The sequence below is a fragment of the Variovorax sp. WS11 genome, from assembly GCF_010499245.1.
Classification (GTDB): Bacteria; Pseudomonadota; Gammaproteobacteria; order Burkholderiales; family Burkholderiaceae_C; genus Variovorax.
Map to the genome: position 1 here is coordinate 1008050 of NZ_JAAGOW010000002.1, position 91585 is coordinate 1099634.

At 68.6% G+C, this 91585-nt stretch carries 98 protein-coding genes, 1 tRNA gene and 1 pseudogene (1 of these 100 only partly in view); 41 read left to right on the top strand and 59 right to left on the bottom strand.

The features are described from left to right. Positions 1 to 4135: the 5' portion of an NAD-glutamate dehydrogenase gene (locus GXN78_RS25260; protein ID WP_106557314.1), read on the bottom strand. It extends 704 nt beyond the left edge of the window; the window shows 4135 of its 4839 coding nt (coding positions 1-4135); the start codon lies at positions 4133 to 4135; its stop codon lies off the left edge, out of view. Positions 4136 to 4251: 116 nt separating this feature from the next. On the opposite strand from GXN78_RS25260, the gene GXN78_RS25265 reads away from it, so the two are divergent. Beyond that, a complete protein-coding gene (locus GXN78_RS25265; protein ID WP_106557214.1) occupies positions 4252 to 5268 on the top strand; it encodes a class I fructose-bisphosphate aldolase in 1017 nt (338 codons plus the stop codon). A 25-nt stretch (positions 5269 to 5293) separates the two neighbouring features. Here the strand turns inward: GXN78_RS25265 and GXN78_RS25270 are convergent, their stop codons facing one another. Beyond that, positions 5294 to 5926: a class I SAM-dependent methyltransferase gene (locus tag GXN78_RS25270; protein ID WP_106557213.1), complete on the bottom strand. Its 633-nt coding sequence runs from the start codon at positions 5924 to 5926 to the stop codon at positions 5294 to 5296. Between the two features lie 23 nt (positions 5927 to 5949). Then, positions 5950 to 6393 carry a CBS domain-containing protein gene (locus GXN78_RS25275; protein WP_106557212.1) on the bottom strand — a complete coding sequence of 148 codons (444 nt, stop codon included), beginning with the start codon at positions 6391 to 6393 and terminating at the stop codon, positions 5950 to 5952. Positions 6394 to 6516: 123 nt separating this feature from the next. On the opposite strand from GXN78_RS25275, the gene GXN78_RS25280 reads away from it, so the two are divergent. Next, the gene (locus GXN78_RS25280; RefSeq protein WP_106557211.1) at positions 6517 to 6936 is read left to right on the top strand and encodes an SDR family NAD(P)-dependent oxidoreductase; all 420 of its coding nucleotides are present in this window, start codon (positions 6517 to 6519) and stop codon (positions 6934 to 6936) included. Here the strand turns inward: GXN78_RS25280 and GXN78_RS25285 are convergent. The 4 genes from GXN78_RS25285 to GXN78_RS25300 form a co-directional block, all read right to left on the bottom strand. Then, the gene (locus GXN78_RS25285) at positions 6913 to 8988 is read right to left on the bottom strand and encodes a recombinase family protein (protein ID WP_164255700.1); all 2076 of its coding nucleotides are present in this window, start codon (positions 8986 to 8988) and stop codon (positions 6913 to 6915) included. The two genes, GXN78_RS25280 and GXN78_RS25285, sit on opposite strands and share 24 nt — an antisense overlap. Further along, positions 8978 to 9145, bottom strand: a complete 168-nt coding sequence (locus GXN78_RS25290; RefSeq protein WP_164255698.1) for a hypothetical protein — start codon at positions 9143 to 9145, stop codon at positions 8978 to 8980. Before GXN78_RS25290 ends, GXN78_RS25285 begins: the two co-directional genes overlap by 11 nt. 128 nt (positions 9146 to 9273) lie before the next feature. After that, complete coding sequence (locus tag GXN78_RS25295; RefSeq protein ID WP_239142877.1) at positions 9274 to 9783, bottom strand: helix-turn-helix domain-containing protein; 510 nt, start codon at positions 9781 to 9783, stop codon at positions 9274 to 9276. A gap of 116 nt (positions 9784 to 9899) precedes the next feature. Beyond that, positions 9900 to 10181 (bottom strand): DUF5372 family protein, encoded by a 282-nt coding sequence (locus GXN78_RS25300; protein ID WP_106561476.1) that lies wholly within the window; start codon positions 10179 to 10181, stop codon positions 9900 to 9902. A 23-nt stretch (positions 10182 to 10204) separates the two neighbouring features. Between GXN78_RS25300 and GXN78_RS25305 the strand changes: the two genes are divergently transcribed. After that, positions 10205 to 10633 (top strand): SDR family oxidoreductase, encoded by a 429-nt coding sequence (locus tag GXN78_RS25305; RefSeq protein ID WP_239142902.1) that lies wholly within the window; start codon positions 10205 to 10207, stop codon positions 10631 to 10633. A gap of 187 nt (positions 10634 to 10820) precedes the next feature. Here GXN78_RS25305 and GXN78_RS25310 read toward each other — a convergent pair whose 3' ends face one another. Then, positions 10821 to 11021: a hypothetical protein gene (locus GXN78_RS25310; protein WP_106556471.1), complete on the bottom strand. Its 201-nt coding sequence runs from the start codon at positions 11019 to 11021 to the stop codon at positions 10821 to 10823. 157 nt (positions 11022 to 11178) lie between these two features. Here GXN78_RS25310 and GXN78_RS25315 point away from each other — a divergent pair, with 157 nt between their 5' ends. Then, positions 11179 to 11340, top strand: coding sequence for a hypothetical protein (locus GXN78_RS25315; RefSeq protein ID WP_164255743.1), 162 nt, complete (start codon positions 11179 to 11181; stop codon positions 11338 to 11340). A 330-nt stretch (positions 11341 to 11670) separates the two neighbouring features. On the opposite strand, the gene GXN78_RS25320 is transcribed toward GXN78_RS25315, so the two are convergent. Together GXN78_RS25320 and serS are read right to left on the bottom strand one after the other, a co-directional pair. After that, positions 11671 to 11761, bottom strand: a tRNA-Ser gene (locus GXN78_RS25320). A 54-nt stretch (positions 11762 to 11815) separates the two neighbouring features. Then, positions 11816 to 13147, bottom strand: coding sequence for a serine--tRNA ligase (serS, locus tag GXN78_RS25325; protein ID WP_106556472.1), 1332 nt, complete (start codon positions 13145 to 13147; stop codon positions 11816 to 11818). A gap of 61 nt (positions 13148 to 13208) precedes the next feature. On the opposite strand from serS, the gene GXN78_RS25330 reads away from it, so the two are divergent. Beyond that, the gene (locus GXN78_RS25330; RefSeq protein ID WP_106556473.1) at positions 13209 to 13619 is read left to right on the top strand and encodes a VOC family protein; all 411 of its coding nucleotides are present in this window, start codon (positions 13209 to 13211) and stop codon (positions 13617 to 13619) included. Here GXN78_RS25330 and GXN78_RS25335 read toward each other — a convergent pair whose 3' ends face one another. Genes GXN78_RS25335 through GXN78_RS25345 form a run of 3 tightly spaced genes read right to left on the bottom strand, consistent with a single transcriptional unit; the run spans position 13620 to position 16008 of the window. Then, positions 13620 to 14567: a threonine/serine dehydratase gene (locus GXN78_RS25335; RefSeq protein ID WP_106556592.1), complete on the bottom strand. Its 948-nt coding sequence runs from the start codon at positions 14565 to 14567 to the stop codon at positions 13620 to 13622. 14 nt (positions 14568 to 14581) lie between these two features. Next, on the bottom strand, positions 14582 to 15547 hold the full coding sequence (gene ispH / locus GXN78_RS25340; protein WP_106556474.1) for a 4-hydroxy-3-methylbut-2-enyl diphosphate reductase: 966 nt from the start codon (positions 15545 to 15547) through the stop codon (positions 14582 to 14584). A 2-nt stretch (positions 15548 to 15549) separates the two neighbouring features. Then, entirely contained in the window at positions 15550 to 16008 is a 459-nt protein-coding gene (locus GXN78_RS25345) for an FKBP-type peptidyl-prolyl cis-trans isomerase (RefSeq protein ID WP_106556475.1), read from the bottom strand. Positions 16009 to 16072: 64 nt separating this feature from the next. Between GXN78_RS25345 and radC the strand changes: the two genes are divergently transcribed. Next, positions 16073 to 16756: a DNA repair protein RadC gene (gene radC, locus GXN78_RS25350; RefSeq protein ID WP_106556476.1), complete on the top strand. Its 684-nt coding sequence runs from the start codon at positions 16073 to 16075 to the stop codon at positions 16754 to 16756. Positions 16757 to 16793: 37 nt separating this feature from the next. Next, a complete protein-coding gene (locus GXN78_RS25355; protein WP_106556477.1) occupies positions 16794 to 17450 on the top strand; it encodes a Smr/MutS family protein in 657 nt (218 codons plus the stop codon). Between the two features lie 54 nt (positions 17451 to 17504). On the opposite strand, the gene GXN78_RS25360 is transcribed toward GXN78_RS25355, so the two are convergent. Then, positions 17505 to 18329, bottom strand: coding sequence for a hypothetical protein (locus tag GXN78_RS25360; RefSeq protein WP_164255745.1), 825 nt, complete (start codon positions 18327 to 18329; stop codon positions 17505 to 17507). A gap of 46 nt (positions 18330 to 18375) precedes the next feature. Further along, positions 18376 to 18795 carry a group II truncated hemoglobin gene (locus GXN78_RS25365; protein WP_106556593.1) on the bottom strand — a complete coding sequence of 140 codons (420 nt, stop codon included), beginning with the start codon at positions 18793 to 18795 and terminating at the stop codon, positions 18376 to 18378. 86 nt (positions 18796 to 18881) lie between these two features. On the opposite strand from GXN78_RS25365, the gene GXN78_RS25370 reads away from it, so the two are divergent. The 8 genes from GXN78_RS25370 to GXN78_RS25405 all read left to right on the top strand — a co-directional run bounded on the left by GXN78_RS25370 (position 18882) and on the right by GXN78_RS25405 (position 25667). Beyond that, positions 18882 to 19712: an ABC transporter substrate-binding protein gene (locus GXN78_RS25370; protein ID WP_106556479.1), complete on the top strand. Its 831-nt coding sequence runs from the start codon at positions 18882 to 18884 to the stop codon at positions 19710 to 19712. Positions 19713 to 19810: 98 nt separating this feature from the next. Next, positions 19811 to 20506 (top strand): amino acid ABC transporter permease, encoded by a 696-nt coding sequence (locus GXN78_RS25375; protein WP_106556594.1) that lies wholly within the window; start codon positions 19811 to 19813, stop codon positions 20504 to 20506. Between the two features lie 79 nt (positions 20507 to 20585). Then, positions 20586 to 21296, top strand: coding sequence for an amino acid ABC transporter permease (locus GXN78_RS25380; RefSeq protein WP_106556480.1), 711 nt, complete (start codon positions 20586 to 20588; stop codon positions 21294 to 21296). After that, the gene (locus GXN78_RS25385) at positions 21293 to 22036 is read left to right on the top strand and encodes an amino acid ABC transporter ATP-binding protein (protein ID WP_106556481.1); all 744 of its coding nucleotides are present in this window, start codon (positions 21293 to 21295) and stop codon (positions 22034 to 22036) included. Before GXN78_RS25380 ends, GXN78_RS25385 begins: the two co-directional genes overlap by 4 nt. Before the next feature lie 13 nt (positions 22037 to 22049). Continuing rightward, complete coding sequence (locus GXN78_RS25390) at positions 22050 to 23066, top strand: 2-oxoglutarate and iron-dependent oxygenase domain-containing protein (protein ID WP_106556482.1); 1017 nt, start codon at positions 22050 to 22052, stop codon at positions 23064 to 23066. Positions 23067 to 23225: 159 nt separating this feature from the next. Beyond that, positions 23226 to 23648 carry a rubrerythrin family protein gene (locus GXN78_RS25395; RefSeq protein WP_106556483.1) on the top strand — a complete coding sequence of 141 codons (423 nt, stop codon included), beginning with the start codon at positions 23226 to 23228 and terminating at the stop codon, positions 23646 to 23648. A 79-nt stretch (positions 23649 to 23727) separates the two neighbouring features. Next, a complete protein-coding gene (locus tag GXN78_RS25400) occupies positions 23728 to 25080 on the top strand; it encodes a heterodisulfide reductase-related iron-sulfur binding cluster (protein WP_106556484.1) in 1353 nt (450 codons plus the stop codon). A 5-nt stretch (positions 25081 to 25085) separates the two neighbouring features. Continuing rightward, entirely contained in the window at positions 25086 to 25667 is a 582-nt protein-coding gene (locus tag GXN78_RS25405) for a DUF3501 family protein (protein ID WP_106556485.1), read from the top strand. Here the strand turns inward: GXN78_RS25405 and GXN78_RS25410 are convergent. The 25 genes from GXN78_RS25410 to GXN78_RS25530 form a co-directional block, all read right to left on the bottom strand. Further along, a complete protein-coding gene (locus GXN78_RS25410; RefSeq protein WP_106556486.1) occupies positions 25664 to 26854 on the bottom strand; it encodes a PLP-dependent aspartate aminotransferase family protein in 1191 nt (396 codons plus the stop codon). The genes GXN78_RS25405 and GXN78_RS25410 overlap by 4 nt on opposite strands. After that, the gene (locus GXN78_RS25415; RefSeq protein ID WP_106556487.1) at positions 26851 to 28224 is read right to left on the bottom strand and encodes a pyridoxal-phosphate dependent enzyme; all 1374 of its coding nucleotides are present in this window, start codon (positions 28222 to 28224) and stop codon (positions 26851 to 26853) included. The genes GXN78_RS25410 and GXN78_RS25415 overlap by 4 nt, the downstream gene beginning before the upstream one ends. A gap of 37 nt (positions 28225 to 28261) precedes the next feature. Beyond that, the gene (locus tag GXN78_RS25420) at positions 28262 to 30778 is read right to left on the bottom strand and encodes an FtsX-like permease family protein (RefSeq protein WP_106556488.1); all 2517 of its coding nucleotides are present in this window, start codon (positions 30776 to 30778) and stop codon (positions 28262 to 28264) included. Positions 30779 to 30831: 53 nt separating this feature from the next. Then, complete coding sequence (locus tag GXN78_RS25425) at positions 30832 to 31296, bottom strand: hypothetical protein (protein ID WP_106556489.1); 465 nt, start codon at positions 31294 to 31296, stop codon at positions 30832 to 30834. A gap of 57 nt (positions 31297 to 31353) precedes the next feature. Further along, positions 31354 to 32205, bottom strand: a complete 852-nt coding sequence (locus tag GXN78_RS25430) for a formate dehydrogenase accessory sulfurtransferase FdhD (RefSeq protein ID WP_106556490.1) — start codon at positions 32203 to 32205, stop codon at positions 31354 to 31356. Then, positions 32202 to 32594 (bottom strand): hypothetical protein, encoded by a 393-nt coding sequence (locus tag GXN78_RS25435; RefSeq protein WP_106556491.1) that lies wholly within the window; start codon positions 32592 to 32594, stop codon positions 32202 to 32204. Before GXN78_RS25435 ends, GXN78_RS25430 begins: the two co-directional genes overlap by 4 nt. Next, the gene (locus GXN78_RS25440; RefSeq protein WP_106556492.1) at positions 32591 to 33823 is read right to left on the bottom strand and encodes a formate dehydrogenase subunit gamma; all 1233 of its coding nucleotides are present in this window, start codon (positions 33821 to 33823) and stop codon (positions 32591 to 32593) included. The genes GXN78_RS25435 and GXN78_RS25440 overlap by 4 nt, the downstream gene beginning before the upstream one ends. Before the next feature lie 16 nt (positions 33824 to 33839). Continuing rightward, positions 33840 to 34091: a hypothetical protein gene (locus GXN78_RS25445; protein ID WP_106556493.1), complete on the bottom strand. Its 252-nt coding sequence runs from the start codon at positions 34089 to 34091 to the stop codon at positions 33840 to 33842. Further along, positions 34088 to 34708: a formate dehydrogenase FDH3 subunit beta gene (fdh3B, locus tag GXN78_RS25450; protein WP_106556494.1), complete on the bottom strand. Its 621-nt coding sequence runs from the start codon at positions 34706 to 34708 to the stop codon at positions 34088 to 34090. The genes GXN78_RS25445 and fdh3B overlap by 4 nt, the downstream gene beginning before the upstream one ends. Before the next feature lie 12 nt (positions 34709 to 34720). Beyond that, positions 34721 to 37708: a formate dehydrogenase subunit alpha gene (locus GXN78_RS25455; protein ID WP_106556495.1), complete on the bottom strand. Its 2988-nt coding sequence runs from the start codon at positions 37706 to 37708 to the stop codon at positions 34721 to 34723. A gap of 13 nt (positions 37709 to 37721) precedes the next feature. Beyond that, complete coding sequence (locus GXN78_RS25460) at positions 37722 to 37946, bottom strand: formate dehydrogenase (protein WP_106556496.1); 225 nt, start codon at positions 37944 to 37946, stop codon at positions 37722 to 37724. A gap of 104 nt (positions 37947 to 38050) precedes the next feature. Then, positions 38051 to 38668, bottom strand: coding sequence for a molecular chaperone TorD family protein (locus GXN78_RS25465; protein ID WP_106556497.1), 618 nt, complete (start codon positions 38666 to 38668; stop codon positions 38051 to 38053). Continuing rightward, positions 38665 to 40779 carry a 4Fe-4S binding protein gene (locus GXN78_RS25470; protein ID WP_239142903.1) on the bottom strand — a complete coding sequence of 705 codons (2115 nt, stop codon included), beginning with the start codon at positions 40777 to 40779 and terminating at the stop codon, positions 38665 to 38667. The genes GXN78_RS25465 and GXN78_RS25470 overlap by 4 nt, the downstream gene beginning before the upstream one ends. Then, positions 40703 to 41230: a DUF3306 domain-containing protein gene (locus GXN78_RS25475; RefSeq protein WP_343231029.1), complete on the bottom strand. Its 528-nt coding sequence runs from the start codon at positions 41228 to 41230 to the stop codon at positions 40703 to 40705. Before GXN78_RS25475 ends, GXN78_RS25470 begins: the two co-directional genes overlap by 77 nt. Before the next feature lie 72 nt (positions 41231 to 41302). Then, a complete protein-coding gene (locus tag GXN78_RS25480) occupies positions 41303 to 41890 on the bottom strand; it encodes a DUF3305 domain-containing protein (protein ID WP_106556499.1) in 588 nt (195 codons plus the stop codon). A 53-nt stretch (positions 41891 to 41943) separates the two neighbouring features. Further along, positions 41944 to 42363, bottom strand: a complete 420-nt coding sequence (locus tag GXN78_RS25485; protein ID WP_106556500.1) for an FHA domain-containing protein — start codon at positions 42361 to 42363, stop codon at positions 41944 to 41946. A 145-nt stretch (positions 42364 to 42508) separates the two neighbouring features. Beyond that, positions 42509 to 44737, bottom strand: a complete 2229-nt coding sequence (locus tag GXN78_RS25490) for a LamG-like jellyroll fold domain-containing protein (RefSeq protein ID WP_308812404.1) — start codon at positions 44735 to 44737, stop codon at positions 42509 to 42511. A 209-nt stretch (positions 44738 to 44946) separates the two neighbouring features. Next, positions 44947 to 47844, bottom strand: coding sequence for a formate dehydrogenase subunit alpha (fdhF, locus tag GXN78_RS25495; protein ID WP_106556502.1), 2898 nt, complete (start codon positions 47842 to 47844; stop codon positions 44947 to 44949). Further along, entirely contained in the window at positions 47841 to 49640 is a 1800-nt protein-coding gene (locus tag GXN78_RS25500) for an NADH-ubiquinone oxidoreductase-F iron-sulfur binding region domain-containing protein (protein ID WP_106556503.1), read from the bottom strand. The genes fdhF and GXN78_RS25500 overlap by 4 nt, the downstream gene beginning before the upstream one ends. A 90-nt stretch (positions 49641 to 49730) precedes the next feature. Continuing rightward, positions 49731 to 50687 carry a LysR substrate-binding domain-containing protein gene (locus GXN78_RS25505; RefSeq protein ID WP_106556504.1) on the bottom strand — a complete coding sequence of 319 codons (957 nt, stop codon included), beginning with the start codon at positions 50685 to 50687 and terminating at the stop codon, positions 49731 to 49733. 10 nt (positions 50688 to 50697) lie between these two features. Further along, entirely contained in the window at positions 50698 to 51789 is a 1092-nt protein-coding gene (gene apbC, locus GXN78_RS25510; RefSeq protein WP_106556505.1) for an iron-sulfur cluster carrier protein ApbC, read from the bottom strand. A 66-nt stretch (positions 51790 to 51855) separates the two neighbouring features. Further along, the gene (locus GXN78_RS25515) at positions 51856 to 52347 is read right to left on the bottom strand and encodes an RES family NAD+ phosphorylase (protein ID WP_181360535.1); all 492 of its coding nucleotides are present in this window, start codon (positions 52345 to 52347) and stop codon (positions 51856 to 51858) included. Beyond that, on the bottom strand, positions 52347 to 52919 hold the full coding sequence (locus tag GXN78_RS25520; RefSeq protein ID WP_239142904.1) for an antitoxin Xre-like helix-turn-helix domain-containing protein: 573 nt from the start codon (positions 52917 to 52919) through the stop codon (positions 52347 to 52349). The genes GXN78_RS25515 and GXN78_RS25520 overlap by 1 nt, the downstream gene beginning before the upstream one ends. Before the next feature lie 105 nt (positions 52920 to 53024). Further along, entirely contained in the window at positions 53025 to 53621 is a 597-nt protein-coding gene (locus tag GXN78_RS25525) for a cysteine dioxygenase (protein ID WP_106556506.1), read from the bottom strand. Between the two features lie 37 nt (positions 53622 to 53658). Next, positions 53659 to 54870: an acyl-CoA dehydrogenase family protein gene (locus GXN78_RS25530; protein WP_106556507.1), complete on the bottom strand. Its 1212-nt coding sequence runs from the start codon at positions 54868 to 54870 to the stop codon at positions 53659 to 53661. A 139-nt stretch (positions 54871 to 55009) separates the two neighbouring features. On the opposite strand from GXN78_RS25530, the gene GXN78_RS25535 reads away from it, so the two are divergent. The 5 genes from GXN78_RS25535 to GXN78_RS25555 all read left to right on the top strand — a co-directional run bounded on the left by GXN78_RS25535 (position 55010) and on the right by GXN78_RS25555 (position 60052). Further along, complete coding sequence (locus GXN78_RS25535) at positions 55010 to 56029, top strand: ABC transporter substrate-binding protein (protein ID WP_106556508.1); 1020 nt, start codon at positions 55010 to 55012, stop codon at positions 56027 to 56029. A gap of 36 nt (positions 56030 to 56065) precedes the next feature. Continuing rightward, positions 56066 to 57175 carry an LLM class flavin-dependent oxidoreductase gene (locus tag GXN78_RS25540; RefSeq protein WP_106556509.1) on the top strand — a complete coding sequence of 370 codons (1110 nt, stop codon included), beginning with the start codon at positions 56066 to 56068 and terminating at the stop codon, positions 57173 to 57175. 12 nt (positions 57176 to 57187) lie between these two features. Continuing rightward, complete coding sequence (locus GXN78_RS25545) at positions 57188 to 58009, top strand: class II aldolase/adducin family protein (RefSeq protein WP_106556510.1); 822 nt, start codon at positions 57188 to 57190, stop codon at positions 58007 to 58009. 11 nt (positions 58010 to 58020) lie between these two features. Continuing rightward, on the top strand, positions 58021 to 58989 hold the full coding sequence (locus tag GXN78_RS25550; protein WP_106556511.1) for an ABC transporter substrate-binding protein: 969 nt from the start codon (positions 58021 to 58023) through the stop codon (positions 58987 to 58989). A gap of 130 nt (positions 58990 to 59119) precedes the next feature. Further along, positions 59120 to 60052, top strand: coding sequence for a CysB family HTH-type transcriptional regulator (locus GXN78_RS25555; protein ID WP_106556512.1), 933 nt, complete (start codon positions 59120 to 59122; stop codon positions 60050 to 60052). Between the two features lie 11 nt (positions 60053 to 60063). On the opposite strand, the gene GXN78_RS25560 is transcribed toward GXN78_RS25555, so the two are convergent. Continuing rightward, entirely contained in the window at positions 60064 to 60603 is a 540-nt protein-coding gene (locus GXN78_RS25560; RefSeq protein ID WP_106556513.1) for a DUF1697 domain-containing protein, read from the bottom strand. A gap of 10 nt (positions 60604 to 60613) precedes the next feature. After that, on the bottom strand, positions 60614 to 61291 hold the full coding sequence (locus tag GXN78_RS25565) for a YceH family protein (protein WP_106556514.1): 678 nt from the start codon (positions 61289 to 61291) through the stop codon (positions 60614 to 60616). Between the two features lie 113 nt (positions 61292 to 61404). Between GXN78_RS25565 and metG the strand changes: the two genes are divergently transcribed. Genes metG through GXN78_RS25580 form a run of 3 tightly spaced genes read left to right on the top strand, consistent with a single transcriptional unit; the run spans position 61405 to position 65441 of the window. Then, on the top strand, positions 61405 to 63483 hold the full coding sequence (gene metG / locus GXN78_RS25570; protein ID WP_106556515.1) for a methionine--tRNA ligase: 2079 nt from the start codon (positions 61405 to 61407) through the stop codon (positions 63481 to 63483). A 30-nt stretch (positions 63484 to 63513) separates the two neighbouring features. Then, the gene (locus tag GXN78_RS25575; RefSeq protein WP_106556598.1) at positions 63514 to 63720 is read left to right on the top strand and encodes a hypothetical protein; all 207 of its coding nucleotides are present in this window, start codon (positions 63514 to 63516) and stop codon (positions 63718 to 63720) included. Between the two features lie 47 nt (positions 63721 to 63767). Beyond that, positions 63768 to 65441, top strand: a complete 1674-nt coding sequence (locus GXN78_RS25580; RefSeq protein WP_106556516.1) for a SulP family inorganic anion transporter — start codon at positions 63768 to 63770, stop codon at positions 65439 to 65441. Here GXN78_RS25580 and GXN78_RS25585 read toward each other — a convergent pair. Both GXN78_RS25585 and GXN78_RS25590 read right to left on the bottom strand, forming a co-directional pair. Next, positions 65438 to 65947 (bottom strand): outer membrane protein assembly factor BamE, encoded by a 510-nt coding sequence (locus tag GXN78_RS25585; protein ID WP_106556517.1) that lies wholly within the window; start codon positions 65945 to 65947, stop codon positions 65438 to 65440. The two genes, GXN78_RS25580 and GXN78_RS25585, sit on opposite strands and share 4 nt — an antisense overlap. A 40-nt stretch (positions 65948 to 65987) precedes the next feature. Continuing rightward, positions 65988 to 66659, bottom strand: a complete 672-nt coding sequence (locus tag GXN78_RS25590; RefSeq protein WP_106556518.1) for a hypothetical protein — start codon at positions 66657 to 66659, stop codon at positions 65988 to 65990. A 139-nt stretch (positions 66660 to 66798) separates the two neighbouring features. Here GXN78_RS25590 and GXN78_RS25595 point away from each other — a divergent pair, with 139 nt between their 5' ends. The 8 genes from GXN78_RS25595 to GXN78_RS25630 all read left to right on the top strand — a co-directional run bounded on the left by GXN78_RS25595 (position 66799) and on the right by GXN78_RS25630 (position 72963). Then, positions 66799 to 67005 (top strand): DUF3460 family protein, encoded by a 207-nt coding sequence (locus GXN78_RS25595; RefSeq protein WP_106556519.1) that lies wholly within the window; start codon positions 66799 to 66801, stop codon positions 67003 to 67005. Positions 67006 to 67113: 108 nt separating this feature from the next. Next, the gene (locus GXN78_RS25600; RefSeq protein WP_181360537.1) at positions 67114 to 67911 is read left to right on the top strand and encodes a ScpA family protein; all 798 of its coding nucleotides are present in this window, start codon (positions 67114 to 67116) and stop codon (positions 67909 to 67911) included. A gap of 22 nt (positions 67912 to 67933) precedes the next feature. After that, positions 67934 to 69520, top strand: coding sequence for an L-aspartate oxidase (gene nadB, locus GXN78_RS25605; protein ID WP_106556520.1), 1587 nt, complete (start codon positions 67934 to 67936; stop codon positions 69518 to 69520). A gap of 178 nt (positions 69521 to 69698) precedes the next feature. Next, on the top strand, positions 69699 to 70100 hold the full coding sequence (panD, locus tag GXN78_RS25610; RefSeq protein ID WP_106556521.1) for an aspartate 1-decarboxylase: 402 nt from the start codon (positions 69699 to 69701) through the stop codon (positions 70098 to 70100). Between the two features lie 73 nt (positions 70101 to 70173). Continuing rightward, positions 70174 to 71058, top strand: coding sequence for a 3-methyl-2-oxobutanoate hydroxymethyltransferase (gene panB / locus GXN78_RS25615; protein ID WP_106556522.1), 885 nt, complete (start codon positions 70174 to 70176; stop codon positions 71056 to 71058). A 9-nt stretch (positions 71059 to 71067) separates the two neighbouring features. Beyond that, complete coding sequence (gene panC, locus GXN78_RS25620; protein WP_106556523.1) at positions 71068 to 71898, top strand: pantoate--beta-alanine ligase; 831 nt, start codon at positions 71068 to 71070, stop codon at positions 71896 to 71898. Positions 71899 to 71905: 7 nt separating this feature from the next. Next, the gene (gene queE, locus GXN78_RS25625) at positions 71906 to 72544 is read left to right on the top strand and encodes a 7-carboxy-7-deazaguanine synthase (RefSeq protein WP_106556524.1); all 639 of its coding nucleotides are present in this window, start codon (positions 71906 to 71908) and stop codon (positions 72542 to 72544) included. Between the two features lie 41 nt (positions 72545 to 72585). Beyond that, on the top strand, positions 72586 to 72963 hold the full coding sequence (locus tag GXN78_RS25630) for a 6-carboxytetrahydropterin synthase (RefSeq protein ID WP_106556525.1): 378 nt from the start codon (positions 72586 to 72588) through the stop codon (positions 72961 to 72963). A 97-nt stretch (positions 72964 to 73060) separates the two neighbouring features. On the opposite strand, the gene nadA is transcribed toward GXN78_RS25630, so the two are convergent. From nadA to GXN78_RS25660, 6 genes are all read right to left on the bottom strand, one after another. Continuing rightward, on the bottom strand, positions 73061 to 74188 hold the full coding sequence (nadA, locus tag GXN78_RS25635; RefSeq protein ID WP_106556526.1) for a quinolinate synthase NadA: 1128 nt from the start codon (positions 74186 to 74188) through the stop codon (positions 73061 to 73063). Between the two features lie 3 nt (positions 74189 to 74191). After that, positions 74192 to 75070 carry a carboxylating nicotinate-nucleotide diphosphorylase gene (nadC, locus tag GXN78_RS25640; RefSeq protein WP_106556527.1) on the bottom strand — a complete coding sequence of 293 codons (879 nt, stop codon included), beginning with the start codon at positions 75068 to 75070 and terminating at the stop codon, positions 74192 to 74194. A gap of 40 nt (positions 75071 to 75110) precedes the next feature. Then, on the bottom strand, positions 75111 to 76106 hold the full coding sequence (locus tag GXN78_RS25645; protein ID WP_106556528.1) for an NAD(P)H-dependent glycerol-3-phosphate dehydrogenase: 996 nt from the start codon (positions 76104 to 76106) through the stop codon (positions 75111 to 75113). Between the two features lie 28 nt (positions 76107 to 76134). Further along, positions 76135 to 76599 (bottom strand): protein-export chaperone SecB, encoded by a 465-nt coding sequence (secB, locus tag GXN78_RS25650; RefSeq protein WP_106556529.1) that lies wholly within the window; start codon positions 76597 to 76599, stop codon positions 76135 to 76137. Between the two features lie 116 nt (positions 76600 to 76715). Next, positions 76716 to 76976: a glutaredoxin 3 gene (gene grxC, locus GXN78_RS25655; RefSeq protein WP_106556600.1), complete on the bottom strand. Its 261-nt coding sequence runs from the start codon at positions 76974 to 76976 to the stop codon at positions 76716 to 76718. A 30-nt stretch (positions 76977 to 77006) separates the two neighbouring features. Further along, complete coding sequence (locus tag GXN78_RS25660; protein ID WP_106556530.1) at positions 77007 to 77414, bottom strand: rhodanese-like domain-containing protein; 408 nt, start codon at positions 77412 to 77414, stop codon at positions 77007 to 77009. Between the two features lie 73 nt (positions 77415 to 77487). Between GXN78_RS25660 and gpmA the strand changes: the two genes are divergently transcribed. The 3 genes from gpmA (at position 77488) to moeB (ending at position 80591) form a co-directional block, all read left to right on the top strand. After that, positions 77488 to 78231 (top strand): 2,3-diphosphoglycerate-dependent phosphoglycerate mutase, encoded by a 744-nt coding sequence (gene gpmA / locus GXN78_RS25665; protein WP_106556531.1) that lies wholly within the window; start codon positions 77488 to 77490, stop codon positions 78229 to 78231. A gap of 103 nt (positions 78232 to 78334) precedes the next feature. After that, positions 78335 to 79777, top strand: a complete 1443-nt coding sequence (locus GXN78_RS25670; protein ID WP_106556532.1) for a S41 family peptidase — start codon at positions 78335 to 78337, stop codon at positions 79775 to 79777. 52 nt (positions 79778 to 79829) lie between these two features. Next, entirely contained in the window at positions 79830 to 80591 is a 762-nt protein-coding gene (gene moeB, locus GXN78_RS25675; RefSeq protein WP_106556533.1) for a molybdopterin-synthase adenylyltransferase MoeB, read from the top strand. A gap of 37 nt (positions 80592 to 80628) precedes the next feature. Here moeB and GXN78_RS25680 read toward each other — a convergent pair whose 3' ends face one another. Further along, entirely contained in the window at positions 80629 to 82647 is a 2019-nt protein-coding gene (locus GXN78_RS25680; protein ID WP_308812405.1) for an AsmA family protein, read from the bottom strand. Continuing rightward, on the bottom strand, positions 82644 to 82850 hold the full coding sequence (locus GXN78_RS25685; protein ID WP_106556534.1) for a hypothetical protein: 207 nt from the start codon (positions 82848 to 82850) through the stop codon (positions 82644 to 82646). The genes GXN78_RS25680 and GXN78_RS25685 overlap by 4 nt, the downstream gene beginning before the upstream one ends. A 347-nt stretch (positions 82851 to 83197) precedes the next feature. Between GXN78_RS25685 and GXN78_RS25690 the strand changes: the two genes are divergently transcribed. After that, the gene (locus tag GXN78_RS25690) at positions 83198 to 83602 is read left to right on the top strand and encodes a response regulator (RefSeq protein ID WP_106556535.1); all 405 of its coding nucleotides are present in this window, start codon (positions 83198 to 83200) and stop codon (positions 83600 to 83602) included. Positions 83603 to 83676: 74 nt separating this feature from the next. Here the strand turns inward: GXN78_RS25690 and GXN78_RS25695 are convergent, their stop codons facing one another. Next, a complete protein-coding gene (locus GXN78_RS25695; protein WP_028249172.1) occupies positions 83677 to 84309 on the bottom strand; it encodes a response regulator transcription factor in 633 nt (210 codons plus the stop codon). A 107-nt stretch (positions 84310 to 84416) separates the two neighbouring features. On the opposite strand from GXN78_RS25695, the gene GXN78_RS25700 reads away from it, so the two are divergent. The 6 genes from GXN78_RS25700 (at position 84417) to GXN78_RS25725 (ending at position 87967) form a co-directional block, all read left to right on the top strand. Then, positions 84417 to 85793 carry a CHASE3 domain-containing protein gene (locus GXN78_RS25700; protein WP_239142906.1) on the top strand — a complete coding sequence of 459 codons (1377 nt, stop codon included), beginning with the start codon at positions 84417 to 84419 and terminating at the stop codon, positions 85791 to 85793. A gap of 170 nt (positions 85794 to 85963) precedes the next feature. Further along, on the top strand, positions 85964 to 86125 hold the full coding sequence (locus GXN78_RS25705; RefSeq protein ID WP_093105850.1) for a DUF1328 domain-containing protein: 162 nt from the start codon (positions 85964 to 85966) through the stop codon (positions 86123 to 86125). A 58-nt stretch (positions 86126 to 86183) separates the two neighbouring features. Then, the gene (locus GXN78_RS25710; protein ID WP_106556537.1) at positions 86184 to 86558 is read left to right on the top strand and encodes a hypothetical protein; all 375 of its coding nucleotides are present in this window, start codon (positions 86184 to 86186) and stop codon (positions 86556 to 86558) included. 38 nt (positions 86559 to 86596) lie between these two features. Then, on the top strand, positions 86597 to 86977 hold the full coding sequence (locus tag GXN78_RS25715) for a hypothetical protein (protein WP_106556538.1): 381 nt from the start codon (positions 86597 to 86599) through the stop codon (positions 86975 to 86977). Next, positions 86967 to 87425: a hypothetical protein gene (locus GXN78_RS25720; RefSeq protein ID WP_239142907.1), complete on the top strand. Its 459-nt coding sequence runs from the start codon at positions 86967 to 86969 to the stop codon at positions 87423 to 87425. The genes GXN78_RS25715 and GXN78_RS25720 overlap by 11 nt, the downstream gene beginning before the upstream one ends. Further along, positions 87422 to 87967 (top strand): ferritin-like domain-containing protein, encoded by a 546-nt coding sequence (locus GXN78_RS25725; RefSeq protein ID WP_106556540.1) that lies wholly within the window; start codon positions 87422 to 87424, stop codon positions 87965 to 87967. The genes GXN78_RS25720 and GXN78_RS25725 overlap by 4 nt, the downstream gene beginning before the upstream one ends. A 72-nt stretch (positions 87968 to 88039) precedes the next feature. On the opposite strand, the gene GXN78_RS25730 is transcribed toward GXN78_RS25725, so the two are convergent. From GXN78_RS25730 to GXN78_RS41430, 6 genes and pseudogenes are all read right to left on the bottom strand, one after another. Continuing rightward, complete coding sequence (locus GXN78_RS25730; RefSeq protein WP_106556541.1) at positions 88040 to 88549, bottom strand: BON domain-containing protein; 510 nt, start codon at positions 88547 to 88549, stop codon at positions 88040 to 88042. 100 nt (positions 88550 to 88649) lie between these two features. Beyond that, complete coding sequence (locus GXN78_RS25735) at positions 88650 to 89471, bottom strand: DUF429 domain-containing protein (RefSeq protein ID WP_106556602.1); 822 nt, start codon at positions 89469 to 89471, stop codon at positions 88650 to 88652. 25 nt (positions 89472 to 89496) lie between these two features. Continuing rightward, positions 89497 to 89919 carry a BLUF domain-containing protein gene (locus GXN78_RS25740; protein ID WP_106556542.1) on the bottom strand — a complete coding sequence of 141 codons (423 nt, stop codon included), beginning with the start codon at positions 89917 to 89919 and terminating at the stop codon, positions 89497 to 89499. 5 nt (positions 89920 to 89924) lie between these two features. Then, entirely contained in the window at positions 89925 to 90656 is a 732-nt protein-coding gene (gene folE, locus GXN78_RS25745) for a GTP cyclohydrolase I (protein WP_106556543.1), read from the bottom strand. Between the two features lie 69 nt (positions 90657 to 90725). Further along, on the bottom strand, positions 90726 to 91490 hold the full coding sequence (locus GXN78_RS25750) for an endonuclease/exonuclease/phosphatase family protein (protein ID WP_106556544.1): 765 nt from the start codon (positions 91488 to 91490) through the stop codon (positions 90726 to 90728). Next, positions 91487 to 91585 (bottom strand): annotated as a pseudogene (locus GXN78_RS41430) (dihydroneopterin triphosphate diphosphatase); the annotation flags it as partial. The pseudogene GXN78_RS41430 and the gene GXN78_RS25750, both read right to left, overlap by 4 nt.

Below are 91585 nucleotides of genomic sequence, written 5' to 3' on the forward strand. Positions count from 1 at the left end.
CGAAGATCTCGCGCGACAGCAGGTAGGCGCGCACCACCTCGAAGGCGCGCGCGCCGGTGGTCTCGACCAGCCGGTGCACGAAGGTGCTGCCGACGCGGTTGACCGTGCTGTTGGTGACGTGCGTGGCGATGATCTCGCGCTTGAGCGGATGGCGCGGCATCCAGGCCGCGAACTTCTGGCGCAGCAGCTCGGGGAAGTAGCGCTCCAGCGCGGTCGCGACCCAGGGGTCGTCGGGCAGCGGCGATTCGAGCAGCTCGTCGTAGAGCCAGATCTTGCTGTAGGCCAGCACCACCGCGCGCTCCGGGCTGGTGAGGCCCTGGCCCTGGGCCCGGCGCTCGGCCAGTTCCTCGTCGGCCGGCAGGTACTCGATGGCGCGGTTCAGCCGCCCGGCCTTCTCCAGGTACTGCATGAAGCGCGTCTGCGCGTCGAGCAGCTGCGGCGCGATGCGGCCGGTGACCGAGAGCACCTGGGTCTGGAAGACGTTGTCGCGCAGCACCAGCGCGGCAACGTCGTCGGTCATCTCCGGCAGGATCGCGTTGCGCTGCTTTTCGGTGAGCTCGCCCTCGGTGACCGGCAGGCCCAGCAGGATCTTGATGTTGACCTCGTGGTCGGAGGTGTCGACGCCGGCCGAGTTGTCGATGGCATCGGTGTTGATGCGCCCGCCCGCCCGCGCGAACTCGATGCGCCCGAGCTGCGTGCAGCCCAGGTTGCCGCCCTCGGCAAAGACCTTGCAGCGCAGCTCGCGGCCGTTGACGCGCAGCGCGTCGTTGGCGCGGTCGCCGACCTGGGCGTGGGTCTCGCCGGCCGCCTTCACGTAGGTGCCGATGCCGCCGTTGTAGATCAGCGCCACCGGCGCCTTGAGGATCGCGTTGACGAGCTCGGTGGGCGTGAGCGCATCGGCCTGGACGTCCAGCACCTGCTTCACCTGCGGCGTGAGCGGGATCGACTTGGCGCTGCGCGCATGGATGCCGCCGCCCTCGGAGATCAGCGTCGCGTCGTAGTCGGCCCAGGAGGAGCGCGGCAGCTTGAACAGGCGCTCGCGCTCGGCGAAGGTCTTCGCCGCATCGGGCGCCGGGTCCAGGAAGATGTGGCGGTGGTCGAAGGCCGCCACCAGCAGGATGTGCGGCGACAGCAGCATGCCGTTGCCGAACACGTCACCCGACATGTCGCCGACACCGGCAACCGTGAATTCGGTGCTCTGGGTGTCGATGCCCATCTCGCGGAAATGCCGCTTGACCGATTCCCAGGCGCCGCGCGCGGTGATGCCCATGGCCTTGTGGTCGTAGCCCACCGAGCCGCCCGAAGCGAAGGCATCGCCCAGCCAGAAGCCGTACTCCTTGCTGATGCCGTTGGCGTAGTCGCTGAAGGTGGCGGTGCCCTTGTCGGCGGCCACGACCAGGTAAGGATCGTCCGGGTCGTGGCGCCGCACTTGCGGCGGCGGCACGACCGTCGTGCCCGACAGGTTGTCGGTGATGTCGAGCAGGCCCCGCAGGTAGTCCTGATAGCAGGCCACGCCCTCGCGCATGTAGGCCTCGCGGTCGCTCGCCGCCGGCGCGCGCTTGAGCACGAAGCCGCCCTTGGAGCCGACCGGCACGATCACGATGTTCTTGACCATCTGCGCCTTGACCAGGCCCAGCACCTCGGTTCGGAAGTCCTCCGGCCGGTCCGACCAGCGCAGGCCGCCGCGCGCCACGCGCCCGCCGCGCAGGTGCACGCCCTCGAAGCGCGTCGAGTACACGAAGATTTCGAAGAGCGGCTTGGGCGCCGGCAGGTCAGGCACCTTGGCCGCATCGAACTTGAAGGACAGGAAGCCGCGCCGCCGGCCGCCCGCATCGCGGCGCCAGTAGTTGGTGCGCAGGGTGGCCTGGATCAGCGCCAGGTACTGGCGCAGCACACGGTCTTCGGACAGGTTGGACACGTCGTCCAGCGCCGCCTCGATCTCGCGCACCTTGTCTTCCTCGCGCGCCTGTGCGTCGGGCGCCGGCTGCGGGTCGAAGCGCAGCTTGAAGAGCTCGACCAGCGCCCGCGCGATGCCGGCATGATTGGCCAGCGTGCCCTCGATGAAGGACTGCGAGAGCGCAAAGCCGATTTGCCGCATGTACTTGGCGTAGGCGCGCAGCAGCACGATCTCGTGCACCGGCAGTTGCGCGGCCAGCACCAGGCGGTTGAAGTCGTCGTTCTCGACCTCGCCGGCGAGCACGGCACCGAAGGCTTCCTCGAACACCGGGCGCAGTGCATCGACCTCGATCTCGCTGTCGCCCGAAGCAGCCTGCAGGCCGAAGTCGTGGATCCACACCGGCGACTCGCCCTGCGGCGCGACGCGGTGCGGATGCTCGTCGAGCACCTTCAGGCCCAGGTGCTCGAGCATCGGCAGGCTGGACGAGAGCGTGAGCGGCTCGCCGCGGCGCAGCACCTTGAAGCGCAGCGTGCCGGGAGGCGCTTCCAGCGGCCGGTACAGGTTCATGCCCAGGCGCTGCTCGTCGCTGAGGCGCGCCATCAGCTCGATGTCGTGCACCGCGGCGCGGGCCGCGAACTCGTCGCGGTAGCCGGGCGGGAAGGCGGCGCCGAAGCGCCGCAGCAGCGCATTGCCCTGCGCCTCGCCGGTGGCCTCGAGCAGGGCCGTCTTCAGGTCGTCGTCCCAGCGCCGGGCGGCCGCCACCAGCTTCTCCTCGACCTCGCGCACGTCGAAGAAGGGGATGCTGCCGGGCTTGGTGCGCACGGTGATCTGGATGCGCGCCAGCACCGATTCCGACAGGTGTACATTGAACTCGGAGCTGGTGCCGTTGAACTCGCGCATCATGATGTCCTGCCACTTCTGGCGCAGCTCGGTGGTGTAGTTCTCGCGCGGCGCGTAGATCAGGCAGGACAGGAAGCGCTCGAAGGGATCGCGCCGCACGAACAGCCGAAAGCGCTGTCGCTCGCCCAGGTGCAGGATGCCCATCGCGGTCTGCAGCAGGTCGTCGTCGCCGGTCTGGAACAGCTCGTCGCGCGGGTAGGTCTCGAGGATGTTGATCAGCGCCTTGCCCGAGTGGCTGCCCGCCGCGAGGCCGGCGCGCTCGACCACGCTCGCGATCTTGCGGCGCAGCAACGGAATCTCGGCCGGGCTGGCGCTGTAGGCAGCGGAGGTGAAGAGGCCGAGGAAGCGGTCCTCGCCGCAGACCTCGCCCTTGTCGTCGAAGCGCTTGACGGCCACGTAGTCGAGATGGCCGGGCCGGTGAACGGTGGAGCGCGAGGCGGACTTGGTCACCACCAGCAGCTCGGGCCGCCGGGCATAGGCGCGCACCTCGGGCGGCAAGGCGGCGAAGGCAGCCGCGCCATCAGACTTCTCGGGTGTCTCGCGCAGGATGCCGAGGCCGGAGCCGGGCACCACCTTCAGGCCATCCTCGCCATCGACCCGCACCAGCTCGTGGCTGCGGCAGCCAAGGAAGGTGAAATGGTTGTCGGCCAGCCAGCGCAGGAAGGCCTGGCCCTCGGCCAGCTCCTGTGGCGGAATCGGCGGCGGGCGATCGTCGAGGCCCTGCACGATCGCGAGCACGCGCTCCCGCATGGGCTTGAAGTCGGCCACGGCCTGGCGCACGTCGTCGAGCACGCGCTCGAGATCGGCGGCCAGCGCCTCCATCCGCGCCGGCTCCGGCACGCGGTCGACCTCGACATGGATGAAGGACTCGCGGCGCGCGTCGGGCGATGCGCCCGCCTCGCCCGCCAGGCCCCGCAGCACGCCGTCGGCGCCGCGCTCGACGGCCACCAGCGGGTGAATGATCAGGTGCAGCGTCAGGCCGTGTCGGTTGACCTCCATCGTCACCGAGTCGACGAGGAAAGGCATGTCGTCATTGACCATCTCGATGATGGTGTGGGTCGACTGCCAGCCGTGTTCCGCAATGGTCGGGTTGAAGACCCGCAGCTTTGGGCGCCCCGGCTCGCGCTTGCGCGCGAAGCTCCAGTGCGAGAGCGCGGCGCCGTAGAGGTCGGCCACCGGCCGCTCGTCCAGGTCCTCCGGGTCGACTTGGCCGAAGTAGCGGCGCACGAACCCGCAAACTTCCTCCACCGATTCGGCCGGGAGTTTGGCCCGCACCAGCTGCTCCACTTCGTCCAGGCGCTCCTGCCTGCGCCCCGCTTCCGTCGTCTGCGCGGTCATCAGCATGCTTGTCTCCGGTTTTGCGTCCGTAATCTACATCGCAATTGGGTCCGAAGGATGACTTGCATTGCAGGGCCGGCCGTCGGAGACTGGCGGGCTCCAATGGGGGACACGCCATGACGACTGAACTTCAAGCCACCGTGGACGGGCTGGTGCAGAGGGGCAAGGGCATTCTGGCCGCCGACGAAAGCGGCCCGACGATCGCCAAGCGCTTCAAGGCGATCGGCGTCGAGTCGACCGAGGAAAACCGGCGCACCTGGCGCAGCCTGATGCTGGCGGCGCCGGGGCTCGGGCAGTACATCAGCGGCATCATCCTGTACGAGGAGACGCTGGGCCAGCGCGCCGACGACGGCGAGCCGCTGCCCCAGCTGGCTGCGCGGCAGGGCATCGTGCCGGGCATCAAGGTCGACGCCGGCAAGGGCCCGCTGGCGCTGGCGCCCGGCGACGAGATCACGCAGGGTCTGGACGGGCTCGCGCAGCGCCTCGAGGGCTACAGGCAGCAAGGCGCGCGCTTTGCCAAGTGGCGCGCCGTCTACAACGTCTCCGACCTGCTTCCGAGCCGGGCCGCGATCGAGGCCAACGCCGAGGCGCTCGCGCGCTACGCAGCGATCTGCCAGGCACAGGACGTGGTGCCGATCGTCGAGCCCGAGGTGCTGATCGACGGCGACCACACGCTGGCGCGCTGCGCCGAGGTCACGCAGGCGGTTCTTCAGGCGGTGTTCGTCGCCTTGCATCGCCACGGCGTGGCGCTGGAGTACATGCTGCTGAAGCCGAGCATGGTGGTGCCCGGCAAGGCGCACGCGGCGCAGGCCCAACCGGCCGAGGTGGCCGCGCAGACGCTGCGCGTGCTGCGGCGCACGGTGCCGGCGGCGGTGCCCGGCATCAACTTCCTCTCCGGCGGCCAGTCGCCGGCCGAGGCGACGGCCAATCTGGATGCGATGAACCGGCTGGGGCCTCATCCGTGGCGGCTGAGCTTTTCCTACGGACGTGCGCTGCAGGACACCGCGATGCAGGCCTGGCGGGGCGAGGCGGCGCATGCGCAGCTTGCACAGCAGGCGCTGCTGAAGCGCGCCAGGTTGAACGGCGCAGCATCCATCGGCGAGTACGGCGCTTCGATGGAGGCTGCCGACTAGGGCCAGCCGCCCCCTGCCAGCCTCTTCAGCCCATCGGCTTGCGCCACACGCTTGCCAGCCACGGCTGCTGCTCGCGCGGGAGCCCGGCCGGGCGGTAGTAGTGCGAGAGCGCCACGAAGCCCGCGCCCGACACGTAGCCCTTCCAGGCCTCCAGATCGTGGAATGCGCTGTAACGCGCGCCGCTCCAGCCTTCCTGGCCTTCGCCGCGCGGGTTCGAGCTGAACAGCACGCCGCCCGGCTTCAGCGTCGCATGCAGTTCCCGCAAGACACGCGGCAACTCCTGCGCAGGGACGTGGAACAACGCCGCGTTGGCGAACACGCCGTCGAAGCGGGCCGGCGGCAGATCCAGCGCGAGGAAATTCTGCTCCAGCACCTCGCAGCCGCTGTGGGCGCGCGCCATCTCCGCCAGCCGCGCAGCGCCCTCCAGCCCAATCGCGAGATGCCCGAGCCGCTTGAAGGTCAGCAGGTCGCGCCCGGGCCCGCAGCCGAAATCCAGGATGGCGAACGGCGGCGGCGCCTCGATGGCCTGGAGCAGCGCGGCGACGTTCTGGCTCACATCGTGATCGCGCGTCGCGGCCCAGAAGTCCTCGGCCCCCCGGTCGTAGTGGGAGAGCGTCGATGCGGCGATCCGCTCGAGGTCTTCGGCCGTCAGCGGCATGGGGTGGCCGGGCGGCGGAACGCTCAGGCGTGCTCGCCCGTGATGTAGTGCTGCAGCTGTTCGATGATGAACTTCTGCTCCGAGATGATGCCCTTGACCAGGTCACCGATCGAGATCAGGCCGACCAGCCGATTGTCGTCGTCGAGCACCGGCAGGTGGCGCACGCGGTTCTCGGTCATCACTGCCATGCACTCCTCGCTGCTCTGCGCGGGATGCACGTAGATGACCGAGGAGGTCATGATCTCGCGCAGGCGGGTTTCCTTGGACGAGCGCGCCAGCAGCACGACCTTGCGCGCGTAGTCGCGCTCGCTCAGCATGCCGACGATGCGCTCGCCCTCCATCACCAGCAGGGCGCCGATGTTCTTCTGCGCCATCAGCGCGACGGCTTCGTACACCGAGGCGTCGGGCCCGATGCTGTGCACGGCCTGGTCGCCTTTTTCCTTGAGGATTTCTGCCACGGTCTTCATCGCTTGTGTCTCCGAACAGGACGTTGTTGCCTGCATGAAAACACAGGCCGGGCGCGCTCGGCAAGTCCCTCTTTGGGCCTCACCTAAGATCTTCCCGTTCGGCGACTCGACCCCGGAGGCTTCATGGATCTTCAATTGGGCGGCAAGCACGTCCTCATCACCGGCGGCAGCCGCGGCATCGGCCTGGCCTGCGCGCGCGAATTCCTGCGCGAGGGTGCGCAGGTCAGCCTGGCCGGGCGCAGCCAGGCCCATCTGGACGCGGCACTCGCGCAGCTGCGGGCGGAGGGCCATGCCGCGGTGCGCGGCCACAGCGCGGACCTGGGCGATGCGCAGGCCGCGCTCGCGATGCTGGACGCGGCCGAGGCCGGCCTCGGGCCCGTGGAGGTGCTGGTCAATTCCGCCGGCGCGGCACGGCGCACGCCCTTCGGCGAACTGCAGCCGCAGGCCTGGCAGGACGCGATGCAGGCCAAGTTCTTCACCTACATCCACGTGATGGACCCGGCGATCAAGGCGTGGACTTCATACTGCACCTTGTTCGGATAGTTGAGCGGCAATAAGGCGTGGGGGCCGACCGCCGTATCGGCTGCCGGCGCCTTTAACCAGTGTGACGTTGCCGGGCGGTTCGTACAAGCATCGATGATTGTTGCCGTACAGGTGGCGCTTGAGGACGCCGAGACGGCCGAGTTGATGAACGGTCGTCGAGGACACACCGAGGTGCTTGGCGACCTCTTCGCCAGTGAGCATGCCGCGCTCGCGCAGCCGCTCGAAGCGGCTCTTGAGCGCGTAGGCGTATCGCACCAGGATGACCTTCTTCATCGTGAACGCTTCGCCGCGCCAGTTGCGATGCCCGAGCGCGTTGAGCTTGACGGCGATCTGCCGGTCGGTAGAGGTCTCGAGCAACTCGTCGATGAGGGCGACCACTTCCGGCGGGGTCTTGCGGATCTGCGCGATGGGCCGCGGCTTGTCGACGCAAAGGCTTTGCGTTCGTCCGCCGCGCCAGCGTACGTGCACCGCAATGCTCGGCCCGGCCACCAACGTCACGTCCTCGATCAACAATGCCAGCATGCGCTTGCGTTCCAACGCACTGGTCCTGGCGTCGTTCCAGACCCGAGGGAAGTCGCGCGCCAGGTCGACGATGCGCTTGCGCGCCGGCTCGTCGAGTTGAGCCTCATCCTCGTGCTGCTGGCGTTCGTGCTGTTGCTGCAAGGTGTCGAGTTCGCGCAGGCGTTGGTTCCATTCCGCCTCGAGCGCATCGGCCACCAAGCGGTTGTCCGGATCCACCTTGGCGTAGCGGCGGCGGGCTAACTCGGCCTCGTAGCGCGTGCGCTGAAGCTGCGCCTGACGCCGCGCGGCGGCCTGCTCGATGCGCTGCGCAATCTCATCCTGCACGGCCAGTGCGACCTCGATCGCCGCCGGCGCCACGGTCTGCAGGAGCAAGGCGCTGACCGCCGCGTCGACCGCCGGTCCGTGAACCGCTTGACACGGCTTGCCGGCTCGGCGCACGACCTCTTCGTAGCAGCGGTAGTACGCACGCAGTTGGCCACTGAGAGACTCGTAGTGCACCCGCATGCGTGCCCCGCATTTGCCGCACAACACGCGCCCCTGCAGCAGGCCATTGCCCTCGCGCGGCATGCGTCCCCGCTCTCCGGGGGCGAAGCCCAGGTTCTGCCGCAGCCTGAGTTCATTGCGCTCGAACTGCGACCAATCGATGTAACCCGCATGGGCATTGCGGATCAGCACCTTCCAATCCTGCTGCCCCACGTCTCGCTGCACCGGCCGCAGTTGCGCGTTGCAGAAGATGCGCGAACGGCCGTAGACGAAGGCGCCCGCGTAGCGCGGGTTGTGCAAGATCTGCAATACCCGCGAGACGTCGATCAGGCCCCACAGCAGATCACCCTTGCCGATTCCTCGACGGATGCGTCGCGGGAACAGTACCTCCTGTTTGCGCAGACGCCGCACAACGGCGCAGGCAGAGCCGAGGTCGTTGAACATCTCGAACAGCAATCGAACGGTGTCCTGGACCTGGCGGTCGGGGTCGAGAACGACGTGACCAGCGCCGTCGTACACCAACCCGATCGGCAAGGGCATCTCCAGCTCACCTCGGCGTGCCTTGTTCAGGATGCCACCTTGCAGGCGTGACTTCAGGATGTGCAGTTCGGCTTCGCTCATCGTGCCCTTCAGACCCAGCAGAAGGCGATCGTTGAAGTGGGACGGGTCGTAGACCCCGTCCTCGTCGAGGATGAGGGTGCGTGACATGGCTGCCAGCTCAAGCAGGCGATGCCAGTCGGCGTTGTTGCGTGCCAGGCGTGAGACCTCCAGCCCCAGCACGATGCCGGCGTGGCCGAGCGCAACCTCGGTGACGAGACTCTGGAAGCCGTCGCGGTCGCGTGCCTGCGCACCGGACAGGCCCAGGTCGCTGTCGATCACGTGCTCCAGCGGCCAGCCCAGCGCCACCGCACGCTCGCGCAACGCGTATTGGCGCTTGGTGCTCTCCGTGTTCTCGAACACCTGGCGCAACGAGGATTGCCGCACGTACAGGAACGCATCACGGCGCAAGTGGTCGGCGTCGACCTTCAGGGCAGAATCACTGGGCATGAAGTACCTCTAACTGGGTCGCCAGCACCATGTCGGCCAGCAGGCGCACGAGCTGGCGATCGAGCGTGCCGGTGGGTGCCGCCGATGTCGGCGGCGCGATCACTGAAGATGTCGAGGGTGCCGCGGTGGCGCGCAACACCCGCAGGCCGTGCCACATGCCGTGGAAGATGATTGCGCCCAGAGCGTCTGGACGGCCTCGACCGGCCACTACGTCGGCGCGAATGCACTCGTAGGCCGCGGCCGCATCGCTGGGCAGACTCGACGAGGTGTTCGTCGAAGAAGGTGTCAGCGTTTTTTTTTGCGAGCGATTGCCCGCTCGATGCTGCGTGGGTGCACCTTGACACCCAATTGGGTGTGAACCAGTTTGGCCATCTCGCGTGCGTGCATCGGGCCGCTGCCGGTGTGGTGCGACTCGATGACGTCCATCACCTCGGCGGTGAGCTTGTGGGCTGACTTCGGCCCGCGCGGTTGCGGCAGCAACCCGGCAACGCCGTCGCGCTCGAACGCGGCTTCGGCCTGGTAGAAGGTCGGTCGCGACAGGCCGAACAAGCTGGCCGCCTCGGCCTTGGTGACGCCGTCTTGCCGCGCGTGGCGAAGCATCTCGTACTTGACCTGCACCAGGTCGTTGGCGTCGAAGAACCCGCCGGGGTGGAACCAGTCGGCCTGAACCCGACTGGGCTGCACGTTGAGGATGCCCGCCTCGCGCAATCGGTCGAGCTTGTTGGCAGGCTTGGGCATGGTCGCAGTGGTTCTTGTTGTGTAAATCATAATATGCCGCACTGCATGCAACGTCAAGATGGATTTGCTCCTTCTGATCCAATGAACTTGAATGAATTAGGCCAGTTGAATTTAAGAGGCGTCTACCGGCAGCACCAAGTGCGGCGTTAATACGTTTACACATGCGGCGCAATTTACTTGACACGCTTGCGCCTGCTGTGATGCCGACTCTTGATCTCGCCAACCAGCGCCACGAGCGTCGACAGGTCGTCCGCGCGGAAGAACGACCGCCCGGCTGCAGCATCGGTTCGAGCATCTGGCGGATCAACGTCGGTCCACGCCGCCGGCAGTGAGCGCAGCTGACCATGGGCGTCGAAGAACATGACGCGGTCCTCGCCCCAGTTCTGCTTGCGAGTGGCAAGCACCAGGCGCCGACCCTTCCACGGATGGAAAGGGTGCGTGACTTCGACCTCTATGGACGCTCCAGACGCTGCATCACGTGCAGTTCTGGACCTACGAGAAGCGCATGGCCGAGCGCGGCGCGGGTGCGATCGTCAACATCATCGGGATGGGGGGCAAGGTCGCCGCTCCCACTCACCTGGCCGGCGGCGCGGCCAACGCGGCGTTGATGCTGGCCACCGCGGGCCTGGCCGCCGCCTACGGGCCGCGTGGGGTGCGGGTCAACGCGGTCAATCCCGCGATGACGCTGACCGAGCGCATGGCCGAAGGTCTGGCGGCCGAGGCCCGCCTGCGCCAGCGCAGCGAAGAGGAGGTGCGGCGCGATGCGGAGGCGCGCATGCCGCTCGGGCGGATCGCGACGCCGGAAGACATCGCCAATGCAGTGGTCTTCCTCAGTTCGCCGCGCGCGGGCTATATCTCGGGCGCCATCGTCTCGATGGACGGGGCGGCGACGCCGATGGTGGTTTGAGGGTGGTCCTGCTTCGCGCCAACGGCATCGCAGGGAACGGAAGGTAGCGACAGTCGCCGGCATCGAGGAACCGCCCAGCAAGGGCGGATGCCGAAGCAACCTCTACCAGCGCCGAGCGACTGTCTGCATTCATATTGGGCGGCCCGTCTTAGGCCAGACTTAAAGAATCGGCGGCCGGTGCCGGGGCTTAGCCCAGCGCGCGAGCAAGGTTCAGCAGGGACCAGCCGAAGCCGACCATGAGTGCTGTGATCAGCAAGACCTTGACCCACACCCGCTCCGGCTTCCGCCGATGGAAGGGACCGGAGATCGGGGTGAATGAAGAGGCGCGGGGCTCCCGGTCGGGCCTGTCGGTCCACCAGCCCAGGTTGGTGTCATGTTCGTCGTTCATGTGTTCCCTCGGTGACGGACGAATCTTGACCCAATTTGTAGTACTTTGGTAGCGCATGAGATCGATCAAAGCGCCTAGAATGTGAAACTTTCCCATTCTTCGCGCTCTTGTCTTATAGTTGGCACGCCTTCGATGACCGGGACGAGGAATACCAACCATGAACGTGATCCCCGACGAGCATGTCCCTCCAAGCAGCTTCGAACCGGTCAGTTCACCGGTCGCGAGCGCTCCTTGGTCCGATATCCTGATCGAGGCGGGCTTTGTCGGCGCCGTTTTCCTGGTGCTGGCCCTCGTCGTCGTTGCGTCCGTCGGGCGGTAAGCAGCGGATTCCGAACCTCTCAGACGGAGCATCGGCTTGTCTTCAAAGTCCGACCCGGACAACTTGCCCGGCGCGCGTCGGCGAAGGCTGACTCGCGCTGAATGGATCGATCATCTCCGGCGCGCGGCCAAGGCGGAGCGGCAAGCCAACCCGGAACCGCGCTTGCCAGAAAACCCGGCGTCAGGCGAACCCAAAAGGATCGAAAGCGATCGGAAGGCGCCTCCCGCCGAGTAGCGCTTCGCCATCTGCGGCCGCAGCCAACAAAAAAGCCCAAGAGGCTTGGTCCTCTTGGGCTTTTTGCGTTGATTCGGAAGCCTTTGCGGGGCGTCCTGGCGGAGAGGGTGGGATTCGAACCCACGGTACGGGGATACCGTACGCCTGATTTCGAGTCAGGTACATTCGACCACTCTGCCACCTCTCCGGAGTCTGGTGTTTGTCGAGCCCGCAATTCTAGCAGAGGCTTTCGGCGACTTTTTCAGGGCCGCAGCGTTTCGAGGCCGCCCATGTAGGGCCGCAGCGCCGCAGGCACCACGATCGAGCCGTCGGGCTGCTGATGGTTTTCCAGCACCGCGACCAAGGTGCGGCCGACCGCGAGGCCCGAGCCGTTGAGGGTGTGCACCAGCTCGTTCTTTCCCTGCGCGTTCTTGAAGCGGGCCTGCAGGCGCCGCGCCTGGAAGGCCTCGCAGTTCGACACCGAGCTGATCTCGCGGTAGGTGTTCTGCGCCGGCAGCCAGACCTCGAGGTCGTAGGTCTTGGCGGCGCCGAAGCCCATGTCGCCGGTGCACAGCAGCACCACGCGGTACGGCAGCTCCAGCGCCTGGAGCACGGCCTCGGCGTGGGTGGTCATGGCCTCCAGCGCCTCGTAGCTCTTCTCCGGATGGGTGATCTGCACCATCTCGACCTTGTCGAACTGGTGCTGGCGGATCATGCCGCGCGTGTCGCGCCCGGCGCTGCCCGCCTCCGAGCGAAAACAGGGCGTGTGGGCGGTGAAGCGCAGGGGCAGCTGCGCCTCGGCCAGGATCTCGTCACGCACGAGGTTCGTGAGCGGCACCTCGCTGGTCGGGATGAGGTACAGCGCCGAATGGTCGGGCGCAGGCTCCGCGTCCTGCCCGCCCTTCTTCGCCGCGAACAGGTCGCCCTCGAACTTTGGGAGCTGGCCGGTGCCGCGCAGCGTGTCGGCATTGACCACGTACGGCACATAGCACTCGGTGTAGCCGTGCTGCTGGGTCTGGATGTCGAGCATGAACTGCGACAGCGCCCGATGCAGCCGCGCAATCGGGCCCTTCATCACGGTGAAGCGCGAGCCCGCGAGCTTGACGCCGGTCTCGAAGTCGAGCCCCAGCGGCGTGCCCAGGTCCACGTGGTCGCGCGCCTCGAAACCGAGCGCCGGTGCGTCGGCGCCGTTGCCGCCCTTGGGGCTCCAGCGCCGGACCTCGAGATTCGCGTTTTCGTCATCTCCCACGGGGACGCTCGCATGCGGAAGGTTCGGCACAGCCAGCAGCAGCGCCTGCAGTTCGGGCTGGATCGCCTCGAGCCGCGTGCCGGAAGATTCCTGCTCGGCCTTGAGCGCATTGACCTCGGTCATCAGCGCCTCGACCGACTCGCCCTTGGCCTTCAGCGGCCCGATCTGCTTGTTGAGGGCATTGCGGCGCGCCTGCAATTCCTCGGTGCGGGTCTGCAGGGTCTTGCGCTCGGACTCGAGGGCGCTGAAGGTCGCCACGTCGAGAAAGGTCTGGTTCTTCTTGCGGGTTTCGAGGCCGGCAACGACCGAAGCAAGGTCCTTGCGTAACAGAGTGATATCGAGCATCGGGCGATTTTAGGCGGGGGCGTAGGATGGTTCTTCCGTACCAACAACCCAAGGAGATTCGATGGAAGCGTACCTGTCCTTCAACGGAAATGCAGCCGAAGCGCTGGCCTTCTATGCCAAGAGCCTGGGCGGCAAGATCCTCTTCAGCATGACCTTCGGCGAAAGCCCGATGGGCAAGGACACGCCGGACTCGCACAAGAAAAAGATCATGCATGCCACGCTCGAAGCGCGCGGCAAGCAGATCATGGCCTCCGACCTGCCGCCCGGCATGGCCTTCGACGGCTACAAGGGTTTCTCGCTCTCGGTCCAGGCCAAGGACGTCAAGGAAGGCGAACAGCTCTTCAAGACGCTGTCCGAGGGCGGCAAGGCCACGATGCCCTACGCCGCCACCTTCTGGTCCCCCGGCTTCGGCATGCTGGAAGACAAGTTCGGCGTGCCGTGGATGGTCAACGTCGACCAGCCGCAGAGCTGATCAGGCGAGACTCGCCGGGTCCACGTTCGCGCCGCAGACGATCAGGCAGATCTTCTCGCCTTCGCGCGGCGCATAGGCGCCCGTGTGCAGCGCGGCCAGCGGCAGGGCCGCGGCCGGCTCGACGGCCAGCTTGAGTTCTTTCCACAGCCACAACTGCGCGACGCGGATCGCCTCGTCGGGCAGCAGCAGGGCGTCGCGCACCTGGCGTTGCGTGATGTCCCAGGCGAAGGCGCCGATGCGCCGCGCCCCGAGCGAATCGGCCGCCACGCCGCTCACCTCCACATCGACCGGCTCGCCGGCTTCGCGCGCGCGAAAGAGCGTGGGCGCGCGCTCGGGCTCGAGCGCCACCACGCGGCTGCGCTGCTCGAACCAAGCCGCCAGGCCGCCGATCAGGCCGCCGCCGCCCACGCTGACCAGCACGGCATCCGGCAGGCCGCCCTGTTCCTCGATCTCGCGGCCCAGCGTGCCGGCACCGGCCACCACCTCGGCCTGGTCGTAGGCATGGGTGAGCAAGGCTCCGCTCTCACGCTGCCGCTCGAGGCAGGCCGCCAGCGCATCGGCGTACACCTCGCCGCCCACCACCACCGTGGCGCCGAGCGCGCGCAGCTTCGCGCGCTTGGCTTCCGGCGAGACGGTGGGCAGGAACACTTCGCAATGCACGCCCAGCGCCTGCGCCGCCGCGGCGGTCGCGATGCCGGCATTGCCGCCCGAGGCCACGATGGCGCCGCTTTCGGGAATCTCGTGGGCCAGCAAGCGGTTCATCATTCCGCGCGCCTTGAAGCTGCCGCTGGCCTGCAGATGCTCGAGCTTGAGCCAGAGCTCGACGCCCGGCACCTCGATGCCCAGCGCGCGGCCCGGCAGCTTCCACAACGGCGTCCTGCGCAGGAAATTCGGGGCGCGTTCGCCGATGCGCCGCGCGGCCGCCTCGATGTCGCGTCGCCAGTCGATGGCTGCGGCGCTCGTCACGAGATATGCCCCGGCGCGGGCATGTGGTCGAGTTTCAGGCCCTTGGGTAGCGGGAACTTGAGGGTCTCCTCGATGCCGTTCATCTTGCGCACCGACACCGCGCCCAGCGCCTTGATCCGATCGATCACGTCGCGCACCAGCACCTCGGGGGCAGAGGCGCCGGCCGTCAGCCCCACGCGGGTCTTGCCGTCGAACCATTCAGGCTTCAATTCGGCGGCCGAGTCGACCATGTAGCTCTCGGTGCCCAGGCGCTGCGCCAGCTCGCGCAGCCGGTTGCTGTTGGAGCTGGTGGGGCTGCCGACCACGATCACCAGGTCCACCTGCGGGCTCAGCAGCTTGACGGCGTCCTGCCGGTTCTGGGTGGCATAGCAGATGTCCTGCTGCTTGGGCTCGCGCACCTTCGGGAAGCGCGCACGCACAGCGGCCGAGATCTCGGCCGCGTCGTCGACCGACAGCGTGGTCTGCGTGACCACGGCCAGCTTCTCGGTCTGCGCGGGCTGGACGCGCGCCACGTCTGCCACGTCCTCGACCAGGTGGATGCCGCTGGACAGCTGTCCCATGGTGCCCTCGACTTCGGGGTGCCCCTTGTGGCCGATCATGATGAACTCGTAGCCCTCTTTCGCAAGCTTGGCGACCTCGACGTGCACCTTGGTCACCAGCGGGCAGGTGGCGTCGAAGATCTCGAAGCCGCGCGCCCGCGCCTCGGCCTGCACGGCCTTGCTCACGCCGTGTGCGCTGAACACCAGCGTCGCGCCGGGCGGCACCTCCGCCAGGTCCTCGATGAAGATCGCGCCCTTGGCCTTGAGCTCGTTGACCACGTAGGTGTTGTGCACGATCTCGTGGCGCACGTAGATCGGCGCCCCGAACTTGGCGAGGGCGCGCTCGACGATCTCGATCGCGCGGTCGACGCCGGCGCAGAAGCCGCGCGGCTCGGCGAGGATGACTTCTTCGACCGTGCCCATGTTCACAGCACCCCGATCAGCTGCACTTCGAAGCTCACCGGCTGGCCGGCGAGCGGATGGTTGAAGTCGAAGCGCACCGCCGTCTCGTTGGCCTCGACCACCGCGCCCGCGTAGCTGCCGCTGCCGTCCGGCGTGGGGAACTGCACCACGTCGCCCACCGCGTACTGCTCGTCGGGGTCGCCCATCTGCGCGAGCAGCTTGCGCGCCACCCACTGCTGCATGTCGGCGTTGCGCTCGCCGAAGGCCTCGCCGGCGGGCAGCTCGAAGGTGGCATGGGTCCCCTCGGCCAGGCCGATCAGCCGCTGCTCGACGGCGGGCGAAAGCTCCCCGGTGCCCAGCGAGAGCGTGGCCGGCTTGTCGCCGAAGGTGTTGATGATGTCGCCCGCGGGCCCGGCCAGCCGGTAGTGCAGCGTGAGGAAGGAGCCGGGCACGACGACGGCGGCGGAGGTGGGGGAGGACAAGGTGGCGCTCGCTATAGACTGGGGCCCTGTATTTTAGGGAGGGGCCAACGGGCCCGTGACAACCATGTCTTTCACCGATCTTCCCCTGGAAGCACGACCGCGCGAAAAGCTGATGGCGCTGGGCCCCGGCTCGCTGGCCGATGCCGAGCTGCTGGCGCTGCTGCTGCGCACCGGCCTTCCCGGCAAGAACGTGCTGCAGCTCGCGCAGGACCTGCTCGACGGCTTTGGCGGCATCAACGGCCTGCTCCACGCCGGGCTCGACGACCTCAGGCGCGTCAAGGGCCTGGGCGGCAGCGCCAAACGCAGCAACCTGGCGGCCGTGCTCGAGCTGGCGCGACGCGCGATGGCCCAAGGCCTGAAGGAACGCGAGCTGTTCGAGTCGCCCGACGCCGTGAAGCACTATGTGCAGCTGCAGCTGCAGCTGGCGGCCAGGCCGCACGAGGTTTTCGCTGCGCTCTTTCTCGACGCGCAGCACCGGCTGATCGCGCTGGAAGAACTCTTTCGCGGCACCCTGACCCAGACCAGCGTGTATCCGCGAGAGGTGGTGACACGCGCCCTGCACCACCGCGCGGCGGCGCTGATCCTGGCGCACAACCACCCAAGCGGCTGCGTCGAGCCCTCGCGCGCCGACGAGGCGCTGACGCACACGCTGCGGGCCGCGCTTGCGCTGATCGACGTGCGGGTGCTGGACCACGTGATCGTCGCCCCGGGCCGGGCCCTGTCGATGGCCGAGCGCGGCCTGATCTGAGTCCGACGCGGAGGACGTATCCTCCAACGACAAGCCGATGCCCAGCAAACCCAAAGCCCTCAAGAGCCTCGCCGAGCTCAAAGGCGTGCAGAAAACCCTGGCCGAGCAGCGTGAGCGCGAAGCCGCCGAGGCCGCCGTGCGCGCGGCGGCCGAGAAGAAGCGCGCCGCCGAACAGGACCTGTTCTCGCGCGCCATCGGCGCCACGCAGCCGCTGCGGCGCCGGCCTGCCGTGCCGCTGGCGCCCGAGCCGCCGGCGCCCCTTCCCGTGCAGAAGCAGCTCGACGAACAGCGCGTGCTGCGCGAGTCGCTGTCCGACGAGTTCGACGTCACCACCCTGCTCGACGCCGACGACGCGATGAGCTTTCGCCGCCCCGGCATCCACACCGACGTGACGCGCAAGCTGCGTGCCGGCGAGTGGAGCATCCAGCGCGAGATCGACCTGCACGGCATGCGCAGCGACGAGGCGCGGGAAGCCCTGGGCGAGTTCATCCGCGAGGCAGGCAAGCTGGGCGTGCGCTGCGTGCGCGTGGTGCACGGCAAGGGCCTGGGATCGCCCGGGCGCCAGCCGGTGCTCAAGGCCAAGGTGCAGCGCTGGCTGATCCAGAAGAGCGAGACGTTGGCCTTCGTGCAGGCCAAGCCGGCCGAGGGCGGGGCCGGGGCGCTGGTGGTGCTGCTGACGCCGTCGCGGCGGTGAAGGGCAAGGCCCAAGTCCTGCCTCGGCGATGGCGCCTGACGCCGGCCGTGCGTGTCAGGCAAGCTGCTCGAGAAGCTTCGCGACTTCCGTATTCGCATTGACGAATTGCAAGCGCGCGATGCCTATCGCATGTGCCTGGTCGAGCAGCGCCTGGGCGAAGACCGAAGAGACCGCATCGATTCCTTCGAGGTCGATCACCAGTTCATGGGGTACCCATCGCGGGCTGGGGCCAGGCACATACGACGAATCCGGCATCGTCGGGAGGCGCAGCAGCAAGACTTCAGCCTCGTGACGCGCTTCCAGCCGCACGGAGTCCAACAGGCGTGCGACCTGCATGCGCACCAGGGGCGCTCCCGTCTGCGCTTGCATCTCCTCGAAAGTTTCTTTCCACATGCGGCCTTTCGCGCGGGATTCTTCACACAGCCGGCTCGCATCGCCCCCCAGCAATTTCAGGACCTCCTCAGCGGGACGTCCGGTCTGGGGCTTCAGGATGAGCCTGCCCGCCAGACGGCGATTGATGGACGGCAGCGACAGGCCATCGTTCGACGCCCAGAGGACGTCGGCCGCGCAAGCGTTCAGCTGCGTCAGTACTCCCCTTTCGTGACCTGCAGCCCAATGCGGCGGACCCGGCGCATCGACGGCTGCGCGCGCACGGTCCACCGGCACTCCGAGCGCCACGAGCTCCTGCAGCAACGCCGGCGCGAAGCGCTCGCGCAGCGTGGCCAGCGGCGCGGCGGCCAGCGCGAAGGCCCACCGCGTAGTCTCGCTGATGGCGATGACGAGATGCGCAGGGCGGCTGTGCACGATCGTCAGCGACCAATCGCCGAGTCCTGTCGCCTCGCCCCCGATCGGTAGGGAGGGCGTCGCAGGCAGCTTCATCGCCTGCAGCAGCTTGCGGGTACATCGCAGAAGAGCCATGGTGTCGCTACTCGCCCCGGTTGCGCATCCAGTCCGCGGTCTGAAAAAAGGAGTCGCGCAGGCGCGCACGCAGGCCTTCGGGCACGCCGGTCTCCCCCATCGCCTGGTCCATGCAAGCCAGCCACTGGTCGCGCTCCTTGATGCCGATGGAGTGGCCGCCGATGCTCTGCGGCAGGTGCCGTGCCCGCAGCATCGGGTGGCCGAAGCGATCGGTGTAGTGCTGCGGCCCGCCCAGCCAGCCGCACAGGAACCAGAACAGCCGCTGCCGCGCGTTCTCCAGCGAAGGGCCGTGCACCGCCCGCAGCTGCGCGTAGGCCGGCTCCAGTTCCATCAGGTCGTAGAAGCGCTCGACCAGCGCATGAACCTTCTGCTCGCCGCCGATCCATTCGAAGGGCGTGTCGAAAGGCGGTTTTTCCTGGATTTGCATGACGGCAGTATGCATATGGGAAAGAGCTATTTCACGTGGCAGGCTTTTGTTGCTATGGTGCGGACCCCTTTCCCCAGGAGAACAAGATGCGCTTCCGTTTCGCTGCCGCCGCCTTCGCCGCGGCCGCCCTGCTCGCGGGCACCGCCGTCCACGCCGACCAGCTGGACGACATCAAGAAGAAGGGCCAGCTGGTCGTCGGCGTGCTCGGCACCGACGAGCCCGCCACCTTCATCGACCCGAAGACGCGCGAGATCATCGGCTACGAGGTCGACCTGGTGATCGCCATCGCGAAGAAGATCGGCGTCAAGCCGGTGCTCAAGCAGATCGCGGTGGCCGCGCGAATCCCCGAGCTGCAGCAAGGCCACGTGGACCTGGTCGCGGCAGGCCTCACGCACAACAAGGAGCGCGAGCCGCAGATCGACTTCTCGCTCACCACCTTCGTGACCGGCCAGAAGGCCATCGTCAAGAAGGACAGCGGCATCACCGACGTGCCGCAGCTCGCCGGCAAGAAGGTGCTGACCATCCGCGGCGGCACGCAGGAGCCCAACATCAAGAAGGCCGTTCCAGGCGCCGAGGTCGTGACCTTCGACACCAGCCAGCAGGCCTTCCAGGCGCTGCAGCAGGGCAAGGGCGTGGGCTATGTCGACGACGAGGCCGCGCTGCTCAACAGCTACGCCAAGCTGGGGCCGCAGAAGGCGCAGTACGTGGTGCTCAAGCAGAACCTGAGCACCGAGGCGCTGGCCATCGGCATCAAGAAGGGCGAGAGCGGCCTCAAGAAGGTGGTCGACGACACCTTGCGCGAGCTCGAGAAGTCGGGCGAGGCCGAGAAAATCTTCTTCAAGTGGTACGGCCCGAAGACCAAGTCGGGCTTCGAGACGCGCAGCTTCAAGATCGAGACCGACAAGATCGACAGTTGAAGACGGCGTGAGCGCCGTGCCGCCCCCGCGGCGCTTCCCGGATGCGTACCATGTGCCCCGCGGCCGCCCGCCGGGGCGCCGCCGCATCCGATCGTTTCATGCCGCTCTTCGACTACTCCCTGCTCCTCACCGGGCGGTACCACGACATGCTGGTCGCGGGCCTCCTGCTCTCGCTGCAGCTGCTGGCCGCCTCGCTGATGCTGGCCCTGCCGGTCGCGCTCGCAGTGGCGCTGCTGCGCCTGGCACCGGTGGCCGCGCTGCGGGGGCTGGGCTTTGCCTACGTGGAGTCGATCCGCAACATCCCGCTGCTCGCGCACATGCTGTTCTGGTACTTCGGGGCGCCCGAGCTGCTGCCCGAGGACCTGAAGCAACGCCTCTACGCCGGCCGCATCGAGGCGATGAGCGCGGTGGTGGCGCTGGGCCTCTACACCGCCGCCTACATGGCCGAGGACATCCGCAGCGGCATCCGCGCCATTCCGGCGGTGCAGATGGAAGCGGGCCGCGCCCTGGGCTTCGGCTTTCTCGCGACCATGCGCCGCATCATCCTGCCGCAGGCCTTGCGCGTCACTGTCCCGCCGCTGATCTCGCAGACCCTCAACCTCTGGAAGGGCACCAGCGTGGCCACCGTGATCGGCGTGGCGGAGCTGATGTACCAGGCCGGGCAGGTGGAGAGCGCCACCTTTCGCAGCGCCGAGTCCTTCGCCTTCGCCACGGCTGCCTACCTCACGGTGTCGATGCTGATCACCGGCGCGGCCAGCTGGTACCAGCACCGCTTCCCGCCGAGGGCGCTATGAGCCCCCGCGCGGCCGTTCCGAAGGGGGCTTGTAGCGCAGCCGAAGGCGGAGGTACTCCGATGAGCACCGGAGCCGCATCGTGATCGAGCTCATCCGCGACTACTGGGTCTACTTCCTGATCGGCCAGTATCCCAATGGCCCGCTGGGCGGACTGGCGCTCACGGTGTTGCTGGCCTCGCTGGGCCTGGTGCTCGCCTTGCCCTTCGGCCTGCTGCTGGGCCTCGCGCGCGTGAGCCCCTGGCGGTGGCTGCGCTGGCCGGTGACGCTGGTGGCGTTCGTGGTGCGCGGCACGCCGCTGCTGATGGTGGTGTTCTGGGCCTACTTCTTCCTGCCCAGCGTGACCGGCGTCAAGACCGACCAGTTCACCACCATGCTGATCGCGCTGGTGGTCTTCGACGGCATCTACATCGGCGAGATCGTGCGCGCCGGCATCCTGGGCCTGCCGCGCGGCCAGGTCGAGAGCGCGCGCTCGCTGGGACTGGGCTGGGGCCGCACCATGCGCTTCGTGGTGCTGCCGCAGGCGCTGCGCAGCATGCTGCCCTCGCTGGTGAACCAGTTCGTCTCCACCATCAAGGAGACCTCGCTGGGCTACATCATCGGCCTGGCCGAGGTGTCCTTTATCGCCTCGCAGATCAACACCCAGGTCTTCACCAAGCCCGTCCAGGTCTACGTGGTCCTGGGCCTCACTTATTTCGTGATGTGCTTCGGGCTGTCGCGCTTCGCCTACTGGCTGGAGCGGCGCACCGGCCGGCGCACGACTGTCCGCGAAGCACCGAAGGCACCCGCATGATCGAATTCGACAAGGTCAACAAGTGGTACGGCGACTATCACGCGCTGGTCGACGTGAGCGAGACCATCGCCCGCGGCGAGGTGGTGGTGGTCTGCGGCCCCTCGGGCTCGGGCAAGTCCACGCTCATCCGCACCATCAACCGGCTGGAGCCGATCAAGTCCGGCCGCATCACGGTCGACGGCAAGGACATCCATGCGCGCGGCATCGACCTCAACGACTTCCGCTCGCACATCGGCTTCGTGTTCCAGCAGTTCAACCTGTTCCCGCATCTCACGGTCATCGGCAATTGCACGCTGGCGCCGATCCAGCTGCGCGGCCTCTCGCGCGCGGAAGCCACGGAGCGCGCCATGGCCCTGCTCGAGCGCGTCGGCCTGGCGAACAAGGCCGACGCCTTTCCCTCCGAGCTCTCGGGCGGCCAGCAGCAGCGCGTGGCGATCGCGCGGGCGCTGGCCATGCAGCCGCCCCTGATGCTCTTCGACGAGCCCACCAGCGCGCTCGACCCCGAGATGGTCGGCGAGGTGCTGCTGGTGATGCGCGACCTCACGCGCGAAGGCATGACCATGGTGGTCGTGACGCACGAGATGGGCTTCGCGCGCGACGTGGCCGACCGCGTGCTCTTCATGGACGCCGGCCGCGTGCTGGAGCGCGCCACGCCCGACGACTTCTTCAACCGACCGCAACACCCGCGCGCGCAGCAGTTTCTTGCCGACATCCGCACGCCCTTCGCGCACGCGGTTTGATACGCTGACTTCGATGAGTACATCGACGACCCCTTCGCTGCCCGTGATCGACATCGCACCGCTGGTGGCGCGAGCGCCCGAGCGCACTGAGGTCGCCGCACGCATCGGCGAGGCCTGCCGCGCGCACGGCTTCTTCTACGCCACCGGCCACGGCGTCGACCGCGCGCTGACGCAGCGCCTCGAAGCGCTCAGCCGCGCCTTCTTCGCGCTACCCGAAGCCACCAAGATGCAGTGGCGCATGGAACTGGGCGGACGCGCGTGGCGTGGCTATTTCCCGACCGGTGGCGAGCTCACCTCGGGCCGGCCCGACTGGAAGGAGGGGCTCTACCTCGGCACCGAGCTGCCCGAGGACGATCCGCTGGTGCTCGCGCGCACGCCGGTACACGGGCGCAACCTGTTCCCGGACATCCCCGGCCTCAGGCAGACGATCCTCGACTACATGGCAGCGGCCACGCGCCTGGGCCATCAGTTGATGGAGGGCATCGCGCTGAGCCTCGGCCTGGCGGCCGACTACTTCGCCGAGCGCTACACGGCCGACCCGCTGATCCTCCTTCGCCTCTTCAACTACCCCACCCAGCCGGTGCCGGCCGGCCTGGACGTCGCATGGGGGGTGGGCGAGCACACCGACTACGGCCTGCTCACCATCCTGTGCCAGGACGACATCGGCGGCCTGCAGGTGCGCACGGGCGAAGGCTGGATCGACGCGACGCCGATCCCCGACGCCTTCGTGATCAACATCGGCGACATGCTCGACCGCATGACCGGCGGGCTCTACCGCTCGACGCCGCACCGCGTGGTCCGCAACACCTCCGGCCGCGACCGGCTGTCCTTCCCGCTCTTCTTCGACCCCAACTTCCATGCGCGGGTCAAGCCCATCGAGGGCCTGCCCCGGCCCGCCGTGGTCGACGACAGCGCCACCCGCTGGGACCACGCCAACGTGCATGCCCTCGACGGCATCTATGGCGACTACCTGCTCGCCAAGGTGGCCAAGGTGTTCCCGCAGCTGCGCGAGGCCGTGCTGCCGGGCTGATGCCCACCCGCAGCCCATTGCCTGCCTCAATGATCCTTATTGAGGCTTTGTATGGCACGTGTATGGCGCACACCGCTGCTTGGTGTAGATTGCAGGGGCGCCGCTGCCACGGCAGCGACGGTTTCACTTTGCATGCCTAGCCAATCCCAGGAGATAGCCATGGACTTGAAAGGATCGAGAACCGAGCAGAACCTGAAGGACGCCTTTGCAGGCGAATCCCAGGCCAACAGACGCTACCTGTACTTCGCGACCAAGGCCGACGTCGAAGGCCAGAACGATGTCGCAGCGCTGTTCCGCTCCACCGCCGAAGGCGAAACCGGCCATGCGCACGGCCATCTGGAGTTCCTCGAGCACGGCTCGGGCGACCCGGCCACCGGCCTGCCGATCGGCGACAGCCGCCTCAACCTGAAGGCCGCCGTCGCCGGCGAGACCCACGAGTACACCGACATGTACCCGGGCATGGCCAAGCAGGCCCGCGAAGAGGGCTTCGACGAGATCGCCAACTGGTTCGAGACGCTGGCCAAGGCCGAGCGCTCGCACGCCAACCGCTACACCAAGGCGCTCGAGGCGCTGGTCGACTGAGCCGCGCGGTGCTTGCCGGGCAGGAGTCCTCGCCGGGTTCCCTGCCCGTTGACGCTGCGCGCCGGCCGCGGGCCATCCCATGACGAGTCGAGAAGGCAATCTCGAGGCGCCGACGCGCCACCCGGTGGACTGGAAGAACCCCGAGTTCTACGACCAGGCCGCGTGCGAGCGCGAGATGACGCGCATCTTCGACATCTGTCACGGCTGCCGCCGCTGCGTCAGCCTGTGCCAGGCCTTCCCGAACCTCTTCGACCTGGTCGACGCGACCGAGGACGGCGAGGTCCACGGCGTGGACCCCAAGCACTATGGCAGCGTGGTCGACCAGTGCTACCTGTGCGACCTCTGCTACATGACCAAGTGCCCCTACGTGCCGCCGCATCCGTGGAACGTGGACTTCCCGCACACCATGCTGCGCGCCAAGGCCATCAAGTTCAGGAACGGCGGGGTCGCGGGTGGCGAAAAGCTGCTCGCCTCCACCGACGTGCACGGCAAGTTCGCGGGCATTCCGGTGGTGGTGCAGACGGTCAATGCGCTGAACAGGACGAAGCCGATGCGCAAGCTGCTGGACAGCGCGCTGCACGTACACCCGGATGCCTGGCTGCCCGACCTGGCGGCCAAGCGCTTCCGCTGGAGCGCCCCCAAGGACGACGCGCCGCCGCCGGTGGTCGACGGCGAGCGCACGCCCGGCAAGGTCGCGATCTTCGCGACCTGCTACGTCAACTACAACGAGCCGGGCATCGGCTTCGACCTGATCAAGCTGCTCAGGCACAACGCCATCCCCTACACGATCGTCTCGAAGGAGAGCTGCTGCGGCATGCCCAAGTTCGAGCTCGGCGATCTCGATGGCGTGGCCCGGCACAAGGAAGCCAACATCCCGGTGCTGGCCCAATACGCGAAGGACGGCTTCGCGATCCTCACGGCCGTCCCCTCCTGCACGCTGATGTACAAGCAGGAGCTGCCGCTGCTCTTCCCGGATGATGCCGACGTGAAGCTGGTGCAACAGGCCATGTACGACCCCTTCGAGTATCTGGTGGCGCGTCACAAGGACGGCCTGCTCAAGACCGACTTCAAGACGCCGCTGGGCAAGATCAGCTACCACATCCCCTGCCATGGCCGGGTGCAGAAGATCGGCCGCAAGACCGAGGAGATGTTCAAGCTGATCGGGCAGACGGTGCCGGTGCAGCTCAATACGGTGGAGCGCTGCTCAGGCCACGCCGGCACCTACGGCGTGAAGACGCCCTACCACCCGGTGGCGATGAAGATCGGCAAGCCGGTGTTCAAGGCCATGGGCAAGAACGGACCCGACTACATCAGCTCCGACTGCGCGCTGGCCGGCCACCACATCGCGCAGGGCATGGCACAGGACGGGCTGCCGGCGGCGAAGCTGCAGCATCCGCTGAGCCTGATGCGCATGGCCTACGGCCTGGAGTAGCCACGATGACCATCACCCCCGACACCCTGATGACGCTGGAGGCCTACGCCAAGGTCCGCAAATCGAGCGCCCCGGAGTTCATCGCCCACCGCAAGCTGCGCACGGTGCGCCTGGGCGAGCATGTGAGCGTGCAGTTCGAGGACGAGACCACCATCCGCCGCCAGATCCAGGAGATGCTGCACATCGAGAAAATCTTCGAGGCGGACGGCATCCGCAGCGAAATCGACGCCTACCTGCCGCTGGTGCCCGACGGCAGCAACTGGAAGGCGACCATGCTGATCGAGTACACCGAAGTGCACGAGCGCAAGCGCGAGTTGGCGCGCCTCATCGGCGTGGAAGACCGCATGTTCGTCGAGGTCGAGGGCCATGCGCGTGTCTACGCCATCGCCGACGAGGATCTGGAACGGGAGACCGACGAGAAGACCTCGGCGGTGCACTTCCTGCGCTTCGAGTTCGACGACGCGGCGCGTGCAGCGGTGCGGGCGGGTGCGCAGGTCAAGCTGGGCTGCGATCACACGAACTACCCGGCGATGATGGTCATTGCGCCTGAGACGCTGGCCAACCTCGCGGGTGATTTGAGCGCCTAGATCTTCGCGAGCGCCTGCCGCAGGTCAGTGCGCAGGTCCTCCAGGTCCTCGACGCCGACAGACAGCCGCACCAGCCCATCGCCGATGCCCAGCCGCGCGCGCGTCTCGGCCGGGATGGTGGCGTGGGTCATGATGGCCGGGTGCTCGATCAGGCTCTCGACGCCGCCCAGGCTCTCGGCCAGCGAGAAGATGCGCACCGCTTCCAGGAAGCGCCGCGTGCCGGCGAGGTCGGTCTTCAGGTCGATGGAGATCATGCCGCCGAAGCCCTGGCGCATCTGCTGCTGCGCCAGCTCGTGCTGCGGGTGCGAGGCCAGGCCGGGGTAATGGACGCGCGCCACCTGCGGCCGCGCCTCGAGCCACTGGGCGAGCGCCAGCGCGCTGCTGCAATGGCGCTCCATGCGCAGAGCGAGCGTCTTCACGCCGCGCAGCGTGAGGAAGCTGTCGAAGGGCCCGGCGATCGCACCCACCGAGTTCTGCAGGAAGCCCAGGCGCTCGCGCAAGGGCGCGTGGCGCTCCTCGCGGCCGACCACGGCCACGCCGCCGATCACGTCCGAATGGCCGTTGAGGTACTTGGTGGTGGAGTGCACCACGACGTCGAAACCCAGCTCCAGCGGCCGCTGAACCCAGGGGCTGGCGAAGGTGTTGTCGGCCACGCAGAGGATGTCGCGCTCGCGGCAGATCGCGGCGATGGCGCGCAGGTCGGCCAGGCGCAACAGGGGATTGGTCGGCGTCTCGACCCACACCATGCGCGTCTCGGGCGTCAGCGCTTCCAGCAGCCGAACCGGATCGGTCAGGTCGACGAAGCTGAAGCGGTGCCCCGCGCTGCGCGCGCGCACGCGCTCGAACAGCCGGAAGGTGCCGCCGTAGACGTCGTCGCCCGAGACGATGTGGGCATTGGCGTCCAGCAGTTCCAGCGTGGTCGAGATGGCGGCCAGGCCCGAGGCGAAGGCGAAGGCCGCCGAGCCGCCTTCGAGGTCCGCCACGCAGCGCTCCAGCGCCCAGCGCGTGGGGTTGTGCGAGCGGCCGTAGTCCAGGCCCTTGTGCACGCCGGGGCTCTGCTGGACGTAGGTGGACGTGGCGTAGATGGGCGGCATGATCGCGCCGGTCGAGGGGTCGGGCGCCTGGCCCGCATGGATCACGCGGGTGGCAAAGCCGAGTTGGTCGTGCGGGTCCTTTTCTTGGCTCACTTCAACTTTCTCCGGAGATGGTTCAAGAGATCGGTGCGGGTGATGAGGCCGTGGAAGCCGGCCTCGTCCGAGATCATCGCGATCAGGCCGCGGTCGAGCACCGCTTCGAGCTCGGCCAGGCTGGCGCTGGACGGCAGGGTCTCGGGCAGGTCGGTCATTGCGCTCCTCACGCTCGAGCGGAAGCGGCTCGCGTCCGTATGCACGCTCAGCAGCAGGTCGGATTCATCGATCACGCCGACCAGTTGCGTGCCTTCCAGCACTGGCAGCTGCGACACGTCCGCCAGGCGCATGCGCTGGAAGGCGGTGAGCAGCGTGTCCTCGGGCCCGACGCTGATCACGCTGCCGTCCTCGAAGCGGCGCGAGACCACGTCGCGCAGGTCGCCGAAGCGCTCGCGCGCGAGCAGGCCCTGGTCGAGCATCCACTGGTCGTTGTAGACCTTCGAGAGATAGCGCGTGCCGGTGTCGCACACGAAGCTCACGACCCGCAGCGGCTGGGTCTGCTCGCGGCAGAAGCGCAGCGCCGCCGCCAGCAGCGTGCCGGTCGACGAGCCGCCCAGGATGCCCTCGACCCGCAGCAGCTCGCGGGCGGTGCCGAAGCTTTCCTCGTCGGTGATCGAATAAGCTTTCTTCACGCCGGAGAGATCGGCGATGCCCGGAATGAAATCCTCGCCGATGCCCTCGACCGCCCACGATCCGGCCTCCCCCACGGTGCCGCTGCGCGTGTACTCCGCGACCACCGAGCCCGCCGGATCGGCCAGCACGAAGAAGAGCGCGGGCTGCACCTCGCGGAAATAGCGCGTGAGCCCGGTCACGGTGCCGCCGGAGCCGACGCCGACGACGATCGCATCCACATCGTGCCCGCACTGCTGCCAGATCTCGGGCCCGGTGCTGGAGGCATGCGCGAGCGGGTTGTCGGGGTTGTTGAACTGGTCGGCGAAGAAGGCCCCGGGGATCTCCCCGGCGAGCCGCGCCGCATAGTCCTGGTAGTACTCGGGATGGCCCTTGCCCACGTCCGAGCGCGTGGTGTGGACCTCGGCGCCCAGCGCCTTCAGGTGGAGCACCTTCTCGGTGGCCATCTTGTCGGGCACCACCAGCACCACGCGATAGCCCTTGGCGCGCGCCACCAGCGCCAGGCCCAGGCCGGTGTTGCCGGCGGTGGCCTCGACCACCGTGCCGCCGGGCGCGAGGCGCCCGTCGCGCTCGGCCGCGTCGATCATCGCGAGACCCACGCGGTCCTTGATCGAGCCGCCGGGGTTCTGCGACTCGAGCTTGAGGAACAGGGTGCAGGGGCCCGTGTCCAGCCGCGTGACGGGGACCAGCGGCGTGTTGCCGATCAGGTCCAGCACTGCGGGGCGCGTGTCGTTCGTCATTCGATCACCTCTCGGGGCGATCGTAGCCCCGGCGCGCCTATTCCGCAGCGCGCCTCAAGGTATCCACCACCGGCCGCCGCAGCACTTCGCGCAGCCCCCACCAGCCGGCCGCCAGCGCCAGCACGGCACCGGCCAGCGAGCCGGTCACCGGCACCAGCGGCGAAGCAGTCCAGCTGAACTCGAACACGAAGCGCGCCAGGCCCCAGCCGATCAGCGAGGCCACGATGCTGGCCAGGAAGCCGGCCAGCAGCCCGACGCCCACCAGCTCCGCGCGCTGCACCTGGCGCAGCAGGCTGCCGCGCGCGCCCACGGCGCGCATCACCGCGAACTCGCGCGCGCGCTCCTCGCGCGTGGCGGTGACGGCGGCGAACAGCACCACCAGGCCGGCCGCGAGCGTGAAGCCGAACAGGAACTCCACCGCGCGGATCACCTGGTCGAGCACGCGCTGGACCTGGCCGATGGTGGCGCTCATGTCCACGTTGGTGACGTTGGGGAAGGTGCGCACCAGGGCGTTGTCGAAGCCCGGACGGTCCGGCGCGCGGAAGGCGCTCATGTAGGTGACGGGCACGTCGCCCAGCGAGCTCACGGTGTACATCACGAAGAAGTTCGCGTGCATCGAGCCCCAGTCGACCTTGCGCACGGAGGTGATGCGCGCGTCGTTCTGCTGGCCGCCGATGTCGAAGCGCAGCTGGTCGCCCAGCTTGAGGCCCAGTGTCTCCATCAGGCCCTGCTCCACGCTGACCTCGCCCTTTTTCTCGGGCGCCCAGCTGCCGGCCACCACCTCGTTGTGCGAGGGCCGCTCGGCCGCGTTGCTGAGGTTGAACTCGCGGTCGACCAGGCGCTTGGCGCGGTCGTCCGCATAGTCGTCGGGCGAGACCGGCTTGTCGTTGATCGCGACCAGCCGGCCGCGGATCATCGGATACCAGTCGTACTTCTTCACGCCGCCGGCCTGCAGGGCCTGGCGGAAGGCCTCGCTCTGGTCGGGCATCACGTTGATCACGAAGCGGTTGGGCGCATCGGGCGGCGAAGCGCGGCGCCAGCTCGCGACCAGGTCGGTGCGCAGCAGCACCAGGAGGATCAGCGCGAGCAGGCCGACGGCCAGCGCGCTGACCTGCACCACCGTGTAGGCCGGTCGCGCCGAGATCTGGCGCGTGGCCAGCACCAGCCAGCGCGGTGCGGTGGTCTCGTTGACGCTGCGGCGCAGCAGCAGCACGGCCAGCCAGCTCAGCAGTGCGAACACCGCCACGGCGCCGGCGAAGCCGCCGACCGCGATCAGGCCCAGCTTGATGTCGCTGCTGGCCGCCAGCAGCAGGGCCGCGAAGCCGGCCACGCCGATCCCGAGCACCGCGATCGACGCCGGCTTGAGGTTGCCCACGTCGCGACGGATCACGCGCAGCGGCGGCACCTGCGCGAGCTGCAGCACCGGCGGCAGGCCGAAGGCGAAGAGCAGCGTGAGCCCCATGCCCAGGCCGAAAGCCACCGGCCACAGGCTGGGCGCGGGCAGCGCGGCCTCGACCAGGCCGGCGAGCAGCAGCACGAACACGTAGTGCACGGCAAAGCCGATGGCCACGCCGAGCGCGCTGGCCGCCAGGCCGATGGCGGCGAACTCGAAGGCATAGGCCTGGGCGATGGTGCGCTGGCTCTGGCCCAGCACGCGGAGCATGGCGCAGTCGTCGAGGTGGTTGGCCGCGAAGCCGCGCGCCGCCAGCGCCACCGCCACCGCCGACAGCAGCGCCGCGAGCAACGCCACCAGGTTGAGGAATTTCTCGGCGCGGTCGAGCGTCTGGCGCATCTCGGGGCGGCCGCTCTCGAAGGAGTCGAGGCGGATGCCGCGCAGTTCGCCCTTCTTGAGGGTCGCGTCGGTCCAGTCGCTGAATCGCTTGACCGCGAGGGTGTCCCCGGCGACCGCGAAGCGGTAGCTGACGCGGCTGGCCGGCTGCACGAGCCCGGTGCGCGCCACGTCGGCCTTGTTGAGCATCACGCGCGGCGCGAAGCTCATGAAGCCGGCGCCGCGGTCGGGCTCCAGCGTGATCACGCGCGCGATGCGCAGCCCGGTGTCGCCCAGCAGCAGGGTGTCGCCCATCTTGAGCGCCAGCGCTTCCAGCAGCGGGGCATCGACCCAGGCCTCGCCGGGCGCGGGCACCTCGCGCGTGGGCTGGCCCGGCGCGCCGGGCGCGGTGCTGATCTGCAAGTTGCCGCGCAGCGGATAGCCCGCCTCCACCGCCTTGAGCGCGACCAGCTTGGTCGCACCGCCCTGCTCTTCGCTCGCGCGCGCCATGGTGGGGAAGCCGTAGGTGCCGGCCGTCTGCAGGCCGAGCGAGCGGGCGCGTTCGATGAAGGGAGCGGGCGTCGGGTTGTCGCTGGCCAGGACCGCATCGCCGCCGATCAGCTGGCGCGCGTCGCGCTGCAGGCCACCCTTGAGCCGGTCGGCGAAGAAGCCGACAGCGGTGAGCGCGGCCACGGCAAGGACGACGGCGACGATGAGAAGGCGCAGCTCACCGGCGCGCAGGTCGCGCCAGAGCGTGCGCCAGCCGAGACGGGCGGAGGCATTCATGGAGCGCACGATAGCCGATGCGGGCGCGGGATCGTGCGGCGAGGGGCATCAAATTAACGAGGCGCGCCGTCTGCCTCCTGCGGCACCTGGACCCAGTCCTGCCTGCAATCGGGAACCGCCGGGAAATAGCCCGCCGGATCGGGGCAGTACAGCCGCATGACGGGTCCGGGATCGACCGGAACGGCCTGGTAACCGTAGGCGGGATAAGGAGCCGCGTAGCTGACCGGGTAGCTGACCGGGTAGTAGCCCGGGTAGTAGCGCGGATAGGAGTAAGCCGGGAAAGCGAAGCCGGCGCCGATGAAGACCGCGGAGCGGTGATGGTGGTGCCTGGGGAAGAACCCCCGGTGCGCCGGAAAGCCGGCAACGCCGCGGAACGGCGCCGCGCGCGCGAAGCCGTGACCGTGGAAGGCACCGCCATGGAAAGCGCGGCCTTGGTGCCCGCCGCCTCGTTGCGCGAAGCTGGGCATGGCGGCTGCGGCCGCGGCGGCGAACAGGGCGGCCAGGATGAGTCTGTTCATGGCGACCTCCTCGAAGGGGATCGTTGGACCCCGGGGCGCGGCGCCGAGTTCGCGCCTTTACCGAAGCGCCAGTTCCGGCTGAAATTCCAGCCGCTCGGCCCCCGCATAGCAGACGAAGCGCTTGTTGGTCGCGCGCCCGATCGCGCACAGGCCGACCCGGGTCGCGACCTCGTGCCCCATCTGCGTGATGCCGCTGCGCGAGACCACGATGGCCACGCCCATCTGGGCCGACTTGATGATCATCTCGCTGGTCAGGCGGCCGGTGGTGTAGAACACGCGGCCGCCCTCGAGCCGGCCTGGCGGCTGCATCGCGATCCAGCCGGCAATGGTGTCGATCGCGTTGTGGCGGCCCACGTCTTCGACGAAGCACTGCATCGTCGTGTCGTCGTCGCCCTCGCCGAGCGTGAACAGGGCGCAGCCGTGCACCGAGCCGGCCGACTTGTAGGTGCTCTCCTGGAGCCGGATCGCATTGACCAGCGCATAGAGCTGCGACTGCCGCATGCGCGTCGGCGGCAGCGCGAGCCGCTCGATGCCCGCCATCAGCTCGCCGAACACGCTGCCCTGGCCGCAGCCGGTGGTGACCACCTTCTTGGCGGTGCGCTCCTCGATCCGGTCGATGCCGGCATGCGTCTTCACCGCGGCGGCGTTGACTTCCCAGTCGACGGTGATGGATTCGCAGTCGGCCGCCGACTCGATGAGCCGCTGGTTCAGCAGGTAGCCCAGCACCAGCAGCTCGGGCTGGGCGCCAAGCGTCATCAGCGTGACCAGCTCGCGGCGGTCCACATAGACCGTGAGGTCGCGCTCGGCCGGGATCGAGACGAGGCCGCGCTCGCCGTGCTCGTCGACGATCTCGACCTCGCGCGTCAGGGGTGCGCGCGCCGAACTCAGGCGCGGGAGCGCGGGACTCACTGCTTGGGCGTGGGATTCGCCGCCGCGGCCGGCTGCGCCGTGCTGGGGGGCGACGACGCGGTGCCCGGCGGCGAATGCGCACCCGCGGCCTCGATGGGCTTCTGCTCGGGCGGCGTGTAGGCGAAGGGGCCAGGATCGGCGCAGGGCGCTGCAGTCGGCGCCGCAGGCAGCTGCTTGCCGGCCGCGGCCGCGCTTTCCCGATACCTCGCGGCCACGCGGTCCTGCGCCTGGCAGAGCTGGTAGGCCTCGACCTTGCCGCTCCAGGCGGTGCGGGCGGCGGTTTCCGCGGCCTTGGCCTTGGCTTCGGGCGTGGCTGCCGGTGCGGGCAGCTTGGCGAATACGGCGCTGCCGGCCACTGCCAGGCTGCAGGCGATCACGATCTTCTTCATGAGGGATTTCCTTCGACGCGGGCGGTGCTCACCGGCGGGGTGGCGTGGGCCTCGGCGCTGCGCTGCACCGGGATCTTGCCGGCGGCGACGTCGTCGTACCACAGCGCGTGGTGCTCGCGGGCCCAGGTCTCGTCCACATAGCCGTGGCGCATCGCATCGTAAGCGCCCTTCATGCCCAGCGTGCCGATGTAGATGTGGCCCAGGATCAGCGCCATCATCAGCATCGTCGCCACCGCGTGGACCATGTGCGCGATCTGCATCTCGCCGCGCGTGTAGACGAAGCCCGGCAGCAGCTTGTCGAGGAACAGGCCCGAGGCGGCCACGATGGTGCCCAGCACCAGGATGCCGCCCCAGAACACGACCTTCTCGCCGGCATTGAAGCGGTGCGAAGGCACCTCCTGCCCGCCGAACAGGCCGCCGCCCTTCGCCAGCCACTTCAGGTCCGCTACGCGCGGCAGGTTGTCGCGCACGAAGGTGATGAACATCAGCACCAGCGTGACCACGAACAGCGGCCCGACGATGTTGTGCACCGTCTTGAGCGCATAGGTGAGCCAGCCGAACAGCGCCGCGCCGATCACCGGCAGCAGGAAGAACTTGCCGAAGGCCATCACCAGGCCCGACACCGCCAACGTGACGAAGGCGATCGCGTTGGACCAGTGGGTGGCGCGCTCGAAGGGCGTGAAGCGCTCGATCTTGCGCCCGGTCTCGGTGCCGTGCAGGCCGATCGGCCCGCGCGTGAAGTAGAAGATCGCGATCGCCAGCAGCACCACGAAGAGCAGCGCCGCGCCGTAGGGAATGATCCAGTCGTTGCGCACCTGGCGCCAGGCCTCGCCGGCGTTGGTGAAGCGCGAGCCGGGGTACTTGACGAAGGGCTGGATCAGGTTGCCGGCCTCGGGCGCCTGCGAGCGCGGCAGGCTGCTGGTGCCGGTGACGCCCTGCCCGACCTGGCGCCACATCGGCGCGTTGTTGCCGGGCTGCACCTTCGCGCGCTCGCCGTTGCTCTGGTTCAGGTAGTTGGGGTCGGCACTGGCCTCAGGCTTGACCTCGAAGATGTTCTGGCTCTGGATGCCGCCGGGCGCCGACGCTGCAGCGGCGGGTGCGGCGGCCGTACCGGGCGCGGCCGGCGCAGCGGTCACCGCCCCGCCGGCGGCCGGGTTCTGCGCCTGGGCCATCGCCAGGCCGCAGGCGAAGCCGCCTGCGAGGACGAGCGCATGCAGGGCTTTGATCATGCAGTCTCCTTCGGCCTCAGTTGCGGGTGTAGTCGTTCTGGCCGTTCTGCGCGCGCGTCTTGAGCTGCTGCTCCCAGGCCTTCTTGTCTCCCGGCTGCCAGCCGGCCGCAGTGAAGGTGGTACCGGTGTTGGCCTTGTCGCCGGTGCCGCTCCAGGGCACGGCGTCGAGCTTCACGCCCTCGGCGTTGGTCTGCGGCTTTTCGCCGCAGGCTGCCAGCAGTGCCACGGACGCAACCAGGAGCGCCGCGATGTTGGCCGCGCGCTTCACTTCGTGCCTCCGTTGGTCGGCGTGCCGGCCTGCTTCGAGCCATAGGCCGTGCCCCAGCCCCACACCTCGGCGCCTTTGCCGCGGTGCAGCACGCGCGTGCGGAAGATGTCGGCCACCACATCGCCGTCACCGGCGAGCAGCGCCTTGGTCGAGCACATCTCGGCGCAGGCCGGAAGCTTGCCCTCGGCCAGGCGGTTGCGACCGTACTTATCGAACTCGGCCTGCGAGCCGTTGGCCTCGGGGCCGCCGGCGCAGAAGGTGCACTTGTCCATCTTGCCGCGCGCGCCGAAGGTGCCCTGGGCCGGGAACTGCGGGGCGCCGAAGGGGCAGGCATAGGAGCAGTAGCCGCAGCCGATGCACACGTCCTTGTCGTGCAGCACCACGCCCTCTTCCGTGCGGTAGAAGCATTGCACCGGGCACACCGCCATGCAGGGCGCGTCGGAGCAGTGCATGCAGGCCACCGAGATCGACTTCTCGCCCGGCACGCCATCGTTGAGCGTGACCACCCGGCGGCGGTTCACGCCCCAGGGCACCTCGTTCTCGTTCTTGCAGGCGGTGACGCAGCCGTTGCATTCGATGCAGCGCTCGGCATCGCAGACGAATTTCATTCTTGCCATCGTGGTGCTCCCTTATGCCTTCTCGATGTTGCAGACCGTCGTCTTGGTCTCTTGCATCATGGTCACGCTGTCGTAGCCATAGGTGGTCGAGGTATTGATCGCCTCGCCGCGCACCACCGGCGCCGCGCCCGACGGGTAGTAGGGCAGCATGTCCGCGCCCTGCCAGTGGCCGGAGAAGTGGAAGGGCATGAAGACCGTGTCGGGCCCCACCCGCTCGGTGACCAGCGCCTGCACGTTGAGCTTGGCGCCGGTGGGCGTGTGGACCCAGGCGCGCTCGCCGTTGCGGATGTTCTTCTCGGCCGCGACCTTGGGGTTGATCTCGATGAACATCTCCTGCTGCAGCTCGGCGAGCCAGGGGTTGGAGCGGGTTTCCTCGCCGCCGCCCTCGTACTCGACCAGGCGGCCGGAAGTCATGATGTAGGGGAACTTCTCGGCCACCTTGTCCGCGATGTTCTTCTGCTGCACGCTCTTGTAGAGGGTGGGCAGGCGCCAGAAGGCCATCTTGTCGTCGTGCGTCGGGTACTTGGCCATCAGGTCCGGCCGCGTGCCGTACAGCGGCTCGCGATGCTGCGGGATGGCATCGGGGAAGTTCCACACCAGCGCGCGCGCCTTGGCATTGCCGAAGACGTGGCAGCCGTGGTTCTTCATGGTGACGCGGATGATGCCGCCCGAGTTGTCGGTCTTCCAGTTCTTGCCCTCGGCCTTGGCCTTCTCGGCATCGGTGAGTTCGTCCCACCAGCCGAGCTTCTTGAGCAGCAGGTGGTCGAACTCCGGATAGCCGGTGGTGATCTCGGCGCCCAGCGAACACGAGCCGTCCTCGGCCAGCAGGTTCTTGCCGTTGCGCTCCACGCCGAAGTTGGCGCGGAAGTTGCCGCCGCCGTCCATCACGTGCCTGGAGGTGTCGTAGAGGTTGGCGCTGCCCGGGTGCTTGAGCGCGGGCGTGCCGTAGCAGGGCCAGGGCAGGCCGAAGTAGTCGCCCGTGAGGTCGTAGCCGTTGACCTTGTCCTTGCCCGACTTGGCGCGCAGCGTGCGCACGTCGAAGGCGCCCATGTTGCGCATGTGGGCCTGCAGCCGCTCGGGGCTTTGCCCGGTGTAGCCGATGGTCCAGCAGCTGTTGTTGATCTCGCGAAGGATGTCGTCGGGGAGGGGCTCGTCCATGCCCTTGACCTTCTGCATCTTGTAGTTCTTGCTGAGCTCCTTGCCGAAGCCCAGCCGATCGGCGAACTGCTGCATGATCATGTGGTCGCTGCGGCTTTCCCACAGCGGCTCGATGACCTTCTCGCGCCATTGCAGCGAGCGGTTCGAGGCGGTGACCGAGCCGCTGGTCTCGAACTGGGTGCAGGCCGGCAGCAGGTAGACCGCGCGCTTGGGGTTCAGGTCCTCGGGCCGGCCCGGCATGGCGGCCATGGCCGCGGTCGCAGAGGGGTACGGGTCCACCACCACCAGCAGGTCCAGCTTGTCCATGGCCCGCTTCATCTCGAGGCCGCGCGTCTGCGAGTTGGGGGCGTGGCCCCAGTAGAAGACGCCGCGCAGGTTGGCGTCCTGGTCGATCAGCTCGTTCTTCTCGAGCACGCCGTCGATCCAGCGCGAGACCGTGATGCCCGGCTTGCTCATCATCGCGGGCGAGGCAAACTGCTTCTTGATCCACTCGAAGTCCACGCCCCAGACGGAGGCGAAGTGCTTCCAGGCGCCCTCGGCGATGCCGTAGTAGCCGGGCAGCGAGTCGGGGTTGGGCCCGACGTCGGTGGCGCCCTGCACGTTGTCGTGGCCGCGGAAGATGTTGGTGCCGCCACCCGACTTGCCCACGTTGCCCAGTGCCAGCTGCAGGATGCAGGAGGCGCGCACGATGGCATTGCCGATGGTGTGCTGGGTCTGGCCCATGCACCAGACGACGGTGCCGGGCCGGTTCTCGTTGAGCCAGGTCGCGACCTTCAGCACCTGGGCTTCCTTGACGCCGCAGGCCTCCTCGACCTTGTCGGGCGTCCACTTGGCCATCACGTCGGCGCGCACCTCGTCCATGCCGAAGACGCGGTCGTTGATGTACTTCTTGTCTTCCCAGCCGTTCTTGAAGATGTGGTACAGGATGCCAAAGAGGAAGGGGATGTCGGAGCCCGAGCGGATGCGCACGTACTCGTCGGCCTTGGCCGCGGTGCGGGTGAAGCGCGGGTCGACCACGATCACCTTGCAGCCGTTCTCCTTGGCGTGCAGCAGGTGCAGCATGCTCACCGGGTGCGCCTCGGCCGCGTTGGAGCCGATGTACATCGCCACCTTCGAGTTGCGCATGTCGTTGTACGAATTGGTCATGGCGCCGTAGCCCCATGTGTTCGCCACGCCCGCGACGGTGGTCGAGTGGCAAATGCGCGCCTGGTGGTCGCAGTTGTTGCTGCCGAAGAAGCTCACGAACTTGCGCAGCAGGTAGGCCTGCTCGTTGTTGTGCTTGCTGGAGCCGATCCAGTAGACCGAATCGGGCCCGCTGGCCTGGCGCAGCTCCTTGAGCCTGGCGGTGATCTCGTCGAGCGCCTGGTCCCAGCCGATGCGCTGGTACTTCCCGTCGATGAGCTTCATGGGGTAGCGCAGCCGGTACTCGCCATGGCCGTGCTCGCGCAGCGCGGCACCCTTGGCGCAGTGCGCGCCCAGGTTGAGCGGCGAGTCGAAGACCGGCTCCTGCCGGACCCAGACGCCGTTCTCGACCACGGCGTCGGAGGCGCAACCGACCGAGCAGTGGGTGCAGACCGTGCGCCGAACCTCGATCTTGCCGGCGCCGACGGCCGCCGGCTTGCCCTCGGCCGCCTGCGTCTTGCGCATCAGCGTGAGCTGGCCGGCGGCCAGGCCGACACCGACCCCCAACCCCGAGCGCCGCAGGAAGGCGCGCCGGTCCATGGTCGGCAAGGCATTCGCGAGGCCGCGCCGCAGGCTGTGGACGAAGGGCGAGGCGGCGGATGAAGAATGAAGCGGTTCGCCGTCGCGCGGGGCGGCGGTCGACTTGCGGGTCAGCAGCATGGTGGTGTCGTCCTCAGGCCGAAGTGGTCTGGTAGTAGCGCTTGACGTGTTCGCTCAGCGTGTAGCCGCCGCCCTTCTCGGGCGCGGGCTTGAGAGCGGGAGTGGCGGCGGAGGCCGGCGCCTCGACGACCTTGGGCAGCACCGTGACGGCTGCTGCGGCTGCGCCGACCGAGGCGGCGCCCAGAAAGAAACCCCGGCGGGATGCCGGCTTCGTGCCGGCGGATTGGCTGTCCTGCATATCGACTCCAGGAGTGGCTCGGTAAAACCAGATATGAAACCAGTTACATATCTTTGGATACTAGTCCAGACCCTAATAGGGAGGCAATCAAAAGCCCCTCAGGGCTAGGCCAGCATGTCGAAGCCCTGGGCCTCGACCTCGGCGAAGGCCCGGGTCAGGCCCGCCAGCGCGGCATAGAAATGCGCCTTCGGATGCTGCGCCACCGCATCGCACATCGCCGGCAGCCAGGGCTGCACATGGGCGGCGAAGAAGGCCTGCTGCTGCGTCAAGTTGGCCACCGCGACGTCCTCGCCGGCGATCAGGTAGCGCATGACTTCGAACAGGCAAGCCACGTGATCCTCGGTCTCCGAGACCGCCTGCTCGCGCGCCAGGCCCAGCCGATCCAGGTCGGCGCGCAGGCGCGCCAGCGGCTTGTCGTTGAGGAAGCCGCTCAGGTAGTGCGATCCGAACAGGTAGATCTCGGGCTTGCCGATGCCCCCGAAGAGCGCGTCGTACTCGTCGCGCGCCGCGGCCGTGTCGAGGCCGCGCGCCACGCCCACCAGCTGGCGCCAGGGCTCCTCCAGGAAGGCGCCGGCGGCCGGCGCCTCGGTGGGCGCGACCTGGAAGGCAGCGAGCAGTTCGGCATCGGGGGCCGCGTACCAGAGCCGCGCGAGCAGCCCATAGAGCTCGGCGCGCGCAAGCTCCTCGTCGAGCGCGGAAGTGGCCGGCAAGCGATTGCTCATAGCTGCGTGATCTTCATTTCGTTGGAGGCGCTGTACAGGTCGATGACCCGGCAGTCGCTGCACATCTTGAGGCGCTCCAGCGCCTCGCCCTGGAACATCGCATGGCCGGCCAGCTTGCCCAGCATGGCCTCGATCGCCTTCTCGGTGCCGAAGGGCTTGTCGCAACGGATGCAGCGCCAGGGCTTCGCCTCGTTGAGCAGCACCGGCTGGCTGCGCTCGGGCGCCACGAGCAGCCGGGGCACGAGCGAGATGGCGTCCTCGGGGCAGGTGCTTGCGCACAGGCCGCACTGCACGCAGTTCTTCTCGACGAAGCGCAACTGCGGCGCGTTGGGGTTGTCCTGCAGGGCGCTCGCCGGGCAGGCGCTCACGCAGGCCAGGCACATGGTGCACTTGCTCTTGTCGACCTCGATGGCGCCGTAGGGCGAGGCCGCGGGCAGCGCGATGGCCAGCGGTGCTTCGCGGGCGGCCTTCATCGCCGGCGCGGCATCGACCAGGTGGTCGAGCGCAAGCTCGAGCGTGCTGCGCTTCTCGGCACCGACCGCGAAGCGCGCCGGCACCGCCGGCCGCTGCGGATGCACGCGGGGCAGCTCGGCCAGCGCGCTGTCGAGCGCCGCGGGCCGGCTCGCCTCGATCAGCCGGAAGTGCGTGCCGGCGTAGCCCAGGCCCGCAAGCACGGCCTGTGCGATCGCCATCTGCTCGCGCAGCGCCTCGATGTAGGCCGGCGCTTCCTCGCCGGTCGCCAGCACCGCCACCTGCGAGGCGCCGAAGGCGACGGCGCTCAGCCACAGGTCGATGCCGGTGCTCGCCGCATGCCAGAGGCCGACCGGAATCACTTGGGCCGGCACGCCCTGCGCGCGGCCGAGCCGCGCCTCGCGGCCCAACTGCTCGATCAGGGCCTGGCCGCCTTCGCGGCCATGCAGCAGCAGCACCGCATCGCGCCCGCCCGCCACGGCATAGGTGGCGAGCAGCGTGCGCAGCTTCGTGCCCTGATCGGGCGCATGCGGGTAGGCGTAGGCCAGCGCGCCGGTCGGGCACACGGTGGTGCAAGCGCCGCAGCCCACGCAGAGGTTCGGGTTGACGACGATGCGCTGGCGCTCCTTGTCGCTGCTCACCGCATGGGCCGAGCAGACCTCGATGCAGGCATTGCAGCCCACCTGCTCGTTGCGGCTGTGGGCGCAGAGCTTCTGCCGGTAGTCGAAGAACTTCGGCTTCTCGAACTCGCCGACCAGCTCGCGCAACTGCAGCAGGGTCGCGGGCGCCTGCGCATTCGTCAGGCCGCCGCGCAGGTGGAAGTAGCCCTGCGGCGGCGCGTGCCAGTCGATCAGCGGCGCCTCGCCCAGGTCGAGCACCAGGTCGAAGCCGGCCTCGAGGGCCTCGGCCGGGCGGCCGAAGTCGATGGCGCCGGCCACCGTGCAGGCCCGCTCGCAGTCGCGGTGCGACTGGCACTTCGCGTTGTCGATCTGGTAGTCCAGGCCGATGGCCTGCTCGGGGCAGGCCGCCACGCAGGCGTTGCAACGGGTGCAGAGATCGAGGTCGATGGCGTTGTCGCGCGTCCAGCGCAGCTGGAAGGCGCCGAGCCAGCCGGCGAGCGCATCGATGCGGCCGGCGACCACGGGCCAGCGGCGCTCCTGCGCACCGCCCGCGCTGCCGGGGCCGCGCGAGAAGATGGTGACCTCCAGCGTGTCGGCCAGCAGCGCGGCCACACGCTCCGCCTCGTCGAGCGCGCCGACGACCAGCAGCCGGCCCTGGCTCTTGTAGCTCACGATGCCGACCGGTTCGGGCTCCGGCAGCCGGGCCTGCGCGAGCAGCGCCGCGATCTTCGGGCTGGCGCTCGCCGCATCGCGACTCCAGCCGCCGGTCTCGCGGATGTTGACGAAGCGGATCGGCGACTCGGCCCCCGGCGTCTGCTGCGCGAGCTCGCCGAACAGGCGCTTCTCCTGCGTGCAGGCCACGATCACCTCGTCGCCGGACTGGATCGCGCGCTGGAAGGCCGGCGCCTCGCGGCGGCACAGGGTGGAGTGGAGGGGCAGCGTCTCAGCCAGCGCCGCGCCGAGGGTCTTCGGCTCGAGTGGCATCGTCTTGTTGCAGTCGCAGATCAGCGTGGTGGTCATCGGTTTCTTGGCTGGCCGGCTGCGCATCGGTGGCGACCGGTTGGCTGGGAACGGGATCCGTGGAGACGGACTCTGCCACGTCCGCGCTTGCGTCGGGCTCAGGGTCTTTGTCAGGCTGCTCGTCGAACAGCTTCATGAATTTCGCGCTGGCCATCTGGCGCAGCACGCTCTCGGGCACGGGGGTCGAAACGGAATAGTCGTCGATGTAAGTGTCGAGACCATCCATGACGTTGAAGTGCGGATCGGTGAACAGCTTCTTGAGCGCGGCGTTCTTGACTTCGGGCGCGACGTTGCTGGCGAGGAAGGGCTTGAAGTCCGAGTCGGGTGTGAGCGCCTGCGCATCCTCCAGCGTCGGCGCCGGCGGTATTTCTCCCTCCTCTTCCGAGGGAGGGTTGGGGTGAGGGCACGCGGCCACAACCGGCGCAGGCTCTACAAGCGCCTTCACCGGCACGACCGGCTCCTCCGGCACCCCCTCCCCCCCCTCACCAGCTGTTTGCGCCGCGACCACCGCTCGAAGAACCCTTCAGACATCGCCCGCCCCCCGCCCGCGCTTCTTCTCCGTCGACACGCTGGCCGCATTGCCGAAGCGATCCACCAGCGGCTTGAAGCTTTGCGGCCGCTGGCGCCGCTTGGGCTCGGCCTCGTAGTGCTCGTCGACCCAGGTGCGCAGCCATTCCACCACCTCGGGCGGCGCCGGCACCTGCTCGACCGTCTCCTGCGCATCCAGCCAGCGGCCCGCCTCGCTGTAGCTCAGCGTCACCACCACCGGCCGCGCCATCGGCTCCGCGGCCAGCGTGGCCTCTTCTTCCAGGCGCCACAGCACGAACCAGCCGGGGGCCGGCGTCGTCGCGTTGAGCCGGTAACCGTCGGTGTCGTCGCGAAACAATTCGACCTTGAAGCCCGGATGCAGCCAGCGCTGCACCTCGTCGTCCTGCTGCAGCAGGCGGGGGGCACTGCCGAAGCCCGGTTCGTCGGGCACCACCCCCTCGAGCGTCCAGCGCCAGGGCTGCCAATGGCTCGAGGGCCCGTGCAGCCGCTCGCGCCGCATCACGACCGCAACCTCGAGCGAGGGGCGTGCGCCGTCATCGATGGGGCTGGGGGGCGAGTTCATGCGCCCGACGATAGCTCAAGCGGCGCGTGGACACGCCGCTGCGGCCATTGCGTTCAGGGCAGCAGGGACAGCGACTCGCGCTTGCGCGGGCGCACCCAGGTCCGGCGCGGCTGTGCATCGAGCTTGTCCAGGTCGCCCGGCACGGTCACCAGCCGCAAGGCCTCGGCCGGCGGCAGCACGGTGGTGCTGTAGAGAAAGCGCAGCTGGCAGTCGCCCACGGTGATCGCATCGCCGTTGCCGAGCGGCCGGGTGCCGATCACCCGCTCGTCGTTGAGGTAGGTGCCGTTGCGGCTGCCGAGGTCGGCGAGCAGGTAGCGGTCGCCCGTCCACTCGATGAGCGCGTGCTGACGGCTCACCTTGTCGCTGTCGATGCACACGCGGTTGTCGACGGCGCGTCCGATGGTCGTGGACGGTCCGGCGATGTTGATCTGCCGCACGCTGCTGTTGCGGGCCAACACGATGAGTCTGGGCATTCCCTCTTCCTGCTAGTCATTGAACTGTCACCGAGCTTAGCGGCGCGGTGCAGCCTCCATGCCTGCAAACAGAAGCATCAAAGTCCCCTTGTTCGCCCCTCGTTCACCGCCGCGTGAAGAAGTTGGCGCGCGGCCAGGTCGCGCGTCAGGCGGCAAGCGCCGCGATGTCGGCGGCACTCAATGCGCCGCTGTAGATGCGCAGGTCCTGCATGCGGCCGTTGAAGTAGGGGTCGGCCGCGTACTGCGAGCGGCCGAGCCAGTTCTGCGTCGTGTCGCCGAGCTGCCAGGGCGCAAGCGCGATCGCGTTGTTGCTGCCGGCGGCCACGCCGTCGACGTACAGCGTGCTAGTGGTGCCCGACAGGGTCACCGCGAGATGCACCCAGCGGCCGGTGGGCAAGGCGCTCGCCACGATGTTCTGCTCGCCATACCAGGTGGTGCCGGTGACGGTGAAGCGCATCGAGCCGCCGCTGTCGCGCGGCAGCAGTGCGAGGTAGGCGATGTCGCTGGAGCCGAAGTCGAACACGCGCGCGTTGGTCGCGGCGGCGTTCCAGTACACCCACAGCGCGATGGTGAAGTCGCCGAGGCCGGCGAGCACGCCGGTGGGCAGCGCGAGGTGGCCGCTGCTGCCGTCGAGCGCCAGTGCGCCGCCACTGCTGCGGCCTGGGCCCCAGCTCGCGCCCCCCTGCAGCGTGCCGTGCTGGGCGTTGCCTCTGGCATCGGTCGCCGTGGTTCCGCTGGCCGCATCCAGCGCCAGCCGCACGCGCAACTCGGTGGGGAGTGCCGCGCGCGCCACGTTGGAAACGCTGCTCTCGCCGCTGCCGCTCACCGCGGTGACGACGTAGTACCAGATGCCGTTGCCCGGCGTGTCGGTGTAGGTGCGAGGGTCGGTGACGCTGGCGACGGTGGCGAAAGGCCCGCTCGCCGAGCTGCCGCGCTTGACCTTGTAGCTCGTTGCGCCCGCGCTGCCCCACCACGACATCAGCACCTGGCCGGCGGTGACATGGGCGGTGAGGCCGCTCGGCGGCGAGCCTGCGGCGGCCGCGTCGCGGCTGTAGGTCAGCGTGCCGAAGCTCGGCTGGTCGCCACCCCATTCGCTGCGCTCCGGGCGAATCTGGGCAGCGATGGCGGCCACCCAGGGCGCCGCCAGGCCCTTGCGATTGACGTAGTGGTTGTAGATCGACTCCCAGGCGGGGCGCAGGTTAGGCTGCCCGCCGGTCGACACCACGGTGAAGGTGCCTTGCCGGTTGACATAGGTCGAGAACGGCGGCGAGTAGTACTGACCGTTGCCGTCCTGCAGGTTCGACTTGGCCACGTACTCGGCGCCGGCCAGGAAACGGTTGTTCCAGTACCCGTACAGGTCCTCGCCCTGGCTCCAGGCCATCTCGCACAGCAATCCGGTCAGCGCCATGCCGAGGGTGGCGTGACCCTGGTCCCGGCCGCTTTCCTGCCACTGCCCCAGATAGCCGGGATGGAGCATGTAGACGTTGTGCGCCGCCGCACCGTTGCCGCGGCCGGTCTTGTAGTACGCGATGGCCTCGTCGTAGTGGTCGGTGCGATCGCAGAAGACGCCGATGGCCAGGATGCCGCAGATGTTGCAGAGATCCCAGTTGGCCCAGTAGTTGGTGATGTTCGCGCCGTTGTGGTTGAGCAGGAAGCTGTGGCACAGCGGATAGAAAACCTCCAGCAACAGCTTCTGGAAGCGCGCCACGCCTTCGGCCGACCATCCCGCGTAGCTGCGCATCATCTCGGCTGCGTTGGCCCACTGGTAGCCGTAGATGCCGGCGGCGAGGAAGCGGTCGGCGTTGCCGGTGAGCGTGATCATCGTCGAAGACCAGGCGTCGAGGTACTGCACGGCCAGATCCGCATAGGCGGCGTTGCCGGAGACCTTCCAACGCAGCGCAAACTGGTAGGCGCGCTCCATGTCCTCGACCATGGTGCGGTGGTTCTCGCCGTCGCCGCCGCGCGTCACGGTTGCCAGCGGCACGGGCGCGCGGCCCAACTGGGCGCGGCTGCTGGCGGTGAGCGCGTTCCAGCCGCTGAGCCAGGGCTGGGCGCCGGCCGCCACCTTGGTTCGCATGCGCTCGAAATCGGCATCGGTGTGCAGCAGGCCGGGGTGGACGAACTTGCGCGCCTGCGCGACGGACTCGGAGCTGGTGGTGGCCGTGGTTTCGGTGGTTCCCGTCGTTCCGGTGGATTCGGTTCCGGTGCTTCCGGCTGTCGAGGTCGAGGAGGTCGCCGTCGCGTTCTGTGCGGTCGTGGCGCCGGTGGTGCCCGCGCTCACACCGAATCCCCCGCTCCCGCCCCCATCGCCGCAGGCCGCGGTCCCCAGCGCGGCGAAGCTTGCTGCGCCCACGCAGAAGATGCGACGATTCAATGAAACGGTGTCGTTGTCGTTTTCTGGCTGGTCCACTTTTGACTTGGCATAGTTATGCTGGATAAGTAACGTCCAGCAACATACATGCCACCGCTGCAGCCATGGTCGCCGCCCACCGAAGCGCGCATGGCACGCATGCTCGCGGGGCGACAGGCAGCGTCAGAAAGACGCTCGATACGCCAAAAATGTCACACCCGAGGTGCCGCTTTTCACTGCGCCGCTGGTGTTTCCACTCTTTCGACTGCCCCGGTCCCGTAGCCCGCGGCGGCCACCGGCGCGCCGCCCGGCAGCACCTGCACCGCGCAGTACTTGAACTCGGGGATCTTGCCCATCGGATCGAGGGCGGCGTTGGTCATCAGGTTTGCGGCGGCCTCGTAGTAGGCGAAGGGCACGAAGACCGCGCCGTTCGGCGTGCCGTCGTCGCGCCGCACGTGGATCGCAACCTCGCCGCGGCGCGAGCGGATGGTGATCACGTCGCCGGCCTGCAACCCCAGCGCATCGAGGTCGCCCTGGTTCATGGAGGCCGTGGCCATGGGCTCCAGCGCATCGAGCACCATCGCGCGCCGCGTCATGCTGCCGGTGTGCCAGTGCTCCAACTGGCGACCGGTGATCAGCACGAAGGGGTACTGCGCATCGGGCCGCTCGTCGGCCGGGATGATGTCGGCCGGCACCAGCTTCACGCGGCCGTCCGCGGTCGGAAAGCTGTCGATGAAGACGGTCGGCTGGCCCGGGTCGTCGACGCTCAGGCAGGGATAGGTCACGCTGGACTCGCGCTCGAGGCGCTCCCAGCTGATGCCGCTGATGGCGGCGTGCATGGCCTGGCGCATTTCGTCGTAGACGGCGGCGACGCCGCATTCCTCGCCTTCGTAGTTCCAGGGCAATCCCATGCGCTGGGCGAGCTGCTGGATGATCCACAAGTCGGGCTTCGCATCGCCCGGCGGATTCAACGCGCGCTTGCCCAACTGCACCATGCGGTCGGTGTTGCTCACCGTCCCGGTCTTCTCGGGCCAGGCGCTGGCAGGCAGCACCACGTCGGCCAGCCAAGCGGTCTCGGTCATGAAGATGTCCTGCACCACCAGGTGCTCGAGGCTTGCGAGCGCGTGGCGCGCATGGTTGAGGTCCGGGTCGCTCATGGCCGGGTTCTCGCCCATGATGTACATGCCGCGGATCTTGTGCGGATCGTCCTCCGGGGCCAGCGCCTTGTGCATGATCTCGACCACCGTGTAGCCGGGCTCCTCGTCGAGCGGCACGCCCCAGAAGTTCTCGAACCAGGCATGCGCATCGGCGTTGTCCACGCGCTGGTAGTTGGGAAACATCATCGGGATCAGCCCCGCATCGCTCGCGCCCTGCACATTGTTCTGGCCGCGCAGCGGATGCAGGCCCGAGCCGGGCTTGCCGATCTGACCGGTGACCGTGACCAGCGCGATCAGGCAGCGCGCGTTGTCGGTGCCGTGCACATGCTGGCTGATGCCCATGCCCCACAGCACCATCGCGCCCTTCGCAGCGGCAAAGGCGCGCGCCACCTCGCGCAGCGTCTCGGCCGGGATGCCGCAGATCGGCGCCATGGCCTCGGGGCTGTAGCCCTTGACGTTCTCGCGCAGCGCCTCGAAGTTGCTGGCGCGATCGCGCACGAAGGCCTCGTCGACCAGGCCTTCGTCGATCACCGCGTGGATCAGCGCGTTGAGCATGGCCACGTCGGTGTCGGCCTTGAACTGCAGGGTGCGCCAGGCGTGCCGGCCGATGTCGGTGATGCGCGGGTCGGCCAGCACGATCTTCGCGCCGCGCTTGGCTGCGTTCTTCATCCAGGTGGCGGCCACCGGGTGGTTGGCGGTGGGGTTGGAGCCGATGACGAAGATCAGCTCCGCATGCTCGACGTCGTTGACCTGGTTGCTCACCGCGCCCGAGCCCACGCCTTCGAGCAGCGCCGCCACGCTGGAGGCATGGCACAGCCGCGTGCAGTGGTCCACGTTGTTGCTGCCGAAGCCGATGCGCACCAGCTTCTGGAACAGGTAGGCCTCCTCGTTGCTGCCCTTGGCGGAGCCGAAGCCGGCCAGGGCCTTGTTGCCGTGCGTGTCGCGCAGGTCCTTGAGCTTGCCGCCAGCGAGTGCGAGCGCCTCTTCCCAGGTCGCTTCGCGGAAGGCGTCGTGCCAGTCGCCGGGACGCGGTGCGTCGCTGAAGTCCTTGGGCACGCCGGGCTTTCGGATCAGCGGCACGGTCAGGCGCTGCGGATGGTGCGCGTAGTCGAAGCCGAAGCGGCCCTTGACGCAGAGCCGGCCATGGTTGGCCGGGCCGTCGCGGCCGTCGACGCTGACGATCTTCTCGTCCTTGACGTTGTAGGTGATCAGGCAGCCCACGCCGCAGAAGGGGCAGACCGAATCGACCTTGCGGTCGACCTGCTGAGATCCGATGTGGCTCTTGGGCATCAGCGCGCCGGTGGGGCAGGCCTGCACGCATTCGCCGCAGGCCACGCAGGTGCTGTCGCCCATGGGGTCGTCGAGGTCGAAGACGATCTTCGAGCCGGCGCCGCGCAGGGCGTAGCCGATGACGTCGTTGACCTGCTCCTCGCGGCAGGCGCGCACGCAGCGGTTGCACTGGATGCAGGCGTCGAGGTTGACGGCCATGGCGGGGTGGGAGAGGTCGGGCTGCGGTTGCTCGCGGCGCAGGGCCTTGAGGGCGGGGCGGACTTGGACGGCCAGGCGCTGGGCCCAGTCGCTGAGCTCGCCGTGCTGGCCCACCGGCGTGCCCTCCGCCACGCCCGCATCGTTCCACTTGTACCCCTCATCCGGCATATCCGACAGCAGCATCTCCACCACCATCCGCTGGCTCTTCAACGCCCGGTCGCTGGTGGCCTGCACCTCCATGCCGGCGGTCACATTGCGGCAGCAGCTCGGCGCCAGCACGCGCTCGCCCTTGATCTCCACCACGCAGGAGCGGCAGTTGCCATCCGCCCGCAGCCCTTCCTTGTAGCAAAGCCGCGGGATCTCCACCCCATGCCGCTGCGCGGCCTGCAGGATGCTCTCGCCCTCGAAGGCCCGGACCGCACGCCCGTCGAGCGTGAACGCGACCGTCTGCGGCATCAGTTCGTTCAGCTTGGCGGGCGCGTTCATTCGATCTCCTGCGCAAAGTACTTCTGCACGCAACGAATCGGATTGGGCGCCGCCTGCCCCAGGCCGCAGATCGACGCATCCCCCATGACTTGCGCCAGGTCTTCCAGCGTGGCCTGGTCCCACACCGGCGCCTCCATCAGCGCTGCCGCCTTGGCCGTGCCCACGCGGCAGGGCGTGCACTGGCCGCAGCTCTCGTGCTCGAAAAATCGCATCACGTTGCGCGCCGCGTCGCGCGCCCGGTCGTGCTGGCTCAGCACCATGACGGCGGCCGAGCCGATGAAGCAGCCGTGCGGCTGCAGGGTGTCGAAGTCCAGCGGGATGTCGCTCATGCGGGCCGGCAGAATGCCGCCCGACGCACCGCCGGGCAGGTAGGCGTAGAGCGGGTGGCCGTCCAGCATGCCGCCGCAATACTCGTCGATCAGCTCCCGAACCGTGATACCCGCGGGCGCGAGCTTGACGCCGGGCTGCTTCACCCGCCCGCTCACGCTGAAGCTGCGCAGCCCCTTGCGCCCGTGGCGGCCGAAGCCGCTGAACCACTGGGGCCCCTTCTCGACGATGTCGCGCACCCAGTAAAGGGTCTCGAAGTTGTGCTCCAGCGTGGGCCGGCCGAACAGGCCGACCTGCGCGATGTAGGGCGGGCGCATGCGGGGTTCGCCGCGCTTGCCCTCGATGCTCTCGATCATCGCGGACTCCTCGCCGCAGATGTAGGCGCCGGCGCCGCGCCGGAGCTCGATGCGCGGCATCTCGCAGGGCGGATCGGCCTGGAGTTTCGCGAGCTCGGCCTCCAGCAGCGCGCGGCAGTCGTGGTATTCGTCCCGCAGGTAGATGTAGCAGGCCTCGGTGCCCACCACCTGCGCCGCGATCAGCACGCCCTCGAGGAAGCGGTGCGGATCGCGCTCCAGGTAGACGCGGTCCTTGAAGGTGCCGGGCTCGCCCTCGTCGATGTTCACCGCCATCAGCCGCGGCGCCGGCTGCTCGCGCACGATGCGCCACTTGCGCCCGGCCGGAAAGCCCGCGCCGCCGAGGCCGCGCAGGCCGGAGTCCTCCATGGCCTGGAGCACGGCCTCGGCGTCCTGCTCGCCGTTGACCAGCGCTGCCGCGAGCGCGTAGCCGCCGTTGGCACGGTAGGTGGCGTAGTCGGTGAAGGCGGGCAGCGGCTGCACCGCATCGGGCGGCGGCGTCACGCTTTTCTCGGTGAAGGCGGAGGGCACGAAATGGCCGGTCTCGCGCGGCGCCGGGGCGGATTCCAGCGCCTGCAGAATCTTGTCTGCGTCGGCCATGGGCACGGCGCGCTGGTGCACTGCCGCGGCCGGCGCCTGCTCGCAGCGGCCGATGCAGGGCGCTGCGATCACGCGCACGTCTTCGCGGCCCGCTGCGCCCAGCAAGGCGGGCAGCCGCGCCAGCAGGTCCTGCGCGCCGGCCAGCTCGCAGGCCAACCCGTCGCACACACGCACCGTGAGGCCGGGCGCCTGCTCGTCGCCGCGCAGGATCTCGAAGTGGTGATAGAAGGTCGCGACCTCGTAGACCTCGGCCATCGGGATGTTCGTCAAAGAGGCCAGCGCCACCAGGTGCCGGTCGTGCAGGCCGAGGCAAGCGTCGTTGAGCCGGTGCAGGTGCTCGATCAGCAGGTCGCGCCGAAAGCCGCCGTCGGGCCGCGGGCCGATGAGGGCGCGCACCTCGTCGAGCGCTGCGGCCTCGGGCTGGCGCCCCTTGAGCTTGCTCTTGCGGCGGATGCGCTCGCGCAGCTGGTCAGGGGTGGCGAGCGGGATCGCCGTGATCGTATTGGGAGAATTCATTGCCTGGTCCGTCGACACGGATTGGGTGTGCCTTCCCGACTGTGGCGCGCCTTGCCGCTTTCGGCAAATTGCATCGGCGCATCGCGCGATTCAAGAAATAAATGATGCGGTGCCACGAAGCGACCCGCTGTGCGCCGCGACTTCCTGCTGCCATTCGGGACTCTGGATCAGCGCCAGCGCCGCGTCCAGGGCGCGCGAGGGCCGCACGGCCGTCTGGGTCATGAATCCGATGGGCGTGCGCACCTCCGGCGCCACCAGCGGCAGCGCTTCCAGCCCGCCGTGGCTGCGGATGGCATCGACCATGGCGCCGGGCAGCACCGCGCAGACCTCTCCGGCACCGACGCTGAGCGCCAGCGTCAGCACCGAATTGGTCTCGATGGCGGGGGTTACCGTCACGCCCGCCGTCGCGAAGGCCTGGTCGAGGATGAAGCGGTTGTGCATCTCCGGCGTCAGCAGGCACAAGGGCAGCCGGCCCGCCTCGGCCCAGCCGATGGGCTCACCGATTTGCAGCGCCTGCGTATGGGCCGAGCGGCGCACCAGGAAGTAGTGCTCGATGCTCTGCGGCCAGGCCGTGAGCTTGACTTCGCGCACGTGCATGCGCTCCGTGTAGCCGAGCGCGATGTCCAGCGACAGGCTCTCCAGCCCGGTCTCGAGCTCGACCGAGCTCATCGACAGCACGGTCGGCGCGATGCCCGGATGGCGCGCCTGCAGCCGCCCGGCGAAGCGCGTGAGGATCGGGATCGCCGTGGGCACCGCGGCCATGCGCAGGCTGCCGCGCGGGTGCGCCTCCTCGCTCTTGAGCAGCTGCTGCAGCACCTCGTTCTCGTGCAGCATGCGGTGCGCGGCGGCCAGCACCGCCTCGCCCTCGTGCGTGAGGCCGGCGTAGGTGCGCCCGCGCTTGACGATCACCACGCCGAACTCCGACTCCAGCGCCCGCAATGCATTCGACAAGGCCGGCTGCGTGATGTAGCAGGCCTGCGCGGCGCGGCCGAAATGGCGGTGCTCGCTCAGCGCGACCAGATAGCGCATCGAGGCGAGCAGGTTCATGCGGCGTGGTTCAGGTGTTCTTGCTGACGGTGATGGTCGGGAACTTGGCCGAGAAATCCTTGGCCTTCTCGGCGATGCCCACCGCGACGCGGCGCGCGACCGCCTTGTAGATGCCCGCGACCTCGCCGTCGGGATCGGCCACCACCGTCGGCTTGCCGCTGTCGGCCTGCAGCCGGATGTTGATGTCCAGCGGCAGCGCGCCCAGGTAGGCCATGTCGTATTGCTCGGCCATCTTCTTGCCGCCCTCGGCGCCGAAGATGTGCTCGACGTGGCCGCAGTTGGAGCACACGTGCACCGCCATGTTCTCGACGATGCCGAGGATGGGCACGCCCACCTTCTCGAACATCTTGATGCCCTTCCTGGCGTCGAGCAGCGCGATGTCCTGCGGCGTGGTCACGATCACCGCGCCGGTCATCGGCACGCGCTGCGACAGCGTGAGCTGGATGTCGCCGGTGCCGGGGGGCATGTCGACGATCAGGTAGTCGAGGTCCTTCCAGTTGGTCTGGCGCAGGAGCTGCTCCAGCGCCTGCGTGGCCATCGGGCCGCGCCAGATCATGGCCTCGTCCTGGTCGACCAGGAAGCCGATGGACATGACCTGCACGCCGTGGTTCTCCAGCGGCTCCATGGTCTTGCCGTCCTCGCTCTCGGGCCGGCGCGAGATGCCCAGCATCATCGGCTGGCTGGGGCCGTAGATGTCGGCATCGAGCAGGCCGACGCTGGCGCCCTCGGCCGCCAGCGCAAGCGCGAGGTTGGCGGCGGTGGTGCTCTTGCCCACGCCGCCCTTGCCCGAGGCCACGGCGATGATGTTCTTGACGTTGGGCATCAGCTGCACGCCGCGCTGCACCGCATGGCTGATCACCTTGGTCGCGATGTTGGCCGAGACGTTCTCGACCCCCGGCACGGCCTTCGCCGCCGCCACCAGCGCCTTGCGCAGCGCCGGGGCCTGGCTCTTGGCAGGGTAGCCGAGCTCGATGTCGAAGGAGACATCGCCTTCGTGGATCTGTAGATTCTTCAGCGCCTTGGTGCTGACGAAGTCCTTGCCCGTGTTGGGATCGAGGACGGTCTTGAGCGCTTCGTTGAGCGCCTGGGGTGTAACGGTCATGGGGGCTCCTGATGGCCGGTAGTCTAGTGCGGTGCCGGGAGCAGGCCCGGCAGCGACCGCTTCACCCTACAGGGAAGCGGATGGGCGGGCGCCCAGGCGCTGGTCGAAGAACCAGGGCCGGAGCTTGGTCGCCTCGAGCTTGCCGGCGTCCGGGTGCCTGGGGTTCACGAGGACGTTGAACTCCTCGGGAACGATCACCGAGGGGACCAGCAGCAGGGCCGAGCCCGGGCCGGAAAGCCACTTGTCGCCTGCCTCCACGGAGACCTTGCCCTCGGGGATCGCGCTCCAGCCCACGGGCAGCGCTTGCGGCGGCCATTCCTCGCGCGCGGCCCAGACCTTGTCGGGCACGTCGATGGCGACCAGGAAACGGTTCAGCGGAAAGTCGGGCAAGGCCAGATGCACCACCGTCTCCAGGCACGCTAGCGCCACCGAGCTGGAGGAGTAGACGACCGGGCTGCCTTCCCGGTTCCAGCGCCCGCCCGTCTTCTCGGCACCTTTGCCGCTCAGGTCGTCGGCGGTGTACTCGCGGGTATCGGCAGCGATGCGCCAGATGCGCATCAGGAGTACGCGCCCGAGACGGCGCGGTTCAGCAGGTTCGACACCAGGGCCTGGCCCTCGGCCGTGTCCATGAGCTCGCCGGGCTTGCGTCCGCCGAGCGCGCCCACGGGCCTGGCCAGCCATCGGGCCACCCATTCGGCGGCATTGAATCCGGTCGGGTCGCCGGACTCCTCGATGATGGCCTGCGCCTGGCCCACCAGCCTGGCCATGCCCAGCACGCGCGAGGACTCGTCGCTGGACAGAGCCCTGCCCTCCCGCAGCTTGCGATCGATGGTGGCCCGGGGCAGCCCCAGCGTCTGGAAGAGCTTGTCCTTGCTGATGCCCATGGCGTTGGCCACGGCCAGCGCCACCTGCGCAGGCACGCCGGCCTTGACGAGCTCGATGCGCTCCAGCGGGTCGTAGCGGAACACCGTTTCGAAGTACCTGCTGCCGCCATTGCTCTTGAAGACATAGGCGGTCATCTGCTTCTCGCGTGCTTGCAGGCCTTGCACGGGCTTGGCGGCATCGCTGTATCGAAGCCGACTTGGCCGCTTGGGTTTCGCCGCGCTGGCGGGTTTGCTCGTCGTCGCCATATCCGCTCCTTTGAGCAGATATTATTGCTCAAAGGAGCGGATGACAAGCTCGCGGCTAGACAACCTTGAATCGATGGGTTCCGTCACGCCCCAGCCGCGTGGCAGTCATGAAGGACGAAGTTCGGCGGAACGGTCCCAGAGATTGCGCAGTTGCGTGTTCGAGTAGCCGGAGACGAAAGGCTTGCGCCCGCCGCCGGAGGGGTAAGTATGGCGCCGCACCGCGCCGATGTTGGCGCCGTAGACATGGATGCTGATCGACACCCGGTCGTCGTAGGCGTTGTGCACGCGGTGCACGTCGCCGATGGCGGGCGACACGGCCTCCACATCGCCCGGGGCCAGCCACAGGGGCTCCCCAACGGGGCGCAGCGCGCCGTCGCGCTCGCGGTAGGCCTGGCTGTACTCGGCGCCGCGCAGCATGCCGATCAGGCCCCACACCGTGTGGTCGTGCACCGGCGTGGCCTGCCCCGGCCCCCAGACGAAACTGACGACCGAGAAGCGCTCGGTCGAGTCGGCGTGCAGCAGGAACTGCTGGTAGCGCTCGGGATGCGGCCGGGCATAGACATCGGGCAGCCAGTCGTCCAAGGCAACCAGGCGGCGCAGCAGTGCACCGCCCCCCTCCAGGATCCGTGGCTCGTCGGGACGGCTATCGAGCAGACGGCCGAAGTCGATGACGAACTCGCGCAGCGGCGCCAGCCCGCTCATGCCGCCGCTCTCCAGACCTGCGTACCGCAGCGCTCGTTCATGCTGCACTCCCCAGCGCCGCCTTGCCCGCGGCCACCAGGATCGCGTCGTTCTGCGGCGTGTGGATGCGGCTGCACAGCACGTCGCGGTAGTGCCGCTCCAGCGGGTTCTGGCGCGCGAGCCCGTGGTTGCCGGTGAGCTGCAGCGCGAGCTCGACCGCGCGGATCGCGTTCGCGGTCACGCTGTACTTCAGCAGGCCGCTGTCGCTCGCGGCCGGCGCCTGGCCCGCGTCGACCCGGGCCGCCGCGTCGTCGAGCAGCACGCGGTTGCTGCGCAGCAGGGCCTCCATCTCGCCGACATGCTCCTGCACCCGCGGCAGGGCCGCGAGCGAAGTGCCCAGCGAGCTCGGCGCGCGCCGGTTCAGGAAGCTCAGCAGCCAGTCGCGCGCGGCCCGCGCCACCGCGTCGTAGAGCGTGCCCAGCAGCACCACCATCCAGGCCTGCTGCGTGGCATGGGCGTCGATGTCGGTCTGGCTGCCGGCATCGGGCGCCCATTCGGCCGGCGCGCGCAGGTCCACCGCATGGTCCAGCGGGATCGCGACCTGCTCGAGCAGCACCTCGTGGCTGCCCGAGGCGCGCAGGCCCAGGTGGTCCCAGCTCGCCACCACGCGGATGCCGGCCGCACTGCGCGGCACCAGGAAGAAGCCGGTGCGCGGCGCTTCCTCGTCGGTGCGGGCCCACACGGCCAGCCAGGTCAGGCCCTCGATGCCGGTGGTGTAGAGCTTGTGGCCGTCGAGCCTCCATTCGCCGCCTTCGCGCCGCGCCACGGTGGCCGGCAAGCCGCCGCGCGCGGGCGAGCCCAGCGCCGGCTCCACGCGCAGGGCGTTGATCAGCGCGCCCTCGCGCACCGCATCGCGCAGCACGCGGTCGCGCAGATGCGCCGGCCAGCGGCTGTCGCTGCGGCCGATCGAATGCTGCTGCAACCAGCCCATGGCGAGGATCAGCGCCGTCGCCGGCTCGCCCCACGCCACGGCCCCTAGCACGCGCCGCGCCACCGCCAGCGAGGCGCCGCCGCCGCCCTGCGCGCGCGGCGCGACCAGACCGATCAGGCCGTGCGCCTGCAGCTCGATGAAGTTCTCGCGCGGAAAGGCGCCGCTCCTGTCGTGATCGGCCGCACTCTGGGCGAACAGCTGGGCCAGGCGGGCGATCAGCGCGGGATCGGAGGCGGGATCGGGATTGGCCGGCAGGCGGCGCAGGGCATGCGAACTCATGGGCCGGGACCTTAAAGCCCGCCTCACGCACGCGGAAGGACGAATCCCGCATATCCAAACTCGCATTCCTGCGTTCGCAATCGGCGCGGCGCGCCTTAGCGTCGGGCCCTCCCCAACCAGCGAGGAAAGCGCGAACGCCATGACATCGAAAGCAGAAAGCGGCCCGGCAAGCTGGTCGCGCCGGCAATGGCTGCAGGCCGCCGGGGCGGCTGCAGCCCTCGGTGCCGCCGGCCCGCGGGCGAAGGCGGCGACGCCCCCCGATCTCTCCGGCCTCACGCTGCGCATCGGCACCTACAAGGGCCTCTGGCGCCCGCTCATCGAGGCCTCCGGAGAAGGCAAGACGCCTTATCGCATCGACTGGCGCGAACTCAACAACGGCGTGCTGCACATCGAGGCGATCCAGGGCGATGCGCTGGACCTCGGCTCGGGCAGCGAGATCCCGGCCCTCTTCGCGGCGCGGCAGAAGGCGCCGGTGCGCTTCGTCGCCGTGATCCACGAGGACCTCAACAACCAGGCGACGCTGGCGCGCAAGGACGCGCCGATCCGCGGCATTGCCGATCTCAAGGGCCGGCGCGTGGGCTATGTGCGGGCGACCACCTCGCACTACTACCTGAGCAAGCAACTGGCCGAGGTCGGCCTGTCCTTCAACGACATCCAGGCGGTCAACCTGAGCCCCGCGGACGGCCTCTCGGCCTTTGCGCGCGGCGACCTCGATGCCTGGGCCATCTACGGCTACAACGGCCAGCTGGCCCGCACCCGGTACGGGGCGCGCATCCTCAAGACCGGCAAGGGCTACCTCTCGGGCAACTTCCCCGTGTACGCCAACCCGCGCGCGGTGGATGACCCGCTGCGCCATGCCGCCCTCACCGATTTCCTGTTGCGCCTGCAGCGCGCCTATGCCTGGGCCAACGGCAACTACCTGGCCTACGCCAAGGCGCAGTCGGCCGAAACGCGGGTGCCGGTGGGCGACCTGATCGAGCTCTTCAACGGCCGCAGCAACGACTACGCGCTGGGCCCGGTCACCAACGCCGCGCTGCGCAGCCACCAGGAGGTGGCCGACACCTTCCTGAAGCTGGGCGTGCTCGACGGCCCGGCCGAGGTGGCGCCGCTGTGGGACCGCAGCTTCGGCGCGGCACTGGCGCGCGGCAACCCCGCCTGAGCCCTTCTTCTTTTTTCATCTGCAAGGAAGCCCTCCATGAGCGACAGCGACATCGAATTCATCGGCATGATCCAGGCCCAGAAGGTCTCGGAGATCCATCCCGCGCGCGGCCCCGCGATCGACCGCGACTACGTGCGCGCCTTCGCGCAGGCGCACGAGGCGGCCGGCTTCGACCGCGTGCTGGTGCCGCACCATTCGGTGAGCCCCGACGCCACGCTGACCGTGGCCTACGCGGCTTCGGTCACCGAGCGCATCCACTTCATGCTGGCGCACCGCCCCGGCTTCGTGGCGCCCACGCTGGCGGCGCGCCAGTTCGCCTCGCTCGACCAGTTCAGCGGCGGGCGCCTGGCCGTGCACTACATCTCGGGCGGCTCGGACGATGAGCAGAAGCGCGACGGCGACTGGCTGGACCACGACCAGCGCTATGCACGCACCGACGAATACCTCGACGTGCTGCGCAAGGTCTGGACCCACGACAAGCCTTTCGACCACGAGGGCGCGCACTACCGCTTCCAGGGCGCCTTCTCGGAGGCGAAGCCGCTGCAGACGCAGAAGGGGCGGCCGCACGTGCCGGTGTATTTCGGCGGCGCCTCGGAGGCCGCGATTCCCGTGGCCGGCAAGCATGCCGATGTCTATGCGCTGTGGGGCGAGTCGCTGGACCAGGCGCGCGAGCTCACCGGCCGCGTGCGCGCCGAGGCTGCGAAGCACGGCCGCAGCGTGCGCTTCTCGGTCTCCTTCCGCCCCATCCTGGCCGACACCGAAGAGAAGGCCTGGGCGCGCGCCGACGCGATCCTGGCCGAGACCCGGCGCCTGCGCGTGGTGCAGGGCTACAGCCGCGGCGGCCCGCTGCAGAGCGAAGGCGCGCGGCGCCTGCTGGCCGCGGCCGAGCAAGGCACGCGCCTCGACAAGCGCCTGTGGACCGCGATCGCACAGGAGACCGGCGGGCGCTCCAACAGCACGGCGCTGGTGGGCACGCCCGAGCAGGTGGCCGAGGCGCTGCTGGACTACCACGCGCTCGGCGTGACCACCTTCCTGATCCGCGGCTTCGATCCGCTGGAGGATGCGATCGACTATGGCCGCGAGCTGATCCCGCGCACGCGCGAGTTGGTGGGCGAGCGCGTGGCTGCGCGCCGCCAGGCAGCTTGACCCCTCATCCCAATGACTGCCGTCCTCGATCTCGATCGGCCGCACAGCCGGCTGCCACTGAATCCCAACCCGCAGCAGAAATACTGGTTCGACCCACCCGTGCCCCGCACCAGCATCGAGGCCGAGCGCCGCCATCGCCAGGCGCGCCTGGCCGGCGCCTTCCACCTGTTCGCGCGCTTCGGCTTCGCGCAGGGGCTCGCGGGCCACATCACGGCGCGCGACCCCGAGTTGACGGACCACTTCTGGGTCAACCCGCTGGGCGTGCACTTCTCGCGCATCAAGGTCTCGGACCTGCTGCTGGTCAATGCCAGGGGCGAGACCGTGATCGGCGAGCGGCCGCTCAACAAGGCGGCCTTCGCGATTCATGCGGCGATCCACGAATACAACCCGAAGATCATCGCCGCAGCGCATACGCACTCGACCTACGGCAAGGCCTGGTCCACGCTCGGCCGCAAGCTCGACACGCTCACGCAGAACAGCTGCGTGTTCCACGAAGACCACGCCCTCTTCGACGACTTCACCGGGATGGTGGTCGACGAGAGCGAGGGCCTGCGCATCGCCAGGGCGCTGGGCAATCGCAAGGGCGCGATCCTCAAGAACCACGGCATCCTGAGCGCCGGCCCCACGGTCGAGGCCGCGGCCTGGTGGTACATCGCGCTCGACAACGCCTGCCACACACAGCTGCTCGCCGAGGCGGCCGGCAAACCGCAGCCGATCGACGAAGCGGTGGCGCGCCACACGCATGGCCAGATCGGTGGACCCGAGGGCGCGCTGCATGCCTTCGAGAGCCTGTACGAAGGGCTGGTCGAGGCCGAGCCCGAGCTTCTTCTCTAGGGACTTCACGCATGACCAACGACTTTTCTGCGCTTTCGCGCCGCCGCTTCGCCGCAGGTGCCTTCGCCGGTGCCGCGAGCCTGGCACTGCCGACCGCTGCGCTGCGCGCCCAGTCGCGCCCAGTGCTCAAGGCCGGCGACCAGAAGGGCGGCCTGCGCGCGCTGCTCGAAGCGGCCGGCGGACTCGAAGGCCTCGGCTACGACATCCAGTGGTCGGAGTTCCCCGCCGCGGCGCCCTTGGCAGAAGCGCTCAATGCGCAGGCGGTGGACTCGGGCCCGATCGGCGATGCGCCGCTGGTCTTCGCGCTGGCCGCGGGCACCAAGGTCAAGGCCATCGGCGCCAACCGCTCCGACTCCTATGGCACGGCCGTGCTGGTGCGCACCGATTCGCCGCTGAAGAGCGCGGCCGATCTCAAGGGCAGGAGCGTGGCCACCAACCGCGGCTCGATCGGCCACTACATCACGCTCAAGGCCATCACCGCGGCCGGCCTGCAGCCCGAGGATGTGACCCTGCGCTTCCTCGCGCCGGCGGACGCCAAGCTCGCGCTGACGCAAGGCTCTGTCGATGCCTGGGCCACCTGGGAACCGTACACCGCGCTGGCCGAGACCAGCGGCCATGCACGCGTGCTGGCCAGCGGCCGCGGCCTGCTGCCGGGCCTGAGCTATCTGGCCGCCACCGATGCGGCCATCGCCGCCAAGCGGCCGCTGCTGCAAGACTTCCTGCAGCGCGTGGTGCGCGCGCAGCGCTGGTCCTTGCGTAACGTCGATGCCTTCTCGGCCACGCTGGCCCGCATCATCGGCATCCCGGCCGATGCCGCGAAGCTGCAGTTCGAGCGGCGCCAGCAGAAGTGGGTGCCCATCGATGCGAAGGTGATCGCCGACCAGCAGGGCACGGCGGACTTCTACCGCCAGGTCGGGCTCATCAAGCAGCCGTTGGACGTGCGCGGGACCTTCGACCTGGGCTTCTCCGCGCAAGGCTGAAGAGGACCGATGAGGATTCCAAAGATGAGTTGATTATTTGGAATCAACAATTCGGTCGTTCCTCCATCCGATGCCGCTGGGGACAATGGCTCGCCACGCCCTCTCGGGCGCCGTCTCCCGTTGCAGCATCATGAATTTCCAACAACTGCGCTCGGTGCGCGAAGCCGTGCGCCGCGGATTCAACCTCACCGAGGTCGCCCACAGCCTCCACACCTCCCAGCCCGGCGTGAGCCGGCAGATCCGCGAGCTCGAGGAAGAGCTGGGCATCGAGCTCTTCGTGCGCGCCGGCAAGCGCCTCACGGGGCTGACCGAGCCCGGCGGCCATGTGCTGCCGATCATCGAGCGCATGCTGCTGGAGAGCAGCAACCTGCGGCAGGCGGGCCAGGAATTCGTCGCGCGGCAGAGCGGCCTGCTGTCGGTGGCGGCCACGCATTCGCAGGCGCGCTACGCGCTGCCGGTGGCGGTGCAAGAGTTCCGCGGCCGCTTCCCCGACGTCAAGCTGCACCTGCACCAGGGCTCGCCCAAGCAGATCGCCCAGATGCTGCTGGACGGCGATGCCGACGTCGGCATCGCGACCGAGGCGCTGGGCGACTACGCCCAGCTTGTGGCGCTGCCCTGCTACCGCTGGACGCATTCGGTGATCGTGCCGCCGGGGCATGCGCTGCTCGACGGCCCGCTCACGCTGGAGGCGCTCGCGCGGCATCCGCTGATCACCTACGACAACGGCTTCACCGGCCGCAACCGGATCGACCATGCCTTCGAGTCGCAGGGCCTGGCGCCCCACATCGTGCTGACCGCGATGGATGCCGACGTGATCAAGACCTACGTGCAGCTGGGCATGGGCGTGGGCATCGTGGCCGGCATCGCCTACGAGGCGGAGCGCGACACCCAGCTGCGCGCGCTCGACGCCGGGCCGCTGTTCGGCATCAACCACACCAAGCTGGCGGTGCGGCGCGGCAGCTACCTGCGCGGCTATGTGCATGCCTTCATCGAGTCCTTCGCGCCGACGCTGACGCGCGAGGTGGTCGAGCAGGCGCTGGCTTCGGAGGCCGGCGACGACTAAGGACGCCAGCTTCAGCCGTGCTTGTCGACCAGCCGCACCACCGTGTTCCAGGCCCGCGTGCTCGCCGGCGTCCCCAGCAGTTTTTCCAGGAAGGCATTGGGGCTGCCCGGTGTGTTGCCGACCACGCGGGACGCGCTGAAGACCTCGCCTTCGGTGGCGCTCAGCAACACGACGTCGTCGCGCTTCGAGACCAGCGGCAGCGCGGGCAGTGCCGGATGCTTCGCGTCCAGGAAGGTGATGCAGACCTCGTAGACGCTGTCGCGATCCACGCGCGCAAAGGGGTCGAGAGCGACCAGCTCCGCCAGCTGCTCGACGCTGCGCAGGAAGCCCGGCTCGCGCAGGCCGCATTCGGCAGCCATCGTCTGCGAGGCCTGGGCCAGCACCTTGCGCGCCAGGGTCTTGGTGCGCGCCTCGAAGACCAGCGTGCCGTTGGTCAGCAAGGAGGCGGCCGACTCGGCGCCGGCCGCCAGGAAGGCCGCTTCGAACTGCGCCCGAGTGGGGCAGCGCGGTCGGCCCAGGTTGAGGTTGCGGAAGAAGACCGCGTGCTTCATGCGCGGGGCTTCAGGCCTGGTCCGCGATGCCCAGCTCCGAACAGATACGGGCAGTCAGCGTCTTGAGGGCCGCGACCTCGGCCTCGAGCCGGGCGACGTTGAGCTTCAGGGCCGCCACCTCGCCGAGCGACGCATCGCCGCCGCGGCCCGCCGGCGCTGCCGCCCCCTCCAGCATCTGCTCCGACGGCGGGCCGGAGAGCAGCTGCATCCAGCGGTTCTCGCGCGCCCCCGGCAGCCGACCCAGCTTCACGACCAGCGCGCCGGCCGGCCGCTCGGCCAGCTCGTCCAGGAAGGCCTCGACCGAGGAGATGTCGGCGAAGTTGTGCATGCGCTCGGTGGCGATGCGCAGCTCGCCGGCGGTCTGCGGGCCGCGCAGCATCAGCACCGTGAGCAGGATGGTGGACTGGGAGGGCACGCGCAGCACGCGCTCGACGTTGTGCTCGTAGCGCGAGACGCGCCCGCCGCTCGACTCCATGACCAGGCTGTAGCCCTTGAGGCTGTCCAGCGCAGCCTGGGCATCGGTCTCGGACAGCTCCATCAGCGGGTTGCGGCTGGTCTTCTGGTTGCAGCCGGCCACCAGGGTGTTGAGCGTCAGCGGGTAGCTGTCGGGCACGGTGCGCTGTTTCTCGGCGAGCACGCCGAGCACGCGGGTTTCGATGGCGGACAGGATCGGCAGGGCGGAGGTCATGGCAGCGATTCGAAAGGGAGGCCAAAGTGTAAGCGCCGGGCGCCGCCTAAAATGCCCCTCCCGCCGGCCGCACGGCCGCGGCTTTCGTCCGTTCCCCCAGAAAGCGCCCCTCGATGTCCCAGCGCAAGCTCTTCGTCACCACCGCCCTGCCGTATGCCAACGGCAAGTTCCACGTCGGCCACATCATGGAATACATCCAGGCCGACATCTGGGTGCGGTTCCAGCGCATGCAGGGCCACATGGTGCATTTCGTGGGGGCCGACGACGCGCACGGCGCGCCGATCATGATCGCGGCCGAGAAGGCCGGCAAGACGCCGCAAGCGTTCGTCGGCGAGATCGCGGCCGGCCGCAAGGAATACCTCGACGGCTTCCACATCCGCTTCGACAACTGGCACTCGACCGACAGCGCCGAGAACACCGAGCTGGCCCAGGGCATCTACAAGCGGCTCAAGGCGGGCGGCATGATCGCCACGCGCACCATCGAGCAGTTCTACGACCCGGTCAAGGGCATGTTCCTGCCCGACCGCTACATCAAGGGCGAATGCCCGGTGTGCCACGCCAAGGACCAGTACGGCGACTCCTGCGAGGTGTGCAGCAGCGTGTACGCGCCCACCGAGCTGATCAGCCCCTACTCCACGTTGACGGGCGCGGCGCCCGAGCTGCGCAGCTCCGAGCACTTCTTCTTCAAGCTCTCCGGCCCGAAGGTGGTCGACTTCCTCAAGGGCTGGACGCAGGACGGCAAGCTGCAGCCCGAGATGGCGAAGAAGGCCAGCGAATGGTTCGAGGCCGGGATGGCCGACTGGGACATCTCGCGCGAGGCGCCGTACTTCGGCATCGAGATCCCCGACGCGCCGGGCAAGTACTTCTACGTCTGGCTGGACGCGCCCATTGGGTACCTCGCCAGCCTGAAGAACCATTTCGACAAGGGCCAGGCCGCGCAGCACTGGCACGCGCCGTCGCAGACCCGGCAAAGCTTCGACGAGTTCGTGGCCGACCCCGCGGTGGAGCAGGTGCACTTCATCGGCAAGGACATCGTCTACTTCCACACGCTGTTCTGGCCCGCGATGCTGCAGTTCAGCGAGCGCAAGACGCCCAGCCAGGTGAACGTGCACGGCTTCATCACCGTCTCGGGCGAGAAGATGAGCAAGAGCCGCGGCACCGGCATCGACCCGCTCAAGTACCTCTCGATCGGCATGAACCCCGAGTGGCTGCGCTACTACATCGCCGCCAAGCTCAATGCCAAGGTGGAGGACGTCGACTTCAACCCCGACGACTTCATTGCCCGCGTGAACGCCGACCTGATCGGCAAGTACATCAACATCGCGAGCCGCGCGGCCGGCTTCATCGCCAAGCGCTTCGGCGGCAAGCTGGGCATCGTGAGCACCGATGGCGCGGCGCTGCTGGCGACGCTGCAGGAAGCCGCACGGCCGCTGGCCGCGCTGTACGACGGGCGCGACTTCGCGCGTGCCCTGCGCGAGATCATGGCGCTGGCCGACAAGGTCAACGAGTACGTGGACCAGAACAAGCCCTGGGAACTCGCCAAGCAGGCCGGCATGGAGGCGCGCCTGCACGATGTGTGCACCACCTGCATCGAGGCCTTTCGCTTGATGACCGTCTACTTGAAGCCGGTGCTGCCCGCGCTGGCGGCGCAGGTCGAGGGCTTCCTGCGCAGCGAGCCGCTGGTGTTCGCCGATGCGGCGCGGCTGCTCGGAGAAGGCCATGCGATCGCCGAGTACAGGCACCTGATGCAGCGCGTCGATGTCAAGCAGATCGACCAGCTGTTCGAACCGCCGGAGCCCGCACCCGAAGCCGCCGCTGCCACCGCCCTTCCGGGCGGCGAGGGCATCGCTCCCACCATCACCATCGACGACTTCGCCAAGATCGACCTGCGCATCGCGCAAATCGTGGCCTGCCAGAAGGTCGAGGGCTCCACCAAGCTGCTGCACCTGACGCTCGATGCCGGCGAGGGCCGCACGCGCAACGTCTTCTCCGGCATCGCCTCGGCCTATGAGCCCGAGCAGCTGGTGGGCAAGCTCACCGTGCTGGTCGCCAACCTCGCGCCGCGGAAGATGAAGTTCGGCGTTTCCGAAGGCATGGTGCTGGCCGCCAGCCATGCCGACGAGAAAGCCGAGCCCGGCATCTACGTGCTCGAGCCCGGGCCTGGCGCCAAGGCCGGGATGCGGGTACGCTGACGCGCCGCCACTATTCGGGATCCATCGATGATGAAACGCACCGCCCTGGCCGTTCTCGTTCTCGCCCTCGCCCTCCCGATGGGCGGCTGCGCCGTGGTCACGGTCGCCGGCACCGCGGTGAGCGTCACCGCCGGTGCCGTGGGCCTGGCGGCCGATGCGGCGATCGGCACCGCGCGCATCACCGGCAAAGCGGTGGGCGCCGCGGCCGATGCGGTGCTGCCCGGCAACGACGAATGATGGGTGGCCGGTAACAGGCCACTTGAACGGGCGTCCACAATAGCGCCATGAGTTCGCCCCTGCCGATCGCACGCTTCCGCCCCCGATTGATCGACGCGCTGGCAGGCTACGACAGGCAGCGCTTTCTCAAGGACCTCGGCGCCGGCGTCACGGTGGGCATCGTGGCGCTGCCGCTGGCGATGGCCTTCGCGATCGCCTCCGGGCTCAAGCCCGAGGCCGGCATCTGGACCGCGATCATCGCCGGCTTCCTGATCTCCGCCCTGGGCGGCTCCGCGGTGCAGATCGGCGGGCCGGCCGGCGCCTTCATCGTGATCGTCTACGGCATCGTGGAGCGCTACGGCGTGGCCAACCTGCTGATCGCCACCGCCTGCGCCGGCCTCCTGCTGTTCCTGATGGGGCTGTTCCGGCTCGGCACCCTGGTGCGCTATGTGCCGGTGTCGATCGTGATCGGCTTCACCAACGGTATCGCCATGCTGATCCTGATCTCCCAGATCAAGGACTGGCTGGGCCTGGCGATTCCGAAGATGCCGGCCGACATGTTCTCGCAGCTGCACACGCTGGCCATCCACCTCGACACCTTCAACCCCTATGCCTTCGGCCTCGGCCTGGCCTGCCTCGCCGGCCTGTTCGTGTGGCCCACGCTGCTGCACGACAAGACGCGCTTCGGCTACGCGGTGCACCTGGTGCTGGGCCGCATGGCTGAGCTGCGCGCGGTGCGCGCCGGCTCCCGCGTGCCGGGGCCGATCGTCGCGCTGGTCACGCTCACGCTGGTGTCCTGGGGCTTCAGCCTGCCGGTGGAAACCATCGGCACGCGCTTCGGCGGCATTCCCGAAGGCGTGGCGAGCTTTGCCCTGCCCGAGTTCTCGTGGGAGACGGTGAAGCAGCTGGTGACGCCCACCCTCACCATCGCGCTGCTCGGCGCGATCGAGTCGCTGCTGTGCGCGCGCGTGGCCGACCAGGCCAGCGGCCAGCCGCGCCACGATCCGAACCAGGAGCTGATGGCGCAGGGCGTCGCCAACCTGGTCACGCCTTTCTTCGGCGGCATGCCGGCGACCGGCACCATCGCGCGCACCGTGACCAATGTGCGCGCCGGCGGGAGCACGCCGGTCGCGGGCATGGTGCACGCCGTCACGCTGCTGGTGGTGGTGCTGCTGGCCGCACCGCTCGCGCAGCATGTGCCGCTGGCGGTGCTGGCCGGCATCCTGGTCTTCGTGGGCTGGAACATGGGCGAGTGGCGCGAGTTCTCGCCCTACATGCTGCGCCGCTTCAGCCGGCACTACCGGCTGCTGATGCTGGGCACCTTCTTCCTCACGGTGGTCTTCGACCTCACGGTGGCGGTGCAGGCGGGCATCGTGCTGGCCTGTGCGCTGTTCGTGCGCCGCATGAGCCAGCTCTTCAGCATCGAGATGGTCTCGCTGCAGCCGCCGGTGCTGACCTTCAAGCTCTACGGCGCCCTCTTCTTCGGCGCCGCCGCCAAGCTGGACCCGACGATGCAGGCCATCGAGCGGGCGCCGCGCGGCATGACGGTGGTGCTCGATGCGATGCACCTGATCTCGCTCGACGCCACCGGGCTGGACGCCCTGCGCCAGGTGCACAGGGCGGTGCTGGCGCGTGGCGGCGTGCTGCGCTTCGAGTCGGTGCAGGCGCAGCCGCTCGAGGTGATGGAGCGCTCGGGCTTCGTGGAAGAGCTGCGGACGGGCGCGCCCGCAGCGGCCGATTAGTTGGCGTTCGCCTCGGTGCTGCGATCGGGCGAGGAGCCCGCGCTCACCACCCGCTGGTCGTCGTTCAACGTGGCGATGAACACCATCGGCGAGTTCGGCGGCTGCACCCAGCGCCATTCCCAGGCGGTCTCGTTCTTGAGCGGATAGGGCGTGCGCCGCGCCGGCTTGCCCAGCAGCTTGCGCAGGTCTTCCATCGCCATGCCGGGGCGCACCCGGGCGAAGTTCTCGGGTGTGAGCACCTGGCGCAGTGCCGCCATCTTGCCGTCGGGCCCGATGGTGATCATGTAGTTCTTCTGGCCCTGCGGCTGGCGGTTGTATTCGAAGACGCGGCCGGCGGGCGAGTCCCAGATGTTCTCGGGCTCGCCGAAGCGCGCGCGCACGTGGGCTTCGGTCGAGACGCCCTCTTCCAGCTCGCTGATGCGCTTCGGGTCGCAGCCCGCCAGCCAGAGCCCGGCGGCCAGCAAGGCGGCCACCGCGACTCTGCGCGCGATTCGTCGTTGCACCATTCGACCCCCTTCAATTCAAACAGGGGTCGAGTCTATGCGTTCAGTTTTGCGCAAAGCAGTACAACAAACCGCCACCGCCGGTCGATTTGAGCGCGTCCATGCTGCAGCCCCGGGTGGGATGCGAGGCGTTCCAGGACTTCATCGGCGGACTCTCGTTGAGCCCGATGCGATCGTGATGGCCCACGATGGCCGAGCCCTCGCCGCTCTTGGTCCAGTTGCCGCAGGTGTTGTCCTTGCCGTCGCTGATGGCGCGCCCGTCGTCCGTGGAGCCGGTCAGGATGTCGTGCAGGTTCACAGGGTCCCCGCGCCCGCTGATGATCGCGCCCTTCTCCGTCAGGGCGGTCTGCTTGTTGAGCTTGTTGTTGGCGCCGTGCAGGTCGTCGACGCCGCTGGCGATCTGCTCGCCCTTGGCATTGACCCAGGGACCCTTGCCGATGCGGTCGCGCGCGTTCACCGCGGGGCTTCCGGCCATGGCGCTGTCGCTGAGGTAGGCGCGCCAGGTGCGGCCGCCGGCCCCGGCGCTCGCGGCCAGGCTCTGGCAATAGCGGTCGGCGCCCGCCAGCCCGCCGAAATCGGCCCCCTTGCCGGGATTGGCGCTGGTCACGAAGAAGCTCATCTTGCTTTGCGGCGGGCTGCCCATCATGCCGCTACAGGCCGCCAGCGCGATGGCCGCCGTGGTCGTCGAAACGAGGTACACCAATTTCCGGCGCATGGGCTGTCTCCTTGGGGTTGTTGGAGCAGCCACGCTACCCCATGGCTCCGGCCTCAACAAGAAGGAATCCACCCGTGCCGGTCTTCGGGGATTCGGCCCCGGTAAAATTCGCCACCAAAGGTCCAACGGTCCAAACGCCATGTCCATCTTCGCCCGCCCCCACTACACCTCGGAAATCACCGGCTTCATCGAGGAGATGAAGCAGAAGAAGCCAACGCTCGAAGCCGAGCAGCGCTTCGGCCGCGCCCTGCTGTGGGACAAGCACCTCGACCGCAGCGCGCTCGAGGAGTACCGCGAAGCCCGGGTGCCGCAGCAGCCCTACGTCTACCAGACGCGCGTCAAGTAAGTGCCCATCCGGCCCGTTGCAACCCACCGGGATGCGAGCGCGAGCGAGGAAGCCAGCTCCGCCGGGCCCGAGATCGTCGTGGACGAGGACGCCCGGCCGATCGCCCCCATGCCCGAGGTGATCGACCAGGTCGCGCTGGCCCGGCTCTACGGCGAGCCGCTGTTCGCGCTGCCGAACGACCTCTACATCCCGCCCGAGGCGCTGCAGGTTTTTCTCGAGGCCTTCGAAGGGCCGCTGGACCTGCTGCTCTACCTGATCCGCAAGCAAAACTTCAACATCCTCGACATCCCGATGGCGGGGCTGACGCGCCAGTACCTGGCCTATGTCGACCAGGTGCGCCGGACCAACCTCGAGCTGGCGGCCGAGTACCTGCTGATGGCGGCGATGCTGATCGAGATCAAGTCGCGCATGCTCCTGCCGCCCAAGAAGACGGCCGAGGGCGAGGAGGTCGAGGACCCGCGCGCCGAGCTGGTGCGCCGCCTGCTCGAATACGAACAGGCCAAGCTGCAGGCCGCCTCGCTCAGCGCCATGCCGCAGGCCGGGCGCGATTTCTGGAAGGCGCAGGTCTACATCGAGCAATCGCTCAAGCCGCGCTTTCCCGACGTGAACGTGGTCGACCTGCGCGACGCCTGGGCCGACATCCTGCGCCGCGCCAAGCTCGTGCAGCACCACAAGATCTCGCGCGAGGAGCTCAGCGTGCGCGAGCACATGAGCATCGTGCTGCGCCACCTGCAGGGCCGGCAGTTCGTCGAGTTCGAGAAGCTGTTCGACGTCAGCCGCGGCACGCCGGTGTTGATCGTCACCTTCATCGCGATGCTCGAGCTGGCGAAAGAGACGCTGATCGACATCACGCAGGCCGAGGCCTTCGCGCCCATCTACGTCCGGCTGGCCTACGCGCCGGCCTGAGTTCGCCACCTTCCCCTCTTCCATGGCATCTCACGATTTCGACGTTCTCATCGTCGGCAGCGGGCTCGCCGGCCTCAGCGCCGCGCTGCACCTCGCGCCCACGCACCGCGTGGCGGTGATCACCAAGCGGGCGCTGGCCGACGGCGCCAGCCAGTGGGCGCAGGGCGGGATCGCCGCGGTGCTGGGCGAGGACGACAGCCTGCAGTCCCATGTCGACGACACCCTGGTCGCCGGTGCCGGACTCTGCGACCTGGCGGCCACCCGCTTCGTCGTGGAGCATGCGCCCGAGGCCATCGCCTGGCTGCGCGACCTGGGCGTGCCCTTCTCGCTGGAGAACGGCGAACTGCACCTGACGCGCGAGGGCGGCCACAGCCAGCGCCGCATCGCCCATGTCACCGATGCCACCGGCGCCGCGGTGCAGCGCACGCTGATCGATACGGTACGCCTCACGCCCAACGTCACGCTGTTCGAGCAGCACACGCTGGTGGACCTGATCACCGGCAGCAAGCTGGGCCTGAAGGACCCGGCCTGCCTGGGCCTCTATGCGCTGGACGAGGCGACCGACGAGGTGCTGACCTTCCGCGCGCCCCACACGATCCTTGCCACCGGCGGCGCCGGCAAGGTCTACCTCTACACCACCAACCCCGACACGGCCACCGGCGACGGCATCGCCGCGGCCTGGCGCGCGGGCTGCCGGGTGGCGAACATGGAGTTCATCCAGTTCCATCCGACCTGCCTGTACCACCCGCATGCCAAGTCCTTCCTGATCAGCGAGGCGGTGCGGGGCGAAGGCGGCCTGCTCAAGCTGCCTGAATTGGCGGGGGGGACCCGCTTCATGCCCGCTCACGACGAGCGCGCCGAGCTCGCCCCGCGCGACGTGGTGGCGCGCGCCATCGACTTCGAGATGAAGAAGCACGGGCTCGATTGCGTGCACCTGGACATCTCGCACCAGAGCCCGGCCTTCCTGCACGAGCATTTCCCCAACATCCTGGCGCGCTGCGCGGAGCTGGGCATCGACATCACGCGCGATCCGATCCCGGTGGTGCCGGCGGCACACTACACCTGCGGCGGCGTGCTCACCGACCTCGCGGGCCGCACCGACGTACCGGGCCTGCACGCCATCGGCGAGACCGCCTGCACCGGGCTGCACGGTGCCAACCGGCTGGCCAGCAACTCGCTGCTGGAATGCATGGTGTTCGCGCGCGCCGCGGCGCAGGCGATCGCCGAAGCGCCGGTCCGTGCCGATGCCGCGCTGCCGGCGTGGGACGACAGCCGTGTCACCGACGCCGACGAGACCGTGGTCATCTCGCACAATTGGGACGAGCTGCGCCGCTTCATGTGGGACTACGTGGGCATCGTGCGCACCAACAAGCGGCTGGAGCGCGCGGCCCACCGCATCGCGCTGCTGGAGCGGGAGATCCAGGAGTTCTACGCCCATTTCCACGTCACGCGCGACCTGCTCGAGCTGCGCAACCTGGTGCAGGTGGCCGAGCTCATCGTGCGTTCGGCGCAGGCGCGGCGCGAGAGCCGCGGGCTGCACTTCAGCCGCGACTATCCTTTGCTCGCCGCGCCCGCAGCGCCGACCATCCTGGTGCCGCCGGCAGCCTGAGCTGCGGGCCGCTTCGCAGGCAATCGGCGAAACCAAAGTTCCTGGCCGGAATTTTTATTTGAATGGTTCTCCACTAGCATTCGTCGCCTTTTCTGCCATCGCCCGCCACTGCCCGGCACCGCCTGCCTCCTGGCCGTCGGCGGGATTCCTCCCCACCCAACTCTTCGCCTCATCCCCCATGTTCCGTACCCTGCTCAAGTCCAAGATCCACCGCGCGACCGTTACCGATTGCGAACTGCACTACGAGGGCTCCTGCGCCATCGACGAAGACCTGCTGGAAGCCGCCAACCTGGCCGAGAACGAGCAGATCCACGTCTGGAACATCAACAACGGCGAGCGCTTCGTGACCTACGCGATCCGCGGCCAGCGCGGCAGCGGCATCATCTCGCTCAACGGCTCGGCCGCGCGCCGGGCTTCGGTGGGCGACCTGGTCATCATCGCGGCCTTCGGGCTGGTCCCGGAGGACCAGGTGCGCGGCCACCAGCCGAAGCTGGTGTTCATGGACGAAGCCAACCGCATCAAGGAAGAGCGCGCGCATATCCCGGTGCAGGCCGCATCGGGCGAGGCCGTTCCGGCCTGAGCGCAGTTGCCGCGGCGCGTTGCCGCGTCCCACCCCCGACGCGGCCTGCGGCCGATACGGAGAAAACCCGACCATGCCATCCACGCCTGCCGCCAGCGCGACCACGCCCTACGGCACTCTGCCGCCCGCCTCGGCACCCGCCCAGCGCAAGCCGCTGAGCCTGCCGCGCCTGGCCGACATGCACGCGCGCGGCGAGAAGATCACCATGCTGACCGCCTACGACGCCACCTTCGCGGCCATGGCCGACGCGGCGGGCGTCGAATGCATCCTGGTCGGCGATTCGCTCGGCATGGTCTGCCAGGGCCTGCACAGCACGGTAGGCGTGACGCTGGAAACCATGCGCTACCACACCGAAAGCGTGTTCCGCGGACTGCACCGCGTGCAGGGCACGGCCTGGCTGATCGCCGACCTGCCCTTCGGCAGCTACCACGAGTCGCGCGAGCAGGCGCTGCGCAGCGCCTCGGTGCTGATGCAGGCCGGCGCCCACATGGTCAAGCTTGAAGGCGGCGGCTGGACCACCGACACCGTGCGCTTCCTGGTCGAGCGCGGCATCCCGGTCTGCGCCCACCTGGGCCTCACGCCGCAAACGGTGCATGCGCTGGGCGGCTACCGCGTGCAGGGCAAGGGCGACGAGGCCGCGTTCCGGCTCAAGCGCGAGGCCCACGCCTTGCAGGATGCCGGCGCGGCGATGCTGGTGCTGGAGATGGTGCCGGCCGCGCTGGCGGCGGAGCTCACCGGCGAGCTGAAGCACTGCGCCACCATCGGCATCGGTGCCGGCCGCGGCACCGCGGGCCAGGTGCTGGTGCTGCACGACATGCTGGGCATGAACCTCGGCAAGATGGCGAAGTTCGTGCGCAACTTCATGCAAGGCGCCGACGGCATCGCGCCGGCCATCGAGGCCTATGTGCGCGCGGTGAAGGACGGCAGCTTTCCCGACGACCGGCTCCACGCCTGGTAGGAACACCCCATGCACATCGCACGCACCCTTCCCGAACTGCGCGAATTCCTCGGCCGCTACAGCCGTCCCGCCTTCGTCCCCACGATGGGCAACCTGCATGAAGGCCACCTGGCGCTCGTGCAGCAAGCCAAGCCGCTGGGCGACGTCACGGTGGCCAGCATCTTCGTCAACCGCCTGCAGTTCCTGCCGCACGAGGACTTCGACACCTACCCGCGCACGTGGGACGGCGACTGCGAGAAGCTGCGCTCGGTGGGTTGCGACCTGCTGTTCGCGCCCGACGAGAAGACGCTCTACCCCGAGCCCCAGACCTGCAAGGTGCATCCCGATCCGGCGCTCGCCGACATCCTCGAAGGTCATTTCCGGCCCGGCTTCTTCGTCGGCGTGTGCACCGTGGTGATGAAGCTCTTCGGCTGCGTGCAGCCGCGCTTCGCGATGTTCGGCAAGAAGGACTACCAGCAGCTCATGACGATCCGCCACATGGTGCGGCAGTTCGCGCTGCCCATCGAGATCGTCGGCAGCGAGACGCGGCGCGCCGAGGACGGCCTGGCGCTGTCCTCGCGCAACGGCTACCTGAGCGAGGCCGAGCGGGCCGAGGCGGTGCAGCTCTCGAAGGCCCTGCGCGCCATGGCCGATGCGGTGCACTCGGGCGAGCGCGATTTCGCGGCGATCGAGGCGCGTGCGATGCGTTCGCTGGAAGCGCGGGGCTGGCAACCCGACTACATGGTGCTGCGCCGCTGCGCCGACCTGCAGGCACCGGCGGCCGGCGAGCCATTGGTGGCACTGGCTGCGGCCCGGCTCGGCAAGACGCGCCTGATCGACAACCTGGAAATCGACGGCTGACTTCTGGATGAGCTACAGCGTCAAGGAAATCTTCTACACCCTGCAAGGCGAAGGCGGACAGGCCGGCATGCCCGCCGTGTTCTGCCGCTTTGCAGGCTGCAACCTGTGGAGCGGCCGCGAGCAGGACCGCGACAGCGCCGTCTGCCGCTTCTGCGACACCGATTTCGTGGGCACCGACGGCACGCTGGGCGGCAAGTTCGCGAGCGCCGGGTCGCTCGCCGACGTCATCGCCGCGCAATGGCCGGCCGGGGACGCCGAGCACCGGCTGGTGGTGCTCACCGGCGGCGAGCCGCTGCTGCAGGTGGACGCCGAGCTGATCGCCGCACTGCACGCGCGCCGCTTCCGGATCGCGGTGGAGAGCAACGGCACCATCGCCGCGCCCGAGGGCATCGACTGGCTGTGCATCAGCCCGAAGGCCGGCGCGCCCTGGGTCCAGCGCAGCGGGCAGGAGCTCAAGCTCGTCTGGCCGCAGCCCGGCCTCGAGCTCGACGTACTGGAGGCGCAAGGGCGGTTTGCACACCGCTTCCTGCAGCCGATGGACGGCCCGACCCAGGCCGAGAACACGGCGCTGTGCATCGACACCTGCATGCGCCGGCCCGGCTGGCGACTGAGCCTCCAGACTCACAAGCTGACCGGCATCCGCTGAAGCTCACCCCGGGCGGCGCGCAGCGCCCCCACCTGTACCCGATGCCCATTCCGCAACTCACCCTCAGCCAACGCTTCTTCTTCGACGCCGCCCATACGCTGCGGCGCGAGATCGAGTCCGAAGGCAGCCGCCGCATCCACGGCCATACCTACCATGCGGAGGTCTCGGTCCGCGGCCCGCTCGATCCCGCCACCGGCATGGTCATCGACCTCGGCCTGCTGCGCGAACGCCTGCAGGCAGTGCGCGGGCGGCTCGATCATCATTTGCTCGACGACGTGCCGGGCCTGGGCATCCCGACGCTGGAGAACCTGTGCCTGTTCATCTCCCGTGCGCTGGCCGACCTGCAGCCGCCGCCTTCGCGGGTGCGCGTCTGGCGCGATGCGCTGGGCGACGAGTGCCTGCTCGAGCTCGCCGCTTGAGCAGGTGTGAGCCCCGAACGGCGGGCATCGCCATTTCGGGCCACCGGTTCGTCGAGCTGCGCGTCGCGAGATCCGATCAGCGCGCGGACGGGCGCTGTCAGGCCGCGCCGATGCCGGCCACCAGGCTGCCCGCCGGCTGGCCCTTCTTGAGGCCCGCGGTGAAGGCCAGCATGCGGTCGATCGGCACGCGCGCACGCAGGCCCAATGCCGGATCGACATGCACTTCGCCCTCGCCCGTCTCCAGCACGCGGGCCAGGTCGGCCAGACCGTTCATCGCCATCCACGGGCAGTGCGCGCAGCTTTTGCAGGTGGCGCCGTTGCCGGCGGTGGGCGCCTCGATGAAGGTCTTGCCGGGGTTGAGCGTGCGCAGCTTGTGCAGCAGGCCGGTGTCGGTGGCGACGATGAACTCGCGCGCGTCCAGGCGCTGCGCGGCGGCGAGGATGCCCGAGGTGGAGCCCACGGCGTCGGCCAGCGCGATCACCGATGCCGGCGACTCGGGGTGCACCAGGACCTTGGCGCCGGGATGGGCCTCGATCAGCAGTTCCAGCTCGAGCGACTTGAACTCGTCGTGCACGATGCAGGCGCCGTCCCAACTCAGCATGTCGGCACCGGTCTCGCGGCGGATGTAGTCGCCCAGGTGCCGATCGGGCGCCCACAGGATCTTGCGGCCTTGCGTATGCAGGGCGCCCACCACGTCGAGCGCGCAGCTGGAGGTGACCAGCCAGTCGGCGCGCGCCTTCACGGCGGCGCTGGTGTTGGCGTAGACGACCACGGTGCGGTCCGGATGCTGGTCGCAGAAGGCGCTGAAGGCTTCGACCGGGCAGCCGAGGTCGAGCGAGCAGGTGGCGTCCGGGTCGGGCATCAGCACGCGCTTCTCGGGCGACAGGATCTTGGCCGTCTCGCCCATGAAGCGCACGCCGGAGACGACCAGCGTCTGCGCCGCATGGTCGCGGCCGAAGCGCGCCATCTCGAGCGAGTCGCTGACGAGGCCGCCGGTTTCCTCGGCCAGGTCCTGCAGGTCGGGATGCACGTAGTAGTGCGAGACCATCACCGCATTGCGCTCGCGCAGCAGGCGGCGGATGCGCGCCTTGAGCGCCTCGCGCTCGGCCGGCGCGGGCTCGGGCGGCACGCGGGCCCAGGCATGGCGCGTGTCGCAGACGGCGCCGGAAACCGGCTGCAGCATCACAGGCTGCTCGTAGTCGACGCTGATGACCGCTGATGTCATGGCTCAGGCTTCCTGGAAACGCATCGAGAAATCGATCGCCTTGATGTCCTTGGTGAGTGCGCCGACCGAGATGCGGTCGACGCCCGTCTCCGCGAGGGCGCGCACGCTGTCCAGCGTGACGCCGCCCGAGATCTCGAGCACGGCGCGGGCGTCTCCGGCCGCATCGTTGCGCCGCACGGCCTCGCGCAGGGTCGCCAGATCCATGTTGTCCAGCAGGATCATGCGCGCGCCCTGAGCCAGCGCCTCGTCGAGCTGGGCCAGGGTCTCGACCTCGATCTCGACGAACTTCGCCCGGCGGCCTGCCTGCGCGGCGGCCCGCAGCGCGGCGCTGACGCCGCCGGCCGCGGCGATATGGTTCTCCTTGATCAGGATGGCGTCGTAGAGGCCGATGCGGTGGTTGGTGCCGCCGCCCGTGCGCACCGCGTATTTCTGCGCCAGGCGCAGGCCGGGCAGGGTCTTGCGGGTGTCGACGATGGCGGCGCGCGTGCCGCGCACAGCCTCCACGTAGCCGGCAGTGCGGGTCGCCACCGCGCTCAGCAGTTGCAGGAAGTTCAGCGCGGTGCGCTCGGCGGTGAGCAGTGCGCGCGCGTCGCCCTCGATCTCGAGCACGACCTGGTCGGCCGCGCAGCGCGCGCCTTCGTCGCCATGCCACGCGATGCGCGCCTGCGGGTCGAGCTGCCGCACGACGGCCTCTGCCCAGGGCGCGCCGCACAGCACGGCGGGCTCGCGCAGCAGCACGCGGGCCGTGGCGCGGCTGCCGGCGGGCACCAGGGCGGCGGTGAGGTCGCCGTCGCCCGCGTCCTCGCGCAGGGCTCGCGCGGCATCGGCGGCGGCCAGCTCGGCGATCCGGGCCGGAGAAAAGTCGAAGAAGTTGTCGTCCATTGCGTGTTGTTCTGTCTGTCTGCGAGCGCTGCGACGGGCTTCAGGGGGTCTCCATGCCCGGCTCGCGTTTCATCAATTCGGCCACCGCCTCGGCGGGCCGCACGCGGCCATCGAGCAGGGCCACGACGCTCTCGGCGATGGGCATCTCGACGCCCAGGTGGCGGGCGCGCTGCACGACCGTGCGCGCGCAATAGACGCCCTCGGCCACGTGGCCGAGCGAATCGACCGCCTGCGCCAGGGTCTGCCCCTGGGCCAGCAGCAAGCCGACCTTGCGGTTGCGCGAGAGATCGCCGGTGGCGGTGAGCACCAGGTCGCCCAGGCCCGAAAGCCCCATGAAGGTGTCGGCCCGCGCGCCCAGGGCCAGGCCTAGGCGCGTCATCTCGGCCAGGCCGCGCGTGATCAGCGCGGCGCGCGCATTGAGGCCGAGGGCCAGGCCATCGGCCAGGCCGGTGGCGATTGCGAGCACGTTCTTGACGGCGCCGCCGACCTCGACGCCCACGATGTCTTCGTTGGCATAGACGCGCAGGCTGGGGCCGTGGAAGGCATCGACCAGCGCGTCGCGCAGATCTGCGTGGGAACTGGCGGCGACCAGCGCGGTCGGCCGGCCCTGCGCGACCTCCTGCGCGAAGCTGGGGCCGCTGAGCACGCCGGCCACCAGGCTTGGCGCCACCTGGGCCTGGACCTCGTGGGCCAGCAAGCCGTCGGCGCCGGCCAGGGCGGGCTCCACGCCCTTGCAGAGCCAGGCCACGGGGCAGGCTGCATCGCGCAATAACAGGAGCTGCTCGCGCAGCGCGGCCATCGGGGTGGCGATGATCGCGAGTTCCGCATCGGCGACCGCGGCGAGCGCAGGGCCGCTGCGAAGGGCGAGGGAAGGCGGGAGCGGGACGCCAGGCAGGTAGCGCGCGTTCTCCCGTGCCGCCGTCATGGCCTGCACCTGGGCCGCGTCGCGCGCCCAGAGGCTGACCGCGTGACGGCCCGCCGCATTGACCGCCAGCGCCGTTCCCCAGGCGCCGGCGCCGAGCACGCAGATCTTCATCGGCGGCTGCGCAATGCGCTCTGGTGTCTTACTGGGTGACGATCGGCGAGGCTTGGCCGGCGGCCTGGGCCTGCTGCTGCTCGAACATGGCCTGGAAGTTGATCTCGGCCAGGTGAACCGGCGGGAAGCCGCCGCGCTGGATCACGTCGGCCACGTTGCCGCGCAGGTAGGGGTAGACGATCTGCGGGCAGGCGATGCCGAGGATCGGGCCCATCTGCTCTTCGGGCAGGTTGCGGATCTCGAAGATGCCGGCCTGCTTGGCCTCGACCAGGAACACGGTGCGGTCCTGGATCTTGGTCTGCACGGTGGCCGAAACGGTGATCTCGAAGATGCCGTCGGTCACGGGCTGGGCATCGACGCCCAGCTGAATGTCGACGGTGGGCTGCTCCTGCTCGAGCAGGATGGCCGGCGAGTTCGGCTGCTCGAGCGACAGGTCTTTCAGGTAGACGCGCTGGATCTGGAAGACGGGGTCTTGGGCTTGCTGGTCGGCCATGGCTGAACTTTCGAAGGTCAAAACAACGCCCGCCGGGGAGAAAGGTGTCCCGAGGGCGGGCTGGAGCGTTGGGATGGAATGAGAGAGGGGCGATTATCGCCCCGCGGCGCAGCCTCTCAGGCGGCCTGCAGCAACGGCATCAGGCCGCCGCGGCCGTCGAGCGCGATCAGGTCGTCGCAGCCGCCCACATGGGTGTCGCCGATGAAGATCTGCGGCACGGTGCGCCGCTGGGTGATGTTCATCATCGTGATGCGGGCCTGCGGATCGCCGTCGATGCGGATTTCTTCGATCTGGTCGACGCCCTTGGCTTTGAGAATTTGCTTCGCGCGAATGCAGTAGGGGCAGACGGCGGTGGTGTACATCTTGACGGCTTGCATCGTGCTCATGTCTGGGAAGGTCTGGGAAGTTCAGGCCTTTTCAACCGGCAGGTTAGCGTCTTTCCAGGATTTCAGCCCGCCGGCCACGGCTTGGGCTTGCTCGTAGCCGAGTTTCTTGGCCACGGCGACCGCGCGCTGGGCCCGAGACCCGGTGGCGCACACCAGCAGCAGCGGCACCGTCTTGTTCTTGACCGCGGCGGCGAGCTTTTCCTCGAGCTGGTTGAGCGGCACGTTCCTGGCGCCGGTCATGTGGCCGGCGGCGAATTCCTCCGGCTCGCGCACATCGACAACCACGGCGCGCTCGCGGTTGATCAGCTGCACCGCGCCCTGCGCCGTCAGCGATCCGGAGTTGGCCCCGCGCAGCAGTGGCCAGGCCAGCATGCCGCCGGAGCTGAGCGCAATCAGGATCAGCATCCAGTTGTCGACGATGAATTTCACGGTGTTCCTCGGTTGGGCAAACGCGAGATTTTAGAATGTCGGGTTTTGGCAAGCGTTCCCAAAGGCCTCCCCCATGCACAAACTGGTACTGATTCGCCATGGCGAATCGACCTGGAATCTCGAAAACCGCTTTACCGGCTGGACCGACGTCGACCTCACCCCCCTGGGCATCGAGCAGGCCAAGCAGGCCGGCCGGCTGCTCAAGGCCGAGGGCTACGACTTCGATGTCGCCTACACCAGCGTGCTCAAGCGCGCCACCCGGACGCTGTGGCACACGCTCGACGAGCTCGACCGCACCTGGCTGCCCGTGGTGCACTCGTGGCGCCTCAACGAGCGCCACTACGGCGGGCTGCAGGGCCTCAACAAGGCCGAGACGGCCAAGAAGTACGGCGACGAGCAGGTGCTGGTCTGGCGCCGCAGCTACAGCGTGCCGCCGCCGCCGCTCGAGCCCAACGACCCGCGCAGCGAGCGCGGCGATCCGCGCTACGCCAAGCTGGCGGCGGAGCAGGTGCCGCTGACCGAATGCCTCAAGGACACGGTCGCGCGCGTGCTGCCCTTCTGGAACGAGTCGATGGCACCGGCGATCCGCGCCGGCCGGCGGCTGGTGGTGTCGGCGCACGGCAATTCGATCCGTGCGCTGGTCAAGTACCTGGACGGCATCTCCGACGACGACATCGTCGGCCTCAACATCCCGAACGGCATCCCGCTTGTCTACGAGCTCGACGACGAGCTCAAGCCGCTGCGGCACTACTACCTCGGCGATGCAGCAGCTGCCGAGAAGGCGGCCGCTGCGGTGGCCGCGCAAGGCAAGGCCTGAAGGCGGGGAAATCTGCCGCGCCGCCCTCGGGTACGCAGAACTCCGGCAGACAATCACCTTCCAAGCTGTGTATATTCGTTTGACAGGCGACAAGGACATTTACATGGGCCAGAAACTCAAGATCACCGGCTGGGTCGCAGCCGGCGCCGTTGCCGGCGCGCTGACCACCGTCTCGTTGCAAACTGTTGCACGAGGTTCACTGGCTCCCCTCCCACTCGAAGAACTGCAGCAGCTTGCCGCCGTGTTCGGCATGGTGAAGAGCGACTACGTCGAGTCGGTCGACGAGAAAAAGCTCATCTCGGATGCGATCTCGGGCATGGTCGCCGGGCTCGATCCGCATTCGCAGTACTTCGACAAGAAGTCCTTCAAGGAATTTCGAGAGGGCACCACCGGCCGCTTCGTCGGCGTGGGCATCGAGATCTCGCAGGAGGACGGCCTGATCAAGGTGGTGTCGCCGATCGAAGGCTCGCCCGCCTTCCGCGCCGGCCTCAAGCCGAACGACATGATCACCCGCATCGACGACACCGCCGTGCGCGGGCTCTCGCTCAACGAGGCGGTCAAGCGCATGCGGGGCGAGGCCAACACCAAGGTGCTGCTGACCATCTTCCGCAAGGACGAGAACCGCACCTTCCCGGTGACCATCACGCGCGAGGAGATCCGCACGCAATCGGTGCGCGGCAAGATGATGGAGCCGGGCTACGGCTGGATCCGCCTGTCGCAGTTCCAGGAGCGCACGGTCGACGACTTCGTCAAGAAGGTCGAAGAGATCTACAAGCAGGACCCCAACCTCAAGGGCCTGGTGCTGGACCTGCGCAACGACCCGGGCGGCCTGCTCGACGCGGCGGTGGCCATCTCGGCCGCCTTCCTGCCCGAGAACGTCACGGTGGTGTCCACCGACGGCCAACTGGCCGAGAGCAAGTCGGTCTACAAGGCCGCGCCGGAGTACTACCAGCGGCGCGCCGGCAGCGACCCCTTGCGCAACCTGCCCGCCGGGCTCAAGACGGTGCCGCTGGTGGTGCTGGTGAACGAAGGCTCGGCCTCCGCCAGCGAGATCGTCGCCGGGGCACTGCAAGACCACAAGCGCGCCATCGTGATGGGCAGCCAGACCTTCGGCAAGGGCTCGGTGCAGACGGTGCGCCCGCTCGGGCCGGACACCGGCCTCAAGATCACGACGGCACGCTACTACACGCCCAGCGGCACCTCGATCCAGGCCAAGGGGATCGTGCCCAACGTGCTGATCGACGAAAGCGCCGAGGGCAGCCCCTTCGCGGCGCTGCGCATGCGCGAGGCCGACCTCGAGAAGCACCTGGCGAGCGGCCAGGGCCCCGAGGCGAAGGACCCCGAGCGCGAGAAGGCCCGCGACGAGGCCCGCAAGCGCCTCGAGGAAGAAGCCAAGAAGCCGCCGCAGGACCGCAAGGTGCCCGAGTTCGGCAACGAGAAGGACTTCCCGCTGGTGCAGGCGCTGAACCGGCTCAAGGGCCAGCCCGTGCTGGTGAGCAAGACCCAAGTGATCGTCGAGAACAAGGAAGAGAAGAAGGAAAACTGATCCCGGCCAAGCTCCCCTGACCGGGGAGCGCCGGCATCGGCCCGCGCGGCGCATGGAAGACCAGGACCTGCTGCGCTACTCGCGCCACATCCTCCTCGAGGAATTCGGCATCGACGGCCAGGCGCGCGTCAGTGCCGGCCATGCGCTGGTGATCGGCGCCGGCGGGCTGGGCTCGCCGGTCGCGCTCTATCTGGCGGCGGCCGGCGTCGGCCACATCACGCTGGTCGACGACGACGAGGTCGACCTGACCAACCTCCAGCGCCAGATCGCCCACAGCACCGCCCGCGTCGGCCAGGCCAAGGTCGAATCGGCGGCCGTGGCAATGCAGGACATCAACCCGGAGATCCGCATCGAGACCCACGTACAGCGGGCTGACGAGGCGCTGCTGGACCGCCTGGTCGCCAAGGCAGACGTGGTGATCGACTGCAGCGACAACTTCGCCACCCGGCATGCGGTGAACCGTGCCTGCGTGGCCCACGCCAAGCCCCTCGTGGCCGGTGCGGCCATCCGCTTCGACGGCCAGCTGAGCGTGTACGACACACGCGACGCCGCCTCCCCCTGCTATGCCTGCCTGTTCCCGCCCGACGCCGACTTCGAGGAAACCCGCTGCGCCGTGCTTGGCGTGTTCGCGCCGGTGGTCGGCACCATCGGCACGCTGGAGGCCAGCGAGGCCCTGAAGCTGCTGGCCGGCATCGGCCCCTCGCTGGCGGGCAGCCTGCTGATGTTCGACGGCCGGCGCACGGCCTTCGATACCTTGCGGGTGGCGCGCGATCCGGGCTGCAGCGTCTGCGGCCACCGCCCGGCGGCGGGCTGATCGCCCTCGCCCGCGTCCGCCCGCGCTACTGCTACTGCTACTGCTTCTTGGCCTTGGCCGCGCCGGCCGCCGCCTCGCGCGAGGCCGGCCGCTTGGCCTGCGCCAGCACCTCCTGGCAGTCGGCATCGACGCCTGGACCCGTTTCGACGGTGGCGGCAAGCGCCAGCAAGGGGTTCAGCGCCCCCAGCACAGCGGCGGCAGCGCCGCGCGTCGCCAGCGATCCGGCCTCCAGGCCGGCCCGGGGCGCGGCAAAGGTGCCGCCAATGATCAGCGGTGTGCGCAGCGACAGGATGCTCTTGTCCTTGGGCTGGGGCCGCACCACGAAATCCAGCGTCTCCTTCGACAGGCTGGCCTGGCCGCTCACATTGAAGACCGTGTCCTCGGTGTCCAGCACAACGCTGCGGCTGTTCATGGTGCCCTTGTCGACATCGAAAGCCATCGCGGCACAGCGCAGCACCACGTTCCTGTCGCCGCGCAGAAGGAACTTGATGATCTCGCCGCCATCCAGCCCCATGAACTCCAGCAACAGGTTGCTGAACTGCCCTCGGCCCGTGAGCGCGGCGACGTCGCCGGAGGCATTGCCCAGCCAGCCCGCCACCGAGTTGCCGTGCCCGGAGAGATTGATCCGCCCGTCGAGCTTGCCGAAGCTGGTGCGCATGGTTTCGATCTTCGGGATCAGCCGGCTGAGCTGCATCCCGCGGACCTCCAGCGCCGCCCGGATTTCGGCCGGGTTCTGCGCGCCGTCGATGCGTATCGCCCCAGCGAGCGTCCCGCTGGCCACACCCAGATTGAGGGGGTCGAGTGTCAGGACGCCATCCTTCAGCTTGATCTGCACGCTGCCCTTGTCCAGCGGCAGCTCGCGCACGTTGCGGATGCGTTCGGCGGTGTACTTCACCTCGGCGTTCATGGCACGCAGGCGCTCGAAGTCCAGCGTGGCGTCGGGCAGCACCTTCCGCCCGGAGTCGCGCTTGGCCCGCTTGACCTCGGTGATGCTCGGCGGCGGCGCCACGCCTTCGATGGCCTTGGCCGAGCGCTCGGTCGGCGGCAGGCCGATCAGCGGTCCGAGGTCGTCCATGTCCATCACGCGCGAACGCAGGGTGCCGGAGAGGGAGGGAATCTTCTGCGACTGGTCGAATTTCATGTCACCGCCGATGTCGGACAGGCCCAGCTTGCCCTTGAGCCCCGCCGCTTCCCACAGCCTGGCGCGCTTGCGCAGCTCGCCGCTCAGCGCATAGGGCGAGGTCTGGGGCAATGCGATGCCGAGCAGGCCGTACAGATCGCCCAGGTTCTGCCCCTTCAGGTCGAATCGGGCATCGATGCCGTCCAGGCTGGCCAGTTCGGCCACCGTGCCCTTGGCTTTCAGCCGCGTGTGGCCGGCGGCCGCATCGATCTCCAGCGGGAACGGCGGCTGGCCGGCCGCGTTGAGCTGCAGCACGTTGCCGGTCCGGCCCTGGGCCGTCAGCGGCTGCCGCTGATAGCGCCCCTTGATCCGGAAGTCCAGCGGCATCTCGCCGCGGCTGCTGTCGTAGCTGAAGTCGGCGTGCAGATCCACGCCCAGGTGCTCCGCCAGGAAGTCGAGCGTGCCCTGGTCGACTTCCATCAGGCCGATGACCGGCACCGTGCCCTCGTCCGAGGTGTTCTTGCCCAGCGCCCAGGTGCGCCGGCCGTCCTCCTCCATCTGCAGGCCCAGCACGGGGGAGGTCAGGGCCAGCTGAGGGATCACGACGCGCCCGGACAGCAACGGCCACAGCCGGATGTCGAAGGCCGCGCGCTCGGCCCGCACCAGGTAGGGCTCGCGCGCCCAGGACGGGTTGGCGAACTCGACGCCGTCGAGCTTCACGGCCGCGCTGCGCCACCCCAGGTCGACGTCCAGGCGGCGGGTGATCTCGAACTTGCGCCCGGTCCGTTCGCTGACGTAGCGATTGAGCGGCTCGCGCAGGGCGTCCCATGGAAACAGGGCCAGCAGCAGCAAGAGCGCCGCGAGCAGCCCCAGCAAGACCGCGCCGATCCGCATCCAGATCGACAAGCGCGGCTTCGGGGCGGTCGTCGAGGTCACGGCACCGTGGTCTTTCGATCCGGCGTCGCGGTAACGGAAGCGGGTGAGACGAGGAAACACAGCGCCGTGGCGCCGACGGTCGCGGCAGCGGCGGCAGACTCGACCAGCTTCAGCTCGGCGTTCGCGGGCTCGCCGGTCGCCACCACCGCCGCGGCGGCCAGGGTCAACAGGCCAATGGCCCCGTAATTCCACATCATCTTCATCTCGGCACCTCGGCACCTCGGCGGCGGGGGTTGAAGCCGGGGCGAAAAACCGCCGCGGCTCGATGCTGGGAGCGTAGGGGGCGCCCGGTCGCGCCGGGGTCGGCGCCCGACCGCAGCCACTGTGAGGCGCAGCCTACGGCAGTCGAAAACTGCTAATGAATCCGGAGTGGCGGGTTCTTCACAGCTTCTCAGCCCACAGAATTCGTAAGAACAAGCCTACAAACCCAACACGCCGCAGCGGGCATCATGCCGGCTGGCCCACCGCAGCAGCATTTACAACAATAGCTATCATCGCGGTCATCCGTTAAGGTCGCGAAGTTTCATTGCAGGCAGACGCGCGGTTCTCCATGGACCCCAGATTGAAAACCTACATCGTCGAAGACAACGTCACGATCCGCGAGAACCTCGTCGGCACTCTGGAAGAACTCACGTGCATCTCGGCCGTCGGCTTTGCCGAGACCGAGGCGGAGGCTGTTCGCTGGCTGGCGGAGAACAGCGACCAGTGGGAACTGGCGATCGTCGATCTGTTCCTGAAGCAAGGCAGTGGCCTGGGCGTGCTGCAGGCCGTGAGTACACGCCGGCCCGACCAGAAGATCGTGGTGCTCAGCAACTACGCCACGCCCGATATCCGCAAGCGCTGCGCCCAGTTCGGCGTGGATGCGGTCTTCGACAAGTCGAACGAGATCGATGCACTGATCGACTTTTGCATCGAGCAGTCCTCGACGCTTCGGCAGACCTCGGGCTCGAGCTGAAGCCGTCCACCCCGGTCGCGCCGATGGCCCCGTTCGTGCGGCGCCCCCGCCTCGGCGAGGGCGGCTCGCGCCGCTCAATCGATCAGCTTGTTTTTGAGCGCGTAGTACGTGAGGTCGCTGTTGGAGGAGAGATTCATCTTCTCCATGAGTCGCGTGCGGTAGGTGCTGACCGTTTTGACCGAGAGCGAGAGGGTCTTGGCGATGTCCCCCGCCGTCTCGCCCTTGGCGAGCTTGAGGAACACCTGGAACTCGCGTTCCGACAGCTGTTCGTGCGGGGCCGCGTCGTCCTTGCGGTCGAGCTGCCGCGCCAGCAACTCGGCCACCGCGGGCGTGATGTAGCGACGGCCCAGGGAGATGGTGCGGATCGCATTGACGATCTCGATCGGATCGCATTCCTTGTTGAGGTAGCCGCTCGCGCCCTGCCGGATCAGGTTCATCGCGTAGTGCTCCTCGGGGTAGCCGCTGAGGATGAGGATGCCCACGTCCGGGGCCTTGGCGCGGATCATCGCCAGCGCGTCGATGCCGCTTTGCCCGGGCATCGACAAGTCCATCACCAGCACGTCGAGCTCGGTGGTGCGCACCAGCTCGATCGCCTCGCGGCCGCTGGCAGCCTCCCCCACCACGCGCAAGTCGACATGTTCCGAGAAGAACTGCCGCAGGCCGGAGCGCACGATGGCATGGTCATCCACAATTCCGATCTTGATCATCTGGTACCTTCTTTGTCGTGTCGCGGCCTTTTGCGTCGCAGCAAACTGCCCCCTGGTTCACGTCGATTATTCCTGAATTTGCACTGTTCGCGTCGCGCGGAGACCCCATGCGCTGGTTAGCTTTCCCGAAGATGGCCGCCGGCCTCACGCTCGCCATGCTCGCGGCGCTCGCGCTCGTGGGCATCAACGAGGCGGGCTACCGACAGTCTACGCAGGCCCTGACCGAGATCGGCGAGGCGCAGCGCATACGGGTCGCACTCAACCTGCTGCTGCAAAGCATCGTCGATGCTGAAACGGGCCAGCGCGGGTATCTGTTGACGGGAGAAGCGCGCTATCGCGAGCCCTACGACAGCTCCGTGAAGAAGGTCGATGGCCAGCTGGCCGCCTTGCAGTCGCTCTACGCCCAACGCCCTGCCGAGGCAGCGCGCCTGGCTCAGCTCGCCAAGCACGTCTCGCGCAAGCTCGCCGAGATCGACATGAGCGTGCGGCTGCGGCAGGAGGGCAACGACGACGCCTGGAAGTTCGTGATCACCACCGACGTCGGCCGCGAGGAGATGGAAGCCATCCGGCACCAGGCCGGCGAGCTCGTCGAGCTCAGCAACGAGGCCTTGATGCGGGGGCAGGCGCAGGTCTCGAAGTCGCTGAGCTTCGCGCGCATCGGCATCGGGCTGGTGGCGCTGGCGGGGCTGGCCGCCTTCTATCTTTACCTGCGGCAGACGCATGCACTGCGCTCGGCCGGCGAGCGCCAGCAGGAAGCCCTGCAGCGCGAGCGCAACGCGCTGGAGAACGAGGTGCGGGACCGGACCGCCACGCTGGCCGAGCTCGCCACCCACCTGCAGGAGGTGCGGGAGACCGAGCGCGGCTTCCTCGCGCGCGAGCTGCACGACGAGCTGGGCTCGCTGCTGACTGCGGCCAAGCTCGACGTCGCGCGGCTGAAGTCGCGCCTGGTCGATTCGCCGGACGCGATACAGCGGCTGCAGCACCTGAACGAGCTGCTCAACAGCGGCATCGCGCTTAAGCGCCGCATCATCGAGGACCTGAGACCCTCCTCGCTCTCCAACCTGGGCCTCATCGCGTCGCTCGAGATTCTGGGCCGGGAGTTCGCCGAGCGCTCCGGCATCGAGATCGAGATGGTGCTGGAGCCGGTGGCGCTCGACGAAGGCAACGAGCTCACCGTCTATCGCATGGTGCAGGAGAGCCTGACCAACATCGGCAAGTACGCGCAGGCGACCGAGGCCAGCATCGTGATGAAGAACTACGGCAGCCACGTGGTGGTCGAGGTGAGCGATAACGGCAAGGGCTTCGATGCCCAGGCCACGCGCGTCTCCTCCCACGGCCTGGCGGGCATGCGCCATCGCGTGGAGACGGCCAAGGGCAGGCTGACCGTCTCGTCCGCACCGGGCCAAGGGACACGCCTGAGCGCCAGCCTGCCTGCCTCCGGGACAACGCCGGCGGCCCCTGCCCCGGCTCGGCAGCGGGCCTGAGTGCAGGCCTCGCCGGAGAGCGCGGCCGCGATTCGGCCCTCTCCTACGCCCCCAGACCTTGGCTGCTGACAGGTTCGCGCAGGGCGCTCATCTAATGTCCTCCCCATGCTCTTCGCGCCCTGCGCAGGGCCGTGATCCACAACAACGAGACACGCGAAAAGGAGTCCAGCATGTTGTATTACGCAGTCGTGTTCCTGGTCATTGCCCTGATCGCCGCCCTCTTCGGCTTCGGCGGTATCGCGGCCAGCGCCGTGGGCATCGCGAAGATCCTCTTCGTCATCTTCATCGTGCTGGCACTCGCCAGTTTCATCGCGGGCTTGATGCGACGATGACAGCATCGTTACGATGAGCGGGCTCTCGCACCATTTCTCTTCCGGAAGGACTTTTTTCATGAGCACGATCAAGACCCCGTCGCAGCTGGCTGAAGAGGCACGTCAAACTGCCAGCGATGCCATCGACAGCACCCGCGCCTATGCGCAGAACGCGGTAAATGCCGCCGGCGAGAAGGTTCGCGACCTGCGCCGCGAGGCCGAACCCACGGTAGAACAGCTGGCGGCCCGCGTTCAGCAGGCGGTGCAGCGCGGCCTCGACGCCGCCTCGACGACCAGCGCGCGCGCCCAGCGCCGCCTGGAACAGGCGGCCGACGTGACGGGCCGCTACATCGCGGACCAGCCGGTGCGTTCGGTGCTCATCGCCGCAGCGGCCGGCGCGGCCATCACCGCGCTGATCGTGCTCGCCAGCCGCCGCAGCCGGGACGACTATTGATCTGAGCCGCTCCGTCCCTGCCGCCGCCTGCCGCACCCATGCTCCATCCCATTTTTTCGACGGTGCTCAGGCATCCGGAACTGATCGCCGAACATGCCTCGAACTATGCGGCGCTGATCAGGCTGGAGACGGCGGAGGCCAGCAGGGGCCTGATGGCACGCCTCATCGCGGGCGTGCTCGCGGTGGCCAGTGCGATGCTGGCCCTCGGCCTGACGGGTACGGCCGTCATGCTCGGCGTCATGCAAGGCACATTTCATTGGGTGCTGATCGCCGTTCCCGGCGCTTCGGCGCTCATCGCACTCGTCGCCGGCTATGTCGCCGCGCGACCCGTCGCTTTCCATGGATTCGACGAATTGCGCTCGCAGGTCGATGCCGACGTCCACGCCCTCCGGGCCGCAGGAGAGAGCCGTGCGGGTTGAGCACGAAGCCTTGACGCCGCAACAGCGCTTGGCCGTCTCGCGCCGCGCCCTGGTCGAGCAGTTGCAGGGCCGCGAACGCCACGCAGACCACGATGCGGCATCGGACGAGGCGGATGCCGGAAGGCCGCGGCGCGAAACGGTCATCGACCGCATCGCCTGGGCCTCGGTGGCGCGCAGCGTGGTGCAGCGCTGGTGGCGCCGGCATCCGGCCAACGCGGCGGGCCAGCTGGCTCGCCCGCTGATCGAACGCTATGCGCGCGAGCAGCCAGCCCAACTCATGGCGGCCGCGGCCGGGGCCGGAGCGCTGATCGTGCTGATCAGGCCCTGGCGTCTGCTGTCCATCACGGCAGTGCTCGCCGCGGTGCTCAAGACATCCGACGTGGCCGATCTCGTGACCACGCTGATGCACAAGAACCCGGACAGTCCCCCACGAAAGGATTCCCCATGACGAACGCAACCGCCGAAAAGCCCCAGCGCCTGACGCTGGACCAAGCCAAGATCGACGCGGCCTCCAAGAGCCTGGACGACGGCGCCGTGACGCCCGGCTACGGGCCCTGGCGCGACGACATCGTGAAGCTGCTCAACGACGCGCTGGCCACCGAGCTGGTCTGCGTGCTTCGCTACAAGCGCCACTACTTCACCGCCAGCGGCGAGGCCTCGCCGGCGATCGCCGATGAATTCCTGGTGCATGCCAACGAGGAGTCCGCCCACGCGGACAAGATCGCCGAGCGCATCGTGCAGTTGGGTGGCGACCCGGATTTCAACCCGCAGACGCTGCGCGAGCGCAGCCACGCCGACTACGACGAGTCCAAAGAGCTGCAGGCGATGGTGCGCGCCAACCTGGTGGCCGAACGCATCGCGATCGAGACCTACCGGCAGATGATCTCGCTCATCGGCGACAAGGACCCGACCACGCGGCGCATGCTGGAGGAAATCCTCACCGATGAGGAAGAGCACGCCGACGAGCTGAAGGACTGGCTCGGCCACTGAGCACGGCGCGAAGCGCGCCCACGAAAAAGCCCGGCGACGCCGGGCTTTTTGCTGGATCGCCAAGCGTGGCTCTTACATCGTCTTCACTTCGAGCTGGTTGTCGACCGCGCCGACGCCCTTCACCGCCTTGGCGATCTCTGTCGCCCGGGACTTGGCGGCGGCATTGGGCGCCGGGCCCTTGAGCATGACGGTGCCGCCCTTGGTGTCGACGTCGATCCTGGTCGCGCTGAGGTCCGGGTCCTTCGCCAGCCCCGCGGATACGGCGGCGGTGATCGTGGCGTCGTCGACGACACCGGCCACCGTGGCACCCGCCGTCTTGGCCGCGGCGGTGGCGTCCTGGGCCTCACGCTTGATCGTGGACTCCGCCGAAGTGCTCGACGATGCGGCCTTGTCCTGCGCTTCGCGCGCCAGGCGGTCGGCCTTGGCCTTGGCCTGGTCCCCGGCCTGCTCGGTCTTGGCGATGGCGGAATCCAGCTTTTCGCCGGCCGTCTGGTTGCCGCCCTTGTCGCAGGCGGCGAGCACCAGGATGCCGCTCGCCAGCATCAGCGCCAGGCGGCTGCGAGTGGAAATGGATGTGATCATGACAATCTCCTTGGATGAGCGTCCTTCCGGACCGCCGAACCAATCTAGCGAGCGACCCCGGCCACCGCGCGCCAGCGCCGTCCTGATCTGCTGTAGGACTTCAGGCGGTGACGATCCAGCCTTCCAGCGGGTCCATGGCCGCGGGCAGCCCGTAACCTGGACCGGCGCTCGCGCGGCGGGCCGCGCCCCAGGCGGCCTGGACCAGGCAGAGCACCGCATCGAGGCAGTCGCCGCGCGCATCGGCCAGCAGCACCTCGCGCTCGGCATCGCCCAGCGCCAGCCTGAGGCCCAGGCGCGTGGAGCCGCCTTCGAGCGCGGCGAGCAGCTCGGCGCGCGCCTCGCGCCGCGGTACTGTCTGACGCGCAGCCTCATCGCTCTTGTAGCTGCGCCGCCCGATCAGCTCGCGCGCCAGCAGGCCCGGATAGCCCTCCAACGCAATGCGCGTGGCAGCGCTTGCAGGCACATGCAGGCCAGGGAGGGCCGCGCCGGCTTCCAGCAGACGCGGCACGCCCGCATGCAGCATGAAGGCCACCGGCGGGTTGACCCACTTCATCGACGGGCTGGACCCGGCCGGCGCGTCGGTGGCGCGGTGGGCGAATTTCCCGCCCACCGGCCGCGCAGCGCAGAAGGCGACGAAGGTTTGGCGGATCAAGGCGCGATCGAGGCCGGCATAGTGCGCGATCAACGGCTGCCACTGCATCGGCCAGCCGAGATGCGCGACCAGCTCGCGCGGCAGGCCGAAGGGAAAGTCGAAAGCGCCGATCCAGGCGGGCTGGTCGGCCAGCCACCGGCACCAGGCCTCCAGCGAGGCGAAGCGCTCGAGCCGCAACAGCGCCACGCCGCCCGCCGTTGCATGGCCGAGCGCCAGCACGATGGGTTTGCGCGCGCTCGGCGCACAGGAGAAGTCGCAGCCCAGCAGCAGGGTGGGCACCGAAGAAACGCAGCCCTCAGTGGCGGCCGACGATGGCGGCGGTCGCCATCAGCTCTTCCAGCAGTGCGAGCGAGACCTTGCCCGAGACCGAGTAGGGATCGAGCTCCGGCTTTTCCGAGTACTTGAGCAGGGTCGAGACGTTGAGCTTGGACAGGTTGACCTGCCCCATGGTCCAGCCGCCGAAGCGCCGCTCCGAGATTTCCTCGTAATGCAGCAGCACCACGTCCTTGTGGCGCGGGTCCCTCTGGATATGGCCGTAGAGCTCGCTGATCGCATTGCGGCCGCCCTCGATGGCTTGCAGGAACACACCGCCGCCGTAGCAAAGGATGCCGGTGACGCCGCAGGCCGTGTTGTGCGAGCGCGATTGGGCGAGGATCGCATCCACCGCGCCGGGGCTGGTGTCGACGGCGCGGCTGACATAGAGCAGGCGTACGAGCATGGCGGTCAGCTCCGGCGCGGGAGCAGCGCGAGGAATTCGCGCCGCAGGTTGGAATCCTTCAGGAAGACGCCGCGCATCACGGAGTTGATCATCTTGCTGTCCATCTCCTTGACGCCGCGCCACTGCATGCAGAAGTGCTCGGCCTCAACCACCAGCGCCAGCCCGTCGGGCTGGGTGCGCTCCTGAATCAGGTCGGCCAGCTGCACCACGGCCTCTTCCTGGATCTGGGGCCGGCTCATCACCCATTCGGCCAGCCGTGCGTACTTCGACAGGCCGATCACGTTGGTCTTCTCGTTGGGCATCACGCCGATCCAGAGCTTGCCGATGATCGGGCAGAAGTGGTGCGAGCAGGCGCTGCGCACCGTGATCGGGCCGACGATCATGAGCTCGTTCAGGTGCTCGGCGTTGGGAAACTCGGTGAGCGAGGGCTGGGTCACGTAGCGGCCCTTGAACACCTCGTTCAGGTACATCTTGGCGACGCGGCGAGCGGTGTTCTCGGTGTTGTGGTCGTTCTCGAGGTCGATGACCAGGGCGTCGAGCACGTGCTTCATCTTGTGCTCGACCTCGTCGAGCAGGCGCTCGAGCTCGCCGGGCTCGATGAACTCGGCGATGTTGTCGTTGGCATAGAAGCGCCTGCGCGCGGCCAGCAGGCGCTCGCGGATCTTCACGGAGACGGGCGTGCCCTCGTCCCCGGTGTCCGGCTCGGGACGCTCGGCGGTGTCGATTTTCCTTAGCATCAGCGCATCCTAACAGTGAATGAGTAGCAGCGAATATCCCTGCAGCGCGCTTGCCGCCTGAACATAAAGCTATTGTTTTGATAGCACGAAGTCCGCCACCAGCGGCAGGTGGTCGGACATCCTGGCCCAGATCGGGCCTCGCGGCACGTTGGTGGCGACCGCCTCGACCTGCCGCCCGTAGATGAAGTCGAGCTGCGTCACCGGCAGGCGCGAGGGGTAGGTCAGCGTGCGCGGCCCGCGCAGGTCGCTGGTGTCGCGCAGGCCCATGGCGTTCATCGCGTAGCGCATGCGGGCGCCCCAGTCATTGAAGTCGCCGGCCACCACCAGGGCCTCGCCCGGCGGGATCTCGCGCTCGATGAACTCGCGCAGCAAGGCAACCTGGCGCACGCGGCTGCCCCGGATCAGGCCCAGGTGCACCACGATGGCGTGCACCGGCTGGCCTTCGACCTCGATCGCCACGTGCAGCAGGCCGCGCTGCTCGAAGCGGTGGTCGGAGATGTCCTGGTGGGTCTTGCGCAGCACCGGCCAGCGGGTCAGCAGCGCGTTGCCGTGCTCGCCGTGGCGCGTGATGGCGTTGGTCTCGTAGACCGCGGTGTAGCCCTCGGGGGCGAGGAAGTCGGCCTGGGGCAGCTCGGGCCAGTGCCTGAAGCGGGCGGCGGCCTGGCGGTTCATCTTGCGCACTTCCTGCAGGCAGATGATGTCGGCATCGAGCTGCTCGATGGCGTGGCCCAGGTTGTGGATCTCGAGACGCCGAATGGGACCGATGCCTTGCACACCTTTGTGGATGTTGTAGGTGGCGACCCGGAGGTTGCTGCTAGAGCTCGGCGCGTTCATTTCACAAATTTTGGCAGCAGCAGGACCGCTTCGGCATTCGAAGGGGAAAAGCAGGCGTCGGCAGCTTCGTGGTAGGGCAGCCAGCGCCAGTCCGT

Coding starts and splice junctions, on each gene's coding strand:
- GXN78_RS25555 (WP_106556512.1), top strand. CDS start 59,120: ATGAATTTCCAACAACTGCGCTCGGTGCGCGAAGCCGTGCGCCGCGGA.
- GXN78_RS25470 (WP_239142903.1), bottom strand. CDS start 40,779: ATGACCACCACGCTGATCTGCGACTGCAACAAGACGATGCCACTCGAG.
- GXN78_RS25530 (WP_106556507.1), bottom strand. CDS start 54,870: ATGAGTTCGCATGCCCTGCGCCGCCTGCCGGCCAATCCCGATCCCGCC.
- GXN78_RS25645 (WP_106556528.1), bottom strand. CDS start 76,106: ATGAAGATCTGCGTGCTCGGCGCCGGCGCCTGGGGAACGGCGCTGGCG.
- GXN78_RS25425 (WP_106556489.1), bottom strand. CDS start 31,296: ATGAACAGACTCATCCTGGCCGCCCTGTTCGCCGCCGCGGCCGCAGCC.
- GXN78_RS25370 (WP_106556479.1), top strand. CDS start 18,882: ATGCGCTTCCGTTTCGCTGCCGCCGCCTTCGCCGCGGCCGCCCTGCTC.
- GXN78_RS25535 (WP_106556508.1), top strand. CDS start 55,010: ATGACATCGAAAGCAGAAAGCGGCCCGGCAAGCTGGTCGCGCCGGCAA.
- GXN78_RS25685 (WP_106556534.1), bottom strand. CDS start 82,850: ATGAAGATGATGTGGAATTACGGGGCCATTGGCCTGTTGACCCTGGCC.
- GXN78_RS25520 (WP_239142904.1), bottom strand. CDS start 52,919: ATGGCGACGACGAGCAAACCCGCCAGCGCGGCGAAACCCAAGCGGCCA.
- GXN78_RS25460 (WP_106556496.1), bottom strand. CDS start 37,946: ATGCAGGACAGCCAATCCGCCGGCACGAAGCCGGCATCCCGCCGGGGT.
- panD (WP_106556521.1), top strand. CDS start 69,699: ATGTTCCGTACCCTGCTCAAGTCCAAGATCCACCGCGCGACCGTTACC.
- moeB (WP_106556533.1), top strand. CDS start 79,830: ATGGAAGACCAGGACCTGCTGCGCTACTCGCGCCACATCCTCCTCGAG.
- GXN78_RS25265 (WP_106557214.1), top strand. CDS start 4,252: ATGACGACTGAACTTCAAGCCACCGTGGACGGGCTGGTGCAGAGGGGC.
- GXN78_RS25525 (WP_106556506.1), bottom strand. CDS start 53,621: ATGAGCGGGCTGGCGCCGCTGCGCGAGTTCGTCATCGACTTCGGCCGT.
- GXN78_RS25385 (WP_106556481.1), top strand. CDS start 21,293: ATGATCGAATTCGACAAGGTCAACAAGTGGTACGGCGACTATCACGCG.
- GXN78_RS25465 (WP_106556497.1), bottom strand. CDS start 38,668: ATGAGCAATCGCTTGCCGGCCACTTCCGCGCTCGACGAGGAGCTTGCG.
- fdhF (WP_106556502.1), bottom strand. CDS start 47,844: ATGAACGCGCCCGCCAAGCTGAACGAACTGATGCCGCAGACGGTCGCG.
- GXN78_RS25315 (WP_164255743.1), top strand. CDS start 11,179: ATGAACGTGATCCCCGACGAGCATGTCCCTCCAAGCAGCTTCGAACCG.
- GXN78_RS25670 (WP_106556532.1), top strand. CDS start 78,335: ATGGGCCAGAAACTCAAGATCACCGGCTGGGTCGCAGCCGGCGCCGTT.
- GXN78_RS25285 (WP_164255700.1), bottom strand. CDS start 8,988: ATGCCCAGTGATTCTGCCCTGAAGGTCGACGCCGACCACTTGCGCCGT.
- queE (WP_106556524.1), top strand. CDS start 71,906: ATGAGCTACAGCGTCAAGGAAATCTTCTACACCCTGCAAGGCGAAGGC.
- GXN78_RS25480 (WP_106556499.1), bottom strand. CDS start 41,890: ATGAACTCGCCCCCCAGCCCCATCGATGACGGCGCACGCCCCTCGCTC.
- nadB (WP_106556520.1), top strand. CDS start 67,934: ATGGCATCTCACGATTTCGACGTTCTCATCGTCGGCAGCGGGCTCGCC.
- GXN78_RS25575 (WP_106556598.1), top strand. CDS start 63,514: ATGAAACGCACCGCCCTGGCCGTTCTCGTTCTCGCCCTCGCCCTCCCG.
- GXN78_RS25455 (WP_106556495.1), bottom strand. CDS start 37,708: ATGCTGCTGACCCGCAAGTCGACCGCCGCCCCGCGCGACGGCGAACCG.
- GXN78_RS25540 (WP_106556509.1), top strand. CDS start 56,066: ATGAGCGACAGCGACATCGAATTCATCGGCATGATCCAGGCCCAGAAG.
- GXN78_RS25505 (WP_106556504.1), bottom strand. CDS start 50,687: ATGAACCTGCTCGCCTCGATGCGCTATCTGGTCGCGCTGAGCGAGCAC.
- folE (WP_106556543.1), bottom strand. CDS start 90,656: ATGCTAAGGAAAATCGACACCGCCGAGCGTCCCGAGCCGGACACCGGG.
- GXN78_RS25590 (WP_106556518.1), bottom strand. CDS start 66,659: ATGCGCCGGAAATTGGTGTACCTCGTTTCGACGACCACGGCGGCCATC.
- fdh3B (WP_106556494.1), bottom strand. CDS start 34,708: ATGGCAAGAATGAAATTCGTCTGCGATGCCGAGCGCTGCATCGAATGC.
- GXN78_RS25550 (WP_106556511.1), top strand. CDS start 58,021: ATGACCAACGACTTTTCTGCGCTTTCGCGCCGCCGCTTCGCCGCAGGT.
- GXN78_RS25700 (WP_239142906.1), top strand. CDS start 84,417: ATGCGCTGGTTAGCTTTCCCGAAGATGGCCGCCGGCCTCACGCTCGCC.
- GXN78_RS25705 (WP_093105850.1), top strand. CDS start 85,964: ATGTTGTATTACGCAGTCGTGTTCCTGGTCATTGCCCTGATCGCCGCC.
- GXN78_RS25740 (WP_106556542.1), bottom strand. CDS start 89,919: ATGCTCGTACGCCTGCTCTATGTCAGCCGCGCCGTCGACACCAGCCCC.
- GXN78_RS25395 (WP_106556483.1), top strand. CDS start 23,226: ATGGACTTGAAAGGATCGAGAACCGAGCAGAACCTGAAGGACGCCTTT.
- GXN78_RS25290 (WP_164255698.1), bottom strand. CDS start 9,145: ATGTGGCACGGCCTGCGGGTGTTGCGCGCCACCGCGGCACCCTCGACA.
- grxC (WP_106556600.1), bottom strand. CDS start 76,976: ATGCAAGCCGTCAAGATGTACACCACCGCCGTCTGCCCCTACTGCATT.
- GXN78_RS25405 (WP_106556485.1), top strand. CDS start 25,086: ATGACCATCACCCCCGACACCCTGATGACGCTGGAGGCCTACGCCAAG.
- GXN78_RS25595 (WP_106556519.1), top strand. CDS start 66,799: ATGTCCATCTTCGCCCGCCCCCACTACACCTCGGAAATCACCGGCTTC.
- GXN78_RS25400 (WP_106556484.1), top strand. CDS start 23,728: ATGACGAGTCGAGAAGGCAATCTCGAGGCGCCGACGCGCCACCCGGTG.
- GXN78_RS25435 (WP_106556491.1), bottom strand. CDS start 32,594: ATGAAGAAGATCGTGATCGCCTGCAGCCTGGCAGTGGCCGGCAGCGCC.
- secB (WP_106556529.1), bottom strand. CDS start 76,599: ATGGCCGACCAGCAAGCCCAAGACCCCGTCTTCCAGATCCAGCGCGTC.
- GXN78_RS25515 (WP_181360535.1), bottom strand. CDS start 52,347: ATGCGCATCTGGCGCATCGCTGCCGATACCCGCGAGTACACCGCCGAC.
- GXN78_RS25280 (WP_106557211.1), top strand. CDS start 6,517: ATGGATCTTCAATTGGGCGGCAAGCACGTCCTCATCACCGGCGGCAGC.
- GXN78_RS25710 (WP_106556537.1), top strand. CDS start 86,184: ATGAGCACGATCAAGACCCCGTCGCAGCTGGCTGAAGAGGCACGTCAA.
- apbC (WP_106556505.1), bottom strand. CDS start 51,789: ATGACCGTTACACCCCAGGCGCTCAACGAAGCGCTCAAGACCGTCCTC.
- GXN78_RS25560 (WP_106556513.1), bottom strand. CDS start 60,603: ATGAAGCACGCGGTCTTCTTCCGCAACCTCAACCTGGGCCGACCGCGC.
- GXN78_RS25330 (WP_106556473.1), top strand. CDS start 13,209: ATGGAAGCGTACCTGTCCTTCAACGGAAATGCAGCCGAAGCGCTGGCC.
- GXN78_RS25390 (WP_106556482.1), top strand. CDS start 22,050: ATGAGTACATCGACGACCCCTTCGCTGCCCGTGATCGACATCGCACCG.
- GXN78_RS25275 (WP_106557212.1), bottom strand. CDS start 6,393: ATGAAGACCGTGGCAGAAATCCTCAAGGAAAAAGGCGACCAGGCCGTG.
- GXN78_RS25270 (WP_106557213.1), bottom strand. CDS start 5,926: ATGCCGCTGACGGCCGAAGACCTCGAGCGGATCGCCGCATCGACGCTC.
- nadC (WP_106556527.1), bottom strand. CDS start 75,070: ATGGACGACAACTTCTTCGACTTTTCTCCGGCCCGGATCGCCGAGCTG.
- GXN78_RS25565 (WP_106556514.1), bottom strand. CDS start 61,291: ATGACCTCCGCCCTGCCGATCCTGTCCGCCATCGAAACCCGCGTGCTC.
- GXN78_RS25440 (WP_106556492.1), bottom strand. CDS start 33,823: ATGATCAAAGCCCTGCATGCGCTCGTCCTCGCAGGCGGCTTCGCCTGC.
- GXN78_RS25365 (WP_106556593.1), bottom strand. CDS start 18,795: ATGCAAATCCAGGAAAAACCGCCTTTCGACACGCCCTTCGAATGGATC.
- GXN78_RS25415 (WP_106556487.1), bottom strand. CDS start 28,224: ATGACGAACGACACGCGCCCCGCAGTGCTGGACCTGATCGGCAACACG.
- GXN78_RS25600 (WP_181360537.1), top strand. CDS start 67,114: ATGCCCGAGGTGATCGACCAGGTCGCGCTGGCCCGGCTCTACGGCGAG.
- GXN78_RS25355 (WP_106556477.1), top strand. CDS start 16,794: ATGCCCAGCAAACCCAAAGCCCTCAAGAGCCTCGCCGAGCTCAAAGGC.
- GXN78_RS25695 (WP_028249172.1), bottom strand. CDS start 84,309: ATGATCAAGATCGGAATTGTGGATGACCATGCCATCGTGCGCTCCGGC.
- nadA (WP_106556526.1), bottom strand. CDS start 74,188: ATGACATCAGCGGTCATCAGCGTCGACTACGAGCAGCCTGTGATGCTG.
- GXN78_RS25715 (WP_106556538.1), top strand. CDS start 86,597: ATGCTCCATCCCATTTTTTCGACGGTGCTCAGGCATCCGGAACTGATC.
- GXN78_RS25690 (WP_106556535.1), top strand. CDS start 83,198: ATGGACCCCAGATTGAAAACCTACATCGTCGAAGACAACGTCACGATC.
- GXN78_RS25375 (WP_106556594.1), top strand. CDS start 19,811: ATGCCGCTCTTCGACTACTCCCTGCTCCTCACCGGGCGGTACCACGAC.
- panB (WP_106556522.1), top strand. CDS start 70,174: ATGCCATCCACGCCTGCCGCCAGCGCGACCACGCCCTACGGCACTCTG.
- serS (WP_106556472.1), bottom strand. CDS start 13,147: ATGCTCGATATCACTCTGTTACGCAAGGACCTTGCTTCGGTCGTTGCC.
- gpmA (WP_106556531.1), top strand. CDS start 77,488: ATGCACAAACTGGTACTGATTCGCCATGGCGAATCGACCTGGAATCTC.
- GXN78_RS25750 (WP_106556544.1), bottom strand. CDS start 91,490: ATGAACGCGCCGAGCTCTAGCAGCAACCTCCGGGTCGCCACCTACAAC.
- metG (WP_106556515.1), top strand. CDS start 61,405: ATGTCCCAGCGCAAGCTCTTCGTCACCACCGCCCTGCCGTATGCCAAC.
- GXN78_RS25500 (WP_106556503.1), bottom strand. CDS start 49,640: ATGAATTCTCCCAATACGATCACGGCGATCCCGCTCGCCACCCCTGAC.
- GXN78_RS25725 (WP_106556540.1), top strand. CDS start 87,422: ATGACGAACGCAACCGCCGAAAAGCCCCAGCGCCTGACGCTGGACCAA.
- GXN78_RS25420 (WP_106556488.1), bottom strand. CDS start 30,778: ATGAATGCCTCCGCCCGTCTCGGCTGGCGCACGCTCTGGCGCGACCTG.
- GXN78_RS25730 (WP_106556541.1), bottom strand. CDS start 88,549: ATGATCACATCCATTTCCACTCGCAGCCGCCTGGCGCTGATGCTGGCG.
- GXN78_RS25630 (WP_106556525.1), top strand. CDS start 72,586: ATGCCCATTCCGCAACTCACCCTCAGCCAACGCTTCTTCTTCGACGCC.
- GXN78_RS25585 (WP_106556517.1), bottom strand. CDS start 65,947: ATGGTGCAACGACGAATCGCGCGCAGAGTCGCGGTGGCCGCCTTGCTG.
- GXN78_RS25580 (WP_106556516.1), top strand. CDS start 63,768: ATGAGTTCGCCCCTGCCGATCGCACGCTTCCGCCCCCGATTGATCGAC.
- GXN78_RS25485 (WP_106556500.1), bottom strand. CDS start 42,363: ATGCCCAGACTCATCGTGTTGGCCCGCAACAGCAGCGTGCGGCAGATC.
- GXN78_RS25310 (WP_106556471.1), bottom strand. CDS start 11,021: ATGAACGACGAACATGACACCAACCTGGGCTGGTGGACCGACAGGCCC.
- radC (WP_106556476.1), top strand. CDS start 16,073: ATGTCTTTCACCGATCTTCCCCTGGAAGCACGACCGCGCGAAAAGCTG.
- GXN78_RS25545 (WP_106556510.1), top strand. CDS start 57,188: ATGACTGCCGTCCTCGATCTCGATCGGCCGCACAGCCGGCTGCCACTG.
- ispH (WP_106556474.1), bottom strand. CDS start 15,547: ATGGGCACGGTCGAAGAAGTCATCCTCGCCGAGCCGCGCGGCTTCTGC.
- GXN78_RS25360 (WP_164255745.1), bottom strand. CDS start 18,329: ATGAAGCTGCCTGCGACGCCCTCCCTACCGATCGGGGGCGAGGCGACA.
- panC (WP_106556523.1), top strand. CDS start 71,068: ATGCACATCGCACGCACCCTTCCCGAACTGCGCGAATTCCTCGGCCGC.